Source organism: Pararhodobacter aggregans (assembly GCF_003075525.1).
Taxonomy (GTDB): Bacteria; Pseudomonadota; Alphaproteobacteria; order Rhodobacterales; family Rhodobacteraceae; genus Pararhodobacter; species Pararhodobacter aggregans.
In genome coordinates this window covers 165,747-274,223 of sequence record NZ_QDDR01000006.1, presented here as the reverse complement: position 1 = coordinate 274,223, position 108,477 = coordinate 165,747, and the positions used below count along the sequence as shown (strand labels likewise).

Genomic DNA, 108,477 nt, shown 5'->3' with positions numbered 1-108,477 from the left:
ACCCACGGGCGGAAAGGATCGCCCCATGCGCCTCGTCCACGCCCGAGATGTAGCCGCCCGGGCTGTTGACCAGGAGCGCGATGCCGCTGACCTGGGCGTTGTCCGCGGCATGCTCGACCTGCCAGCACAATTCGGCGCAGCCCGTCGCCCAGGACCAGTTGATGATCTCGAGCTCGGGAACGATCAGGCCCTTGATGCCGATCAGCGCCAGCCCATCGACCAGCGCATAGGGCGGGATACCCTTCTCGGCATCGGCCACCGCGTCATCGGTCCAGCGCGGCCCGGCCGGCCGGGCGCCGCATGCGGCCAGGACCTTGGCCGCGCGCGCTTCGGCCCAGGCCAGAAAATCCCCCTGCGCCGCGGGCAGATGGCCCAACAGCGCACCGGGCGCCAGCCGCACCAGGGCGGGCGTGGGGTAGATGTCCATGGTTCTGTCCTCTGGTCAGTCTTCGGAAGGGGGACGCATGTCCGGTCCCTGCACGCCCATGATCGTCGCGAACTTTTCCTGGGCGGGATGCATGACGCCCGCTGGCATCTGCTCGATCTCGCGCTCGATCTGGCCGAGGTTGTCGCTGTAGTCCGCGCCCGAGAGTTCGGCCGCCTCGTCTTCCATCGTCGAAAGACCCAGCGCCACGCGGATCGCGGCGGCCTGGGCTTCCTTGACCGGATCCACGAAACCGCGACCGGGCCCGATCCACTTGGCGCGCATCCAGGCGCCGGGGGCCTCGTAGAGCCCGGGCGCGCCCGGGGGCAGCCGCACCAGGCCGAGGTCGATCGCATCCTCGATCACCGCCAGCCGGATCGGCTGGCAGAAGCGCGAGGCGAACTCGCGGCGACGGGCCATGAACCCGCGCCAGATCTCGACCAGCGCCGCGCGGGCCGAGGAGTAATTGACCTGGCTCCAGTCCATGGCCAACTGCTCGTAGGACATGCCGAGGCCCGTCGCGATGCGCCGCAGCACGGCGGTCTCGAACATCTGATACTGCCCGGCCGGGCGCTGGACATTGACGCTCTCGATGCTGTCACCGGGGGCCAGGACCGGCAGGCGGACACCGCCGAAGATGAGGCCCCGCTCCTTGCCCAGGGCCTGCCGCGCCTCGTCGAGCGCGGTGAACTTCCCGTCGTCGATGAGGTCGGACACCGCCTCGGGCGACAAGGGCGACGAAATGAAGAGGCCGAGGATCGCCCCCAGCACGGCCGCCTGCAGCTCGACCCGCGAATGCTTGTCCTGCATCTTCATCGCGTCCAGCACCGGCGCCAGGCGGCTGATGCCGCGCGTCTGGCCGTCCCGGTGGCGCTCGAAGAAATGGGCCACCTGCGGCCGGAACCAGGGCAGCTCGCGTTCCCAGCGGTCCCAGATATGGCTCTGGCCCCAGCCAAACATCGACAGCTCATGCTCGCGGCGGAAATGGTAGGCGACGGGCGCGCCCCAGCCGTCCAGCTCGACCCCGCCGCGCATGGTCGGCGAGTCGGGCCGGTTCTGCGGATTGGACAGCAGGTCCGGATCCACGATCCGCAGGCAGGTGCGGAACGGGCCCGGCCCATCCTCGCGCCAATGGATCACGCACAGCGCGTCGCCGTCGATCAGCCCGGTACGATAGGCCATGCCGCAGAGCCCGCCCCACCCTTGCGTGCGGGTGACATCGGCGCCGTGCAACGGATCGTCGGCCCAAAGACGAAAGGCCGTGTCCATCTGCTCGCCGATCTCGCTGGCTTCCTCGCGGGTGATCCCCAGCGCGCGCCAGTCCGGCTTGGCGGCCGGGCGGAACTGCGCGCCGATCACCGCGTCGGTTTCCCGCTGGACGGCGCCCGCCGCGAAACCGTTGTTGCGGACCAGGTCCCGGGCGCGGGAGGTGATCGGGTCGCGGGCGGCGGCCAGTTCGGAATCCGGATGCTCGCGATGCGGCATCCAGGCGCCGAGCTCCTGGCTCATCACGTCGGCGGCGTCATAGGCCTCGCTGCCGACCAGACCCGCCGTCGCCCGCACCCGCGCCTGATGCCCCGCACTGCGCCGAGAGCGGAACTCGGGGAGTGTATTCACCGGAAGGACACCCCGATGGCCCGGCGGCGCCTGTGCCCGGCCCGGGCCTTCAGGTCCTCGATATGCCGGTCAAGGGCGGCCAGGTCGGCCGGCTGGAATTTCAGCGACTCGTCGCCCTGGCGCATTTCCGTCGCAGCCTGGCCGGTGATCAGATCCAGCCGCGCCTTCTCGGCCGCGGCGATCTGCTCTTGCAATGTCGGCATGTTACCTCCTCATCAGGCGCGCAAAGGCGTCCTTGGAACTTGTCGGCGCGGCGGCGTTTTTCACCGCCGGGCTTGTGGGTGGCGCTTCGGGCATGGCCTGCTCGGACAGCGGGACGTACGGGGCCGGGATCGAGGCGTCGAAGAGATCGCCCTGCGCCTCGGCCGGGGCGGCGCCCCGCTCTTGCTCCAAGGCTGCCCATTGTTCTTCGGTCATGGCCGCCCAGCCCTTCTTGCGGGCTGCGGCCTCGGCATAGTTCATCGCATCCAGGCACTCGTTGCGACGCGTTGACTCGACGAGATCCCACTTCGACACCATCACCCCCGAGGGCGCGCGCTTCAGGACCCGCACCTCCGAGGTGATCTGCCGGTAATACTCGTCGCCCAGACCCTGGGCGAAGCTGACATAGCCCCTGCCCTCAGGATCTTCCTTCGCCAGCCAGCCATAGAAATCCGCCTTCAACTGGCTGACGTTGACCAACCAGCGGCGTTTCTGGCGCTTGACGATCCGGCCGTTCTCCTTGCGCGCTGTCTGCGGCGCGAGAACCGGGCCGTTGGCGGTGCTGGCGCCCTTGACCGTGATTACCCGGGTGAAGGGATGTGCCTTCGCCCAGTCCAGCACGTCGGCGGTGAAAGTCCCCTCGTCGACCGCCATCATGTCGAGCGTCAGTTCCAGCCCCAGCGTGGTGCGCCAGGTCGTGCGCAGCAGAGCGTTGAGCGCGGCGCGCCCCTCCTCGTCGCCGATGTAATGCGGGATCACCCGGTGCTCGACGACCCAGCGGCGCAGGTTGCGACCGAAGGCCACGATCGAGACCTCGATGCGGTCCCCCTGAAAATCGACGCCCGCGGTCAGCAGCACGCCCGAGGCCGGAACCCGCGCCAGCGGCAGAATGGTCTCGGGCTCGGCGTTCTCGACCCGGTCGCGCAGCTTCTCCCAGTCGGGGCCCTTGCTGGCCTGTTCGAAAGGCAGACCGGCAATGTCGTTGAAGAAGGTCTGCTCGGTCGCCTCTTCGTCTTCGTCCTTCTCGCCGGGCCCGGCCGCGGTTTCGATGCGGGCTTGCGGGCCCGTCCAGCCCATGACCCGCGCATAGGACACGGCGATCGAGGCCCAGTCGCGTTGCGGCACATAGGCCCGCCACAGGTGGAACCCGGGATGATCGCCCCCGGGATTGTGCCGGACCCAGTTTCCCGCCGCAACCATCGCCCGTTTGTGCGAATGGTCGATCAGCGCCCCGCAGACGTCGCAGCTGAAACAGGCAGCGCCCAGCCGCTCGGGATCCAGGTTGCGCAGGAAGTTCTCCCAGGTCAGCGGCGCCCTGTTGCCGCAATGCGGGCAGGGCACATGGTAAAGCCGCTGATCGGACCGCTTGTAGGCTCTGGTGATCCGGCAGGTTCCGGCGATCTGCGGGGTCGAGATCCGCACGATCTTGGCTTCCTCGAACCCCTCGGCCCGGCTCTCTGCCAGGCCCTCGGGGTCGCCCTTCTTGGTGATCTCGAATTTCGAGACGTCGTCCATCAACACCAGCCGACGCGTGGTGCCGGCAAGGTCGTCGGGCGATCCGGCGCTGACCACCTTCAGGCTGCCGTTGCGGCTCAGGGTCTCCTGATTGTGCAGCGTGTCGGTATGATCGCCCCCGCCCCGGCCGAAGCTCGCGATCAGGCTTGGCGCGGTGCGGCGGAGCGGCATCCACTTGGTGCGCACCCATTCGGTCGCGGCCGAGGTCGTCGGATGCACCACCAGGCTATCCAGCGGCCCGTATTCGTGCCAGGCGCCGAGCGTCGGGATCAGCACCGAGACCGTCTTGCCCCATTGCGCCGAGCCGCGAAGCGTCACCTCGCGCGACGGATGCTCGGGGCTCAGAACCTCGTGGATCTCCCTGAGGAAGGGAAACCGCGCGATGTCGAACCACCCCGGGAACGGCGAACGCTCGTCGAACTTGATGTTCTCGGTGCACCACCGGGTGATGTCGGGCGGCGGTGGCGGCGTCATCGCCGTGGCCATGCCCCGCTGAACCGCCGCTTCCGCCGACGACAGAAAGCCCAACTCAGACCTGTTCCTGGTGCTCGATGTCGGACATCGACGCATCCTCGGCCTCGGCGGCCAATTGCTTCGCCCGGGCGCCACGGTGATCGCGCCAGGTCTCCATCAGCACGGCACGGGCCGTCCGATAGTCGATGCCCATCCGATCCGCCAAGGCCCGGGCGCCGTCCCGCAGCGCCAGCTCGAAGCGCGCGATCTCCTGCTGCAAGGCGCGGGAGGTGTGGCGCTCGACCTCCTCGGCCAGGACCCAGAGCCCCTCGTCGCGCGCGTTGTCGCGGCGGCGGCGGCGCGCCTCTTCCTCCTTGATCTGGATAGTCGCCAGCTCCAGGCGATCCGGATCGCGGGGATCCATCGCCCCGTCCGAGACGCGCGGACGGATCGGCGCGGGGTCAGCGGCGCCCTGATCCTCGCTCGACCGGGCGTCATCCGACAGCGCCATCAGGGCACGGCGGGTGCCGCGGCCATTGCCCGACATCTGCCCCAGATCCAGCCGCTTGCCGAGAACCTCGGCCACCCTGCCCTGGTCAAAACGCCGGGCACGGCCCGCGCCGACATAGCAGCCTTCCAGCTTCCCCTCGCTCACCAGCTGGCTGATCCGGGCGGTCGAGAGACCGAGCTTGCTCGCCAGCTGGGTTGCGTTAAGGTCCGCCATCTTCCTTTCCTGCTTAAGTTAAGGCTTGATCTTTGGTTAAGCGCGCCGCGCCCACCGGGGCGCGAATTACCCCCGGAGGGGTTTTGGCCCGGAAGGACCCTTTCGGGTCACCGCGCGGTCGCGAGGGCCTTATCGATGGCTTGGGTCAGCCTCGGACCGATCACTTCGTCGAATCTCGCCTGCGCCCCGTCGAAAAAGCCAAGCCGCGGCTGGTAGACCGGCACCTTGTCGCTGAAGATCGCCAAGATCTCGATAGCACCTCGAGCCGCACGCGGCTTCCGCCTATAGATGCCCGGCGGGAGACCATGCTTCGGAACGAAATAGGACGCGCGACCTTTCGCGCGCTTCTTGGACCGCGCAGTCTCGTTCGCCAGTGGGTCACGCTGAGCTTGGAGTACTGACAACGCCTTATTGCGTTCCCCGTAATAGGGCCAGTTTCCGAACTCATCCAACTTCGCATTGTCGCCCGGAATCACCGTCCTCAGGATCCCGGCATAAGCCAGTCGCGACCCCAGCAACTTCTCGAAGCCGGTCTGGGGGCGCGGCCCCCCTCTCTCCTGAACCTTCAGATAGTGGTTCTTGCCGACCGAGGGCCGCTCGATGACCGAGGCAACCAGATTGCTGGGCTTCGCGCGCCAGACCATGAAGGCGTTTTTGGTGAACTTCACTGGGCGGTCGAAGACCACTTCCATGTTGCCGTGAACATGTTCGAGAACGTCCTTGGCCGCATTGGTCAGCGCCTCGGCGATGGCTTGCGGCATCTGCCTTTGCTCCAGGCGGCGCAGATCGGCCTCGAAGCGGCGGGTGTCGAGTGTGAACTCCAAAACCAACCCTCCGAAACGCAATGCGCCCGGCAGGGGATGATCCCTCCGGGCGCAGCTGTAGATGATGACAAAGAGATACGATCCGGCGGAGGTAAGCGTCAAGACCCTTTCTTCACCGGCCGGGAGCCGCTGCCCGCATGCGGTCGAGGGCGTCACCCACGGCCGCGTAGGCCTGCGCCCGGATATCGCCATAGACCGACCAGCCATGCGCTTTCAGGGCGGCGGTGACCGACTTGCCTTCGAGGCAAACCATATCGACGAGGCGACGGACCGGAATATCGCGCCGCGCGCCGGTCTCGCGCAGGACCTCCAGCGCCATCCCCGTCCCGATCGCCGCTTGCATCCGCCGGATCACCTCGCCCTCGGCCAGCACCGCGTCCATGAAGGCGCCACCGGCCGAGCCGCTGCCCCGCTGGGACTCGACCGATATGCAGCGCAGGCCGACCGAGGAATGCCGCTCGACCAGCATGGCATAGGTGCGGCCCGCCTCGATCTGGCCGGGCGTGAACGGAGCCTCGCCACCCCGCCGCGCCACCTGATGAAGCATGACGTCGAACACGTCAGCAGCCCGAGCCGCATCCCGCCCCCGGAACCCGTCATGCTGGACCTCATAGCCGGTTGCCGTGGGCCGCACGGCCTGAGGGGCGAAGGAAAGAACGCGACCGCGGGCCGGGGCGACCGGGATCTCGGGCCCGCAGCTTTCCGGCGCCCGCGCCGCGTCGAGCATGAACTGCAGGCGCTGGTCCTCGTCGTCGCCAGGACGGGCGATCCCGAGATTGCCGGCCAGTCGGCGCACCATAGCGCGCTTGATGCTGGCAATCTGCGCCACCGCCGCTGCCATCGTCGGGTCTTCCACACAGATTGAAACCATATCTTGTGCCCTTTCTCTTTCGCTCAACAGCTTCTTGAATTGCCACGGGAGGATAGGGAGGATGGGGTCACGAAACGGGAGGATGTTTCGCGCTTCGGGACGTTCATTTCCCTACTTGTTTTCAAAGCCTTACCTCCACCACCGGGAGGATGGGGAGGATAGGGAGGATAAATCCGGCCTTTGCGTGGAACACTTGGCCGCCCCTCTCGTCGCCAGACAAGACACGCGCACGCGCGCAGGCGCGAAACATCCTCCCTATCCTCCCCATCTTCCCAAGAGCCCAGCAACCCGTTGAAACCATGCGGAACTTCCCCCCGCACCCCTGTTTTCCATCCTCCCGCCCCTTGGGCGTCATCCTCCCCATCCTCCCGTCGAGGCCGAGACAAGGGGCTACGGGGCGGCGCCTCATTCGTCGGCCTCACTGCCGGAGGCGACGGTGAGGGCACGGCCCGAGCTGTCCTTGGGGGCGTATTCCCAGGCGCGCTTGAACGTGTCGGTGAAGCGGATCCCGTCGTAGCGCATGGTCGAGGCCTTGCGCTCGGTGAAGCGCTTGCCGGTCTTCTTCGAGACCCATCGTCGGGAGCGGTCTTTCAGGGCCAGGCTGACGGTGCGGTCCTTGAAGGCGCCCTCGGCCCGCTGCATCAGCCAGAAATGGAAGGCCAGCACCAGCTCGCGCGCCGGAACGCTGTCGGCCTCGTCGCCGGTGACAACGCAGGCATCCTCGAGGAAGGCGCCATAGGGATCGCTTTCGTCGCGGAACTCGCGGGTGGCGGCCAGCACGCTTTCGGGTGGCGCGAGACCGATCTCCAGATATTCCAGCAGCGCCGGCACCAGGTGGCGCGAAAAGATCGCGTCGCGCTCGGCGAAGAGGATCGCGTCCAGCTCGACCTTGGGGATCTGTTCCTCTTTCGGGATCTGCTCGGAGAAATCCACCAGCAACAGGCGCCGCCAGATGCCGTCGTCGGTGCCGCGGATGTCAGGCCGGTGGTTGCCGCTGAGCGTCAGCGAGAACCGCGGCAGGACTTCGAAGAAGTCCTTCTGGAACCCGCGGGCCAGAAATGGCTCCCCGCCGGTCAGCTCCTTGATCAGCCCCTCCTGCCAGCGCACCCCCTCATCCGGCTCGGACGCCCGCACCATCCGGGCGCCGACCAGCGGCAGCAGGTCGGGCGTCGCGTCACCGCCGCCGCGGCGATTGGTGCCGGTCAGGGATTCGATCTTGGCCATCGCGGCGTAGTCACCGGCGATCTTGGCCATCAGGTCGACCAGGACAGATTTCCCGTTGGCCCCCATGCCGTAATAGAAGCACAGGCATTGCTCCAAGAGCCCGGTCAGCCCCAGCGCCGACCAGCGCAGCAGGAACCGCCGCTTTTCCTCCGTCGGTTGAATCCGCTCGAAGAAGGCGTCGAACCTGGGGCATTCGGGATCCTCGATCAGCTTGACCGGCATGATCTTGGTCATGAGGAAGGATCGGTCATGCGCCAGTTCCTCGAAGGAGGAATAGCGCCGCCCGTCCTCGACATGCACGGAGAACCGCAGCACGCCGGATTCGGTGTTCAGGTCCAGGTGGCCCGCGTCCAATTCCTCGACGCGCCGGGCCAGCAGCACGCCGGCGGCGCGCGTCGCCGCCTCCATGCGCCCCACATTGCCCGAGGTATTGGCGAAACGGCGATGCGAGGCCCGCATTTCCGAAAGGCGCTTTTTCAGCTTGGAGATCGAGGCCAGCTGCGCCTCGATCGCCTTGATCCCGGCCGGATCCTCGGGCTTGCCGTCGTCGCCCGTCGTGCGCATCAGCAGCCCGAGGCGATCGAGCAGGCCCTCCTCGCTGTCGAGGACTTCGGTCTGCGCCGGGCTCAGCGACAGATGCCAGAGCTCGCGCTCGATCATCGAGCTGAGCTGCATCGCCCGCCGGGTAACAGTGATTTCGTCGCTGTCCTTGGACCAGACCCTGCCCGTCCAGGTGAACCAGCCGACCCGCGGCACGAACATCAGATCCTCGCCGAAATAGAGGACCAACCGTCGCCCGTTCCCGGTGTCGTTGAGCCGCTCTCGCGCGCCCTCGATCAGCAAGGCGCGCGTCGCGTCGTCGTCCCCCGGGGCTACGGGGTCGCAGCCGTCACCGACGGGCTCGAGCCCGTCGAATGCATCGTCTTCTTCTGCCATCAGCCTCGTCCTTGAAAGATCCCTCGCGGATCGACCCGGGCAAGGAATGCCCGGCGATCCTTGTCCGGCAGCGACGAAAACAGCGCGGCCAGAAGTCGTTTGCGCAGCGGCAGGCCCAGCGGCGCCCGGTCGAGCCGACGCAGCGCAGCGGCCGCGAATTCGCCCAGCTCGGCCTCGGAGGCGATGTCGGCCCAGAAGGCGGCATCCTCCCGCAGCCGGGTCAAAGGGTGCTGCCCCCCGGGCAGACCGGCGCCCAGATCCTCGAGCGCCGCCGACATCAGCGCCCGCGCGTCCTCGGGATGGGCACAGGCAATCGCCGCGGTCAGGCGCAGCGCGGCACCGCGCCGCCGCAGCTGCTGAGCGCCCGCCTCGGCCCGCGCGTCGGCCGCGATCTCTGCCGCGTCGGCTTCATCCCCGCGCGCCAGGGCCTCGGCCACCAGCGCCTCGGCCGAGGCAGCGAGACGGTGCCAGCTTGAGCCAAGGGACGTCACGGCCTCGGCTCGCCTGGGCTGGCCGACGGCGGGAAGGCCTTGGCAACGGCGATGCGCAACCGCGCGAGATCTGCGTAAGCGGAGGCAGGAAGCAACTCGGCATCGGCGGCGTGAAACAAGGTCGCCAAGGCGGCCAGGATTTCGCCTTCGGAAGGCGTGCAGATCCTGTCAGCCATGACCGACCCCCCATAGAATGACCATCCCGACGACGAGGAAGGCAGTGATCGCCCAAGGCAGCGAGTCGAGAGCCGGGCAAAGGCCCCTCAGCGCGGCCGAGAAGAAGACGACGAAGAAAGCGGCGGCGCCGAGGCCACCCGCCAGAACAACGGCACCAATCGCGGCCAGCATCATTCCAGCCCCCCGTAGACATGCACCGGCAGGTTGTAGGTCAGAGCGAACCGCAGATCCCGCCAGACCAGGGCGCAGCTGTCCCAGCCCGGAATCGCTGGCACCGCGATCAGACGCGCGGCGCTGAGCAACGGGTGGCTCCAGGCCCTCCAATAGGCGGCGTCCAGCGGATCGGGGGCTTCATCCTCCCGGTGCAGCGCCTCACGGGCATGGGCCATTTCGGCCATATCCACCGCCGGACAGACGGTCGTGACGCCGCAGGCCGCCAGCCGCAGCCGTTCGCGGGAGGCTTCGGTCGAGCACCCCACTGACCGCTCGAACCGCCAGGCGCCGCGGATCTGGACTTTCTCCAGGTACGGCGCCGAGACATAGACCAGCCCGGCCGCGTGTTTCGCGACGCGCTCAGGCCCCGACCCGGCGGTGACCAGGGCCGACCAGGGACCCCGAGGATTGAGGACCGGCTTCCAGTCGATCCGCGCTTCTTGAGGCACCCGCAGGGGCGCGGTTCCAGCCTTGCGCGACGTGCTCATGCCAGCCCCCAATGACCCGGATCACCGGCCGACAAAAAGCCCCCGGCGGCAGCAGCGCCGCCGGGGCAGTCCAACAGGGATGCGCGGAGACCCCGCCGCGCTCGGGTTCCCGGCTCCCAACCCGAGGAAAGCAAAACGGCGTTCATCACCGGGCCGAACCGCGGATCGGGACAGCGGCGACCGCGCCACCCTGCCCTTCCGCCCTGGCCATCAGCTGCGCCCGAAACAGCATCGCCGCAGTGACCATTTCGTCGATCTCGCGGATCTGCTGGCGGGCCTCGTGCGGCGTGTAGTCGCCGGGATCCCGTGAGCGGGCGGAATGAGCGTCAGCGTGCAGCGCCAGCACGTCCGAGAACTCGCGCGTCAGCTGGTGGACATCGGCCGCCAGGGCCCCGTCGACCGCGACCGGCTGGAACACCCCGCCCGCCAGCGCCGCAAAATGGCGCGCGATGGGCACGGCAGAGGCCGCTTTCATGCGCGCCAGCCGGTCGAGGTAATTCACCCCCAGCCCGCCCGGCCGGATCTCCTGCACCTCGGTCCCGTAGGACACGGACGACCCGGCGATGCCCAGATCCAGAGCGATGTCCTTCTGGTCGCCATAGGCGTCGTAGCAGGCCTGCACAGCCTCTTGGATGGTTCCGGGAATCGTGGCGCGGGTCATAGGCGGGTCCTGTGAAAAGCGGGCGAAGGGTTTCGCGTGACGGTCGGCGAGGAAAGGCGCACGGTCAGGGAAAGGAGTCGGTGATGAGGGGATTAGGAACTGGGGCGGAGAGCTGGGTAGAAATCAGCCAGTTCGACGCCAAACCCGAGTTCGTCGGACTTGGCGATGATTTCCGCCTTGGCATCGTCGGGCACCGACCCGCGAACCGACCAGCTGTGGACCGTGGACTTCGGCTTGCCGAGTGCTGCCGCCATGGGGCGAACGCCCCCGAACTTCTCTATGATCTGCGAAATATGTCCCATGTGCGCATTTAGCGCACACTTTCGAGCAATTCTCAAGCGCGAAATGCGGACGGACGCGGACGGCCGGGATGTGCAATATGCGGACATGAATGACGCAGACGACATCACCGCGCAGGTAAAGGCGCTCAGGGAGCGGGCCGGACTCTCGGTCCGCAAGCTGGCCACACGGATGGGCAAGTCTTCATCCGGCTATTCTCATTACGAGAGCCCGGATCGCTTCAAAGGCGGCCCATTGCCAGTGGCATTCGCAAGAGAGCTTGCAGCAGCGCTTGCACCGGAGGGCATCCCAGCTGGAGATGTGTTTCGGCTCACCGGCCTGCCGATTCCCGTCGCAGAGCAGACAGTGGCGGATCTAGTTAATGTCTACGACGTGCAGGCCAGCGCAGGGAATGGCGTCGTGGTTCACGACGAGCAAGCGGTGGCGCAGCTGGCCTTCCCGCCCGGATACCTCGCGCGCCTCACCAGCGCCAATCCTCGCGACCTGAAGATCATCTCGGTGAAGGGCGACTCGATGCTGCCCACGCTGGCCGACGATGACGTGGTGATGCTCGACATCAGTAAGCGCGACTTGTCCTATGACGGGCTTTTCGTCATCCGTGACGGCGGCGATGCGCTCCTGGTGAAGCGGATCGGCCGGGCGTCGCAGCGCGGTTTTGTAACGATCATCTCGGACAACCGGAACGTTTATCCGTCGGTCGAGAAGTCGCTGCAGGACATCGAGGTCGTTGGTCGAGTGATTTGGAGGGGAGGGAAGGTTTGATCCTCTCCGTCGTTGTTGCAGCGATCCTGATAGAGCAGTTTTCGCTACCCAGATGGTACTATGCCCTACTGGGGGCGGGATTCGCTTTGGACTATGCAGCAAGGGCCTTCCGAGATCGCCGCATCCTTGCAGCCATCCAGGAACTGCAGCAGAAATTGAGCAAGACGGAAGGCGAGATTGAGCGAGCGAACCTGACGCTGCAGGTGCTTAACGAGGAGAGCATCGAGACCAGCGCCGCGGTTCGCAGTGTCGAGGGCCGGATTCGGGCAGGTGAGCTTTGACCGCCCGCGCCGAGCGGAGGTAAGGGGTAACAGTGTGAAGTCGCAGACGGAACTGGATTGGATCGCCAAACACAACGAGCGCGTGAAGCTGCGAACCAGCTTCTTCAACACGGTGGGGATTGGTCTGATCGGCTTCGGATTCTTGAGACCGCTGGCAGAAGGCACCATATCTTTCTGGAACGAGCCGTTAACGGAAGATCCACGTCAGTATGCAGATATTATTCAGCAGACCGCAGATCTGATCAGGGCTTGGGAGGCCGCTGGAATGAGGGTAGTCCCCGATGATCCTGACCAAGGCTTTCTCGGCATGTTGGTGCCGGACTGGCTCCAGTTCATGCCGTCTTGGGTCTACTGGATTGCAGCGGGACTGGCCTTTCATGCCGTTGCGGTCTATAATCTGGGCAACCTTCGGAAGGAGAAGAAGTCATGACTTGGTTTGAATTCCTCGTCCCGCTCGTGCTTCTGATCTTCGCCATCCTCTCTGTCTTCCAGTCTCGCTGGGAGGCCGGGCGTCTTGAGAAGAAGCTGCAAGAGCTTGCTCGGGATAAAGCTGCCGCGACCCCGGCAGAGTGATCCGCACCGTTGAACGACGAAAGCCCCGCCCTGCGCGGGGCTTTTTCATGCGCGCCACCACGACGCTGACCCAGGCAGGGCAGCAGACGATTCGCGATGCGAACAGATCTGATGTCCGCAATTGAACGCAAATTGCGTTGACATAACGTCCGCACTATGCGCACATTTCCTTCATCGAGCCCCGCCGCCGAAGACGCCCACCCCGGGCAGATCGCGGCCCAACGATGGAGCCCCGCCATGCCCAACCCCCTCCCCGCCATCGTCGCCGATCCCGTCGCCCGCCGCCGCTGGATCGCCTGGCGCGCCCGCCTGCGTGAGCGCCGTCAGCGGAACTTCCCCTTCCGCACCTGCCGGGGGGTCGCGTGATGAATGCCGATCTTGCCCACGCGTCCGACCTGATCGCCGAAGTGTTTCCCCGCCTGGAGGGGTGCTTCCTGGCCGCCGATACGATGCTGATCGACCTGCAGATCGACAGCCAGGACAAATGGCGGCTGGTGCTCGCGATCGAGGAAGACCTCGGCTGCGACATCGACGACGCGACGGCCGAGGGGATCTTCACCATCGGCAACCTCGCCCAGGTGATCGCCGCGCGCACCGCCCTTCCCCGGGGGCCCGTCGACAACCCGGCCCTCTACCGCGACGCCGAGGCCGACGGCGCGGCCCTGCTGCCGGGGCATGCCGCATGAACGCCACCGCGCATGGCGCCCTCGCCCTCATGCCCCGCGCGGGCCAGCTAGTCGCCGCCCGTCAGCAGTTCGAGGACCATTCGGCCGGTGCCGACACCCGGGCCGACGCCGCCCGCATCATGATCGAACTCGGCACCGCCTTCGACCAGGGCCGCGCCCGCCGCTTCCTGCGCGACCTCGGCCGCCCCGTCTGATCCCGCCCGCGCCGTTGACGCCTCTCCGGCGCGCACCTGCCCCGGCGGCCACCGTCCCGCCGCCGGGGCCCTTTCATCCGCAGAGGTTCCCATGTCCCAGTCGCCGCCTTCGGGCAAAGACCACCCCATTGCTCGGGCCACAGTCCTGGATAACCGACCATGACCACACGCACAGCACCCGAGCTGCTGACACCCGACGAGGCCGCCGGCATTCTCCGCGTCTCAACCAAGACGCTGCGCCGGATGCGCAACCGCGGCCTTTCCTTCGTCATGCTGACCAGCGGCACGATCCGCTATAGGCTCGACGACCTCACTCGGTTCATCGAGGGGCAAACATGCCATACCGCCCGAAAGGCACGCGCAACTGGCACTACGACTTCCAAATCCGGGGTCGTCGATTTCACGGCAGCTGCGGCACAGATGACTTCGAAGAAGCGAAAGCGGTAGAGGCCGCCGCGCGGGTCAAAGCGCGCTCGGCGCCAGCCGTCACCGGGCGCTTCACCCTGTCCGAGGCCCTCGGCACCTACGCGGCCGACGTCACAAACGGCCAGCCCTCGGCCGGGACCACCCTGAGCCAGTTTCGGGCCATCCTGGCGGTGCTGGACGGGTCGCGGCCGATGGCCGACCTGACCAACGCAGACCTGATGCGCTTCGTCGCGGTGCGCCGGGCCGAGGTCTCGGACTCGACGGTCAACCGCCAGCTGCAGGCCCTGGGCAGAGCCCTGCGGCACATGGAGAAGATCCACGGCGCCACGATGCCGGCCATCGACATCAAAGCCCTGCAGCGCGCCGAGCCCGAGGAGCGGGTGCGCGAGCTGCAGCTGGCAGAGCAGGAACGCCTGCTGCAACACCTGCGTCTGGATCTTCATCCCCTGGTGAAATTCGCCCTGATGACGGGCGCCCGGCTGTCGACGATCATCGAGCTGCGCTGGTCGGATATTGACCTAGACACCGGCCGCATGGTGTTCCGGTTAAAGGGCGCCCGCACTATGCGCTTCCCGATAAGCCCCGAGATCCGCGCCCTGCTCACCACCCTGCCTCGCTCGGACCAGGCCGCCGATCGACCCTTCGTCTTCACCTATCTCGACCATTCGTCGAAGAAGAAGCCACGCCGACGCATCCGCCAGAACAGCCATGTGTTCAACGATTTCAGGGCGGCCCTGGCAGCTGCAGGGATCGACGACTTCCGTTTTCACGACCTGCGGCACACCTTCGCGACCCGGCTTCTGAGGCAGACCGGGAATATCAAGCTGGTGTCCCGCTTGCTCGGGCATACCACCGTCGAGACGACGAGCCGGTACGCGCATGTCCTGGACGATGATCTCGCCGCCGCGCTGGACGGGTTCAGCGTGCTCACAAATAGCGAGCGGCGCTCGCGGAAGGCGCGACATCAACGAAAGTGAACGTCACACTTGGAGCACACAGGAAAAACGATCTAACTTTGCTGGCTATTACGTTAAACGCTTGATGCGACCGCCAATTGGACCCTTGTTCAAGACAACATAAAACAGACACCGATGCCAATCTAGCCCCCAGCTACTCCCAACTTCCTGCCGCGGAGACGAAGCAAACTTGGATGAAGAATTAAAGTCGTCTCTTCTTTCAGCCATGATCTGCAGTAAATTGACTGATCGGACCCGACATTATCAAGTGCATCGCAAACATCAGAAATAGTAGCGATAAACCTCTCACGCAGGGGAGCGTCCAGAAAATCCATATGCGTCTCCGCACATAAGATTAGCGAAAATGCATAAACTTCCAGCGCACTACGGTCCTCGCGCCATGCCGATCGGTCGGCGCTAAAACTGATATCTAAGGAACTAGCCTCAAGAAGATCGCGCCCAACGTGATAAGTATCTAGATGAAGACCTCCTTCAAGCCTCATTAGTCCAGAAGCGATCGCGCGCGCTAATTTATAGCTCTTTCCAGATTTCGCATCCGAACCGATGATAAATCGAGAGGCATCCCTAAGCATTTCCCGGCTATCGGACAGAATTCGTACCGATTGACCAAAACCTGCCAATTTGTTCCCCCAAAGCCGCAAACCAAATCTCTCCACTGCAGACCAGTTTACGCGGCAATCCAAGTCAAAAGCCAACTTACATACGTAAGGCGAAGTGGCCTGCTTAGAATAGAGCCTTTCAAGCGTCCGATGGACTACGTCGACAACCTCTCCATTTGCGGAAATCATTTCGAAGGTCGAATCCCGGCGCATCTTTCTAAATGCCACCTCAAGAACGGCCAACTGAGATACAGTCTCGACTTGGTCCAATTGCTCTGTACAAATATTAAGGATATTATTCCGCAACGGGCTTGAGGTACACAACAAGCGCAAAGGCCCAGAAGGATCGCTGGAAAAAATCGCGGGCTTGGCCAACACGGAAACAAACTCAGAGAGTTGATCCCCGTTCGGCAAGAGATAGCCAAGACTATCAAGACAAAAATCAACTAGCTCTGTACATGACGGGCGGTCTCTTAGGCTTTCAGTCAGAGCCTCTGCTACTTTTGTCGATGCAGCACGCTTGTTGTTTGTCCTAATTTGAAGAGCCAAATGGGTTGGCAGAGATCGTTGCCCCTCAACGACGTGCATCAGACAATTTCGCACCAAGGCACCAGTTTCCTCAAACTCTGTATCTAGATACTTCGCGTAGAAGTATTCCAGAAATGTGCGGTGTGTGAACTCGAAGATATTCTCACCAACCTCATGCAAGATCCAAGCACGACCAGTCAAGTGCCCAACCATATGCTCGGCGGCGGCAGCAGCTCTACCCTCGCGATTGTCTACGTAATCGGACCTAAAGAAATCTCGAGCCTCCCTCTGCAGATCATCCCGTCCGATAGTTCCGCCGTATTCTTCATTTTCATACAGAAGAGCGGATAGATGCTTGAACAAATCAAACAGCCGATAGCGTTCAGGAAGATCTGGAGTAATATCTCTATACTTGTCCCATTGATCAAAAAGCAAGTCGGCACAAAATGCGTAGAGACTCGCTCTGTTGTCAGGAATCTCGCTCTTCTTATCATAAATGATCACGATTAAAGTGAGAAGAAGGGGACTCCTAATTAGTTCGCTTGCCTTCTTTCGAGCATCGAGCAAGAACCCCTGAAGCCTAGAGTTTACTTCACCATCGGGTCTCTTCAGAACCGTTCTGGAGACATTTCGATAGATTTTCTCGATTGCACTGTCAGACAGATAGTCAACACCCAAGTGGGTGAAGCCATCTAAAGGCTGAGTTTCATATCCTACGTAGCGCGATGTGACAAGAATCTGACAAAGCGGAAACTCCTTCCTGAAGGAAGCGATCTCTTGAACGACCCGCGCTCGATTGGATGGCGTCAAGACTTCATCCAACCCATCAGCAACGAAAAATACAGCTCCGATACGTAGATGATAAAGAACAGAAGAGGTCAGGTCCCGCTGATCTGCATCAATCACAGTCGACGTCACACTATCAACAATATAGTTCCGCAATGAAAGTCGATCATCTTCTACGGCGTTTGATATGTAAGTTCGCAGCTGAATGTAGATAGGTAGCTTTGTCTGCCCCTTGAGGTATCGATCACAGCATTCCAGACAGAGCTTCTTTGATAGAGTGCTCTTCCCGCCTCCTGGGTCCCCAAGCAGTACAGTATTGCCAATTAGCTCTAAAGTTCCACTCCAATCGTCAGAAACTCGGTGTCGGGATATATTTTTCCTAAGATCCTGATAAGGATTAAAATTTCGCTTACGATCAATGTAGCTAACAGGCATATCGACGTAGATATCATCCAGAGAGACCTGAACGACGTCACCTGAAGAACCATGTACGTCAACAGAGTCTACCGTTCGCTTAAGAGCACGAACAAAATTCTTGAGCGGATCGCTGTCTTCTTTGATTCTTCTTGCGATGAACGCAGCACTTACGTCGCTGTTGTCAATCCAATCTCCATCTTTCGTTTGTAATTTTTGAACTACGGAGTTCAAGGTCCCATCTGCGCGCCGGGCTTCATCGTCTCGTCTTTTCCGAAATTCAGCTCTTATGCTTGCAGGAGCGTCCTTAGACTCCTGCTCGACGGACATATCGTGTGCGGTTTTCAAGCAGGTTCCGAGGACCTCTGCAAAATCCGAAGACTCTTTTACGTTCGAAGCCCCACGCGACTGATGAACATATTCAACTATCGCAAGAGCATTTCTTTTATCCAGCTCTGACCCGAATATGGGAACCAAGTACTCAATCAATTTAGAATTAGCAATGTCTATTAGAGCTGCGTTTGTCGCTGGCGTCAGGGAGCTAAAATTTCCAATTGCTCTCGTTAAGGCATCCAGAAGGACGTCGTTCTGGGTATTCGATTCTCTATTGTTGAGGCTTTGCCTCATCCTGAATGGAAGAAGAAATTTCTTGGCGAACAGCTTTGATACCTGTGCCGCGACGGCCGATAGGCCGTTAACGATAAGACCTTCTGAGACAGGCAAGGTGAGTTCCTTTAGGCGGTTTCACGTATCCTGCACTTCTACGTTGCGCCACTCAACTACTTTCGTCACTTCAATTGATCCAGATCTTCCCGCGGGCGTAGTTCGTTGGCGTTTCAGTGGCGCATTCCTCCTTAGGCGAGGTTGCTGTGATAGCAAGAGACCAGCCAATCGCCAAGACGGTGCGCCCATAACCTGGGCAGCGATCTGACTGACGCACCAATTGGATTCAGCGTACTCACGATCAGCGAGCCTCGCAGGCTGAGGGCGCGTCCCGGTTGAAAGTGTCTAGGAGCGGCGTTCGACTATATGGGGCGGAGAGCGGACCTACGCCGGCGCGGCAGCGGCAGCAAACCGTTGGAGCCTCCACTCGCGAAAACCGCAACGAGACGGCGGTCAGTCGCGCCGAGGGGCAGAAAGCGGCCTTAGCGCGAGACAGTGTAGTCGTTGCAGGATCCCGGCAAGACAGCCCTTCGATTACGGCGCGAGAGCGTTCCACGCACTCAGTCGCCGCAGAGGGCTAGATGCGCTCCCGGGTATTGCGAGCGTTCAACCGCTCAGTTCTCGTCTTCCTGCGGCCAATCCTCTGGGACCAACGCGGGGGGTTTAGTCCATGGTATTTCGATGAGTGCGTCCTGAAACCACTGATCACGGAGGTTCGCATGCTCTGTGACAATCAGTTGGAAGCCTGGAACATCGTCTTGGGTGAACTTCAACAACAACTCGAACAGCCGGCGTACCGCATTGAGGTCGGCGTCTGATTCTGTTTTCTGCACTGAACCATCAGCGTCCTTATAGACCTGTTCGGAGGGGAAGTAGACTTGGGTTGGTTGGTCGATCAACAGGAAGCGCGGAATTGGACGGTTGTTCTGCGCCGCGAATAGGTGCAGGGCGAGGAGTGCTGACAGATGGTAAGCCAAGTGGTTCTCGCCACCGCCAGTCCTTTCCATCGGCACGGGCCGTTCGGGCCGATCAAAAACGATTGTCAACCGCGCCAGATTGAGCCGTGCAGGGTAAAGAGCGAACTCTGCATTGAACTTCTGGATGTATCGCGACACCTGTGCGGAAATGTTGTTGAGGATCGAGGTCAGGCGTTCATTGCTGTCGTCAGCGCCGATCTTCTCCTCAAGCTGCCTAACTTTATTTTTGAGCCGGCGATTCTCCGATTCCAGTTTGGCGAGATCCTCATTCGGGAGAAGCGTCTCTAGGAACAGGCTGATACGGCCGACCACGCGCGCGGCCGCATTGTTGCGGGTGCCCATCTGGGCGATGACTTCGTTGGCCGAGATTGCAGCGGATAGCTCCGCTTCCCTCTGCTTGATCTCGCCCGCGATCCCATCCGCTTTGCCGGTCAGTTCGGCAAGGTAGGCTTCGAGCTTGGGACGCTGGCCGGTAGCGATGCGCAACTCTTTGTCGAGCGATTGCAATTCATTGAGCAGAACTACCGCCACCGGGGATTCCAATGCCAAGTTTTGCTCGCTAAACGGCCATTGCCATTCGCCACTGTCTGGGTTCTTCGGCAGTGCCTTGATTGAGGCCAGCCGATCTATCTGTTCGGCGGCCTCGCTTTCATAGCCGCCCGCCCGCTTGGCGAACTGTCGCGCCGCGTCAATCCGGGCCTGCGTATCACGGCGATCCTGACGCAGTTGGGCCAGATCATCTTCCAGAAGCGAAACGCGACTGCCGTCGTCGTCCGGCAATGTTTCGGGCTTCCACGAAAGCGCCAATCTCAATGCTTCGACGATCCCGTCTGCCTTTGGATTCTCGTCGGTGTTGCCGATGACCCCGACCGCCTTGGCTTCCGAGTGGAGGCCGATAGCTTGTTCATGTGACGTGTCGACGGCGTCGCGCGCCAGCTCCAGCTTCTTGTTGCTGACCCTCAGATCGCTCTGCGCTAAGCGCAGCTTGCCTTCCAGTTCGAAGCGATCTTGGGAGGAAACGCCAAGTAAGATTGGCAACGTGTCGCGGATTGCCTGCGGTTGGAACGGCTCGTTTTGGCGATAGAAGAGTTGATCTTTGTTGGCGACCAGCCCCTGCTTCTGGAAGAGGTAATAGAACGTGTGCTTGACGTTCGCGTCGTAGCTAACTCGGCTATGCTCAAGCGCGACTTCCGTGCGGTTCTCGGGAATTCCAAGAAAGCGCGACAGCAGTTCGACGATGCTGTCATCATCAGTGTTGACAGCCATATCCTCGAACTCGGGGACCTGCAATTGGGAACCCCTTCGCAACATCGCCGTGCTGCAGCTGGCGCCACCGCTAGGCGGGGTCGGCTTGGCAACAAGCACCTGTTCACTCTCGAACTGGTAGATCACGGCGAACCAAGACACTTTGTCCCGAATGATCCCTTCTGGGACGGTGAACGAGGAACGTCCCATGCAGTATTCGATAATCTCAGAGAGCGCAGATTTGCCGGTGGATGAGCGACCGGTAATGACGTTGAGTCCGTCGACCTTGAACCGGAGGTCACGGCGCTGGCCGTCATGGCTGTAGATGTGGATGGATCTTATCTTCATGGACGAATCCCGAAAGTTGTATAAACGGTCGCCCGATCGGCGATGCGCGCAAATTCCCTTCCGACGATCCTCGCTACCTTCTGGCAAGTAACGGTTTCGGCGGTTCCATCGACGGTCTTACGTACCTTCTTGGGTACGGTCCGAATACGACCTTCCTCCTCGACGACAACACAACCTCGTTCCATCAGCAGTCCAAACCCCTCGAAGGCATACGGCAACATCTGTGTAATCCGGTCGGCAAAGCCCACCACGATGTGCTGATTCTTCTCTGCGGTCTTGAGCAGGTAGCTGCGTGGACTGCGGGCGATCACCTCGCGCGAATCCTTATGTAAGCACAGCGGCAGCACAAGCAGCGACAGCGAAAATGGCATACCGCGATCGTCTTCTTCCTCGTAGCCGTGCAGGGCACGGAACAGGACCAAACCGCAGAATGCCGGATTGAAAAGGTTCCGAATTTCAAAGGGGCGCTGGTCCCATCGTTTCAAGAGGCCACCTCCAGGACATTGCCAAGGCGCTCGAGGAATCTCGGATGCCAATAGACCTTGGGTGCGGGGGTGGAATCTGCCAAAATGTGGAAACTGCCGCGAAGGACATACGGCTCCGTCACCCGTGCGCGAATGCGAAGAGATTCGATCTTGCCAGTCTCAAATTCCGCCCAGTTGTAGAGAGTCGCGCCCGCTTCGCGCAACGCATCCTCCAAGCTGTCGTCTTTCAGTTTCTCGAAAACGACGTCCTTATAGCGATCCCATTCATCGGTGAGGCGATCTTCGTAGTCCTCAACCTCTCCCAACACGAGCAGATTCTCGCGCGCCCAGGCCGATCGTTGTTCAAACGCCCTATAATAATCCAGAATCGCGCGCCTGATCCGATCGGAGGAAATGCCAATCTCGCGCAGCTGCGCCACGAACAAGCGAGGATCTGTACCAGTGTCAATCTCGTCGGCAGGCCGCTTTCCTCGGAAGGTGATAGGAAGGTTGTCTTCCCTGTACTCCTCAGCGAAGCTAGAGAGTTTGTCCGACACTTCGTAGCCGAAGATCCCTTCAGGCCTGGCGCCGGTCAAATGTTTGATCACTGCATCGGTCCACCAGCCCTCCAGCCTCTCGAAGACGAACTCGCGGTGGTCACGCCGGATGGGCCGCATGTACTTGTCCCTGATTAGCGCCGGGATGTCGCCTATGCGTGGGCTGCCATCGAGGATCAGGATGCGCTCGAGAAAATCCTGCTTCTCGAAGTCACTTAGTTCGTTGAACGCCATGGCGATCGGCGCGATGAGCTTTGAATTCGATTCAGCAAGCGTGGCATCGGCCAATTCGGTCAGTGTGGTTGCGTCGCCGGAAGCGACGGTCTGATCTGGGAGAAGCCGAGCAAGGAACGAGCCGGATGACACCGTGGCGGTGGTGAACAGGAAGAACCTTAAGTTCGAAGCAGCGCGGCCGTCCCGCTTGTACCGAGCCAGCCAGACGTTGATGGACTTCCAGAAATCCGTCGACAGGTCAGTCAACCTATCTCCAATGGCCTTGTGTTTGAGTGAAGCCAAGGATTTGGCCCCGTCGCCATCGACGAAATCGAGGTCATCGTCCTTTTCGAGGCAAACAGCCGTGTCCTCTGGCAACTGCAGTAAGTGCAGCAGGGCAAGACGCGCCTGATAGATGTACCCTAGACCTTGCTCGCCAGCAGAAAACTTGTCGGGACGCGCATCGGCCATAAACAGTTCCTCTGGTTTATTCCCGGCACGCTGAGTCTAACGATGAACACGCGGCTCTAATCTTTCGCCTGCCTGACGTCACCGTTACCGAATGTGTAATCCAAATCAATGGGACAGTTTCCCTCAGAAGTCGTCAAATGGAGGAACCTGGCGATGTTCACAACCTTAATCGCGTACCACCGTGACCGAGCGGCAGCTTCAGGAGCCGATGCCTCACAGCGCCAAGCGTGATCGAGCGGCGGCTCTGAGCCGTACAGCTGACCTTTGGTAGGCACGACAAACGACCGGTTCAGGATCAAGCTGCACGCAGTCAACTCCCGGAGAAATCCCCACAGTACATTTTTTTATGTTTCTATTTCAATATACTAATAGAGTTCCCGCAGGCTTCCCAAGCTGAACGCGCAGGTTCGATTCCCGCTACCCGCTCCAATCCTCTCCTGGAGAATTGCGTTCCTTGCCAGGCCCTTCGTTGAAGGCCTAACCGGCCACGGCGACGCCAGGACCGGGACATTGCACCAGCCTCCCCCCGAACCTAACCCACCACAGCCCCTATTCCTCGTCGATCTCCTCGATCAACGCGTCGGGCAGCGGGCGCTGCAGGGCCTTGGCTTCGCGCCAGGGGGCGTCGAGCCAGAGGGACATCTCGGCGGGTTCGACCAGGATCACCGGCATCGCCTTGGGATGGACCCGGGCGACCACCGCATTGGGCGGGCAGGTCAGGAAGCCGAAGAGATCGTCGACCGTCTCACCCTCCTTCAGCTTCCGCATCGAGCGCCATTCGGGCACCCAGAGGCCCGCGAAGAAGGCCGGCGCCGCGACCGTCACCCGGTACCAGGCATTGCCCGCGCCCCTGCCCGGCCGCGGCTCGGCGAAGCGCTCGACCGGAACGAGGCAGCGATGCGCCGTCCCCAGCCAGGGCCGCCAATGGGGCGAGGCCATGTTGCGCAGATTGGTCACGCCCCGGTCGATCCCCGAGGGGCTGTGGTATTGCGGCGGCGAGGGCAGGCCCCAGCGCGCCAGTCGCAGCACCGCCCCGTCGGCGCCGCGCGTCACGATCGGCGCCATCCGGTCGGGATAGACATCGCCGGGCTCGACATTGCCGGCCCGGTTCCCGAGATCGGCGAAGAGCTTGCGGATGGCCTCGACGGCGGTGGTCTGGCGATAGAGATTGCACATGAACGCCTCCCTCTGGCCCCAGGATAGCACGCGGCGGGGCTGGCCGATCAGCCCCCCTCAGGCGAAAAGCGGCGCCATCGAGCGGGCGAAAGCGTCGGATTTCAGCCAATCGTGCAACAGCCCGAAGGCATTGCGCGCGATCCGCTGGCGCAGCACGGCATCGGCGCAGACCCGGCGCACGACCTCTTCGAAATCCGACAGGTCCCAGGCGAGCGGCACATAGGTCTCCCAGGGGTGGAAGATGTCGGGTGCGGTCTCGATATGGCTCATGTCGGGCTTCAGCAGGACCGCCCCCGCCATCACCGATTCGTAGTCGCGCCAGCAGACCTCGCCATAGCCGAAGGGCGAGAATCCCAGTTTCGAGCGCGCCATCTCGACCATGAAACGCGGCAGGGGCACGCCCTCGCCCTTGACCACCGCCAGATCCGCCACGGTGTCCAGGGCCGCCTCGGCCTCGCCGCGCATGCCCTGATACCAGGGCGTGCCGCCGACCGCGAAACGGGCGTGCAGGTCGATGGGCCGGGCACCGCCCGGCATCCGGCCCAGCAGCGCGGGCAGGATGTTCGGCGCGGTGGCGAAGGACGGCCCCAGCACCAGCTTGTCCCAGAACCCGGGCGGGACCTCGAACACCTGTTCGGGCTCGGCGATGCCATAGCGGCGGTTGTAGAAATCGGTGAGGTTGGTGTCGCCCAGTGTCGGACGGCCATAGGCCGCGCGGTCCCTGAGCAGGTGTTTCTTCACGTAGAGGTCGACCAGCGGATCCATCCGCGCTGCGTTGCGCAGATCGGTCGGCGCGAACCAGTCGAGGCAGACGATCCGCGCCCCGGGGTTCTGCGCGCGCAAAAGGCCCACCAGCCTGTGCAGATCGTCATCGGCGATGTCGAAGGGCGTCTGGAAGGCCACGACCGTCGCCCCGCTCGCCACCGGCTTCTCACCGCGCAGAATGGCCCAGGTATCGGCCTCGCGCACCTCGGCGCCATAGAGGCGTTTCAGGTCGCCCGCGTAATGGTGGAAGGGATAGACCTGCGATTGCGGGATCCGCTCGGGCTGGGTGACCAGCAACAGCCGCTCGCCCGCGCGCCCGGAAAAGCCCGAGGCCATCGCCGCGGCCCGCGCCTTTTCTGCCCGCCGCCGCCGCGCATAGAGCCGCAGCCGGTTCGCCAATACCTCACCCGCCATGGATCTCGCTCACCACATCCTTGCCCTTGGGCGCCGCCTGCCGGAGCCGCGCTTCCAGCGCCATCAGCCGCCGCGCCTCGGCCGCATCCATGCCGCTCACCATGTCGCGGTGCATCCGCAACACATCCGAGGGCGCCCGTTTCAAGGGCGTCCGCGCCAGCGCCGCCTGCATGCCGGCCAGCGCCCCGCCCTGCCCGGCCAGTGCCGCGATCCTCAGCGAATCCAGCGTGTTGGTCAGCCGGTGCACCCGCAGCCGCGGCAGAGGCTGATTGCGGAAGCCCGAGGCGAAGGGAATGTCCTTGAACGCTGGATAAGCGCGGAAGATGGCGTCGTCGTGCAGCTTCTGGTCGCAGGTCACCGACCAGGGCAGCGACAGGCCGAATTCGACGAAATCGGGGTCCAGATAGGGGCAGAAGACCATCGCCGCCCCGCCCATCACCGCCGTCGAGACGAAGGAAATCTCGCGCCGCGTGCGGTGGTAGAACCAAAAGGCCTGATAGGGGTCGGGCGCTGCGTCATAGGCGCGGACCTCCTCGGCGATGCGGGCGATGGCCGCGTCGTCCAGATCGGGCGAGAGCCAGGAACCGGCCCCGCCGCGATGCCCTTCGCGGCTGATGACGCCGCCGTGGCCCTCGGCCATGCCGCGGGCGATGCCCTCGTAATCGCCGCGCCGGGCGCGCTCCATGAACCCTGCCGCCCAGTCGTCAGGATTGGTCAGGATATCGCCGCCGATCCCGTCCACGGCGGCGTAATCCGACCCGCTGAGGAAATCGTGCATCGGCATCATCTGCGCGTGTTCGTCGGCACAAAGCTGGGTCATCAAGAGCGCCCGCACGGCGTCGCGCATCCGGTAGCGCGGATGGCCCAGGATCGAATGCCTGACGCCGACCCGCTCGGCCACCGCGCGGGCCGCCTGAACCTCGGCATTCAGCACCCGCCCGCCGTGATGGAAGGTGACGCAGGTGTCGGGCAGCCGGCCCTGATGCGCCATTTCCAGCAGGATATGCCGCGAATCCCGCCCGCCCGAGAGGGGCAGCGCGATGGGCCCGTCCCAATCCTGCAGGAAGCGGCGGATGACGGCGCGGGGCAGTTCGATGAACCCCTCGACCGCCTGTTCGCGGCTCACCTCCAGCGACTTCGGCGCCGCCGGGCCGCCGCTGATGGCGCCGCGACCGGCCTGCCAGTCCAGCCGCCCGTCGGGGGGCAAGACCTTGATATGCTTGAAGGGCGTGTCGCCGCCGACAAAAAAGCCGACGCGGTGGAAAACGGCCAGCGCCACAGGATCGACCTCGGCATCCGCGCCCGCCGCGAGCAACTGGAAGATCGAGGGCGAGACGCCGACCTGCCCGCCCTTCTGATAGACGAAAAGCGTGAAATACCCCAAAGGATCGACCCGCGCCGTCAGCCGGTCGCCATCCCAGGTCCATTCGCCCCAAAGCCCCCGAGGCCGCGCATCGCCCGGCACCCGCATCCGGTGCCCGACCAGCGCCGAGGACGTGCCCGCAACCCGCGTCTCGCCGCGCTGGTGGTCCAGGAACAGATAGGGCGCCGCCGCCCCGGCATCGATCCAGGGGTTCGACTCGACCAGCGTCGAGCCGGGCACAGAAGCGTCACGTGTCATACTGTCTTTCACTGCCCGATCCCGGATCTGGAGCGCCCCTCGCGCCGCCCGGGTGCCGTGCAAGGCTAGGCCCCGCGCCGCCTCCGGGCAAGCGGCCTCAGGCGCCGAAACCGCCGTAATTGCCACGATGGAAAACCAGCGGCACGCCGCGCCGGTGCCGCGCCGCCAGCACGCGGCCGACGACGATGGCGTGATCGCCGCCGTCATGCACCGCTTCCCTCGCGCATTCGAACACCGCCAGGCAACCCGGCAGCACCGGCACGCCCTGCGCGTTGACCGCCACGCCCGGCAGGTCGAAATCATGCCCCTGCCGGGCGAAATGGCGGCCCAGCTCGAATTGCTCGGCCCCCAGCACATGGATGGCGAAATGCCCGGCCTCGACGAAAGCGTCGAAGCGGCGCGAGAAACGGCCCGGAGACCACAGCACCAGCGGCGGCGCCATCGACAGCGAGGCGAAGGAATTCGCGGTGATCCCCAAGGGGCCGATCGCCGATTGCGCGGTTATCACCGTCACGCCGGTCGCGAATGCGCCCAACGCATCGCGGAAGTCGCGTTCGGTACCCGGGCCGGGGACGAAACTGGGGGGCTCGGTCGGGTCGCTCATCCGCTCCGCGCGTGCAAAACTCATCGGGGTGTTCCTAGCCTGTCCTGCCCCCTGTTTACCAGTCAAAGAGGGCCAATTTACGGCAAGATAATCCGCCCGGCGCCGGGGTCGAGGCTCGACGGTAGCAGCCGGGGCCCGGTCCTCGACAAGACCTGACCATTTGGTTAAGAAAGGGGCTTCCTTCGCGGCGGGGGCATTTTGTGCAACCGCCGCGTGCCCATTTCCTTCCCTCACTCGCCACCACCGGACCCAACCCATGCCCCGCAAGATCATCATCGACACCGACCCCGGACAGGACGACGCCGTGGCGATCCTGCTGGCTCTGGCCTCGCCGGAGCTGGAGGTGCTGGGCCTGACCTGCGTCGCGGGCAACGTGCCGCTCTCGCGCACCCAGCGCAACGCGCGGGTGGTCTGCGAACTGGCCGGGCGGAGCGGGGTGAAGGTCTTTGCGGGCTGCGACCGGCCGCTGGCGCGCCCGCTGGTCACGGCCGAACATGTGCATGGCAAGACCGGCCTCGACGGCGCCGACCTGCCCGAGCAGGTGATGCCCCTGCAAGAGGGCCACGCGGTCGATTTCATCATCGAGACGGCGCGCGCCCGGGACGGGATCACGCTGGTGGCCATCGGCCCGCTGACCAATATCGCCGCCGCCCTGCGCAAGGCCCCCGACATCGCCGCCCGGATCGACGAGATCGTCATCATGGGCGGCGCCTATTTCGAAGTGGGCAACATCACCCCCGCGGCCGAGTTCAACATCTTCGTCGACCCCGAGGCCGCGGCCATCGTTTTCGCCTCGGGCGTCCGGCTGACGGTGATGCCGCTCGACGTGACGCACAAGGTGCTGACCACGCGGCCCCGGATCGAGGCGCTGCGCGCGCTGGGCCCGGTGGGCGAGGTGGTCGCCGCCTGGACCGATTTCTTCGAGCGCTTCGACCGGGAGAAATACGGCTCGGACGGCGCGCCGCTGCACGACCCCTGCACCATCGCCTGGCTGATCCGGCCCGAGCTGTTCTCGGGCCGCCAGATCAATGTCGAGATCGAGACGCAATCGCCCCTGACGCTGGGCATGACCGTGGCCGATTGGTGGGGCGTCACCGACCGGCCGAAGAATGCCTTCTTCGTCGGCTCCTGCGACGCGGACGGGTTCTATGCGCTGTTGACCGAGCGGTTGGGACGGCTCTGAGGCGGGCGGTGCGTGCAAGCACGCACCCTACGAGGCGGTTCGCGAGATCGGCGCCGGTCAGGCGCCCGTAGGGTGGGATTTCATCCCACCAACGCCCAGCCCGGCGACCATCCCCCGTAGGGTGCGTGCTTGCACGCACCACCCGGCCCGACCTCACCGCCGGTTTATCAGCACCAGCCCCGCCACCAGCAGCACCAGCGCCACCGGCGTGACCCAGGTCACCGCCTCGCCCAGCACCAGCCAGCCCAGAAGCGCGCTCAGCACCGGGGTCAGGAAGCTGAAACTCGCCACCGTCGAGGCATAATATTTCCCGATCAGCCAGAACCAGGTGACGAAGCCCAGGCAGACCACGCCCACCGCCTGCACCACCAGCATCACCGCCTGCGTCAGGTCGAAGTCCCGCACCAGCGGCAGCCCGAAAAGCGGCGCTGTCGCCGTCAACAGCACCGCCGAGACCAGCACCTGCCAGAAGATCTGCGCCTCGGCCGAAGCCGTGCCGAACCGCGTCTTGCGCGACACGACCACCACGCCCGCCCAGCACATGCCCGCGACGATGGCCGCCAGATCGCCCAGGATCCCGCCCTCGCCCGCGCCGCCGCGCCCGGCCACGGTCAGCACCACGCCCGAGAACCCCAGCACGAAGCCGAGCGCCCGTTTCGGGGTCAGCCGCTCGCCCGGGAACAGGAAATGCGCGGCCAGCGCCAGCCAGATCGGCATGGCATAGAACAGGGACGAGGCCCGCACCACGCTGGTATGATCCAGCGCCAGGAACAGGAACAGGAACTCGCCCGAGAACAGGAGCCCCGCCAGCACCCCCACGCCCCAAAGCTCCAGCCGCGGCGACAGCCCCCTGAGCCGCATCCAGAGCACCAGGAACACCAGCGCCACGATCGACCGCACCCCGGCGAAAAACGCTGGCTGCAACCCCTCGTTTCCCAGCTTGATCAGCAGGTTGTTGGCGCCAAACAACAGGGCGAGCCCCAGCATGAGCCAGAAGCCCTGCGTATCGAGCGGTCGGCGAGTGGGGATTGTCATGATTTCCTGCACAGGTTAAGGGCGCACAGGTAAGCCCCCGTGCCCGATGGGGTCAAGCCCCCCAAGCCCCGGCAGGAGAACGCCATGTCCACCCTTCGCGGCCCGCTGCTGATGGTCGCCGCCATGGCCGGTTTCGCCATGCAGGACGCGATCATGAAGGATCTCGTGACCCGCATCCCGCCGGGCATGGTGGCGCTCTGGCTCGGCATCGGCGGGGCGCTGGCCTTTTCGGTGGCGCTCTGGCGCAAGGGCGAGCCGCTCTTTGACCGCCGGGCGCTGAAGGGGGCGGCCCTGCTGCGCAACGCCTGCGAGACGGGGGCGGTCATCACCATCCTGCTCTCCGTGGCGCTGGTGCCGCTGTCGGTCATGTCCTCGATCCTGCAGGCGATGCCGCTGGCGGTCACGCTGGGCGCTGCGCTGTTTCTGGGCGAGAAAGCCGGCTGGCGGCGCTGGACGGCGATTCTGGTGGGGTTTTTCGGCGTCATGCTGATCCTGCGCCCGGGGACCACGGGGTTTGACGCCGCCGCCCTCGTGCCCCTCGCCGCGGTCTTCTTCCTCTCGACCCGTGACCTTGCCACCAAGCGCCTCGATTCCGGGATCTCGTCGCTGCAGGTCTCGGCCTGGGGCTTTGCCGCGGTCATCCCCGGCGGGCTCTTGCTGTTGGCGATGCGGGGCGAAAGCCTCGTGGTGCCCTCGGCGGGTGATGCGGCGCTGCTCACGCTCAACGTGGTGGTCGGCATGACCGCCTATGTCATGCTGGTCCTCTCGACCCGGACCGGCAATATCGCCACCACCACGCCCTTCCGCTATGCGCGGCTGGTCTTTTCCATGGGCCTTGGCGTGGTCCTGTTCGGCGAGCGCCCCGATATCTGGACCCTGACCGGGTCGGTGGTGATCGTGGTTGCCGGGCTCTACACCCTGGTGCGCGAGATACAGCTCGGCCGCCGTCCGGTGCCGACCGCCGAGACCCCGACCTTACCCTGAGCGGTAACGGCAGCGGTAACGGCCGGACGGCGCCCTTTCAACGTCCCCGGCCCTGCCGTATAGAGGCCCCAAGCAATCACCAAGGGGCCCGCCATGACCACCATTCTCGACATCATCGGCCGCGAGATCCTCGACAGCCGGGGCAACCCGACGGTCGAGGTCGACGTGATCCTCGAAGACGGCTCGATGGGCCGCGCGGCGGTGCCCTCGGGCGCCTCGACCGGGGCGCATGAGGCCAACGAGCGCCGCGACGGCGACAAGGCCCGCTACATGGGCAAGGGCGTGCTGCACGCCGTCGCCGCCGTGAATGGCGAGATCGCCGAGATGCTGGTCGGCACCGATGTGACCGAACAGGTCGGCATCGACCGCGCCATGATCGAACTCGACGGCACGCCGAACAAGGCCCGCCTCGGCGCCAACGCCATCCTCGGCGTCTCGCTCGCCTGCGCCCGCGCCGCGGCCGAGGCCTGCGCCCAGCCGCTTTACCGCTATGTCGGCGGCACCTCGGCCCGGCTCCTGCCGGTGCCGATGATGAACATCATCAACGGCGGCGAACACGCCGACAACCCGATCGACATCCAGGAATTCATGATCATGCCGGTCAGCGCGGACAACATCCGCGACGCCGTGCGCATGGGCTCGGAAGTCTTCCACACGCTGAAAAAGGAACTGACCGCGGCGGGCCTCTCGACCGGCCTCGGCGACGAGGGCGGGTTTGCCCCGAACCTGTCTTCGACCACCGCCGCGCTGGACCTGATCCTGAAATCCATCGAGAAAGCGGGCTACAAGCCCGGCGAGGACATGTATCTGGCCCTCGACTGCGCCTCGACCGAGTATTTCAAGGGCGGCAAATACGAGATGGTCGGCGAAGGCCTGTCGCTCAGCTCGGAAGAAAACGCCGAGTATCTGGCCAAGCTCTGCGCCCAGTATCCGATCATCTCGATCGAGGACGGCATGGCCGAGGATGACTGGGACGGCTGGAAGATCCTCACCGACAAGCTGGGCGGCAAGGTGCAGCTGGTGGGCGACGACCTCTTCGTCACCAACCCGCGCCGTCTGGCCGATGGCATCAAGGCCGGCGTCGCCAACTCGATGCTGGTCAAGGTCAACCAGATCGGCACCCTGACCGAGACGCTGCAAGCCGTCGAGATGGCGCATCGCGCGCGTTATACCAATGTCATGTCGCACCGCTCGGGCGAGACGGAGGATTCGACCATCGCCGACCTGGCCGTCGCCACCAATTGCGGGCAGATCAAGACCGGCTCGCTGGCCCGCTCGGACCGGCTGGCCAAGTACAACCAGCTGATCCGCATCGAGGAAATGCTGGGCGACGTGGCCGAATACGCCGGCCGCTCGGTCCTCAAGGCCTGAGACCCCAAGCGGTTTGCAGTGGCGGCGCGGTCCCCTGGGGGCCGCGCCGTCTGCATTCAGGGGAGCGGGCCAAGACCGGGAAGGGTGAGGAAATCCTTTCCGGACCGAGAGATTTTTCCTGACAATTTGAGGGGTTAAGCGGGAATTAACGCCGCCATGCCTAGGCTTGAGGGGCAACCAGACTCGAGGTTCTCTTCCGCCAGAGGTATATCCAGAGGTTCATCATGACCAGCGTCCTGTCTCCCGTCGCCCCTCCCGGGTCCTTCGCGCGTGACGCTCTGACCACCCTGCTCAGCGCCGTGCCCCGCACCGCCGCCCCCGTCGCCAAGGTGGAAAGCGCCCGCGCGGTGAAGCCCGTCGATGTGGCCCCCCGCCCGGAACTGCCGCGCAACCCGGCCGAGCGTGAACGCCCCGTCGGCCCGCCCCCCTCGTTCGAGATCAATGTGTTGCAGGACATCCGCACCCGGCTGGCCGAACATCCACCGCTGCCCGGTCCCGAAAGCGACGATCCCGCCCCGGCCGAGGCCACGACCGACAGCGAGCCGGCCGAAGCGCCGCCAGTCCCGGATCCCGCGATCCGCCCCACCGGAACCGAGGCCGAGCCGGTGCATCTCCTCGACCGGAAGGTCTGACCGGGCGGGCACCCCCCGTAGGATGGGCAATATTGCCCATCCTACCCGAGGCCCCGCACAAAAGGACCGGCGCGTCGGGAGGGAACGCGCCGGTCGCAGGTGGGAGCGGCCCCCCAAGGGCCACCCGGTTTATGCCGCCGCGCGTCCTATTCCGCCGCTCTTGCCATCGGATTGTTCGGATGCGCCGTCCAGTCACCGTGCTCGGCCGGGACGACCTTGCCGGTCCGCTCGTCCAAAGCCCCCGGCGCCACTTTCTCCATGGTGATGCAATCCTCGACCGGGCAGACATTGACGCAGAGGTTGCAGGCCACGCATTCCGCGTCGTTCACCTCGAACACCCGCCCCGGTTTCATCCAGATCGCCTGATGCGAGGTATCCTCGCAGGCCGCATAGCAGCGCCCGCAGGAAATGCACTTGTCCTGGTCGATCTTCGCCTTGGTCACATAGTTCAGGTTCAGGTACTGCCAGTCGGTCACATTCGGCACCGCCCGGCCCACCACCGCCTCGACCGAGGACAGACCCTTGCGGTCCATCCACAGGGACAGGCCCGCCGTCATCTCCTTGATGATCCCGAAGCCATAGGTCATCGCCGCCGTGCAGACCTGCACATTCCCCGCGCCGAGCGACAGGAATTCCGCCGCGTCGCGCCAGGTGGTCACCCCGCCGATGCCGCTGATCGGCAGGCCGCGGGTCTCGGCGTCGCGGGCAATCTCGGCCACCATGTTCAGCGCGATGGGCTTGACCGCCGGGCCGCAATAGCCGCCATGCGTGCCCTTGCCGTCGATCGAGGGTTCGGGCGCGAAATCATCGAGATCCACCGAGGTGATCGAATTGATCGTGTTGATCAGGCTCACCGCATCGGCCCCGCCCCTCAGCGCCGCGCGCGCCGGCAGGCGGACATCGGTGATGTTGGGCGTGAGCTTCACGATCACCGGCATCCGGGTGTATTGCTTGCACCAGCGGGTGATCTGCTCGATCAGATCGGGGTTCTGGCCCACCGCCGCGCCCATCCCGCGCTCGGACATGCCATGCGGGCAGCCGCAGTTCAGCTCGATCCCGTCGGCGCCGGTCTCCTCCACGAGGGGCAGGATCGTCTTCCACGCCTCCTCGACGCAGGGCACCATCAGCGAGGCGATCAGCGCCCGGTCGGGGTAGTCGCGCTTCACCGCCTTCATCTCGCGCAGGTTCACCTCGAGCGGGCGGTCGGTAATCAGTTCGATGTTGTTCAGCCCCAGAAGCCGCCGGTCGGCGCCCCAGATCGCGCCATAGCGGGGCCCGTTCACGTTGACCACCGGGGGCCCCGCCTCGCCCAGGGTCTTCCACACCACCCCGCCCCAGCCGGCCTCGAAGGCGCGGCGGACGTTGTATTCCTTGTCGGTCGGCGGCGCCGAGGCCAGCCAGAACGGGTTCGGCGATTTGATGCCGACGAAAGTCGAAGTCAGGTTGGCCATCTCAGCTCTCCTGTGACGCGATCAGCGTTGCGTATTCCGCCAGCAGCGGGCCAAAGGCCTCGTTCGGCGGGAAACTCTCGTATTTGTGGGGCGCCGGGGTCTCGGCCCAGGGCAGACGCTCGGCGGTGCAGGTCTCGACGAAGGGCACGAAGCGCGAGGGATCGTCCAGCATCACCGCCCGCACATTGAGGAAGGGCGCGCCCTCGATCCGGGTGAAGACCCAGCTCAGGCATTCGGGGCAATGGCTGTGCTGCAGCGCCGGGTTCTTCATGCCGCCGAGGACCGGCTCGCCCGCCACAACCTCGAACCCCTCGACCGGGACCATGAGCGTGGTGGAAAAGGCGCTGCCCGACATGCGCTGACAGCCCCGGCAATGGCAGGCGGCGGTGGCGATGGGCTGCGCCGTCACCCGAAACCGCAGCGCGCCGCAGCGGCAGCCCCCTTCGGCGGGCAGGACATAGGGGCGAAAGACCGGCCCGCTCATGGGCAAAGCGCCCGGTGGATATCCAGCGCCGCATCGCGCCCCTGCGCCACGGCGGTGACGGTCAGATCCTCGCCCCCCGTCGCGCAATCGCCCCCGGCCCAGACCCCGGTGACCGAGGTGCGCCCGGCGGCGTCGATGACGATCTTGCCGCCCTGGGTCTTCAGTGCGTCTGGCTGGCCCTTCAGCGTCTGGCCGATGGCCTTGAACACCTGATCGGCCTTCAGGGTGAAGGTTTCGCCGGTCTTTTCCAGCCCGTTCGGGCCGCTGCGAGTATAGGCGAAGGTCACGCCCGCGGCACTGATCGCGACCGGCATGGCGTTGGTGAGGATGCTCACCCCCTCGGTCGCCGCATGGTCGAGTTCGTAATCCGAGGCCGACATGGCGCCCCGGTCGCGGCGATAGACGATGGAGACATGCTCGGCCCCCAACAGGCGCGATTGCACGGCGGCATCGACCGCCGTCATGCCGCCGCCGATCACCACCACATGGCGGCCGATGGGCAGCGAAGCCTTGTCCCCGGTCTGGCGCAGGGTCTCGATGAAATCGACCGCATCCTGCACAGCCGGCAGATCCTCGCCCGGGACGTTCAGCGCGTTGACCCCTGCCAGGCCGATCCCCAGGAACACCGCGTCATGCGTCGCCTTGAGCCCGTCGAGCGTCAGCCCCGCGCCCAGTGCCTGGCCGGTCTTCACCGTGATACCGCCGATCCGCAGCAGCCAGTCGACCTCGGCCTGGGCGATGCCATTGGCGGCCTTGTAGGCGGCGATGCCGTATTCGTTGAGACCCCCGGCCTTGGTCCGCGTGTCATAGAGCGTCACCGCATGACCCAGCATCGCCAGCCGATGCGCGGCGGACAGCCCGGCGGGACCGGCGCCGATCACGGCCACGGTCTTGCCGGTTTCGGGCGCACGGGCGAAGGGGTGCTCGTTGGCCAGCAGCAACCCGTCGGTGGCATAGCGTTGCAGGCGCCCGATCTCGACCGGGTTGCCCTCGGCCTCGTTCCTGACGCAGGCCCCCTCGCAGAGCGTTTCGGTCGGACAGACCCGGGCGCACATGGCGCCGAGGATGTTCTGCGACAGGATGGTGCGCGCGGCGCCGTCCGGCTGGCCGGTCTGGATCTGCCGGATGAAGAGCGGAATGTCGATCGCCGTCGGGCAGGCCGTGATGCAGGGCGCGTCATGGCAGAAGTAACAGCGGTCGGCGGCCACGCGGGCCTCGTGATCGTCCAGAATCGGATAGAGATCGTCGAAATGCGCGGCGAGCGTCGCATCGTCCAGACGCCCGGCCACAATGCCGTCGGTCTGCGGGGAATTCGTCACGGGCTACCTCCCGGGTTGGCTGTGCGAAGGCCCCCAGCTTGCCACGGTTCGAAATTTTATCAACGGGTAAAATTTTGAAAAACGACGGGCGGGCGGCGAGTGCCCAATCCTTGGGCATCGGGCGCCGCATCCGCCGCTGGCGTAGGATGGGCAATATTGCCCATCCTACCCCGCCCTCAGGCCAAAGCCTCGTCCAGAAGCCGCTCCAGCGCCGCGCGCGGCACCTCGCCGGTCACGAAAGCCTCGCCGATGCCGCGGGCCAGGATGAAGCGCATCGCCCCGTCCTGCACCTTCTTGTCCTGCGCCATCAGCGCGATCAGCCCGTCGCGCCCCGGCAGATCGCCCGGAATATCCGCGAACCGCCGCTTCATCCCCATCCGCGCCAGATGCTCGGCCACCCGCTCGGGCGCTTCCTGCGCGCAAAGCCCCAGCCGGGCCGACAGGTCGAAGGCCAGCAGACAGCCGATCGCCACCCCTTCCCCATGCAGCAGCCGGTCGGAATAGCCCGTCGCCGCCTCCAGCGCATGGCCGAAGGTATGGCCCAGGTTCAGAAGCGCCCGGTCCCCCTGCTCGGTCTCGTCGCGCTCGACCAGATCGGCCTTCATGCGCACCGCATGGCGCACCGCCTCCTGCCGCAGGTCCTTGTCGCCCGCCGCCATGGCCGGCGCATTCGCGTCGAGCCAGTCGAAGAACGCCGCATCCCCCAGCAGCCCGTATTTCACCACCTCGCCATAGCCCGCCAGGAAATCCCTCCCCGGCAGCGTGTCCAGCGCGTCGATGTCGCACAAGACCAGCGAGGGCTGGTGGAACGCCCCCACCAGGTTCTTGCCGAGCGGCGAGTTGATCCCCGTCTTGCCGCCGACCGAACTGTCGACCTGCGCCAGAAGCGAGGTCGGCACCTGCACGAAGCGCACGCCCCGGCGCAGCACAGAAGCCGCAAAGCCCACCAGATCGCCGATCACCCCGCCGCCCAGCGCCACCACCATGTCGCCGCGCTCGACCTTCTGGGCGATCAGCCATTCGACCACCTGCTCCAGATGGCGCCAGCTCTTGGTCGCCTCGCCCGGCGGCAGGATCAGCGCCTCCATGGCAACGCCGCCCCCCTCCAGCCCGGCGCGGAACCGCGCGAGTTGTGCGGCGGCGACCGTCTCTTCGCTCACCACGGCGACCCGGGGACGGCGCAGCAAGGGCGCGATCTCGGCCCCGGCGCGGTCGATCAGGCCACGCCCCACCCGCACCGTGTAGGACCGTTCGCCCAGGTTCACCCGCACGTCGTCAATCTTGCTCATGGCTTTCCCGGCAGCTCTGGGACCGACAGGACATCGGGGCGCAAGGCCAACGCCTCGACCACCTTTTCGGCCGTTGTTTCAATGGCATAATCGGCGGTCGTCGCCACGATCAGATCGGCCTCGGCATAGGCGGGTTCGCGCGCCGCCATCAGCTCGGCCAGCGTCCGGTAGGGATTTGCGGTCTTCAGCAGCGGCCGCGTGTCCTTGCGCCGCACCCGGGCCCAGAGCGTGTCGAGATCGGCCTTCAGCCAGACCGAGACCCCGAACGCGCTGACCCGCCGCCGCGTCTCGGCGCGCAGGAACGCGCCGCCCCCGACCGACAGCACGCAGGGCTCGCCATCCAGCAGACGGGCGATGACCTGCGCCTCCTTGTCGCGAAAGAAGGCCTCGCCGTCGCGGGCGAAGATCTCGGCGATGGTGGCATTGGCCGCGCGCTCGATCTCGGCATCGGAATCGAGGAAGGGCACGCCCAGCACCGCCGCCAGCTCCTTGCCGACAGCGGATTTGCCGGCGCCCATCATGCCGACCATCACGACGGTCTTCTTCAACCTCGGCTTCATCGGCAATTCCCTGCCGCCCTCCCCCAGGCGGATCACAAGCTGGCGATTTTTCGCTGCGCGCCCCTGAATGGCGTGAACTCGCGCCGAGTTCCAGTTATAAATCACCGCGAACGGTCGCAGCACGTCAGCGCGACCGACGAAACAAAGAGACGAGGACCGAGCCCCCATGCCCCGATACGACGACGGCCCTGGATTTTTTGGTTACCTGTTCCGCCTGGTGGTGGTTCTGGTGCTGGTCGGCGGTATCGGCTTTGTCGCCTTCGCCTATTTCGGTGACCTGAGCCACCCGCCGGAACCGCGCAGCCTGCCCGTCGATCTGCGGCTGGGCTGAGCCATCATGCACAGGCGTCCCCTTTCCAGACCCGAATCACCCCGCCGGACGGCCGGGGGAACCGGGCCGTGGCTGGCACTGGCCCTGATGGTGGCCACGCCGCTCGCCGCGCAGGAGGTGACGCCGCTTTCCGCCATCGACTGGCTGCGCCGCGGCCAGAACGCGGGCGAGCCCGGGGCCTATCCGGTGACGCCGCCGCTGACCGCGCGGGATGTGGCGATCTCGGTCCGCGCGCTCGACGCGCTCAGGCCCGAGGCCGTGGGCCTTTTCCCCGCCGCGCGCGTGGGGCTGCCCGCCACGCTCTGGGGGCCGACGCCCGCCCGCACGCTGGCGGGGCAGATCAACGACCTGCCGGCCGACATGCTGCCGGCGCTGAGGGACCTGTCGCACCGGCTGCTCCTGGCCGAGTTCAACGCCCCCCTGCCCGACACGACCCCGGCCGCGGCGCCCGATTTCCTGCTGGCCCGGATCGACAAGCTGGTCGAATTCGGCGCCCTCGATCAGGCGGCGGCGCTGCTCGACACGCTCGATTCGCCGGTCCCGGTGCTGCGGCTCCGGCGCTTCGACATCGCGCTGCTTCTGGGCGACGAGGACCGCGCCTGCACCACGATCACCGGCAACGAGCCGCCGATCGAGGATGACGCGGCGCTGATCTTCTGTCTGGCCCGCGCCGGCGATTGGGAGGGGGCGGTGGCCCGGCTCGACGCGACCCTGGCCGAGCATCGCATGGCCCCCTATCTGGCCGAGCTACTCACGCAATTCCTGCATGACGAGGAAACGCTCGAAGGCTCGCCCACGCTGCTACCACCGCCCTCCGGCACACCCGATCCCCTGACCTGGCGCCTGCGCGAGGCGGTGGGCGATGCCCAGCCCTCGCTGGGGATGCCGGTGGCCTATGCCCATGCCGATCTGCGCGGATTGCAGGGCTGGCGCAGCCAGATCGAGGCGGCCGAGCGGCTGACCCGGGTCGGCGCCCTCTCGCCCAACCGGCTGCTGGGGCTTTATACCGAGCGCCGCGCGGCGGCGTCGGGCGGGATCTGGGAGCGGGTCAGCGCCATCCAGCGCCTCGACACCGCGCTGCGCGACGGCGACGCCGAGGCCGCGGGCCCCGCCCTGCTGGCCGCCTGGCCGCTGGTGCAGGCGGGCGAGCTGGAGGTGGCGATGGCCGCGCTCTTTGCCCAGCCGCTCAGCCAGCTGACCCTGACCGGCGAGGCGCAGGCGCTGGCCTTCCGCATCGGTCTGCTGTCCCCCGATTACGAAACCGTGGCGCTGGGCCTCGACACGGCGACGGCCGATCCGGCCAGCCGCTTCCTCGCCGCCATCGCCCGCGGCCTCGACCCGGCCGAGAGCCGCGGCGCGCTGCCCGGCGAACTCGCGGGCGCCGTGGCGCTTGCTTTCGGCGCCGAACCGCCGCTGCCGCCCGAGATGGCCGAGCGTCTGGCCCAGGGCCGTCTGGGCGAGGAAATCCTGCGCATCCTCAACGCGCTGGGCGGCCCCGGCGACCCGCGTCTGCTGGCCGAGGGCCTGAGCGCCCTGCGTGCCCTTGGGCTCGAGGATATCGCCCGGCGCACGGCGCTGGAAAGCCTGCTCCTCGAACGGAACGGCTGATGGCCTGCCCGCCCGACCCGCGCGCGATCTCGACCTTTCTCGAGGCCATCGCCGCCGAGAACGGCGCCGCGCGCAACACGCTGCTGGCCTATGGCCGGGACCTGATGCACGCCAGCGACTGGTTCGCCAGCCAGTCCAGCGCCCTGTCCGAGGCCGACCGCGACCGGGTCGAGGCCTATCTCGTCGCGCTGGACGCCGAAGGCCTGTCGCGCGCCACCCGCGCCCGGCGGCTGTCCGCCCTCAAGCAATTCTACCGCTTCGCCTATGACGAGGGCTGGCGCGCCGACAATCCGACCCTGCGCATCGACGGCCCCGGCCGCAGCCAGCGCCTGCCCGGCACCCTGAGCGAGGCCGAGGTCACCCGCCTTCTGGACACCGCCCGCGATCATGGCGCCGATACCGCGACCCGGGCCCGCAACGCCTGCCTGTTCGAACTGCTCTACGCCACCGGCCTGCGGGTCAGCGAACTGGTCAGCCTGCCCGATGCCGCGCTGCGCGGCGCGCCCGAGATGGTCATGGTCCGCGGCAAGGGCGGCAAGGACCGGCTGGTGCCGCTGTCCGATCCCGCCCGCACCGCGACCGCCATCTGGCTCGACCACCGCGACCGGGCCGAGGCTGCGGCCCGCAAACGCGGCCAGCCGCCCTCGCGCTTCCTGTTCCCGGCCAAGGGGGCCGAGGGCCATCTCAGCCGCATCCGCTTTCACGGGCTGGTCAAGGAGATCGCGCTCAAGGCCGGGCTCGACCCCGCCCGCGTCAGCCCGCATGTGCTGCGCCACGCCTTCGCCACGCATTTGCTGGCGGGCGGCGCCGACCTCCGGGTGATCCAGACGCTGCTGGGCCATGCCGACCTCGGCACGACCGAGATCTACACCCATGTCCTGGACGAACGCCTGCGCCAGCTGGTCATGGACCACCACCCGCTGGCCAAGGAGTAACGGACCGGGGGGATGGGTACGGTCACGGTGCGTGCAAGCACACACCCTACCCCACCCGTCGCGCCCGTAGGCTGCTCGCACGCACCGCGACTACCAACGCCCCCCGTTGGGCGGGATCGCATCCCACCCCACGCGCGCCCGAGGGGACCATGCCCGCCCATGGTGAGGCCTCCATCCCCCCTTCGTAGGGTGCGTGCTCGCACGCACCGCGACCGCCCCCCGTGGGGTGGGATTTCATCCCGCCCCGCGCCCGATCCTCACGGCAGGAACACCAACTCCCGCATCATCACCGCCCGATAGATCGCGTCGAACCCGCGGTTCACCGCCAGCCCCGCCACGCTCTGCGCAACCGGCCCTGTCACCACCAGCCGCAACAGCACCATCCCGCCGGGGCCCCGCCGCGCCTCGACCTCGACATCCTCGCCCAGCATCGAGGCGAAACTCGCGCCGCTGCGCGTCACCCCCTCCTGCCAGAGCCGCTCCACCGGCTGGACCAGACCCTCCAGCGCCTCGCTCTCGGGCCAGTTCAGGCTCAGGACCAGCGCCGCCGTCGCCTCGGCCCCGGTCGAGAAATCCGCCAGCAGAAGCGAATGCCAGACCAGGACCGAGCCGCCCGCCCCGCCCCCGGTCACCGCCGCCACCGGGTCGCCCGTCGACAGCGCCATGGCATCGGGCACCAGATAGGCCCTGAGCAAGACCCCGCGATCCAGCCCCTCCAGCATGCCGACCATCGCCGCCATCAACGGCTCATCGCGCGCCGAGGCCGCCCCGGCCCCCTGCAAGGCGCCGAGCATCGGCCAGGTGCTGCCGTGGCGCAGCAGATCCCCCTCGACCTGCACCCGTGATGACCGGCCGAGCGGACCGCGGAACGGATCGGCCGGGGCGCGCGCCGCCAGATCCATCCGCCCGTCGGCGCCGACCGCCAGCGCCGCGACCCCGCTCTCGGTGGCGGGGGCATAGCCCTGCGCCTCCAGCGCCGCGGGCACCCCGGCCGCGATCCCCGGCGCCAGCCGGTAGACCCCGCCCAGCAGGGGCGGCGCCCCGTAAAGGATCACCTGCTCGATATCGGCCGGGGCAAAGCCCACCCGGGCCCGCCACTCACCGGCGGGAAAGCCCAGCGCCTCGACCAGCGAGCCGGGCGGCATGGCCCGCGCCGCGCTGAGTGTCTCGGCCGGCAATCTGCCACGTGGCACCGGCCCGGGCAGGCCCCTTGCCGCGGCCAGATCGCCGAAGCCGATCTCGGCCCCGGTCACGCCGGGGCTGACCATCAGCGCCGGGATCCGGTGCAACATGGCGCGAAACGCCGCCGTATCGGACGCCACATCCGGACGACCGAAGATGCCCGAGGGGGTATCCTCGGCGCGGGCCGCGTGGGGCAATATCAGGCTCAGGGCCAGAACGAGGGAAAACCGGCGCATGAAAGACCTCTGGGGGCAAAGAAAGCCCCAGCCTGCCAAACCCCGCGCGACCGGGCAAGCGCCTCAGGCCCGGCGCAGCGCCGCCGTCATCACGCCCATGCCGACCAGCGCCACACCCCCCGCCCGCGACAACCCGGCGATGACCCCGGGCCGCCCGATCTTGGCCCGCATGCGGTCGGCCAGCAGCGCATAGGCCAGGGTGTTGAGCCCGGCGAGCCCCACGAAGGTGGCGATCAGGATGGCGAATTGCGGCAGCAGCGGCGCCGCCGGATCGACGAATTGCGGCACGAAGGCCACGAAGAAGGCGATGCTTTTCGGGTTCAGCGCCGTGACCAGCGCCGCATGGCCGAAGACCGCGCGGGCGGGCAAGGCGGCGGTCTCGTCCAGAGCGCCCAGCGCCGCACCGCGACCCGCGCTGCGCCAGAGCTGCACGCCCAGATAGACCAGATAGACCGCGCCCACCCATTTCAGCACCGTGAACAGCGTGGCCGAGGCCAGGACCAGCGCCCCCAGCCCCATCAGCGAGGCGCTCATCGCCAGAAAATCCCCCAGCGTGACCCCGGCAACCGTGGCCAGTGCCACCCGCCGTCCCTGGCTCAGGGCGTAGCTCAGGATCAGCAGAACCGTCGGCCCCGGGATGAGCAGAAGGACTATTGAAGCGGCGACAAAGGCAAACCAGAGATGCAGATCCATGAGGGGGCTCCTGTACAGGCCCCCAGCAAAGACAGAACCGCAGGCCTCCCGCAAGGGCCAACACGCCGCGCCCGCCCGCAAGGACAGGCGCCGGGCCGGGTGGCTGGAAGGCGCTGCACGGGGGCCTTTCCTGCGATTTCCCGAACGCCTGCCATCAAGCCCTTGAAATCGCTGAACTGGAAGCCAAGTCCCACGCGTAAGACAGCGGGGCAGCAGCCGCAAGAATCGGGTTCCCACCCCGCCCGACCCGCGCTATCACCCGGCCATGGCCAAGCTCTATTTCCACTATTCGACCATGAACGCCGGCAAGTCGACGATCCTCTTGCAGGCCGCCCATAACTACCGCGAGCGGGGGATGGAGCCCTATCTCGTCACCGCCCGCTTCGACAACCGGGCGGGCGAGGGCAAGATCGGCTCAAGGATCGGCATCGCCTCGCCCGCCGACACGTTCGAGCCGGGCGAGGACCTCTTCGCCAAGATCGCGACCCGCCTGCAGACCGGCCCCTGCGCCTGCATCTTCATCGACGAGGCGCAGTTCCTGTCGAAAGCACAGGTCTGGGACCTGGCCCGGGTCGTCGACGACCTGGGCGTGCCGGTGATGTGTTACGGGCTGAGGGTCGATTTCCAGGGCCAGCTCTTCCCCGGCTCCGCCGCCCTGCTGGCGCTCGCCGACGAGATGCGCGAAGTCCGGACCATCTGCCATTGCGGCCGCAAAGCGACGATGGTGATCCGCCAGGATTCCGAAGGCCGCGCCATCAGGGAAGGCGCCCAGGTCCAGATCGGCGGCAACGAGACCTACGTCTCCCTCTGCCGCAAGCACTGGCGCGAGGCGATGGGCGCCTGATCCGGCGCCCGGCGCCCGTGGCGGCCCCGGGGGTTTCACACCCCCGGACCCCCGTGGGATATTTGCAGAACAAAGATGCGGGTTAACGAAACGCTAATCCCCTCTTCGTTCCTCAAATATCCACGGGGATTTTCAAGGGGAGCGTGCTCCCCTTGAAGCGGGGGGTCCGGGGGGCGGCAGCCCCCCGGTTCCGGTCGCCCGAGGGAACCGAGGGCGAAACCGCTCCCGTCAGGCGTTGAACAGGAAATGCAGGACGTCGCCGTCCTTGACCTCATAGGTCTTGCCTTCGACGCGGAACTTGCCGGCTTCCTTGGCCCCGCTCTCGCCCTTGCCCGCCACATAATCGGCATAGGCGATGGTTTCGGCGCGGATGAAGCCCTTCTCGAAATCGCCGTGGATCACCCCAGCCGCAGCCGGTGCCAGCGTCCCCTTGTGGATGGTCCAGGCGCGCGCCTCCTTGGGGCCGACGGTGAAATAGGTCTGCAGGCCCAAGAGGTCGTAGCCCGCGCGGATCAGCCGGTCGAGGCCCGCCTCCTCCAGCCCCATCTCCGAGAGGAACATCTCGGCCTCTTCGGCGTCGAGCTGGCTGATCTCTTCCTCGATCCGGGCCGAGATCACCACCACGCCCGCGCCCTGCCCTTTGGCCATCGCCTCGACCCGCGCGGTCTGGGCGTTGCCCGACGCGGCCGAGCTTTCCTCGACGTTGCAGACATAAAGCACCGGCTTCGAGGTCAGCAATTGCAGCATCCGCCAGGCTTTCTGGTCGTCCTCGGACACGGTGACCGAGCGCGCAGGCTTGCCGTCTTCCAGCGCCTTCTGCGCCACGGCCAGCAGGCGGTCCTGATCGGCCGCTTCCTTGTCGTTGCCCTTGAGCTTGCGCGCCAGGTTCGCCCGGCGCCGCTCGATGCTCTCCAGATCGGCCAGCATCAGCTCGGTTTCGATGGTCTCGGCATCGGCCACCGGGTCGATGCGCCCCTCGACATGGGTGATGTCGCCGTCTTCAAAGCAGCGCAGCACATGGGCGATGGCGTCGCATTCGCGGATATTGGCCAGGAACTGGTTGCCCAGCCCCTCGCCCTTGGACGCGCCGCGCACCAGCCCCGCGATATCGACGAAGGTCATCCGCGTGGGAATGATCTGCTTCGAGCCCGCAATCGCCGCCAGCGTGTCGAGCCGCGCGTCCGGCACCGCCACCTCGCCCACATTGGGCTCGATGGTGCAGAAGGGGAAGTTCGCGGCCTGCGCCGCCGCCGTCCTGGTCAGCGCGTTGAAGAGGGTCGACTTGCCGACATTCGGCAGACCCACGATGCCCATCTTGAAGCCCATCATTCCCTCCGGCGCCACATTCGCGCCGCTTCTAGGGCGAAGGCGCCCGGCGGGCAAGCCTCAGAAGGGTTTCACCACCACGACCCAGAGGATGGCGATCACGCCGATCACGCTGACCTCGTTGAAGATGCGCAGGAAGCGGTCGCTTTCGCGGAATTCGCCACGGCGCGCGCGGGCCAGCATCCGGCCGGTCCAGACGTAATGCAGGGCCAGCAGCAGGACGAGGGTGATCTTCAGATGCGTCCAGGGCGCGAAGCTCCAGACCGACCAGGCCAGCCACAGCCCGGTCAGCGCGGCGATGACGCCCAGACCCGAGGAAAAGCGGTACAGCCGGAAGGTCAGCTCGCCGATCTGGCCGGGTGCCCCCTCGGCCGCGGCCCGCTTCCAGTAGATCAGCGCGCGCGGCACGGCGAAGATGGAGGTCATCCAGCCCATGACGCAGAGAATGTGGATGATCTTGACCCAGTCCATGCGCCCCTGATGCCCCGTCGCGCGGCGGCGTGCAAGGGGTCAACGCGCGGTGAAGACCGACCAGCCGGTGCGCTCGGCCAGCCGCTCCAGCGCGCGCGAGGCCAGCAGCGAATTGCCGACCGCGTTCAGCCCCGGCGACCAGCAGCCGATCGAGGCCTGCCCCGGCGCCACGGCCAGAATCCCGCCGCCCACCCCGCTTTTCCCCGGCAGACCCACGCGGAAGGCGAATTCGCCCGAGCCGTCGTAATGCCCGCAGGTCAGCATCAGGGCGTTGATCTGCCGCGCCATGCGCGAGGAGACGGCGCGCGGCCCATGGGGCGAGAGCCGCCCGTCGAAGGCCAGGAATCGCCCGGCCCGGGCCAGTTGCCGCACCGACATGGCGATGGCGCAATGGTGGAAATAGACGCCCAGCACCTTGGCCGGCTCGCCGCTGAGAACGCCGTAGCCGCGCATGAAATTGGCCAGTGCCACGTTGCGAAAGCCGGTCTCCTGTTCGGAGCGCGCCACCGCCGGGTCGATGGCGATATCGTCGTCGCCCGCCAGATATTGCAGGAAGCGCAGGATCTCGCCCAGAGCCTCGCGCGGGGCATAGGACGAGAGCAGCGCATCGGTCACGGCGATGGCGCCGGCGTTGATGAAGGGGTTGCGGGGGCGCCCCTTCTCGTATTCCAGCTGGACGATCGAGTTGAAGGGATCGCCCGAGGGCTCGCGCCCGACCCGCTCCCACACCCGGTCGCCATGCCGCCCCAGCGCCAGCGCCAGGGTAAAGACCTTGGACACGCTCTGGATCGAGAACGGCACCTCGGTATCGCCCGCGGCGATCACCCGTCCGTCGGGCAGGGCCAGCGCCAGGCCGAACTGGCCGGGGTTCACGCGGGCCAGTTCGGGGATGTAATCGGCGACCTGGCCGCGCTCGGTCTCGGCCGCCAGTTCGGCGGCGATTTCGGTAACGATCATCGGCAGGTCAAGCTCGGTCATCGGGCGGTGATACGCCAGTGGCAGGCCGCTGGCCACGGGTTTCCCTTGCCAGCTGCCCTGCCCCGCCGCAGGCTGGCCGAAAAGCCGGAGGAACCCATGCCCCTACATCCCTATATCCATTTCCAGGGCACCTGCGCCGAGGCGCTGGCCTACTATGCCGAGGTGTTCGGCGCCCCGCCCGCCAAGGCGATGCGCTACAACGAAGTCCCCGGCGCCGGGTTCGACAGCACCCGCATCATCCATGCCCAGCTCGATATCGCGGGCGGCACCCTGATGGCCTCGGACTTCCCGGAGGGGGTCGAGGGCGATCCGCAGAAGGCGGTGACCATCACCGCCACCCTGCCCAGCGTCGAGGACGCCCGCGCGCGGTATGACGCGCTGTTGCAGGGCGGCGATGTGATCCATGCATTTGGGCCGAGTTTCTTCTCCGAAGGGTTCGGGATGCTGCGCGACCGCTTCGGCACCCATTGGATCGTGATGAAGGAGAGCGCGGGCCTGCGCTGAGGCCTTGATTTCCCCCTCGGCTCCGTGCGAGGCCTGTCTCGCAATTCACGGGGGGCCCCATGACCAGGATCGACGACACTTTCGCCCGTCTCAAGGCCGAGGGGAAAAAGGCTTTCGTGGCCTATATGATGGGGGGTGACCCCGACGAGGCGACCTCGCTGGCGGTGATGCAGGGCCTGCCGGGCGCGGGCGTCGATGTCATCGAGCTGGGCATGCCCTTCACCGATCCGATGGCGGACGGGCCGACCATCCAGCGCGCCGGTCAACGGGCGCTCGACGGCGGGATGACCATGGACAAGGTGCTGGCCATGGTCCGCGCCTTCCGGTCGGCCGACAACACCACCCCCATCGTGCTGATGGGCTATTACAACCCGATCTATGCCCGGGGCGTCGAGCGCTTCCTGACCGAGGCGGTCGAGGCCGGGATCGACGGGCTGATCGTCGTCGACCTGCCGCCCGAGGAAGACAGCGAGCTCTGCCTGCCGGCGCAGGCGGCGGGGATGAACTTCATCCGCCTTGCGACGCCCACCACCGATGGCAAGCGCCTGCCCAAGGTGCTGCAGAACACTTCGGGCTTCGTCTATTACGTCTCGATCACCGGGATCACCGGGGCGGCGGCGGCACAGGCGGGCGATGTCGGCCCTGAGGTGGCGCGGATCAAGGCGGCGACGGACCTGCCGGTCATCGTCGGCTTCGGCATCACCACGCCCGAACAGGCCCAGGCCATCGCCAGCGTCGCCGATGGCTGCGTCGTCGGCTCGGCCATCGTCAAGGAAATCGGCGAGGGCAAGCCCGTGGCCGAGATCCTGTCCTTCGTTGCCTCGCTCGCCGCAGGGGCGCACCGGGGCTGACCCCGGGGCCGTTTCGACAGGGTCCGCTGCAGGGACAAAAGGGCCGGGCAGACGCCGTTTTCGGCGCCGCCCGGGGTCACGTTTTGCCGGGCCGGGGATCGCGCGCTTGCTTTCTGGGCGAAATGCTGTATTGTCGGGGGGCTAGTTACGCCGACCCGCACCCTGTCTCCTTCACCGGCTTCAGTCTGCTATTCGTACTGACCAAGCCGGGCTGCCGCATGTCGTGGGCAGCAATCCAATTGAAGGAGTCTCACGATGGCCAAAGGCACCGTGAAATGGTTCAACGCCACCAAAGGTTTCGGTTTCATTCAGCCGGAAACCGGGTCGAAGGACGTGTTCGTCCACATCTCGGCGGTCGAGCGCGCGGGTCTGACCCAGCTCGCCGACGGTCAGAAAGTGACCTTCGAGATCGAGACCAGCCGTGACGGCCGCGAGTCGGCCCGCGATCTCGCTCTTGCCTAAATCGCGCCGCGCGGGGACGCCCGGAAAGGGCCCCGGCGCGACGGGAAAGACCGGATCCGGGGTGCCAGCATCCCGGGTCTCGGCCGACTTTCTGCGTGGGCTCAGCCAGCCGGTTCTGGCGCCGCACGACAAGACGGCTGCCGCAGCGCGCGAGATCGTCTCGGCCGATGCGCGCAAGCGCGTCGAGCGCAGCGCCTCGCTGAAAGCGGCCCGTCTGGCCCGCGACGCAGGCCTTCCGCCCCCCGGGGACGACGATTAGCGCCTGAACGATCCAGAGTTTCCGCCGCCCGCCCCGGTGCTTCGCGCATCGGCAAGGGTCGGTCCGGAGGGAGAAGCGGCGGGGCCAACCCCGCCGCTTTTCCATGCCCTCCCCCCGGCCTCCGCCGCGTCACCAAACCGTCACCGGCCTGTCGCCTGCCCGTTTCATCCCGCCGCCATGGTCCGCGCGAGCATTGACTCGCAACCCAAGGACTCAAGGTAGCCCGATGACCGACAAAACCCGCCTTTCCGCCGACGAATGGGATGAAGCCAACTTCCCGCGTCCCGCCGAGACCGAGTTCGACCGCGTGGTCGAGCGCGCGCTGAGCCGCCGGGGCTTCCTCGGCGGTGTCGTGGCGCTGGGCTCGGGCGCGGCGGCGATGGGGCTTGGCGTGCTCAGCCCGCGCGCGGCGCTGGCCTCGACCACCTCGCGCTTCCCCTTCACGCCGATCGACGCGCAGACCGACGAACAGATCCACGTGCCGCAGGGCTACCGCGCCCGGGTGCTGGCCCGCTGGGGCGATGCGCTCTTCACCGACGCCGAGGGTTATGACCTGGCCGAAGGCGGCCCGGCCGCCGCGTCGGACCGCATCTTCGGCGAGAACACCGACGGGATGGAAAGCTTCCCCTTCCGCGGCCACGAGCTGATCGCGGTGAACCACGAATACACCAACAACGACATCAACCTGCCCGCCGCGCAGGACGGCGTTCCGGCCAATGCCGATGACGTGCTGAAGCTGCAGAACCTGCAGGGCGTCACGGTGATGGAGATCGCCGAGGACGAGAACGGCTGGTCGGTGGTCAAGGACAGCCCCTTCAACCGCCGCATCCATCACAACACGCCGATGGTTCTGGCCGGTCCGGCCGCGGGCCATGCGCTGGTGCAGACCTCGGCCGATCCCGAAGGCCTCAACCCGCTGGGCACGCTGAACAATTGCGGCTCGGGCAAGACGCCCTGGGGCACCTATCTGACCTGCGAAGAGAACTTCAACGGCTATTTCGGCGCCAATGGCGAGCTGCCGACGGACGAGCTGCTGGCCGTGGGCTATACCCGCTACGGCATCAGCGCCGAAGGCTGGGGCTACGATTACCACAAATGGGACGCGCGCTTCGACGTCGCCGCCAACCCCAACGAGCCGCACCGCCACGGCTGGGTGGTCGAGATCGACCCGACCGACCCGCAATCGACCCCGGTCAAGCACACCGGCCTCGGCCGCTTCAAGCATGAGAACGCCGAAGTCGTGCTGGCCCGCGACGGCCGCGTCGTGGTCTATATGGGCGACGACGAGCGGGGCGAATTCCTCTACCGCTTCGTCTCGAACGGGATCTACACCCCCGGCGGCTCGACCGAGGGGCTGCTGGACGACGGCCAGCTGTCGGTCGCGAAGTTCAACGATGACGGCACCGGCGAATGGCTGGACCTGACGCCCGAATCGACCGGGATGGACATGGCCGAGATCCTGATCTTCTCGCGCAGCGCCGGGTCGCGGGTCGGCGCCACCACCATGGACCGCCCCGAGTGGATCTCGGTCAATCCCTACGCGGTCGAGGCCTATTGCTGCCTGACCAACAACACCCGCCGCGGCACCCGCCCCAATGCGGGCGGCGACGAGACCCCGGTCGGCGGCCCGAACCCGCGCGCCGAGAACCAGTACGGTCAGATCGTCCGCTGGTTCCCGCATGACGACGACCATGCCGCCGCCAGCTTCGACTGGGACCTCTATGTCATGGCCGGCAACCCGGCGGTGCATTCGGACGCCTATGCCGGCTCGGCCAACGTGACCGCCGGCAACATGTTCAACGCGCCGGACGGCATGGCCTTCGATTCGACCGGGCTCCTGTGGATCCAGACCGATGGCGAGGATTCGAACGAGGGCGATTTCGCCGGTCAGGGCAACAACCAGATGCTGGCGGGCGATCCGGTCTCGGGCGAGATCGCGCGCTTCCTCACCGGGCCGAAGGGCTCCGAGGTGACGGGCCTCTGCTGGTCGACCGACCGCCGCACCATGTTCGTCGGCATCCAGCACCCGGGCGGCAGCTGGCCGGACGGTTCGGGCCTGCCGCGCTCGGCCATCGTGGCGGTGACCCGCGAGGATGGCGGGCTGGTCGGCTAAGCCGCCGCCAGAGCAAGAAAAAGCCGGGCTCCCGCAAGGGGGCCCGGTTTCTTTGCAGTCAGGGGGTGCGTGCAAGCACACACCCTACGGGCCGCTGTAGGGTGCGTGCTTGCACGCACCGCCCCACGTAAGGTGGGATTTCATCCCACCCGGCGATCCCTCAGAGCCCCGCGCCCTCATCGACGCCCAGCATCAGGTTCAGGTTCTGCACCGCCGCGCCCGAGGCCCCCTTGCCGAGGTTGTCGAGCACCGCGACCAGCACCGCCTCGCCGGTCTTCGGGTTGCCATGCACCGACAGCTCCAGCCGGTTGGTGCCGTTCAGACGTTCGGGCCAGACCCGCGGCTCATCGACCGAGGCCTCGACCACCGCCACGAACCGCGCCCCGGCATAGGCCGCGCGCAGGGCGTCCTCGGCCGCCTTCATCCCCGCCGCGCCCAGACCCGGCAGATGCACCGCCACCGCCATCCCCTGCGCGTATTGCCCGACCGAGGGCACGAAGACCGGCACGCGGGACAGAAGCCCATGCGCCATGATCTCGGGCAGGTGCTTGTGGCCCTGCGCCGCGGCATAGAGGAACGAGCCCTGGACCTCGCCCGACTCGTATTCGGCGATCATCGCCTTGCCGCCGCCGGTATAGCCCGAGACGCCCGAGATCGAGGGCGGCGCGGCCGGGTCGATCAGCCCCGCCTGAACCAGGGGCCGGATCAGGGCGATGGCGCAGGTCGACCAGCAGCCGGGGTTCGAAACCCGCGTGGCCCCCGCGACCAGCGCCCGCTGGCCCTCGGCCATCTCGGGGAAGCCGAAGACCCAGTCGGGCGCCACGCGATGCGCGGTCGAGGCGTCGATCAGCCGCGTGCCATAGGGCTCGGCCAGCGCCGCGGCTTCCTTGGCCGCCTCGTCGGGCAGGCAGAGGATCGCCACATCGGCCTCGGCCAGCGCCTCGCGCCGGGCGCCCGCGTCCTTGCGTCGTTCGGCCGCAACCTGCACCAGCGTGATGTCGTCCCGATTCTGCAGCCGTTCGCGGATCTGCAGCCCCGTGGTGCCGACTTCCCCATCGATGAAGACCTTGTGCGCCATGGCGGATTCCTTTGTTCAGGCACTGTGAGATAGGGCAAACTGGGCAACGGGGCAAGCATCGCGCAGCGCCGCCCCCAGCCTTGCGAGCCGCCTGTAACAACGGTAAGAAAACTTGACCAATCCGAGGGGGAACCATGAGCGCCATCACCACCATCGAGGACCTGCACCAGATCTACCGACGCCGCGCCCCGAAGATGTTCTACGATTATTGCGAATCCGGCAGCTGGACCGAACAGACCTTCCGTGAGAACAAATCGGACTTCCAGAAGATCCACCTGCGCCAGCGGGTCGCGGTGGACATGTCGAACCGCACGACCGAGAGCACGATGATCGGGCAGAAGGTAGCGATGCCGGTGGCGCTGGCGCCCGTGGGGCTGACCGGCATGCAGCATGCGGATGGCGAGATCCTGGCGGCCAAGGCGGCCGAGGCTTTCGGGGTCCCCTTCACCCTGTCGACCATGTCGATCTGCTCGATCGAGGATGTGGCCGCGCACACGACCAAACCCTTCTGGTTCCAGCTCTATGTGATGAAGGACGAGGATTTCGTCCGCCGCATCCTGCAACGCGCCAAGGACGCGGGCTGCTCGGCGCTGGTGCTGACGCTGGACCTGCAACTGCTGGGCCAACGGCACAAGGATCTGAAGAACGGCCTCTCGGCGCCGCCGAAACTGACCCTGCCGACGATGGTGAACCTGGCGACCAAATGGCGCTGGGGAATGGGAATGCTCGGGACCAAGCGGCGCTTCTTCGGCAATATCGTCGGCCATGCCCAGGGCGTGGGCGACCCCGCCTCGCTCGGCGCCTGGACGGCCGAGCAATTCGACCCGCAGCTCGACTGGGGCAAGATCGAGAAACTGCGCGACCTGTGGGGCGGCAAGCTGATCCTCAAGGGAATCAACGACCCCGAGGATGCGGTGATGGCGGCCAAGATCGGCGCCGATGCGATCACGGTGTCGAACCACGGCGGACGGCAACTCGACGGCGCGGTGTCCTCGATCCGCATGCTGCCCTCGATCCTCGACGCGCTGCAGGGCGACACGGAAGTGCATCTCGACAGCGGGATCCGCACTGGCCAGGACGTGCTGAAGGCGCTGGCGCTGGGGGCAAAAGGCACGATGATCGGCCGCGCCTTCATCTACGGGCTGGGAGCGATGGGGCAGGACGGCGTGAGCAAGGCGCTGGAGATCCTGCACACCGAACTCGACAAGACCATGGCGCTCTGCGGCGAACGCGACGTGAAGGCGCTGGGCCGCCACAACCTGATCCTGCCGCAAGGCTTCGCCGATCCGACCGCCGTGATTTGAGCAAACCAAGAGGTTTCGCCCTCGTTACCCGCTGCCGCGGGCGCCTCAGGCGACCAGCGGCGCGGCGTGCCGCCGCGCCGAAGGGAGGGGGGCCTTCTGCCCCCCTCTTGGCCTGACGGCCTGGTCCGGCCCTCCGCTTCCGCTCCGGGCGTTCGGGCCTGACGACGCGCCACTGGCGCCTCGTCCGGGCGGCCCTCACCCCCGAGGATATTTAGGGAACAAAGAAGGCGGCTTAACGCCCTCTTAATCTTCATCTTTGTTCTAGAAATATCCTCGGGGGTTTCTCAAGGGGGTGGAAAACCCCCTTGAGCGGGGGGCGCGGGGGGCTGGCCCCCCGCCGCCGCGCAACGGCACAACCCGCTTCCGGCTACCGGCCACCGCGCTGCAGCACCAGCCGGGCGAGCAGCCCGCCATAGCCCGGGCTCGTGCTCTCACCCAGCTCCAGCCGTCCGCCGTGGCTGCGCATCGCATCGGCGACGATCGCCAGGCCCAGCCCGGCGCCGCTCCCGCGTGAGGCGCCGCGGGCCAGATCCAGCCGGACAAACGGCCGCATCGCCGGTTCCCGATGCTCGGGCGCGATCCCCTGCCCGTCATCGGCGACGCAGACCGTGACCGTCTCCGACCCCTCCTCGATCCAGAGCAGCGCCTTCTCGCCATAGCGCAGCGCGTTGCCGATCAGGTTGTCGATGGCGCGCGCCATCATCTGCGGGCGCAGCGTCAGCACCGGCCCGGCCCCCTCGCCCACGAAGCTCACCGGCCGCCCGCCCCGCGCCGCCTCGGCCGCGCGGCGGGCCACCAGCGCGCCGAGGTCGCATTCGACCTCGGTTTCCACCGCCTCGGTCCGGGCGAATTCCAGGAAGCGGTCGATCAGCGCCTCCATCTCGGCCACATCGGCCAGCAGCGCCTTGGCCTCGGGCTCGTCCTCCAGCATCGACAGGGCCAGCCGCATCCGGGTCAGCGGCGTGCGCAGGTCATGGCTGACCCCCGACAGCATCAGCGTCCGCTGCTCGATATGCCGTTCGATCCGCGCCCGCATCTCCAGGAAGGCCTTGCCGGCGGCCCGTACCTCGGTCGCGCCGGCCACCCGGTAGGGCAGTGTCTGGCCATGGCCGAAGGCCTCGGCCACATGCGCGAGGCGCAGCATCGGCCGCATCTGGTTCTTCAGATAGATGAACGAGATCATGCCCATGACCACGCCGATCACCAGCGTCAGGACCAGCATCTGATGCGGGTTGCGGGCCGAGATCCGGCTCAGCTGGAACGCCAGTTCCAGATGTCCGTGCCGCCCCGACAACCAGAGCGTCACCCCCCCGTCATAGAGAGCGACCGATTCCATCTCGGGCAGGCCGCGGGCCAGTTCCCGCACCGCCAACCGGCCCGAGAGGTCGTAGAACGGCAGGTCCTCGGCGCGGGCGCTGGGCGGCGCCTCGGGCACGATCGCCGCCTCCAGCCCGAAGGCCCGCGCCAGCCGCTCCACCGCCTGTTCGGCCGCCGCCGCATCGGGCGCGGCATCGGCCTCGGCCAGCAGGTGATGGGCGACCAGCACGAAATTGCCGGTCATCTGCCGGGTCACCCCGTCGTAATGGCGCTGGATGAAGGCCAGCGAAACGACCAGCAGGATCGTCGTCACCGGCACGAAAACGATCAGCGCGGCCCGCCAATAGAGGCCGCGCGGAAAAATCGGTTTGAGCAGGCGGCCGAGCATGGCGATACTCTAGGCCCGGCCGAGGCCCTTGGCCAGCGGCCGCCGTTCCCATCCCTGCGAGGCCCCCTCTTGTCCGATCCCGATTTCGCCCCCCTGCCCGGCCAGGCCCTGACCCTGGAACCCGGCCTGCGTCTGGTGCTGGCGCCCAATGCCTCGCCGATGACCGAGCGCGGGACCAATACCTATCTGCTGGGCGACGGCGCGGTCAGCGTGATCGATCCCGGCCCGGCCGATCCCCGCCACCTGCGCGCGATCCTTGCCGCCCTCGCCCCCGGCGAGCGAATCGCGCAGATCCTGGTCACCCATGCCCACAAGGACCATTCGCCGCTGGCCCGCCCGCTGGCCGAGGCGACCGGCGCGCCGGTGCTCGGTTTCGGCGGGGCCGAGGCCGGGCGCTCGGCCCGGATGGCGGCGCTGGCGGGCGGGGTCGGCGGCGGCGAAGGCGTCGACGAGGGTTTCGCCCCCGACATCCTCCTGCCCGACGGCGCGCGGATCGAGGCGGGCGGCCGCCCCCTCGACGCCCTGCACACGCCGGGCCATTTCGGCAATCACCTTTGTTTCCGCTGGGGCGAGGCGCTGTTTTCCGGCGACCATGTGATGGGCTGGGCGCCGAGTCTGGTCTCGCCGCCCGACGGCGACCTCACCGATTTCATGGCCAGCCTCGACCGGGTCGAGGCGCTGGGACCCCTGCGTTACTACCCCGGCCATGGCGCGCCGGTGGCCGAGGGGCAGGCCCGCGTCCAGGCCCTGCGCGCGCATCGGCTGGGGCGCGAGCAGGCGATCCGGGCGGCGGTCGCGGCCGGAGCCGCCTCGCTCGCCGCGATCACCGAGGCCGTCTACCACGACGTCGCCCCCGCCCTCCTGCCCGCCGCAGCCCGCAACGTGCTGGCCCATCTCATCGACCTCGACGCCCGCGGATTGCTGCGCTTCGACGGCCTTCCCGGCCCGGAAACCCCTGTTTTCATGGCGTAAATGGCGGATTGGCGGGGCGGTGTCATTTTCGTCGAAAAAAACGCACCCAGCCTCTGGACGCCGCTCTGGGGCCTTGCTATACGGCCCCCATGTTCCGGCGTAGCTCAGCGGTAGAGCAGTTGACTGTTAATCAATTGGTCGTAGGTTCGATCCCTACCGCCGGAGCCAATAAAATCAAGACGATACGAGGCGTCCGATAGGACGCCTTCTTCGTTTTTGCAACGCTTTTGCAACGCATGGGCAGATTTCCCGTCCCCCGCGATGAGCGGACCGCATGAACCCGGCAACTTCCGTTGCGAACAATCGAACGAGACTGTAGCAATGGACAACAAAACGAAACAGGGAGGGCACGCGATGAACGCAGAACCCGGCGATCTCGATGTCAGCCAGTTGGCGGGGCAGATTGATCCTCGCAACAAACTGAACGATCTCACAGCCAGTGAATGGATCACCAGAACCGTATCCGTGATGGTTCAAAAAGGCCTTGGGAAAGGGTCTAAGGAAGCACAAATAGAGCGCCAGCACCCTGCACCGTTCTCCTATCAAGATGTGGCACGTTTCATCGAGTTCTTTACAAAGCGCGGAGAAACCGTTCTCGACCCGTTTAGCGGTGTCGGCTCAACATCGAAGGCCGCAGCCAGCGTCGGGCGAAACTCGACAGGCTTTGAACTGAACCCAACCTTTTTTGACCTCACAAAGAAGCGGCTTCAGACGGAAGTCTCTTCAGAGCTTTTGGCGGCGACTAGACATGATATCATGCTAGGAGATGCGCGGTCTTTGGCAAGAGAGATTCCTGAAAAGTCAGTGGATTTCATTGTCACTAGCCCGCCCTATTGGGGCATCCTTAACAAGATTGATCACAAAGCCAAGCAAGAGCGCCTGCAAAACGGACTTTCCCACAACTATGGGGAAACAGAAGCTGACTTGGCCCACATCGAGGACTACGACGATTTTCTGAGTGAGATAGGTCAACTCTTCTTTGACCTCTCTAGGGCGCTAAAACCAAAGAAGTATGCGGTTGTTATAGTCGGGGACTTTCGAAATAAGGACCGCTACTATTTGTTCCACTCTGACCTGTCGCGCAGGATTGAAGAGCTTGGGCCTTACACGCTGAAAGGCGTGACAATCATTTACCAGAAGTTTAAAAGGGTTTTCCCCTACGGTTATCCTTTTGCGTTTGTTCCCAACATCCACCATCAATACGCAATGATTCTTCAGCGACACGATGACTGAGAAAACCAATAGCCGTATCATTCATGGGGACGTGATCGAACTACTCAGGACGATACCGAGTAGGTCAGCAGACCTTGTCATTGCCGACCCGCCCTATGGGATCGACAAAGACTTTGGAAAGCCAGACAGTTGGAAGAGTATTGCTGAGTGGAAGGAGTGGTGCTGGTCCTGGCTTTCGGAGTGTAAGCGCATCCTCAAGGATGATGGCAGTATACTTCTATATGGGATTAGCCACTACATCTGCTATAATCAGGTCCAGCTCTACGATCTTGGCATGCAGTACCGGCGTCAAATAATCTGGCACTATGAAAACGGCTTTTGCGGGAACAGAAACATCAGGGCGACATATGAGCCGCTACTTTGGTTTTCCATGTCAGAGAAACATTTTTTCAAGGAAATCCGAGAGCCATACAAGAGTGCAGACCGCCTAAAATACAACGTTAACAAGAATGGCAAGGTTTGGAAACCGAACCCAGATGGCCGTCTAGCCGGCGACGTGTGGAACATTCCCACGTTAGCAGGAAGAAGGTTCAAAGACGAGAAGGTTGGGCATCCTACGCAAAAGCCGCTCGCAATTAGTGAGAGACTTGTAGAACACTTTTGCCCCCCGAATGGAAATGTATTGATCCCCTTTGCAGGTTCAGGGTCAGAATGCGTAGCAGCCTTCCGCGCTGGAAGAACGTTCACTGGCATCGAACTGAACGAACGCTACTGCGAAATCGCAGAGGGCAGGCTAAGGGCTGAAGGATGGGAAGAGACTGACTCAAAGGCCGTTCAGCAACTCGACTAATCCGCGCATGTTTCCAGCACCGTCATAAGCGATGAACTCTGCATCGGCGCCGAGCCAAACAGGGATAACACCGCTTTTGTTCAGGAACTGCAGCATGGCTTCGCTCGGCTTCTGAGAGAATACAATGCTGAGATTAACTGACTTGTCCCCGACTTCCGCTGGCAGATCAAAATGACGGTAGCCCATAACCTGACCAAGCGCCTTTTCACCTTGTCGGCGTTCGTCTGACGGGCTTCCGTCAAGCGTTTTTATTTCAAACAAGATGATCTTTCCCGCCTTCGTGGCAAGACAGTCAAATGGGTCCTCAAACAAATCAAACGCGTTGACTTCAAGTGCGCTTGCCAATGCCCTTACCACTGACTGGTGCTGCTTGGTCCGCCGCTTACGCAACTCGATTGCGCCTGAGAGGTCAAAAGTGTTGCTCGCACCGTCCCCGTTTGAAAAGTCTGGACTGGAAGCAATGCTTCCAGCCGACACTCTTTTTGTGACCTTTTTTCCCGAAGAAGGGGCCGATTTTTTCTTAGCTGAGTTTTTAGCGGTATCTATGCCATCCTCTGCGATCTCTACTGTCGCCAAGGGATAACTTTTTCCAGAGTCCCGATGAATATCCCCAACCTGATCGGCAATGCTTGGGAGAATTTTCACCGCGTTTCGAGCTTTTGACTCTCCGACTCCAAGCGCTGAGATCATATCGTAAAAATCGTGTCCGAGTAACGCTAAAATGCGCCTATATTCGTTCTCCGAATCGTCTTTACATTCAAAAGCGAGCATTAGCTTAAACGTATCAATTCCAGGATTATCTGCCACTAAGCGTAGCAGAATCCGATACGGATGGCTTTTATTACCATCGGCATCTTCCAGCAACAACGCCAGCATGGCGTCCCGCCAAAGTGCTTTGACCACGGCGGGTATCTTCGCTGATAGTAGCTCAACTCCGCGCGGAGTAACACCGAACGTGCCTGACGCGTCGTCAAATTCCAAGAATCCAGAAAGGACAAGAAAGCGCCGCATTTCGCGCGCAGCAGTTTCAGTTCCCCTGCTGGCCCTCGGCTTGAGAGCCTCGGCCTTCAGATTTGCTTCAAGGTCGTCTCCTGCGCGAAATGTGTAGACGCCGCTCCTCGCGAGTTCTGGCCCGAATACATCATCACGTCCAAAGTCTTTTCCAGACGAAATAGTAGCCTGAGCAGTCCTGAGTGCTTCTGTCAGGCGTTCGATGTCTGCAAACTGATGTGGAAAATTCTTCATTTCGTCAGCCGTGTTGAACTCGCTACACAACTGGTACTCCGATCAAGTCGATCAGGCAATCTGCCCCGCGTCAAACGCGCGGGGTTCAGGACTCCCATGAATGGGGGGCGGCCAACTGGCCGCCCACACAACTTCTTCAAACCCGGTTCATCCAGTTCCCGTCAACACGGTCAAACTCCATGCCGTAGAGCCTGACCGTTGCGCCTGCGGGCAGGGTGTCGCCCAAGCCCCGCAGGATTTCCCGCGCATCGTCCAGAGCCTTTTCGCGCATACGCTTGAAAACAGCCGTTCCGCGAAGCGAGTCGAACAGACAAGGTGCCGCATAGTCGTCGTCAATGAGGAAGCCACCGCTCGCCGACAAGCGGCAGCTGCGTCCTTCAAGGTGCTTTTCGAGGATCGGCTTGAGGTTGTCGTCCAGCAGCGATTCCAAGGTGAGGTAGTTCATGCCCCGTCCCTTTCGATTTCCGAAGGCAAATGCGCGCGCACTTTCCAAATGGGTTCATAGTCGCGTTCGACGCCAGCCCAAGTCAGTTCGACCTTGTGGTCGGAACCTGTGGTTGTGAACGTCACTTTGCTGAAACCACCCGCTTCTTCAACAGCGCGAAGAATACGAATGTCGTGCTCGTCAAGGATGCCAGAAAGGTTCATCACGCTATCTCCCGACCTTCGCAACCCTGCTGGCGGCGTTCTTCGTAGAGGCCAGCGCAGTAGCGATAGACAAAGCCGTCGCCGTACTCATGATGGTATCCGAGCAGCCAGCCTTCATCGACCCGGTGGTCGATGATCGACTTCACCCACTTCATTTCCATCTCGGCTTTAGTGTCCTCGGGCATCGTGCTGTTCCAGCAAGCCATGCAGCAACCTCCCTCGAACCGGAGGAACATCTCGCGCCGGTCTTCGGTCTGAATACGGATTTCGCGGAGGTCAAACTCACGGGCGAGTTCGGTCAGTTTCTTCTGAATGCTTGTATTCATGGCATAACTCCTTTTCATTCTGCCAATCTGTCACCACGTTCCGAACGACCGTGGCTTGCAGAAAAACTGCCATGACGAGGAGGTCGACGGATATGGGACAGGAGGGGCGCGAACCTGCCAACTTGCCGCCCGAGTGGCTCGACGAACTGGCCAAGTACGGAGCGGCAGAAAGGCCGTTGTCATTGGACGACATGACGGGCGGCGTTCCGCCGGAACGTTTTCGGCGGCACCTCGCTATGAGCGCGTGGAAGTACATCGCAGATCACGGGTCCGCCAAGGAACCGCTGCCCGACTGGATCATCGGCTACCTTAAAGGCGTCGCCAATCACATCGCATCGAACCTTGGCCCAAAGGGCGCGCTGAGCCGCGAGGACGCTTCATCGGCGCTTGGGATCGACGGCAAGGCATGGCCCGAGCACTCGCCTATCGTCGTCTATCTCGCGATGCAGGAGTGGATAGATGGAAAAGCGTGGCCAGATGTCACTGGGCCTGCGGCTGCGGCCAAACGCTACATCGAAGAACGCATGGTAGGCGACCGCGATGCGCTCGCGGAGACGGTGATCCGGCTCTATAAGAAGGGCAAGCAACTCTGGCTTGCCGAGGAGTGAAATTCCTTTTGGGTAGTCGGCACAACTTCCGCAATAGCGCGTCAGAGAAGGCGGTCGCGGCTTGTGCCCTACCCTGATAGGGCGCAACCGCAAGACGCGCCTGCTACCCCGCCTTCGCTGCGGCTCTGTCAATAATACCCGCTCAGGTGCGCAACTTCCATGCGCTGCGGCTTGAGATGCTGCGATGCGAACCCGCCCACAATCAGCGCAATCCCGAGATCACCATGGCCAGAGCCTGTGCGCCCCTGCGTGATGATCTGATTGCCAGCCGCCGTTGTCTGCGTCGTGAAGGAGGCGAGATCGGCCTCGATCTCGGCGCGCAGCGGGCAGTCGTGGGCAAACTTGATCTCGCCTGCGGCGAACATCACGGCAAGGGTCTCAACCATGGCCGTTTTGCCCGCGTTGACGTAGCGGCCTTTCTTCGACCACTCCTGCCCGCCCGTCATTTGGATGGCGAAGTGCGGCACGTTCTGCTCGTGCAGCATGTCCGACACGACGCGTCCGATGGACGTGCCGTCAATCACGAGGTTCGACTTGCCCCCGAAGGGAGGTGCGTTCTTGAGGCGGATCAGATGGTCCACCACGTCAACATAGCTGACCCCACGGAAGCGGTCAGCGAACACGACCGTCCGTTCGCGCGGGCCGACGATCACGCGCCCCGCGTCCACGGTGGGCAAGGCTTGATCCTTGATCACACAGACAGCAGAAAAGTCGTGCGCTTGCCCGAGGTCAGCGGCAACCCAATAGTTCTGAAAACCCGTCACGCGCGGGATAGCAGGGTCATGGTTGGTATCATTCAGGACGCGCCCATCGGGCATGAAAACGAGGTCTATAGGCGAGGACATATGGCGCTCTCCGTGCTTGTGGCTTGTTCGATGATTGAGAGGTCGAAGTAGCTTGCGCCATCGGCCAGCATTTCGACTTCGATTTCTTGGCGAAACTTCGTCGCAGAGAGCGTGCGGCGCATCCGCTCGACCTTTTCGGCCAGTCGCGGAATGGCCGTTCCCCTCACAACGATACGGTGAATACCATCATCGGGTTTTGCGTCGAGGAACAGCTTCGCAAAGTAGTTCTGCTTGCCTGCGGGCGTGCTGCTGAAAAAGACCTGCCCCTGCGTCGTCAACATCGGCAAAACACCCGAAATCAACGTCTCGCCTCGCGTTTCCTCGTCGTCGTCGCCCTTCAAGAACGCGCACTCGTCTATGATCAAAAGCGACACGGATGGAAAGCCGCGAATGGTGTCGGACGTGGAGGGCAGCGCGACGACCCGCGCGCCGTTCGACATTTCGAGTTCCGTCAGTGTTGACCGCGTGATCACAAGGTCCGTGCGGCGAAGCTGGCGACCGATCTCGCGGGCGATGATCTTCGCCTGACGTTCGGCGGGCGCAATGCAGATCGTTAAGGACTCGGGGACGTGCAGTTCCTCGACGGCACGCGCGGCGAGAACGGAAGTCTTTCCGGCTTGCCGGCTCACCCTACACGCAACCTCAGATGCCTTTGTCGAGAACATCTCGACTTGCCACGGGTCAGGTTCATGGCCGATCCAGTGCGCGAGGCGAGCGGCTGGATCGAGTTGCCGTTCGAGGTCTTCAAACCACGGCAGGAGCGCGTCAAAAGGCATCGCCACCCTCGCGCGTGATGGACAGCGCCTCGCGGCGCATCTTGCGCAGGAACGGCTCGCGGGCGGCTGGCACTTCCTCGCACACCTCCTGAATGATACGCTTCAACGTGCACCATTCGGGGCTTTCCGAGAGCTTGACTTCGACGGTGAGCGCCGTCGCCATTTTTCCGTGCATTGTGGCAATGTCGCGCAAAATGCGGCGCAGACCTTCGGCGGCTGAGAGCGAGAACCCGTCGTCGTCGTTTTCCTCAGCCTTCGTCAGCAGCTTTTCTACTCGCCGCGCCAAGGACTCGTAGGTGCGGGCAACGTCCATGCGGCCCTCATTGAGAACCGCCGTGTCGCCTTCGATCTTCGACAGCCGCACATCGGCCATGACAGCGCGCACCATTTCCTCCGTGATATGCTCCTTGCGGAAGCGCACGATGGAATCAGGGTGCATCCCGAGACGCTTCGCGACCTGCACCTTTGACATGCCGCCAGCCAGACCCTGCTCGCCCAAGATGATCTGCTTGATGATCGTCTGGCGTTCGGGGTGCATCAGGATCGTGTTCTTGCGCCCGCCCTTGCCCGTGGATTCAGACCGCTGCTGCATATCCACCTCGCAACACGTCGGTCAGGTAAAGGGTGGTTGCGACCGTCTCGAACACCGTTTCGCCGTCCTCGCCCGCGAGCAGGGTTTCGTCCGCGTCAAAGCCAAGGATCGCGCGGACGCCTGCTTTCAGGCACAGTTCGCGGTTCGTCGGTTTCGACGGATTGCCGTTCACGAGGATCATCAGGAAGTCAGGATCGACCCACACATCCGTCAGGGGGATGCCGCGCACCTTCGCGACAGAGGCATGAAGGGCTGCTGCGGCTTCAATTTGCATCGTCGCCCCCAGCGTTCGCTGCCTTCTCCATCAAAGAGAACTTGCGTGCCGCGTGCTCAGGAAGGTCTTCAAGGGTCCGAAAAGTGCGGATCGTGAAGCCCTCGCGCTCAGCCGCAAGGCGACGCTGCACGATGCCCGCCCCGGTCTGCATGTCGGCACGAATGAAACGGGTCTTCGTGAAGTCGTCGTCGAAGGTGAAGACCGTGGATTTCATGATGTCCGGCTGACCCGTGTTCCGCCGGGTCGGGTCTTCGGCGGTATCCGACACGCGGAGCGGCAAGCCCTCAGCCTCGGCTTTGGCCTTCGCCTCGCGGTATTTCACAGGGTCACGGGCTTCCTCGCGGGTCAGGAACACGCCGCGTTCCGTCCGGCCACCGCCAAGCACCAGATTGCCCGCGGCATCACGCTCGAAGCCAGCCAGTTTCAGGGCCTTTTCGCGCTGCTGGGTTTCAAGCTGGGCGAGGATCTTGTCCACGGAGGAAAGGGCCGTGTCCTTTTCGCGCAGCGCGTCCTTCTTCTCGTCGAGAATGTGGGTCTTGAGCGCGTCCAGATGTTTCTGCTGCGTCTGCACGGTCTCGGTCAGCACCGTGACCTGTTGCAGCAGCGCCTGAATGGCTGCGGTGGTGTCGTCGGGCATGTCCTATCTCCTATCCGATGCCAAAAAACGGGCGCGGAGGAACCACCGCGCCCGTCTGATTTTGGACAGATAGGAAACGGCGCTCCTGCGCACGTCATGACGATATGCAACCCAAGGTGGCATTTCGACCGAAGAAGAAGGTGATGCTGGCCCGGAAAAAGGTAGCGTCAGGCCGAAGGCGCGATGCCATACCAGAAGTCATCCTCGGGCGAGCGCGGGGGGCATTTCCAAGGCTTGTCCGCACGCCGGGTCTCCTTGACGCGCGAGGACTTTGGGGCGGGTGGCATCGGCTTGGCTTGAGGGGGCGGCGCAGGTTTCGGCAATGCCCTGACGATGCGCGGCAGGCGGGTCGGTTTGCTTGCAACGACAGGCGCAGGTTTGGCGAGCGATTTCAGTTTCGCCTCGTGCTTCGCCCGATGGGCCTCAATCAGCGCGTTCTGAGACTTCTGCGCACGCCAGAGGGCGCGGGATTTCTCAATTTGCTGGCCGCGCACATGGCCGAGATTGGGCAGATCACCACCCTCAAGGGTTTCGATGATTGCTGCGCGCACCTCGTCCGGGTCACGGTCGATTGCCTCGCAGACTTCGGCGCGCATATCGGCCCACGGGCCAATGCTGTCCGTGAAGAAGGCAATCGCGTCTTTGCGGATCAGATCGGCCCTCCCCGGTTCATCCCGCGTGCCACCGATGAGGTCGGAAACGGCGAGACGCATCACGGCGAGGTAGAGGGCCTGTTCCGGCGTCACCAAGGGCACCCCTCGGGCCGTTCCCAGATGTCGAGGTGACGAATGGTCGGCGCAAAGATGAACCGTTCGGCGTCCGCACGCTCGGCTTCGGTCGTCGTTTTCTGCCAGCGGCAGAACACGATCCGACTTGGTGAAGTCAGATCGGGTTCAGTGGACCAGACCGCGACAACATCAAGGCCGCGTTCGCGGAGCAGGTTGGCCGTGAGATCAAGGGAGCGCCAAGCCATCAGAAACGGCGACCTCCCGTCACGCGATAGGCACCGGGTGCCCCGTCGTCACGATCACCCGGCCACGAATGGCCGATGCGCAGGCCGTTCGAGGGGTTGGCTTCTTCGGCCACCTTGCGCTGGTAGCCGGTGGGTTGGCCATCCCAGAAGAAGGTGACGGCTGCACCGGCGCGGCGCACCTCCAAGAGCGTTGCGTCAGGCATCGTGCAAAGCCCCCGGCAGGATCAGGTTGGCTTGCGCACGTTCGGCTTCGGTCGGCGGGCGCTGCCACTGGATCAGGGGCGTGCCGTCGCGGTCGCCGATGCCTGCCACGTCGAGACCTTGGGCGCGCAGGGTGACGAGGCGGTCGTCGGGCTTGGGGGCTGGCTTGGGCTTCCTCATGCCAGCACCAGCGGGAAGGCGTGGGGATAGGGGATGACGAAACGCCCGGCGCTGGTCGTCACGTCGATGCCTTCGGCGGTGCGCACGAGGGAGGCCGGTCCGCAGGCCAGTTCCTTGGTCGCCGGGGAGGCGAGGATGGCACGCAGGCCGTCGCGCAGGGCGGCGGCGGTGATGGTCAAGGGAAAGAGGGTGTTGGACGAAACGCTCGTCGCCACGATGGCGCAGCGGTCGCCGTGGTCTTGGATGATGATGTGCATGGGGTCTCCTGTGTTGGTCGCGCCTTGGGGGCGAAGGACAACGACGGGCCTCCCCAAGGCGCGCTGTCTTCGCCAGCCGACCCGTGGACATGTCGTATCAACCGACCAACGGGAGGTGTTGCCCGGTTTCAGGTGGAGCGGCGGCACTACCTCAATTCGTCGCTTTCAGCCCGTGCCGCCAAGGCCATTCGCATCGGCCATGTTTAAACGCACCGCGTGGCTTGGGGCGTGAGGCGGGTTCATGTTGGTTGACCACGGCGACAGGGGCACAGCCATGCTTGCCGCCTAGCGGACGCGCTTTGTGGGGTTGCTGGCCGTGTCCTGTGGCACCAACCAACCGCGTATCGCAGCAGCGCGCAGGGTTTTGCGGGATCGCGCCAAATATGCACAGATGCGTAGACTCATTCGAGGTCTTTGTGCGCACATGCGCAGACGGTTTTGCGCCGGGCAGTTAGCCGTTGCAAAAGTCGTTGCAACGACCGCCAAAAACTTCTGTATTTTGCTTAGAGCGCAAGTGGTTGGCGGCGATAGCCTACTTGATCATTGATCAATTGGTGGAATTTGCCACCAATCTTATCGCTCCCGGCCAATACGAAGAAGGTGGAGAACTCGGGAGCAGATAGGCCCGCAGGATCGACCCGCAGGATGCGGCAAGCGCACACTGACCACAGATGCCACAACCATGCCACAGCAGAAAAACGCTGCAAAAACAATGCCTCGTGACCATCTGTGCCATCTGTGGTCACTTTTTCATACATCGCGCGAAGCGATCTGATCACCGGCACCACCCTGCTACACAGTATAAGCACGGCGAGAACTGACCACACATGCCACACATGGCAACAACCATTTGCTACCAAAGACATTTTTGCCTGTGCCATGCCTGTGCCATCTGTGGTCACCACCCAACGAAAACGGGCGATGTCCGAAAACTCCGCCCGCATCGCCATCACAGGCACCGCCAATCAGAACGCAGGCTGAGCCGTTTTCTCTTTGATCTCTTCGACGACCTCGGCATCAACCGTCCAGCGCGTCGTGCCCTGATATGAGGACTTCGACAGCGCCAGCCGCGCCGTGCGCCCGCCCTCGGTCTCAAACTCGAAGATGCGCCCCTGAAACCGCCTCAGCAAGTCGCCCATCGCCCGCGCCGGGTCTTTCCAGCCGAAGTCGATATTCACATGCTGCGCCGTCACGAGATCAAGCACCGTCGATGCCTTTACAGGCTTGGTCCAGTCAATGCCGGGTTCGCTCGGGTTGATCTTGCGCTTCTTGGCGCGGTGCATCGCAAGAACCAATTCGCGGATTTGCTCTTCCTCGGGGTCATCAGGCCTCCGATCCACCGGCGTAGCCAGAAACCCGCGCACGTTGATGCACTCGAACAGCCCTGACATTTTCGCGGCCCAAGCCTCGAAAGAAGCCTTCGATCCTTTGCCCTCAGGCATCCCGGCGTTGACCCAATACTGAATGAGCGTCAGCGCCGCGCGCACCTGGTCTGCGTGATGATCGACAACCCACCGCTTCAAGTCCTTGATGCGGAATTGCGCGATGTCGCGATCCTCGGGGTTTGCCATCTTGGCATCCATCCGAATGTCCACTGTGCGGCGGTAAAGCTCGCCTGACAACTCGGTGTTGTTGCCTGAGCCAACCCACTGCACCCGAACCGGCACCCGCAACATCTTCGACACGCCAAGGATACGCGCGGCGTAGATTTCCGCCGTGATCGCTGAGGCGAATTCCGGCGAGTTCAGCACGTTGGCGTTGTCGAAATAGATGCACCGCAGACCATCGGCAAAACAAGCGGTCAGGGTCTTCTTCATTTCTTCGCCAGAGCGCGGCGGCGTCTGCGCCTCCGGCCAAGTGCCAAGCGTGGGATACAGCGAGGTCTCGACAAACAGCGAAGCCCCCGTGCCAGCCGCAGGCTTGTTGATGAAGTAGAGCGGCGTCGGCCCGAACATGTCGCGCATGTAGGGTTCAAGGATCATGGCGAGGGCATGAACCCTGTCTGACTTGTCCTCGAACGGGAACTGTGAGATCGGCAGCCACAGGCGACGAAGCGCCGCCCGCACCTCGGCAGCAGTCGGCTTGCTCGGCACCTCCACCGAAACCTTGAGGTCAAGGAAAATGCCCGATGCCTCGTCGAAGCCATTTTCATTGAGCAAGCGCCCGTCGCTGGTGAATGTCGGCACGATGGACACCTGTTTCAGCGTTGGCACGGTCACGTCGCGGCGACGCGCGCACAGCATGTCCTCCACCACGCTTGCCGGAGCCGAAACGGGCTTCCACTTGTCGTTTTCCTTGACCAGCCATGTCGTGCAGCGGTTCAACTCGAATTTCAGGCCTGACGAGTCGAGAAGCTGCATCCGGCCATCATCGACGCGCGCCATTGCCTCGCCGTAAGAATAGACGCCGGGATCGCCTTCAACCTGATACTCGGCCAGCGCATCCCATGCCTGCTTTGACACCTCGGCCACCTGCGCCGACAAAAAGACGGCACTGCCCTGACCCTTGGGATTGCGCTTCTTCCATCCCAGCCAGACCGCAATCTCCTGCATCCATTTGATGGGGATTCCCATGAGTTCCGCAGCTTTCGGAATTCCCGCGACCTTCCGGCCAGCTTCAAGCCGTTTCAAGGTGCGCTGCGCCTTTTCAGAGCGCATTTGCACTTCTTCATCGCCAGCGGCGCGGCAGAGATAGGTCATGAAATTCTTGATCTGCTGCTCCGCCCAGCCAGCCCGAACCATGCAGCCCGTCAGCGCCAGCGCGAAGTCGTCGCGCATCCCATGACCGGGATAGAACCGCGTCAAGACGGCCAGCGCCGAATAGGCCCCCCAGGTCTGCACGATGGCGTCTGCCGCAACCTCTTGCGGCACCACCTCGTGAAACCATTCGAGGTCGTCGCCATCGGGGTGCGTGCTGCCGGGGATCATCGCCTGATAGGCCTCGCCTGCCGCCGAGGTGCGCAGTTCACAGACGGTATAGGCATGATCACCTTGCAGAAGCGGCGCGCCCGTCACTTTGGGCAACTTGAACGTGATCGGCTCACGCAATTCGGCGCGATAGACAAGATGCGTGACCTTGCCCTGCCGCCCCCATGCAAGCGTGTCGTACTTGCCATCCGTCGCAAAGGCCCGCAATTCCGGCCAGTCGAGATCAACATCGACCATGCCGGTTTCGATCACGAGGCCCACTTGCCGCCCGAGGCCATCGAGCGAATAGGCGTTCTCATTCCAATTGTTATCGCGCGGGCGCTTCTGCTTCTCTTTCAGCGGGACAAGCCGGTATCCCGCTTCGTTCAGGAGGGTATGAATCTGATCCATCATGTTTTCAGGATGGACCTGTCTTGCCGGTTCAATGCTGTGTCGATCTCGCCTATAAGCGAGTTATCCTAATTCGACCCGACGCACTGATCCGGGGGCAGGTCTCAAGCCTGCCCCCCTACTTCTTTGCGCTTCGCCCATTCCATGACGGAGTAGAGGTCATAGCGCACCGAGCGTTCCGAGAAATGGATTGCCGGAGGCGCGTCGCCTTTGCGTTTCCACTCGTAAAGCAACGCCTCGGAAATGCCGAGGAAGTCGCAAAGCTCGCGCGGGTTCATCATGCGGGGAAATTTGAGCCGGGCTTCCAACTCTTCAATGCGCCCTTCAAGGGCGCGCAGTTCGGGCGTGGACATATCAACGGTTCCTTGTCTGTCCAATCTGACAGTCGGAAACCCTCCGTTGATATTCGCTGGTGCGGGTCCTCACTCGGGTCCGCTTCCAGCGCGGCGCTGCCCGAGATATGCTGGTGCCCCCACTATGGGCGCGACGGTCTCACGACGTTGCGTTGGCACATCTAGAACGTAGTGCACTCAACTTTCAGGTTCAAGGCTCAAAGCAGGTACTACCTTGATCCGGTCGAAATAGACCTTCTCAATGTCCTCGACGGCGCGGCGATTGCCCATCCGTTTCAGGTATTTCATGAGCATGTCGCTGCCTGCCCCAGCCTTTTTGTCGCCGCGCAGGAAGTGAGCAACATAGTCGGGCAAGAACGCCTCGGCTGACGCCTGCATGAAGTGCCGCCGTCCATCGTGCGGCAGAAACACCCGCTCGCGCTCGCCCTCTACTTCGGCAAAGGTGCCCTGCGGGTCCGTGATGTAGCCGGTGGCAGAATTGGCCGGGAACACCCATTCGCTGCCGTTCTGCCGGATCGCCTTGAGCAAGTCGATCACCGTGTCCATCACCGGCAGCGTGCGCGCCAGCCTGTTCTTCATCTTGGTCAGGTGGATCGTCTTGTTCTGCAAGTCCACCTGATCCCACGACAGCGACCGCACGTTTTCGGACCGGATGCCGGTCAGGAACATGACGGCAAGCGCCGTGCCAACGATGATATTCTGCTCTCGCCGCGTCATGATCGCCGCCCAGATCGTTGACCAATCGTCAGCTTCAAGACCGTGCTTGCGGGCGACAATTGCCCATTGGGCCTCGGTCTCGCCGCTCTTGGCGACCCGCGTTTTCTTCTGCCCGACCGGGTTCGTCACAGGGGCAAAGTTGAAGGCATTGCCGATGCCGATGCGCACGGCCCGCGCCGTCGCCTTCTTGCCATCAGACATCAGGCGGTTGAGAACGGCTTGCACGTCAGCCGATGTTACATCGGCCACGTTGCGGTCCAGAATGTCGCCCGCGTGCATTTCAAGCTGACGGGTCATCCGGGCGCGGTGATCGTCCGACATGCCGCCCTGCGCCTGCGACGTGTCGCACCAGAAGGTCCACCCCTCTCGCACGGTCTGGATATTGCTACTCGCAACCTCTGCCTTGGTGTCGCCCTTCGCCATGGCCTCGGGTGCTGACAGCGCCGGGAAGTCACCAACCTTGATCGACTTGGTCGTGCCATCGACCCGACGCTTCACATACCAAGTGCTCTTGGTCTTGCCGACGTTGAGGTAGAGGCCCGCGAACTTCGTGTCGATGTGCCGATACATGCCGGGGGCGGCTTTGAGCAGGCGAGCGGGTTTGGTGAAGTCGACTGTCAGGGTCATCGGGGCGCTCCGTTTTGCAACATTTTGCAACGCCCTCATTCACTAACATGCACCACCATGGCGTGTAAACCGATTGATTGGCGTTGCAAAATCGGTTTAACCACTTGTTTTTAATGCTAACGTGTAGCAACCTGCACCAACCCGATAAATCACTAAACTTGACTGTTAATCAATTGGTCGTAGGTTCGATCCCTACCGCCGGAGCCAAATCTTCCTGATTGTTCAGCGATTTGCGAGCAAGCCCCCGCTGGGGGCTTTTCTCGTTTTCACTTCTGGGGAACAGCGGGGGAACAATTCTCCGCCCCCTCCCTCCCTTTCCCAACCCACTCCAATGCAAACGGACTTGTGGCTGATCGCCCGACATGCGTCCAATTGAGCGGAACGATGGTCAGCCCCAACGACATCCCCGCGGATGTCCGGGCCCGCAACCAGGCCATGGCGCTTCGCGAGGTGTCCGCCCGGCGTCTATCGCGGTGTCCAGCGCCGCGCCGCTGCGCGACGGGTCGCCAGATGCTCTTGACCCACAACGGCAAGAACAGGACTATCTGCTGCACCGACATCAGCAAGACGGTGACGGAATTGCTGCCCTTCGGCGGATGCATCCGGCGGGGGGCGGATTTTTGCCCCGCTACCGCCTTTCCCGCAACACCAAGGCAGAGCCGCGATGACCGATAGGCCGGACTTTCCCTATTACGCGGGCCGTCCCGTTCTTCTGTCGGGGCGGGCATGGCTGATCCTGATGGCGTCGCTTGCCTTGGGCTTCGCCGCGCTGACCCTGCTGCCCCTGCCGGACTTCCCGCTGAATCTGATCCCGGCGCTGGTGTTCCTTGGCCTTCCGCTGCTGGCGCTGCGACTGGTTTCCGGGGCGCATTGGACGGCCTTGTTCCGACCCGTCGGGTTGCGCCAGATCGGGCTGATGCTGCTGTTCGGCCTGCTGACCTTCGCCGGGTCCATGGCCATGGCGCTGATCCTGTCGCCTGTGATCTCCTTCAGCGAGAATCCGGTGTCCCTTTCCGTGGGCGCGATGACCGCGCCAGAGCTTGTGGCCCGGCTGCTCCCCACCATCCCGCAGCTGGTCGGCGAGGAACTGCTCGGGATCCTGCCCTTCCTTGCGGTGCTGTGGCTTTGGGTCACCGTTCTGGGGCTGTCCCGCCGCGCGGGCATCGCGCTTGCGCTGATCCTCTCGGCCCTGATCTTCGGGGCGGCGCACCTGCCGACCTATGACTGGCATTGGGGGCAGGCACTGATCGGAATCGGATCGGCCCGGATCATGCTGACGTTGGCCTATGTCGCCACGCGCAATCTGTGGGTTTCAGCCGGGGCGCATATCCTGAATGACTGGTCAGGCTTCCTGCTTGTCTTTGCCTTCGGCGATGCGCCGATCACCCCCGAAGGCTGATTGTCGGCACGACCCGGATCACCGCCATCCTGCCGCCTGACGATGCGACGGGCCCGTTGCCCGTCACACCCGGACCCGCGTCAGTCCCCGAACGTAACAGGCCCGCTGAGCAGAGACAGCATCATCGTGGCCAGGAAGCAGAGGGTGCCCAGCAGCATGGCCAGGGCGGTCTGCGCGATGGCACGCCGCCCGCTGATATTGCGGTGGATCATGAAGCCGCGCATGAGTGCCACCGCATACCAGACCAGCCCCAGCAGAAACAGGGCAAGCGCCGCAATGCCGGATCCGGCCCAGGGCACGCTGACCAGCATGAGCGACAGATCCAGCACCAGCACGAAGGGCACGGTGACATAGCATTGCGCATAGAACATGGGCCGCAAGGTCTGACGGCTGAGCACCTGACCCGACAGCCGGACATGCTGGATCCCCAGAAGCAGCGGGAACAGGCTGAAGGCCACGGCCCGCAGGATCAGCAGATTGCGCTGATCGGACAGCACCCCCTGGAACACGGCCTCGTTATGGAAGACCCCGCCTTGAATCATATGCGCCATGACCAGGGTCAGGAACAGAAAGATCGGCGGGCTCAGCGCCTCGGCGAATTGCACCTCGGGGGGGCGGGTCAATTCCTGCTCGGCATAGGCGATCATGGCGGCCGGGCGCCTGATGCAGCGCCACAGGGTCAGCGGATAGAACACCAGCCAGGACACCACCTCATAGAGGAGAAGTTCCGCCGAGCGGAGGAGGTTCATGAAATCCATAAGGCGCCTGGGATCCGTTTGGCCCGATGGTAGACCAGCCTTCGGTGTCCTGTCATGTCGCAGTTGCTGCCCGACCCGCCCGGGTCAGCAGCATTGCGCAACGGAATGCGGTGAGGCCGCGCAATGGCAGGCCTTACCGCATTCGCCCGGCCGAGCCAGGCGAAGGACTGGCGGCGCGTCTGGCCCATCAGGGTCCGGCTCGACAGGCCCTGCAAGGCGCGCCACCTCGCGCTGTTCAACATGGCCATCGACAGCAAGTTGTGCGGTCGCGATCCGGCTCCGCGAAGCCTTCGCCGCCGAGCGGAAAACGGAGCGGCCCTCGATCATCCAAAGAAGGACCGGCAGGCCGGTCCGGTTCGCGGTCACCGAAACCGCCCGGCTATTGCCGGGGCGCTGGATCGGCGACCCCGAGATCTTCGGTCTTGACTTCCTCTGGCCCGGCCGGGTCCATGGAAGCCCGCCCCTGTCCGCGCCACAGGATGCGCGGATCGTCCGGGGCTGGGTTATGTCCCTGGTCCTCAGACCGAGCGCCAAGGGGACCCATTCCCCGCGATGGATAGCGAACGCACAGATCTACAAGAAAACCGGGACCCTGCGCGCGGTCCGGCTGTTGCCGGGTCTCGCGAAAAGGGACAGCACGGCAGGCTGGCTCAGCGTCGACATCGAAGATGCATTGTCCCTGTCCGAGGGCATCGACCTGTGGTCCTCTCGATGATCGGCCCCTTTTTGCACCGGTCGGCCCATTGCCGCCGGTGGAGCACGCGCTCGTGTCGCGGTGCAGCCTCTCCGAAGCGGCCGGTCGTGGCATTGCGCAGCAAAATCTGGAGCGAATGTCGCTGATGCGGGGCGGAGCTACCGGTCACTCCCACTCGAACTTGACGTTCAAAACATCTGTGATCGAAACGCTTCCATCAGTTGCTCGTTTCGGTTCTTTGTCATTCATGATGAAGAACACAGTTTTTGCTCTACTCCAGTTGATGGTGCGCAAGCCAACGGGTACTTCCTCAAATGGGAACCGGGCTAGGACGTGGTCCAAACCAAACAGGTTTTCGTTTTCCGGCGTCTTTTCATAGACTTCAAAAGAGCCTGGACCGTTTGGTGAAGCCCCAAAATCAAGCTCGAACAGACCGACGGGTTCGTCATCTTCCTCTTCAAGTGGTCCAAAATACGGATCGATGTACGTAATGATCAAATCTCGGAAGCCCAGACGTTCAGAATAGCCTACCCAAATTTTTGTCATACCGCATCAGCTCCAATCAGCGTCTGAATCATCAATATCGTTGGGATTTCGAATGTGCAATATGGGCTCGAAGCGGTCATGCGGCGGCGCGGCGAGCCTTTCTTGAGACCCGCGCGGCCGAATCGACGCCCCCGGCCTTTTGTGGACATTCACCAAGCCGGCACCGCGACGGCGCAGCTTCTTCGAACCGGTCATCCGCAGGCCCGTACAGCGCTGGCCGCAAGTATTGGCAGCAATGCGCAGAGACTTGAAGTTGTGAGCGCAAGGTGTCGACACTTAAATAAGAGGGTTTAAACCAAACGTAGCACCGTAGGATTGGACAGAATACAGACTCCCCTCATAGCGTATCACGCTAAACGGGAACGCGGCAGGGCCTATGTCAATATTGCTGATCAGGCCGCCAACGCTGCTGTTCCCTAGAGATGGCCTATGAGACATTGTCTGAAATTATTAGATCCGAGTTTCAAATAAGAATCAGACACACAAGAAAAACAACGACACTAACAAAAGTGAACCACAAGTTCTCGGTATGGAACCTAACGCCAAGCGGATCCTGAAACGTCATCCATCTAATCAATGATTCCCTGAAGTTCGGCCTACTCAATCCGACTAAAAAGCACGCGAGATATAAAAGGAGGACAATCAATATATAAGAACTGCTTGCCATAGATCTATCCCTTCGCACCGAAGCGGGCACTATGAAGTCCTGACAATATCATCCTAAAGCAATCTCTTCTTGGGTATTTTGACGTCCCCACGCACCTGTCAACGGAATATCGGGCCCGGGTCCTACGTAGGTTGGACGTTATCGACCTGAGCGGGCGTTGCAAAGATTCGTCGCGTTTCAGGGGGGGCAGGTCGCGCTCCAAAGCGGCCATTCAGCCCTGCAGCAGCGAACGTCCGCTTCCCGCCCCAAGCCGCCCTGCGGCATTCGACTGCACGTCATCCGAAGGCCGCGCCGCGGTCGGCGCGGATTGTCGACGGCGTGCTCCGCAAGTGTATCGTCGCGGGCTTCGGCGTCCGATCGGCTGAGAAACATCAGAAGCACAGATCTCAGGGCCGTTTCTCGGCGCACAGGGGCGCCGCGAGAAGACACCCGACAGGCTCAGTGCAACACGACCCCACTCAACTTGTCGGGGTTGCGGGTGATGTAGATGCGGGTGATGCGGCCGTCCTCGATTTCCAGCGCGGTGGTCTGCAGGGATCCGGCGATGCGGCAGATGAAGCCGGGCAATCCGTCGATTGTCGTGGTGCCCAACAGCTCCATTTCGCTGCCGAATTTGCGGGACAATGCCGCGAACATGCGCGTGATGGCGGCCGCGCCCTCGATGACATTCAGCACAGACTGCACCTTGCCCCCGCCGTCGGCATGCAGCGTGGCGCCTTGCGCCAGCATCGCGCCGAGCCTCGTCGCGTCGCCGGTCCGGCAGGCCTCGAAGAAGGCACGGGCCAAGGCATCCCCGGTGTCGCGCGGTACCCGATAGCGCGGGCGGTCGATCTGCACATGCGCCCGGGCCCGTGCCGCGAGTTGCCGGGTGGCGGCCGGGGCCCGGTCGATGGTCTGCGCCACCTCGTCCAGGGGCTGGCCGAAGACATCGTGCAGGAGGAACGCCGCCCGCTCCAGCGGCGACAGCCGCTCCAGCGCCACCATCAGCGACAGGGTCAGGTTGTCGGGGCGCAGCGCGTCGTCGTCTTCCTCGATCAACGGCTCGGGCAGCCAGGTGCCCGGATAGGTCTCGCGCCGGGCGCGGGCCGATTTCATCTGGTCAAGGCAGAGCCGCGAAACAACACGGGTCAGCCAGGCAGCGGGTTCCGCGATCCGGTCACGTTCGCTCTTCTGCCAGCGCAGCCAAGCCTCCTGCACCATATCCTCGGCCTCGGCATGACTGCCCAGCATCCGGTAGGCGAGGCGCAGCAGCCGCGGCCGCTGCGCCTGAAAGAGGTCGACCGGATCAGGCCGCATGCGGGCGTTCAGCAGGCAGGTCCAGCCCATGCGCCACAGCAAAGGCGATCTGCGTGCGGTTCCACAGGTTGATGCCGCCGATGGCAAAGGTCAGGAAGGCCAGTTCATCCGCAGTGAAGACGGCCGAGACGTCGTCCCAATCCGCGTCGGTCGGATGAGCGGCGGCGACGGTGGTCAAGGCCTCGGTCCAGGCCAGCGCCGCCCGTTCGCGCACGGTGAAGAGCGAACTGTCGCGCCAGGCGGCCACCATATGCAGCCGCAGATGGCTTTCGCCATCCTTCAGCGCCTCGGCGACGTGCATCTGGATGCAGAAGGCGCAGCCGTTGATCTGGCTGGCCCGGAGCTTGATAAGGTGCAAAAGCGCATGGTCCAGCGGGCCCTTGCGCAGCTCGGTCTCAAAGGTGACCAGGCCGTTGAAGGCGCTGCCGATACGTTTGAAATGGTCGGTCATCCGGGGTGTCATCGGGTATCTCCTTGGTGATCTGACAACGAGATGACGACGCGGCCCAGGCCTTTGTGACATGGCAGGGGCAAAAATTCCGGGAGAGGCGGTTGCGGGAGAAAGTTGACGCCTTGAGACTGTGCCAACTTGGCCTGGTCGCGCGATCCGTCGCCGGAATCGCTCTGCCTCCACCGTCGTGCTGGCATGACGCGACGGACCGCGCCCCGCCCGCACCACCTGCCGCTCAGGGATCGCAGTCCAGGTCCGTCGCCCGGACCGACCGAGTGCCACTGGCCGGCACCCGGATATCGACGGATGGCAAACCCCGGCGGGCATAGGCACCTACAATGGCCAGACGAACAGCAGCAGCGGGATGCTGACCGCCACGACCAACCCCTCGAGCGGCAGGCCGAGCTTCCAGTAATCGCCGAAGCCGAAGCCACCGGGGCCCAGGATCAGCGTGTTGTTCTGGTGCCCGATGGGGGTCAGGAAGGCACAGGATGACCCGATCGCCACCGCCATCAGGAAGCTGTCCGGATTGACGCCCAGTGTCGCCGCGATCCCGATGGCGATGGGGCACAGAACGGCGGCGGTGGCGGCGTTGTTCATGACGTCCGACAGGAACATCGTGACGATCAGGACCACCACCAAGGCGGCGATGGCGTTGCCCTGAGCGATGGTTCCCACGAGGAACCGTGCCAGCACATCGGCGGCCCCCGTGGCCTGCATCGCGCCTGCGACCGGGATCAGGGCCGCGAGCAGGACGATCACCGGCCAGTCGATGACGCTGTAGACCTGGCGGGGCGGAACCGTCCGCAAGATCATCGAGGCGATGAGGCCCAGCGTGAAGGCCGCCGCCGCCGGCAGGAGTCCGGCGGTGACGATGCCGACGGATCCCAGCATGATAACGCCCGCGATGATTGCCATGCGCTTGTCGGGGATGCGCAACTCGCGCTCGCCCAGCGGGACGCAGCCGGTGTCGTTGATGAAATCCGCCATGACCTCGGCAGGCCCCTGCATCAGCAGGAGGTCGCCCGATTTCAGGTTCAAGGTGCGCAACCGCGCCCTTGGCCGTTGCCCTTCGCGCGACACGGCCAACAGGTTCAGGCCGTAGCGGGTGCGCAACCGGAGATCGCTGGCCGACCGCCCGACGATGCTGGATCCGGGCAACACGGCCAGTTCGCGCAGCACGATGTCTTCGTCACGCTTGCTGTCGTCCTCTTCCGCCGCACCCTGCGCCGGGACGGCGACGGTGCTGTCTTCCGCTGGCTTCGCCGCCTGCTCCTCGTTCCCGTCCTTGTCCTTGTCCTTGTCCTTGGAGGAGCCCTGCCCTTCCAATTCGATCCCCAGCACCGCCAGCGCCTTCGCCAGGGTCTCGACATTGGCTTCCAGCACCAGAATGTCACCCTCGCGGATCTGTCGCCCGCCATGCGGCGCCGTCATCCGCACCTCGTTGCGCACGAGGCCGACGATCTGCGCCTCGCTGTCCTCGATCTCGCGCTCGAAGCCGCGCAGGGTCAGCCCCACCGCCTTGCTGTCCGCGGGAACCCGCACTTCGGTCAGATAGGCCCCGGTGGCGAAGTCGCCGTTCGAGGCGGCCTTGCGGGCCGGCACGAGGCGCCAGCCGACCAGCGCCACGAACGCCACCCCGACCAGCGCCACCGCCACGCCGACAGGGGCGAAATCGAACATGGCGAAAGGACCGAGACCCGCCTCGGCGCGAAAGCCCGAGACGATCAGGTTGGGCGGCGTGCCGATCAGCGTCGTCATCCCGCCAAGGATCGTCCCGAAGGCCAGCGGCATCAGCACCTGTCCCGGCGTCATGCCCAGCCGGTCGGAAAGCCGCACGGCGACCGGCATCAGCAACGCCATCGCCCCCACGTTGTTCATGAACCCCGACAACAGGGCGCCCAGCCCCATCAGCGCGACCATGCTGCTCACCCGCCCGGCATCGCGTGGCAAGACGGCGCGCGCCACCCAATCCACCGCGCCGGTGTTGTGCAGGCCTTTGCTGAGCACCAGGACACAGGCCACGGTGATGACAGCCGGATGGCCGAACCCTGCGAAAGCCTCGGCGCTCGGCACCAGCCCCGTCACCACGCAAGCCATCAGCGCCAGAAGCGCGACCACGTCATGGCGGAACTGCCCCCAGAGAAACAGCACCATCGTGGCGGCCAGAATGGCGAAGATCAGGAGTTGCGGAGTGGTCATCGGACGAAATCCTGCCATGCAGCCAGGCACCCTGCGTAACCGATGCAGCCCGTCGCAGAAAGGGGGCGCCCCGCGGCAGGGTGATCGCGGCCATCACGAATGGAAGCCGTCTCCCGTCTCGCGGCTGGCAGGCGACGCCCGCGCACCAAGTGGCTGATCCTGGCGTCGCGGCAAGTGCCGTGCCGCGCTGCCCGCAGAATGCCATCCGCCCTGTCGAGTCGGTCGACGCCAGTAACCTTGCCGGGGCCCTGTCTCCGAGACCTCCCTCAGCCTGTGGCTTTCGCGCCTGCGTTCCTTGGGTCAGCCGAGCGCGGCTGCGCCACCTCATGCCCTTGATAAGGTTGGTCTTTCCTTGGATTTGGGCGGGCTGAAACCCCCGGACGCGCGACTGCCCCGCGGAGGGGTTTGCCTGCGAAGGCTACGCTGGCATCGGCCGGTCGAGGCCGACCGCGCCCTCGACCGGCTGGCGCCGCTGGCGGGGTCCAGTCTGCGTCTTGACCAGCGCGGCCCTGAGCCGGGTGATTCCCCACTCCTTCCCCCGGGTTTCATGGTCCTTGGCGCCGGGATCAGCCCCGACAGCGCAGGATCTCCTGTCATGTCCGAGCCAGTTGCCGGCAGGTAGCTGCCGCCACCGCCAGACAAAAGTCGTTCGGCATGTCGGATGGTTACGAGCATACCCCCGCAAAGGCGCCGTTCTGGTTCGGTGCGTCAGCAATGCTGCGCAGGCCGGGAAGCGGGGGGCGAGGCGTCGGGACTGCCCCCGCCGGATTGCCGGTCCCGCGAAGACCGGCGGACCCTGGCCACCCCTCATGCGGCGCTCGGACCAATGTCCACAGCCAAGGCCGGAAGCCGACGAGGCAGGCTGGTCAGGCGCCCTTTCTGAGGCCCGGCCCGGCCACCGCGACCACCCGGCCCCCCTCCGCCGCTAGCCGCGCAGCCCCTTGGCATCCAGCGCGAAGATCGTCGGCTGGGGCTCGCTGCGCAGGATGCCCTTGCGGATCTTCTGCGACGGGGTGCGGGGGAAATCCTCGACAAAGGCGTAATAGCGGGGGCATTTGAAGGCCGCGAGGCGGGCGCGGAAATGGGCGTCGAGCGCCTCGACCAGGGCGCGGTCGGCCTGACAGCCCTCGGCCAGGCGGATGAAGATCTTCACCTCCTCGCCGCGCTCGGCATCGGGCTCGGGCACCACGGCGCATTCGGCGATGCAGGCAGCCTCGCGTCCGACCGTCTCGACCTCGAGGGCGGAAATGTTCTCGTTGCTGCGCCGGACGATATCCTTGATGCGGCCGATGAAGCGGATGTAGCCATCCTCGCCGCGCAGCACGCTGTCCCCGGTCCGCGCCCAGGGGCCACGGAAGACCTCGGCTGTGGCCTCGGGTCGGCCGTAATAGCCCTTGAACATCGCGGGACCGGCAACCCAGAGTTCGCCCGCCACGCCCGGCGGGCATTCGTTGCCCTCGGGATCACGGATCGTCACCGCCCGGCCCAGCATCTCGACCCCGAGCCGACCCGAGGCGAAGAACGCCGGATCGTCGGGATCGCCCGCCAGCACCGCGCCGACCTCGGTCATGCCGTAGAGTTCGAAGGCCTTCACGCCCGGAAAGCGCCGGGCGAATTCGCGGTGCACCGAGGGGGGCGAGGCGCTGAGCGAGACCTCCATCAGCGGCGTATCGGCCTCGTCCGGGCTTTCCGGCTGGGTCAGCGCGATCGAGGGGAAGAAGGTGAAATGGATGCCCAGATCACGGATCCAGCCCAGCAGCTTGCTGGTGCTGGGCCGCCGCCCCAGATAGAAGGTGCCGCCGCGCTCCATGATGGTCAGCAACAGGTTGCGGCCATTCATGTAATTGAACGAATGCGGCGACAGGATCGTGCGGATCGGGCTGCGGATATTGGCCCCCAGCGAGCGCCCCAGCAGCATCCAGTAATCCTGTGTGACGATGCAGCCCTTGGGACTGCCCGTGCTGCCCGAGGTGTATTGCAGCCCGTTGATGGCGTCGGGCCCGATCCCCGACAGATCCCGCGGGCTGTCGTCCCCGGCCATCAGGCCGGCCACATCGGGCAGCCCCGCGCCGCCGCGACGGATGACAAGGAGATCGGCGTATTTGCCCCCGGCCCGCAACCCCTCGAAGAGCGGCAGGAATTCGTCATCGACGATCAGCGCCACGGCCTCGGAATCGCCGAGGATGTAGTCCAGCTCGGCGGCGGTGTAGCTGGTCGGCACCGGCACGATGGCCGCCCCCAGCTTCGACAGACCGGCCCAGATCACCGGATAGGCGATGCTGTTGGCCATCATCGTCGCCACCTTGTCGCCCGGCCCCACCGACAGCGCCTCGAGCCCGTTGGCCACGCTGTTCGAGAGCCGGTCATAGGCCTGATAGGTGAGGCGCTCGTCATCCTCGAAGCAATCGATGACGATGGTATCGGCAAAGCGCCGGGCGCAATCGTGGATGAAGGCGCCGATATTCGGGAAGGGCGGCGCGATGCTGGCGCCCGAAACGGTCTTCAGCACGGGATCTGTCGGCAGGTCAGTCACTTGGTCACATCCTCGGATTTCAACGGCGGCGGCCCAGATAGAGGCCGCTCAACACGACAACGGTCAGGAACAGCAGGAACATGGTCGAGACCGCGGCCAGCAGCGGCGTGAAGCCGACAGTCGCCGATTCCCACATCAGCTTGGGCAGGGTCGAGGCGAGCCCGCCCGAGGTGAAGAGCGCGATGTTCAGCTCATCAAGCGAGACCACGAAGGCGAAGATCGCCGACGAGATCAGCCCGGTCGAGATCAGCGGCAGGGTGATATGGCGGCGCACCTTCCAGGGCGAGGCGCCAAGCGAGGCCGCGGCATCGTCGAGCCGCCAGTTATAGGATTTCAGCACCGCGACCAGCGAGATGAAGAAATAGGGCAGCGCCACCACGGTATGCCCCAGCACCAGGCCGATCTCGGTCCCGACAAGGCCGATCCGGGCGTAAAGATAGAAGAGCCCCACGGCGATGACGATCTTGGGCAGCACCATGGGCGAGACGATCAGCACCATCAGCGCGGCCGCCTTGCGCCCCGACAGGCGCAGCATGGCGAAGGCCGCGGGCACGCCGATCAGGAAGCACAGGAGCGAGGTGCCGAACGCCACCAGGAACGAGCGCGTGGTGCCCTGCAGCCAGATCGGCATGTCGAAGAATTGGGCGTACCATTGCAGGGTGAAGCCGCTGGGCGGCCAGGACACGAAGGCGCTTTCGGTGACCGAGACCGGCAGCAGGAACAGCACCGGCACGTTGAGGACCAGCAGCACGAAGACCGAGAAACCGGCCACCGCCCGCGCCCCGCCCCTGCCCTTGCCGCCCCGCAACGGCAGCAGACGGCCAAGGGCGGCGAACCCGTCGCCGAGGGTGTCAAAGACCCGCGTCGCCAGCCGCGCGCCGATGCCCCCGCGCCGGCGCTGACCGCCGCCCTGCTGCACCAGGCTCGAGATGCCGACCAGCCGGTCATAGAGCACGAAGACGGCGATGGTGATGACGAAGAGGATCACGCACATCGACGCGGCGAATGACCAGTTCCCCAGATCCAGCACCTGCTGGATGATGGGCTGGGCGATCATCGTCTCATAGCGCGAGCCCAGCAGCGCCGGTGTGATGAAGAAGCCGATCGAGGTGACGAAGACCAGCAGCGCCGCGGCGGTCACGCCGGGCATCGACAGCGGCAGGTAGATGCGGAAGAAGGCCTGCGAGGGCCGCGCGCCCAGCGTCTCGGCCGCGGGGGTCAGGACGCGGTCGATCCGCTCGAAGACGCCGATCATGGTCAGCACCGCGAAGGGCGTCATGACGCTGGTCATCCCGACCAGCACGGCGCCGCGGGAAAACAGCAGGCTCATCGGGCTGTCGACCAGACCGATGGCCATGGCCGCATCATTGAGCGGCCCGTTGCGCCCCAGGATCAGGACCAGCGCGAAGGTCCGCACCAAAAAGCTGGACCAGAAGGGCAGCAGGATGAAAAGCGCCCACCACGACTTGCTGCGTCTGGGGGCCCGGGCCAGCACATAGGCGACGGGATAGGCCACCAGAACCGTGGCCAGCGTCACCCAGGCCGAGATGATGAGCGTCTCGGCCAGCACCCGCCCATAGGCCGAGGCGGTGAAGAACCGCTCGAAATTCGCGTACCAGGGCTGACCCTCGGGCGTGTCGAACGCACGCAGCAGGAACGAGACGGTGGGATAGACGAAGAACGGCAGCAGCAGAAGGATGACGGGCGCGGCCAGCGCAAGAGTGCGCAGCGCCGGACGGCGGGCACCGGAGGCGCGGGGTTTCGGGGCGGGTTGGGCCCGGTCGCTCATGACGCCACCGCCTCGGGGCCCAGCACCACCACGTCGCTCGCATCGACCGCAAGCGCGATGCGTGACCCGGCCTCGGCCATGGCCTGCCGCTGACCCAGAAGCGTGACGCGCAGTTTCGTGCCACCCGCGAGCGAGGCGCGAAGCCGGTGCACGCCGCCCAGATCCAGCATCGCGGTGACCTCGGCCGGGATCGCCCCCGCCTCGCCAGCGCCTGCCAGACGCAGCCGTTCCGGCCGGATCATCGCCAGCACCTCGTCCCCTTCGGACAGGCCCGGCGCCGGGGCGGCGTTGATCGCGACGCCCTCGCCCGTCAGCCGCAGCACAAGACCCTCGGTCGAGGTGCTGACCACCTGCGCGTGCAACAGGTTGGATTCCCCCAGGAAATCCGCGGCAAAGCGCGATGTCGGAGCGTTGTAGAGCCGGGACGGCGGATCGACCTGCACCACCTGCGCCTTGTCCATCAGGCAGATGCGATCGGACAGCATCATCGCCTCGTCCTGGTCATGCGTGACATAGACGATGGTCGTGCCAAGCTGACGGTGCATGCGCCGGATCTCTTCCTTCAGATCGTCGCGCAGCCGCTTGTCCAGCGCGCCCAGCGGCTCGTCCATCAGCACCAGCGCCGGACGAAAGACGATGGCCCGCGCCAGCGCCACGCGCTGCTGCTGGCCGCCCGACAATTCGTCGGTGTAGCGGCCCGCCAGCTCGTTCAGCTGGGCGATGGCCAGCGCGTCCCTGACCGCGGCGGCGATCTCGTCGGCCGGGCGCCGGCGCATCTTCAGCGGGAAAGCCACGTTCTCGGCCACGGTCATATGCGGAAACAGCGCGTAATTCTGGAACACCACGCCGATGTTGCGCTCGCTGCTGGGGCGGTCGGTCACATCGACGCCATCAATCAGGATCCGCCCGCCGCTGGGCTCGGTCAGGCCCGCGATCATCATCAGAAGGGTGGTCTTGCCCGATCCCGAGGGGCCGAGAAGGGTGAGAAACTCACCCTTCTCGACGACCAGATCGGTCGATCCGAGCGCCAGAGTCTTGCCGTAGCTCTTGGTGATGCCACGGATCTCCAGCTTCGTTGTCTGCTCTTTGGTCACGATGCTTGTACCCTTGCCCGTCAGTCGAGAAGCCAGGCGTTCATCCGGTCGACGGCCTCGGCACGCGCCGCGGCCCAGTAGCGGTAGTCGACGGCGACATAATTGGTCGAATTGTCGGGATGCGTCGGCAGTTTCGGCGCCACCTCCTCGCTGACGAAGGCCAGCGCATCGGGGTTGGTGAAACCGTAGCCGGTGGCGTTGCTATAGGCGCCCTGCTGCTGCGCCTCGAGGCAGAAGGCAATGAACTGGCGGCAGAGATCGACCTTCGGCCCGCCCTTGAGCACGATGAAACCGCTGCCGCCCCAGAGCGATTCATTGAAGTTGATGGCGATGGGCAGGCCGCCGTCGATCAGGGGCTGCGCGCGGCCGTTCCAGGTGTTGAGGAAATCCACCTCGCCGTTCTGCAGCAGCTGCGCGGATTGCGCCCCGTTCGCCCACCAGACGTCGATATGGTCCTTGATCCGGTCGAGGCTGGCAAAGGCCCGGTCCAGGTCACAGGGATAGACATCCTGCGGCGCCACCCCGTCGGCGATCAGCGCGAATTCGATCGTGTCCAGCGGGAAGCCCCGCAGCGCCCGACGGCCCGGGAAGGCCTCGACATTCCAGAAATCCGCCCAGGAGCCGGGGCGCGAGGCCGCCTCGGTGTTCAGCGCCATGCACGAGGCCACGACCGCCGAGGCCGCGAAATGCTCGGTCTTGAACTGATCGGGCACCTTGGCCCAGACCGGCACCGCGCTCAGGTCCAGCGTCTCCAGATACTCGCCGTCGGTGACAAGCTGATAGGCGGCCGCATCGCTCATGCCGCTGGCCATGTCCCAGGTATAGGTCTGCGTCTCGACCATCTGCTTGATCATGCCGACGGGCTCGGTCTGGCTGACGACCCCCACCACCTCGATCCCGGTCGCCTCGTAGAACGGGCGGGCATAGATGTCCTGGAACGTGGTGCCGACACCGGCGTCGCGGCAGACCAGACGGTTCTCCTGCGCGTAGGAGGGCCGCACATAGGGCGCCATCAGAAGCGCGGTGCCGGCTGCCATGCCGCCGCGCAGGGCGGCGCGTCTGGTGAAGCGGGGATAGGTCGTCATCTCAAACTCCTGTTGTGCGGGTCGGTGGGTGGTTTACGTTGGGAATGCTTACCCGGTATTGACAGTTAGTCAATTATGTTTTCGCTTGGGGAGAGCGCGATTTCCCACCCCCGGGCCGCGGTCAGGGGGCGGAACGCGAAAGGCAGTCTGAGGATGTGACGACATGGCAGGTCAGCGGGACATGATGACAAAGGCGAGCACGGAAGCGGCCGGAGACGGCGGCGCGACGGGCGAGGATTTCTCCTCGTGGCTTCTGGAACAAGCCGGCTCGCAGGCGCTGCCAAAGCGCGAAAGAACCCGGTTTCAGCTGCTCGCCTCCCTCTCGGCGCTGCTGAAGGAACGGGGCGTGACGGGGGCGGCGATCGGCGACATCGCCGCGGCATCCGGTGTCTCCCGCCCGACTTTTTATACATACTTCAATGATTTAAGTGATATCCTCGTGCAATTGCTACGCGAATTCTCCGGCATGAAATGGCGCGAGTCCCGGCAACCGCGCCGCGCCGAATCGGTCCTGGCCGTCATCCGCGACGCGAACCTGCGCTATTGCCGCATGCACGAGACCAACGCCCATCTCTATGCCGCGCTCGAAAGCGTGGCACCGAACCTGCCCGAGTTCGCGGCCATGCGGCACGAGATGAACACCCGCCTCGCCCGACAGGTCGCCAAACGGCTGTCGGCAACCGGACTGGTGGAGCTGTCGCGAGCCAGTCAGGAACACATGGAGGCCCTGACCCTGATGCTGATCGCCATGACCGAGGCCGCTGCGCGCGAGCGTTTCACCTATGCCAGCGAGCGGCTCAACGCCACCCTTCCGCGCACGGAAGACTTTTCATCAGCTATTTCAGATATTTGGGAACGATCCCTGCTGGCCGAGATGCAGCTTCGGTCGCAACAAGATTATTGACATAGTGTCGAAAATTTAGAAAGAGTCACGGCGAAACCTTAGACGTAGGACCCCGCAGCCCATGCCCATCCTCACCTCCTCGTCCGGCGGCGTCACGCAGATCGTGCTGGACAACGGCCCGCTCAACCTGCTGACGCCGGAATTGCACCGCGACCTCTGCCGGGCGCTGCGCGCCTTCGAGGCCGATGATTCGGCGCGGGTGGCGGTGCTGAGGGGCGCGGGGGTCCGGGCCTTCTCGGCCGGAGATGACATCAAGCGCGAACGCGCGACGCTGACGCCCCCGCAGGAAGTGCGCCGCACGCTGGGCGCGCGCCGCGACGAATCGGTCGAGGATGACCAGCCCGGCTGGGACCGCGACGTGCTGGAACTGCGCCGCAACAAGCCGGTGGTCGCGGCGATCAACGGCTGGTGCCTGGGCCAGGGCTTCATCTATGCCTGTCGGCTGGCGGATATCCGCATCGCCTCGCGCCACGCGCAATTCGGCCTGCCGGAGATCTCCTATGGCATGGCGGGGGCGGCGGCGATGTCGGGCATCCTGCAGATGCTGCCGCGCGCCATCGCCATGCAGCTATCCCTGACCGGCGAGCCCCTCGACGCCGAGGAAGCGCGCCGCTGCTTTCTGGTGAACGAAGTCACGGATGGCGACGACGCGGGCCCCCGCGCCCTGGCGCTGGCCGAAAGGATCGCCAGCCACCCGCCGCTGGCCTTGCGCGCCGAGATGGAGACGCTGGCGCTGTCCGACCTTCAGGACAACGCCCGCAGCTATCGCCTGATCCGGGCCATCGACCGCTTTCAGCGGCTGTCGAACGGCTCGGACGCGATACCGGACAAGTTCCGCCCCGACGCATAGCCGGCGCCCGGTCCCGGACCGGCGTCACGGGATGGCGACCAGGACCAGGCAGGCGATCAGGTTCGCCACCACGAAATAGGGCGCGTTCAGCAGCCCGTAGAGGATCGGCCGCGGAAACAGCGGGTTGATGGCGATGGTGAAGGTCATGGGCAGCAGAAAGCCCAGACCCACCGCCAGCCCCAGCCCGGCCCCCTCGCCCAAGGTGGTGACGCCAAGCGCGGCGATCAGCCAGGCGTCGGCGATGACCATGACCAGCGAGCACAGGAGCGGGCCGAGGATGAAGATCGCGCCCGCGACCTGCTGTTCCTCTTTCGGCAGATGCTCGCGCCCGGTGACATAGAGGTACTGCCGCGGCACCAGCACCATGAAATAGAGCCCGCCGAGAACGGCGTAGACAAGGGTTCCCGCGATCACGGGAAGCCAGCGGATTTCGGCAAGATGGGCCAGCATGGTCGTTCCTTTTTCGGTGCTGTGCGACGGATCCTGCTTTAGACGGGGGTAACTGACAGTTTGCGGCAGTTGGACGATGGCACGGACAGACAGGCTTTTGCGGCTCCTGCAGGCGATGCGCAGCATGGCGCCCCCGATCACCGCCCGGCGTCTGGCCGAGGAAACCGGAGTCTCGCTGCGTTCGCTCTATCGTGACATCGACAGCCTCAGGGCGGCGGGGGCGCGGATCGAGGGCGAGCGCGGCTATGGCTACCGGCTGACCGAGGATTTCGCCCTGCCCCCGCAGAGCTTTTCGCGCGACGAGATCGAGGCCATCGCCCTCGGCATGGCCGAAGTGCGGCACATGGGCGAGCCGATGCTGGCAGCGGCGGCGGCATCCGTGCTGGCCAAGGTCGCGGCCTCCTTGCCCGACAGCGGCGAGCGGCATCTGGTCCACGCCATCTCGCAAGTCTACCGGCCCGAAATGCGCTATGGCGCGCTCGGCCCGCTGGACGTGATCCGCCAGGCCTCCTGGAAGGAGGAGGCGCTTGAGATCCGCTACCATGCCCTGACCGGCGCGCTCAGCAACCGCCGGATCCTGCCGCTGGCCATCGTGCACAGCGACAGGACCATGACGGTCCTCGCCTGGTGCTGCCTGCGTGCGGATTTCCGCATGTTCAGGGCTGACCGGATCCAGAGCGCCACCCCCACGGACCAGAGCTTCCGGCCCAGGCGCGTGACCTTGCTGCGCCAATATCTGGCGCAGCTGGCCGACGAAGACCGGACCGCCCCGGGGTGACGAGGCCTGGGGGGGCCCCGCCAGACCTCAGCCGCGCGCCTCCCGCGCGATCCCCTGCCCGGCCAGCACTTGGCGCAGGTCGTCATAGCGCAGCAGCTCGTCCAGATGCCGGACGCCGCGCGCAGACAGTTCCGGCAGCCTGAGCGCCACCTCGGCCGCGACCAGCGCCGTCACCTCGGCCTCCTGCCGACCCTCCAGCGTCAGGCGCAGGGCGGGGGCCGAACCGTCTGCCGCAAACGCCTCCACCACCAGCGCCGTCCGGTCGCTGCCGATCCGCAGGAAGGGCATGCTCGCCGCCAGCGCCTTGCGCAGCCCCTTGCGCCCCGCGATCCAGGCCAACAGCCGCAGCGACCAGGGAAAAATCAGCGGCGAGGCCAGCGCCAGCCGCGTTTCCACCCGGCGATATCCCCGGCGCATCAGGCTGTGCTGATCGGCGAAATCGAAGGGGATCGTCGGCTGCGCCCGCCGGTCCCGCCCGAAGCGCAGCGGCTGGATATCCCCGCGCCCCAGCGGCGCCAGGCTGGCCAGCGTCCAGTCGATCGCCGCCGGACCATGGCTGTCGCCCAGCCCCAGCAGCACGCCGATGCGGAATCGCGTCGCCTCGGGGCAGCGCTCGCGCGCCTCGCGGACCAGCAGGTTGGTGAGCCCCGGCGCCAGCCCGACCGACAGCACCGCCAGCGCGTCCTTGTCCCGTGCCAGACCATCCAGCGCCTCGATCCGCCGCAGCACCCGATCGGTGGCGGAAATGTCGAGATAGGCGAGCCCGCGCGACAGCACCGCGCCCGCGAAATCGGCGCTCTCGGTGTCGAGGCAGCAGATCACCACCTCGGCCCCGGCCAGCGGCCCCTCCCAGCTGTCGGGCCGCGACAGATCGAGCGTCCCCCCCTGGCAGCCAAGCCGCCCCGCCGCCGCAGCGGCCTTGCCCGCATCCCGTCCGGCAATCGTCACCGACTTCCCCGCGGCGATCAGACGCCGGGCGATCTTCTGGCCGACATGGCCATAGCCGCCGATGATGAGTATCCTGTTCATGCCGCATCCCTTGCGCTACCGGACCCGCAACAGGTCCCCGCGCGCTGAAATCACAGCGACTCAGGACTAACCAAATGGGAAGCCCGATGCCAGAAACGACCATCTGCCGCCCCGACGAATGCCTGGCCGAGGATTGGCTGGGCTTTCTGGGCCACCGCTGGAACGCCCTCCTGCTCTGGCACCTCTCGGGCGGGCCGAAGCGCTATTCGGAACTGCAGGCGCGGCTGCCGCGGATCTCGCCCAAGGTGCTGACCGAGCGGCTGGCGGGCATGACCCGCCGCGACCTGGTGCGGCGCGAGGAAACCAATGTCTACCCGCGCGAGGTCACCTACGCCCTCACCCCCCGCGGCGAAGGCCTGCGCGGGATCCTCTCGGACCTTTACGACTGGGCCGCCGTCGAGGACTTCGCCGACGCCGGGGCCGACACCGGGGCCGACACTGGGGCCGACGCCGGGAAGTGACGCGGAATGCCGGCGCCCGAGCCCGCCATGCAAAAACGCCGGAGCCTCGGCCCCGGCGGTGTGTCGATGAACGTTCCGGCCTGTCAGGACGTCTTTCAGCGCAACGCCGAAAGACCCGCCCTCACCCGCATTTCGAATGCCCGCAGGCGCGGCAGGTCATGCAGCCTTCGATCATCACCAGCTCATAAGCGCCACAGCTGGGGCAGGCCTTGGGCTTCGCCCCTCCGGCGACGGCGACCGCCGCCCCGGCCTTGGGATCGGATTTCAGCCCCAGCCCCGCGCCCTCGATGAAGCCGATGGCGACCAGATGTTCCTCGATCACGTCGCCGATCGCCGCCAGGATCGAGGGCACGTAGCGCCCGCCCATCCAGGCGCCGCCGCGCGGGTCGAAGACCGCTTTCAGTTCCTCGACCACGAAGGACACGTCGCCGCCGCGCCGGAACACCGCCGAGATCATCCGCGTCAGGGCCACGGTCCAGGCGTAATGCTCCATGTTCTTGGAATTGATGAACACCTCGAAGGGCCTGCGCCGCCCGCCGACGACGATATCGTTGACGGTGATGTAGATCGCGTGTTCGCTGACCGGCCATTTCAGCTTGTAGGTCTGGCCTTCCAGCGCCTCGGGCCGGTCGAGGGGCTCGGACAGGTAGATCACCTCGGCCCCCGTCTCGGCCTGCGGCACGGCCTCGGCCTTTTCGCTGACCGTGAGCACCGAGCCCGTCACCGCATTCGGCCGGTAGGTGGTGCAGCCCTTGCAGCCCAGGTCCCAGGCCGCCAGATAGACGTCCTTGAACGCCTCGAAGCCGATATCCTCTGGGCAGTTGATGGTCTTGGAAATGGAGCTGTCGATCCATTTCTGCGCCGCCGCCTGCATCTTCACATGGTCCATCGGCGCCAGGGTCTGGGCGCTGACGAAATGGTCGGGCAAGGGCGTCTCGCCGAATTTCTGTCGCCAGAGGCTGACGGCGTAATCCACGACCTCTTCCTCAGTGCGCGAGCCGTCGGGTTGCAGCACCTTGCGGCGATAGGCATAGGCGAAGACCGGCTCGATCCCCGAACTGACGTTGCCGGCGTAAAGGCTGATCGTGCCGGTCGGCGCGATGGAGGTCAGCAGCGCGTTGCGGATGCCATGTTCGCGCACCGCCTCGCGCACATCGGCATCCATCGCCTGCATGGTGCCGCTGGCGAGATATTTCTCGGCGTCAAACAGGGGGAACGCCCCCTTCTCGCGCGCCAGATCGACCGAAGCCAGATAGGCGGCGCGGGCAATCGCCCGCATCCAGGCCTCGGTCTGGGCCACCGCCTCGTCCGAGCCATAGCGCAGGCCCATCATCAGCAGCGCATCGGCCAGCCCGGTGACGCCCAGCCCGATGCGGCGCTTCGCCACGGCCTCGGCCGCCTGCTGCGGCAGCGGGAATTTCGAGGCATCGACCACGTTGTCCATCATCCGGACGGCGGTGCGGACCAGCTCGTCCAGCTCCGCCGCCTCGATCCCCGAGCCGGCCTCGAAAGGTGCCTTCACCAGCCGCGCCAGATTGATCGAGCCCAGGAGGCACGCGCCATAGGGCGGCAGCGGCTGCTCGCCGCAGGGGTTCGTCGCGGCGATGGTCTCGGCATAGCGCAGATTGTTGGCGGTGTTGATCCGGTCGATGAAGATCACGCCCGGCTCGGCGTAATCGTAGGTCGCCTTCATGATCCGGTTCCACAGATCGCGGGCCTCCAGCGTGCGATAGACCCGGCCGCCGAACACCAGATCCCAGCTGCCGCCCGCCTTCACCGCCTCCATGAACGGGTCCGTCACCAGCACCGACAGGTTGAACATCCGCAGCCGGGCCGAATCCTGCTTGGCGGCGATGAATTCCTCGATATCCGGGTGGTCGCAGCGCATGGTCGCCATCATCGCCCCCCGGCGCGAGCCCGCCGACATGATCGTGCGGCACATCGCGTCCCAGACATCCATGAAGCTCAGCGGCCCCGAGGCATCGGCCGCAACCCCGTGCACCACCGCACCCTTGGGCCGGATGGTGCTGAAATCATAGCCGATCCCGCCGCCCTGCTGCATGGTCAGCGCAGCCTCTTTCAGCATCTCGAAGATGCCGCCCATGCTGTCGGGGATGGTGCCCATGACGAAGCAGTTGAACAGCGTGACCTGCCGCCCGGTCCCGGCGCCGGCCAGGATCCGCCCCGCGGGCAGGAAGCGGAAATCCTCGAGCGCGGTATAGAATCGCTCTTCCCAGACCTCGGGCGTGGCCTCGACCGAGGCCAGATCCCGCGCCACCCGGCGCCACGAATCCTCGAGCGAGGCATCGAGCGGCCGGCCGGATCCGTCTTTCAGCCGGTATTTCATGTCCCAGATCTGCTCGGCGATGGGGGCGGAAAAACGGCTCATGAGAGGGTCCTGTCGGGCTCGGGAAGTATTGGAAAGCGGAGGGGCGCAGCATGAACAAAGCATGACCGCGCCCCCGGCAAACATAGTCCGGGACGTAGCCAGCGTCAACGCCGGGCGGGGCCTTGCGGCGGGCGGCAGGCGGGAGGATAAGGGGCCATGGCCCTGCACATCCTCAAGCTCTGTGTCGGCTGCGAGTCGGTCGAGGATCTCGCCCTCTGGCAGCAAGAACGCGCCGCCGAACTGCCCGGCGGCCTGCCCCGCCATGTCACCCGCATGTGGCCCAAACGCGCCGACGAGGTGCTGGACGGCGGCTCGATCTACTGGATCATCAAGGGGAATGTGCTGGTGCGCCAACGCATCCTGCGCCTCGATCCGGTCGAGGGCACGGACGGCATCAACCGCTGTGCGCTGGTCTTCGATCCGGCGCTGATCCGCACCGAACCGGCGCCGCGCCGCCCCTTTCAGGGCTGGCGCTATCTCAAGCCCGAGGACGCGCCGCGCGACCTGCCCGAAGCGCGCCCCGGCGAGGAGGTGCTGCCGCCGGAACTGGCCGAGGCCCTGGCGGAATTCGGCTGGCGCTGACCCCGGGGGCAGCACCAGCCAGGTGTCAGAGGGCCCTCAGCACCAGCCGGGGGAATCGCAGAGCGTGCCCAGGTTGTTCGAAGCGAACCGCGGACCGTTGAACACGGTGCCGAAATCGCCGGTGCAGCTGACGTTGTCATAGCCGCTCACCACCGAATTGACGTAGCTGCCGTTGCGATAATAGAGGATCCACGGCCCGCCGCTGGAGCCATAGGTCATCGAGCAGCCCATGTTCAGCACGTTGTTGCGCTCGCAGCCCTGCGGCGGACGGCTGCCGGTGGCGGTGCAGACCTGCTGGAACTGACCACCGCCCAGATTGCCCGGATAGCCCACGGCATGCATGTTCTGGTAATAGTCGAAGTTCTCCGCGGTCCCCAGCCAGCCGGTGTAGAAGCTGACCTGATTGCCCCCGGCGTCGGGGGCCAGACGGATCACGCACAGGTCGTTCGCCCGGCCGGGATTGTTGCGATAGGCGCCCAGCACCCGCGCCCGGATGCCCGCGAACGAGCCGACCGGCGCCGCCCCGTCGCGATAGGCCGGCACGAAGGTGAAGTTGGTGTTGTTCGCCTCGGCATCGTGGTCGTAGCAGCAATGCGCCGCCGTCACGATGGTGTTGCTGCCGATGACCGAGGCCGAGCAGCTGGCGCTGCCGCCGCTGGCGATGTCGAAAAAGAGCGCCCCGATCGCAATCTGCGGATAGTTCACATTCGCCGCGTCGCAATTCTCGCAATATTGGGTGAAGACGCCGGTGGTGCCGGCGAAATTGCTGCGGCTGGAGCCGGCCGAGGAACCGGCCAGGAAATCGACCCCGCCCTCGGGCGCGGCCGGATCGCCGGCGGAAGGACGGGCGCCCTCACGCGTCGGAGGCGCGGCCAGCAGGGCCCATTGGTCGGGATAAAGCGCCTGCGCCCGCTGGGCGGAGCCCGCCTCCGGCGGCCGGCCGGGGCTGACACTCGGCGCGCCGGTATCGCTGCGCATCCGGTTCGGACTGCTGCTGTCATAGGTTGCGAAGGGCAAGGGCTGCACCGCGCGCCGCCCCTCGACGGTCGAAAAATCACTGTGCGAGAAGGTGCGCGGCGTGACGTCGAATTCAACGACCCGCTGCGCCAGCGCTGGTCCCGCGGCAAGGGTCAAAGCGAGGCCAAGCATCGCCAGTCTGGAATGGTTCATCGGAATACCCCCTGGATAGGGCGACAGGCGCGCCCTTCTCTGGAAATGGATTGCAAGCAAGGTTAACGGCAGCGGCGCATGCTAAGGGAGCGACTTCCCGCCGGTCAAGAGCGGAAGGACTGGAAAATCCGTCCCGCCGCCCTATCGCTCCGCTTTCAGCAACAACGGCATCAGCGCCTGAACCAGCGCCATCGCCCCGCCCGCCTGATAATCCCAGCCCAGCCAGCCGCGTTTCTCGGCCGCCTCGACATTGCGGGGGGTGTCGTCGATCAGCAGAATCTCATGCGGCGCCATGTCGAGCGCCGTCTCGACCGCGGCAAAGGCCTCGGCCGCGGGTTTCATCACCCCGGTCTCGCCCGAGGCGAAGAGCGCATCGACCCGCTCGGCCCAGCCCGCATCCTGGGCGATCCAGCGGGCGCGTCGGGCTTCGTTGTTGGTCAGGATCACCTGGACGACCCCCGCCTCGGCCAGCAGGTCCAGCACGCGGTCCAACTCGGGATCGGGGTCGTGGTCGGCCTCGAACCAGATCTCCAGCACGTCGCCGGGGTCGAGATCGACGCCCGCCCCCTCGGCCCAGTGGGCGATCCGGTCCAGCACGTCGTCCTTGCCGGTGAACAGGGCCGCCTTGTCGCGGCCGAAGACCGCCTGCGCCATCGCGGCGGCGTCGATGCCCAATTCCTCGGCCACCTTGGCCTGCCATGGGAAGATCCCCGCCTTGTCCGGCCGTCCGGCGCGGTTCAGCACGCCGTCGAAATCCCAAACAATGGCCCGGACGCCCTCGATCCCCTCGATCGCGCCGCTCATGCCAGCCGCGCCTTCAACGCGGCCAGCGCCGCGGCCTCGGCCGCATCGCAGGGCGCCACGCGCGAGGCGAAAAGCGTCGCCTGCGAGCGCAGCACCGGCTCGCCATCCAGGATTTTCAAATGGTTGGCGCGCAGGGTTTCCCCGGTCGAGGTGATATCCGCCACCGCCTCGGCGGTGCCGTTGCGGATCGTGCCCTCGGTCGCGCCCTGGCTGTCGACCAGCTGGTAATCGGCCACGCCATGGGCGCGCAGGTAATCGCGCACCAGCCGGTGATACTTGGTCGCGATCCGCAGCCGGAAGCCGTGGTCCGCCCGGAACGCCGCCGCCGCCGCGTCCAGATCGTCCAGCGTCTCGACATCGACCCAGCAGTCGGGGACGGCGACGATCAGATCGGCATGGCCAAAACCCATCGGCGCAAGTTCGTCCACCAAGTCGTTGCCATTGCCCAATTTTTCACGAACGAGGTCAGTCCCGGTCACGCCCAGATGGATGCGCCCCGCGGCCAGTTCGCGCGGGATCTCCGAGGCGCTGAGCAGCACCAGATCCACGCCCTCGATCCCCTCCACCGCGCCGGAATATTCCCGCTCGGCCCCGGTCCGCTTCATGGCGATGCCGCGCGCGGCGAACCAGTCGAAGGTCTTTTCCATCAGCCGCCCCTTGGACGGCACGCCGATCTTCACGCTCACGCCCGGCCCTCCAGTTCCACGACCAGCGCCGGACGGATCACGCCGCCCACCGCCGGGATCGAGCGGCCCCCGTTCTGATCGGCGCCCAGCACCGCGGTCAGCGCGTCATAGCGCCCGCCGGTGGCGACGGGCGGCAGGTCCGGCCGCGCCTCGGCGTAGAAGCCGAAGACGAAACCGTCGTAATATTCCAGCGTCGTGCGGCCGTAGGAGGCCTCGAAATCGAGCGAGGCGACATCCACGCCATGCGCGGCCAGGACCGAGAGCCGTTCCTCGAACAGGTCCAGCGACGGGTCGATCCAGGGCAGGACCGACGCCAGTTTCCGCATATCCTCCAAGGCCTTGCGGGACTTTTCTGAGAGCTGGATCAAGGCTTCCAGCGCGTCGACCACATCGCCCGGAATGGGCGCCGTTGCCGCATCCTCGGCCAGTTTCGCCATCCGGACCTCGATCTCGGCCCGGCTTCTGAGGCCGATCTGCGGCGCCTCGCTGGCCACCGGATCGCCCTTCGCCAGCCGCGCCAGCAGCTCGGCCCGCCCCTTGGGCAGCGGCGCGCGACCCGCGAAACGCTCCAGCAGCGCCCGGAAGCGTTGCGGCCGCCAGAGGTGCCGCATCAGCGCCGCCTTGCGGGTGTCGCTGGTCGGAAGACCCTTCACCGCGGCGATGAGGATGCCGATATCGCCGGTCGCCGCACGCAGACCTTTCCCCGCCAACATGCGGGAAAACAACGCGAAAACCTCGGCATCAGCCCGCAGCGGCTGGTCGCGGTCGAAGACCTCGTAGCCGACCTGCAGGTACTCCGAGGCGCGCGCGCCGCCGTCCTCCTGCTTGCGGAACACCTCGCCCAGATAGCAATAGCGCGCAGGCTCGGCGCCGCCCGCCATATGCGCCTGCACCACCGGCACGGTGAAATCGGGGCGCAGCATCATCTCGCCCCGCACCGGGTCCTGCGTGACATAGGCGCGGGCGCGGATATCCTCGCCATAGAGGTCCAAGAGCGTCTCGGCCGGTTGCAGCACCGCCGCTTCGACCGGCACCGCGCCCCAGGTCTGGAAGGCGCCGAACAGCCGCTGCCCCTCGGCCCGGGCCGCAGGCGTGACGATCTTCATCCCAGCATGCCCCTGACCGTGGCGACCAGATCGGCCACCGGCACCTCGACCTGCGCCGGGCGGTCCTTCCATTCCTCGAGCGTCGCGCTCTCGGCGATCCTGGCGCCCAGCACCAGATCCTTGACCTGCACCACGCCCCGCGCCGCCTCGTCCGAGCCCTGGATGATGGCCACCGGTGATCCGCGTTTATCCGCGTATTTCAACTGGTTGCCGAAGTTCTTTGGATTGCCGAGATAGACCTCGGCCCGGATACCGGCCCGGCGCAACTCGCCAACCATATTCTGATAGTCAGACATTCGCGACCGGTCCATCACCGTGACGACGACCGGCCCCGAGGTATCGGCCACGACCCGACCCTTGGCCTGCAAGGCCGCCAGCAGCCGGTCCACGCCGATGGAAATCCCGGTCGCCGGCACCGCTTGCCCGGTGAAGCGCTTGACCAGATCGTCATAGCGCCCGCCCCCGGCCACCGAGCCGAATTGCCGCTTGCGGCCCTTTTCGTCGAGGATCTCGAACGTCAGCTCGGCCTCGAAGACTGGGCCGGTGTAGTAGCCAAGGCCCCGCACCACCGAGGGGTCGATGACCACCCGGTCCGAGCCATAGCCCTGATCGGCCAGCAGCGCGGCCATTTCTTCAAGTTCCTCAACGCCTTCCGCGCCGACCTTCGACTCTCCCACCAGCCGCCGGAGTTCGGCGCAGGTGGCGGCGCCGGTGTCGCGGCGGGCGGCGGTGAAGGCCAGAACCACATCGGCCGAGGACGCGAGCAACCCCGCCCCCTTGGTGAAATCGCCCGACTCGTCGCGGCGCCCCTCGCCCAGCAGCGCGCGGACCCCGTCCTCGCCCAGCCGGTCCAGCTTGTCGATGGCGCGCAGGACGATCCCGCGCTCGGCCTCGAACTTCGACGGATCGGAGGGGTCCAACACCCCCGCCGCCTCCATCACGCCGTTCAGCACCTTGCGGTTGTTGATGCGCACGACGAAATCGCCGCCCAGGCCCAGATCCTCGAAGACATCCGCCAGCATGGCACAGATCTCGGCATCGGCGGCCACGGTCGAGGCCCCGACCGTATCGGCATCGCATTGATAGAACTGGCGGAACCGCCCCGGTCCGGGCTTCTCGTTGCGCCAGACCGGCCCCATGGCATAGCGCCGGTAGGGGCTGGGCAGATCGTTGCGGTACTGCGCCGCGACCCGGGCCAGAGGCGCCGTCAGGTCATAGCGCAGCGCCAGCCAGTCGCCCGCCTTGCCCTCCGCGCCGCCGTCTTCCTGCCAGGCGAAAACCCCCTCGTTCGGGCGGTCCACATCGGGCAGGAACTTGCCCAGGGCCTCGACCGTCTCCACCGCCGAGGTCTCCAGCGGGTCGAAGCCATAGCGATGATAGACCCGGGCGATGCGGTCCAGCATCTCCTTGCGGGCCGTCACCTCGGCGCCGAAATAGTCGCGGAACCCCTTGGGCGTCTCGGCCTTGGGACGGCGTTGCTTGGTCTGGCTCATGGATACTACCCGGATCTGTCCGCGCGTGGTCTAGCCGAAGGGGGCCGCCGCGGCAAGAACCGGCGATCCCGCCGGTCAGGCACCCGGGGTCCTGCTTTCCCCCCGATCCCGCCCCATTGCTGCCGCAAACACCCCTATAGGCTTAGGGATCATTAACCATTCCCGCGCCGGCCGATCCCACGGCCCGCGCTCAGTAAGGAGTACCCCATGTCCCGGAGCCTTTCGCAAATCCCCGACGATCACCTGCTGTTCTGGCGCATGGTCGAGGCGCTGGACATCCCGCTGGCCGAGGCGATCCGCGACGACGAGGTCACGCCCGACCGGCTGTCGGGCATGCTGTCGAAATGCGCCCATTGCCGGGCGCCCGATTATTGCGCGCTCTATCTCGCCAGCCGCGACGGCAAGGCCCGGACACCGCCCAGCTTTTGCAAGAACCGGGCCCCGCTCGAGAAGCTGCAGGCGCGGCACCCGGCCGATTGACCCGGGCTGCGGCCCGGCGCATCATGGGCGCATGGCCCGGATCGAAGACCTCGAAGAACGCATCGCCCACCTCACCCGCGCGGTCGAGGACCTGTCGGATATCGTCCGCGCCCAGGGGCTGCAGCTCGACCGGCTGACCTATCGCACCGGCATGCTGATGGAACGCGAGGCCGAGCGCGAGGCCGAGGCGGGCACCCAGATCCCGCTCACCGACCAGCGCCCGCCGCATTGGTGACATGCTGACCCAGGTCACCCGCGAAGGCGCCTCGTCGCTGGTCCTGACCCGGCGGCTGGAGGCGACGCCCGCCCGGGTCTGGGACGCGCTGACCCGCGCGGGCCTCCTGACCCGCTGGATGCTGGGCCCGCCCGGCTGGCCCATGGTCCGCTGCCAGTTCGCGGCGAAGGCCGGCGGGCTGATGCATGTCGAATGGTCCGACCGGATGGGCCGCACGCTGACCCTGACCGGCGAGGTGATCGAGGCCGAACCGCCCTGGCGGATGCTGCATGTCGAGCGCCTGCACCTGCCCGATCCCTCGCCCGAGAATGTGGTCGAGACGCTTCTGGCCCCGGACGGAACCGGCACGCGGCTCATGCTGCACATGACCTTCCCCGATCCGGCGGCCCGCGACGAGATGCTGGCGGGGGGATTGGTGGAAGGGATGGAGGAAAGCTTCGTCCGGCTGGAGACAGTGCTGGCAGAGGACGGCTGAGCCGGCGCGCCCGGGCGGCCCGATAGCCGGGCCGCTTCCGCCCCAGGTGACTCGGAAGGCGGGGGGCTGCCGCCCCAGATAAACCAGAAGACCGGGGGGCTGCCGCCCCCCGGGCCCCCCGCTTCAAGGAGGGTTTTCCACCCTCCTTGAAAATCCTCCCGAGGATATTTTCAGAACAAAGATGGAGAACAGAGGGCGCTTGATCCTCATCTTCGTTCTGCAAATATCCTCGGGGGTCCGGGGGCAGAAGGCCCCCGGGGCCTCCCCGAGCGCTGCCCTCTCCGCGGCGGGAGGCGCGCGGGGTGGGCGGGTGGGAGCGTGCCTCCCGCCGCTCAGCGGGCGATTGACACCGCCCGCCGCGGCGGATCACTCTCCGCCCGACCAGCCCGGAGGATCCGCCCTGCGCCCGACACTCCCCGCCCGACCGCGCGCCCATGACTGACCTGCCCCGCCGCTGGCTGGCCGGGGCGACGGCGGGCGCGCTCTGCCTCCTTGGTGCGGCCCTGCTGCTGGTGCAGCCTCCGGCCTTGCTGCGCTGGCAGGAGCGGGCGCTCGACGCGTTGATCCTGCTCGCCCCGGCGCCCGCATCCGACCCCGACACCCGGATCCTCGTCATCGACATCCCCCGCACCGACGACCGCGGCGATCCCTGGTCGCGCGCCGCCTCCGCCCGGCTTGCCGCGCGCCTTGCCGCGCTTGAGCCCGGGCTGATCGGCTGGGACATGGTCTTCGCCGGGGGCTGCGGCCCCGAGACCGCCAATATCGCCCTCGCCGCCGCCCTGTCGCGCAGCCCCAGCGTTCTGGGCTTCCTGCTGGCCACGCGGCCCGAGCCCCTGCCCGGCCCCGCCCCGGCGCTGGCGCTGGCCGAGGTCGCGGCCCCCGCCCTCTGGGCCGCCCCCGGAGCCGAGGGGCCCTGCCCCGGCTTCCTCGCCCCCGGCGTCAGCCTCGCCTCGCTCTCCTTGCCCGGCGATGCCGAGGCGCGGGTGCGCCGCGTTCCCGCCGCCGTCACCGTGGCCGGGCTGGGCTATCCCTCGCTGCCCGTCGAACTGGTACGGCGCTTTCGCGACCTGCCCGCGCCACTGATCGCGGGCGACGGGGCCTCGAGCCTGCGGCTCGGCGCCGCCGGGGTGCCGCTCGACCGGGCGGGTACGCTGCGCCTCAGGCCCCGGCCCGCGCTGGCGCGGGACCTGCGCACGCTCGACGCACGGGTCCTTTTGCAGGAGGCCCTGTCGGCCGAGAGTCTGGCCCTCGCCTTCCGGGGCAGCCTGGTGATCGTCGGCTCCTCGGTGCCGCAGCGGGGCGGGCTCAGGCCTACCGCCGCCGATCCGCTCTATCCCTCGGTGCAGATCGCCGCCGATCTCACCACCGACCTCATGTCGGGCACGCTGCCCTGGCGTCCGGCCAAGGCGCCGCTGACCGAGGCGCTGGCGCTGGCGCTTGCCGGGCTCGCCCTGGCCCTGGCCCTGCCGCCTCTGGCGCCGCTCTGGGGTTTCGCCACCGCCTTGGGGTTGGCCCTTGCCCTGAGTAGCGCCTCGCTCGCGGCCTATCTGGCCGACAACCGGCTCCATGATCCGCTCCTGCCGGGGCTGGGCCTGTTGCTGGCCGCCAGCGTCGCCATCCTGATGCAGGCGGCGCTGACCGCCCGGGCCGAGCGGGCGCTGCGTCAGCGCATGGGGCAACTGCTGCCGCCGGTGGTGGTGGCGCGCCTAGCCTCGAACCCGCGGCTGCTGCGGCTCAGCGGCGAGCGGCGCGAGGTTACGGCGCTGTTCACCGATCTGGAGGGCTTCACCGCCGCCACCCAGCGGCTGGAGCCCGAGGTGCTGATCGCCACGCTCGACCGCTATTTCGCCGCTGTCTCGGCGGCGATCCTCCACCATGGCGGGATGATCGACAAGATCGTCGGCGACGCGGTGCATGCGCTGTTCAACGCGCCGCTCGACCAGCCGGGCCATGCCGATGCCGCGCTGAGGGCCGCGGCCGAAATCCTGCGCGAGACCGAGGCGCTGCGCACCGAGCTGGGCATCGGCCGCACCCGGATCGGCGTCGAGACGGGCGAGGCGATCCTAGGCGATGTCGGCTCGGGCGCGCGGATCGACTACACGGCGCATGGCGCCTGCGTGAACCTGGCGGCGCGGCTGGAACAGGCGGGCAAGAGCCTCGGCCCCGCGCTTATCATCGGTCCTGGCACCGCGGCGCAGACCAGCATCGCGCTGCGCCCGCTCGGTCCCCAGGACCTGCGCAGCTTCGGCAGCGTCGAGGTCTTCACCCTCGCCGACGACAGCCTGAGCCGGAGCGCCCCTGTTCCCCCGGGAACTGAGCGCCGCGCGCCCCGGCCCTAGGGTGGGTTCATCGGCAATGACGCCGCCAACCCGAAAGGACCGCCCCATGCTCCGCAACGCCCTGATCGCCGCTACCCTCGCCCTGATCCCCGCCGCCGCTTCGGCCGCCGATTCCTGGACCACCGCCGGGGTCAACTTCCGCTCCGGCCCCTCGGCCTATTACCCGGTCATCGCCACCCTGCCCCATTGCGCCGCCATCACCACCTATGAATGGCAGGACGGCTGGGTGCGGGCCGAATGGCAGGGCGGCTACGGCTGGCTCTCGGGCCGCTATGTCTCGGATTCGAACGCCCATTGCTCGTATGGCGGCGGCTACGGCCACCAGCCCGCCCCGGCGCCGAGCTATCCGCGCTACTGATCCTGCCCTGGCCGGACCAGCGAACGGGCCCCTTCGGGGGCCCGTTTCGCATGGGGCGGCACGGTCCCGGCCGCAGGAAAGGTCAGCCCGCCCGGAAAAATCGGTCGCCACCGCCCCCTGTTTCCCAGGGAACTGAGCCGCCGGGCGGAATCACCCATGATGGTCTCATCGAAACGCGGCACTGACCCGCAGACCCCCGAAAGGAAATCACCATGATCCGCCCCCTGATCCTCGCCTCGCTGATCCTCGCCCCCGTCGCCGCCGAGGCCCGCGCCGTCTTCCTGACCCGCGACACGGTGGTCTTCACCGAACCCTCGCAGGGTGCCCGCCGCCTGGGCGAGATCGCCGCCTGCACCCGCCTCAACGCCGCCGAGAGCGCCCCGGGCTGGCTGTCGGTCGCGACCAACCTCGGCACCGTCCATTTCCGCGCCATCGAGGCGCAGGCGACCGCCTCGCGCTGTGGCAACCTGGCCAGCGACGGCCCGGGCGACTGGACGGCGCCCACCCCGCCCGCCACCGAAGCGCCCACCACCGAAGGTCCGAACCCGGCCTGAGCCCTGTTCCCCGGGGAACCGCGCCGCGGTCGCCCCGGGGATAGACCAGACCCATCAGCCCAACAGGAGATCCGCCATGACCCGCATCCTCACCGCCGCCCTGCTCGCCGCCGCCGCCACGCTCGCCATCGGCACCGCCTCGGCCCAGCCGCTCGCCGCCCTCACCACCGCGCCGCATCTGAGCGCGCCCGCCTGCGCCCCGGTCACCGTGCTGGAGCGCCGCGGCGAGTGGTCCCGGGTCACGCTGGGCGAGACCCATGGCTGGGTCCGCGACGCCGACCTCGCCGCTGCCCGCTGCCGGGAAGACGCCGAGATCGCCCTCGACGCCCGCTATGTCCCGCGCGAGGAGGCGACGACCGCCTACGCCTGATCCCCCCATCCCGACCGGCCCGACAGGGGGCGCGCGAACCACGCGCGCCCCCTGTCCCGTGCCGTTTCACGCCTGCGTGAAGCCACATGATCTGGATCAAGGAATCACCCGGTCCCTTCGCTTAGGAAATCCGACATCGCGCCACAGGTTTGCGCGCGCGGCCCGAAAATGCCGTCCGCCCGACCCCGGCCCCAGAACCGCCCTTGCGAAGGATCGACCGATGCGCCTGACCCTGAGGACCAACCTGGCCATGCGAACCCTCATGCATTGCGCCAGCCGCGCCCCCGATACGCTGCGCACCCTCGATGTGGCCCAGGCCTGCAACGCCTCGTTTCATCACGTGGCGCAGGTGGTCAACCAGCTGGAAAGCAACGGCTATCTCAACACCACCCGCGGCCGGGGCGGTGGCATCGCCCTGGCCAGCGCCCCGCATGAGATCGGCGTGGGCCAGGTCGTGCGCCTGTTCGAGGCCGACCTGCCCTTCGCCGAATGCCTGGACAGCGCCCGCAACACCTGTCCGCTGACCGGCGCCTGCCGCCTCAAGGGCATGCTCTGCGAGGCGCTCGGAGCCTTCTACGCCACGCTTGACCGCTACACCGTCGCCGACCTGATCGACGGCAATGACGCGCTGACCCGGATCTTCCTTCCCGAGGAAACGATGGCGGAAAGCCCCGGCACCTGCTGAGACTGTCGCAGAAATTTCACACATTCAGGACCTCGGCGGCTTGCCGAAACCGGGGTGCTGGCCCTATGTGTGAGGGCGCTGACCCCGATTTCAGGGGCCTCCCCCCTTTCTTCAGACGAGATTTCGCATGACTTCCCCAGTTTCGGGCCCCCTTCCCGGCACCCCAGCGGATTCCGCGGCCCAGCGCCCCCCCGAACCGCCCGCCCATGAATACAACGTCGGCCTGGTGATCGGCTCGGTCGCCACGCTCTTGCTGCTGGCCGCGCTCGACCAGACCATCGTCTCGACGGCGCTGCCGACCATCGTCTCGGACCTTGGCGGGCTCGAACACCTCAGCTGGGTGGTGACCGCCTATATCCTCGCCTCAACCGTCGCGGCGCCACTTTATGGCAAGCTTGGCGACCTCTATGGCCGGCGGATGATGGTCTTCATCTCGGTCGGGCTGTTCCTGCTGGGCTCGCTTCTGTGCGGCATCTCGCAGGACATGGTGACGCTGATCGTCGCCCGCGCGGTGCAGGGCCTCGGCGGCGGCGGGCTGTTCGTGCTGGCCCTTTCGGTCGTCGGCGACGTCATCCCGCCCAAGGAACGCGGCAAGATCCAGGGCATGTTCGCCGCCGTCTTCTCGATCTCGTCGATGATCGGCCCGCTGCTGGGCGGCTGGATCGTCGAGCAGTTCAGCTGGCACTGGATCTTCCTCGTCAACGTGCCGCTCGGGATTCTGGCGGTCCTCGGCTTCGCCATGGGCTTCCCGGCCCATACCGCCACCCACAAGCACAAGATCGACTGGTCGGGCGCCGCCGCGCTGTCGGTCGCGCTGGCCTCGATCACGCTGTTCACCGCGCTGGGCGGGCACAGCTTCGCCTGGGTCTCGGTGCAAAGCGCCGCGCTGCTGGCGCTTTTCGCGGCCTCGGTCCTGGCCTTCATGGCCATCGAGCGCCGGGCGGCCGAGCCGATCCTGCCGCTGGACCTGTTCCGGGGCAACGTGTTCCGCAACACCTCGCTCCTGAGCTTCCTGACCGGGGCGGCGATGCTGGGCGCGATCACCTTCCTGCCGCTCTACCTGCAGGTGGCGCGGGGCGTCACGCCGATGATGTCGGGCCTGCTGCTGGCGCCGATGACCGTGGGCATCATCGCCGCCACCACCGTCGCCGGGCGCTACATGCGCAAGACCGGGCGCTACCGCATCCTGCCGATGAGCGGCATGGCCCTGCTGGTGGTCGCGGCGCTGCTGCTGACGCAGATCGCCGTCGACACCTCGACGCTGGTCTTTTCGGGCATGCTGGTGCTGTTCGGCTTCGGGCTGGGGCTGTGTTTCCCGGTGCTGACCACCGCCGCGCAGAACGCCGTGCCGCGCCGGGTGCTGGGCACCGCCACCGCCGCGGGCGTGATGTTCCGCCAGATCGGCGGCTCCATCGCCGTGGCGCTGTTCGGGGCGCTGATGACCGCGCGGCTGGCGTCCAGCTTCGGCGGCCTTTCGGTCAATCCCGAGATGGGGCCGCAGCAACTGGCGCATCTGCCGCCCGAGGCCCGGGCCGCCATCGCCGGCCATGTCGTCAACGCCATCGCGCCGATCTACTGGATCGTGGCCGGGCTGGCGCTGCTGGGTGTGCTCATCTCGCTGCTGCTGGCCGAGGTGCCGCTGGGCCGCAACGACGCGCCCCCGGCGCCCAGCGAGTAACCTCAGGCGTAAGGACAGCGCCCCGGCTTGATGTCGAGGAGCGGCGTGCCGTCCAGCGCCTCGAGCCCCGCGACCCTGAGGCGCGCGCCCTCCCGGGCGATCAGCCGCACATTCGTCACCGCAATCGGATTGGGCCGCACCGGGCTGCGCAGGGAAAACACCCCGCGCGGCCCGTCTGCATGATGGGGGGCGATCAGCAAGAGATCCCGCCGCGCCTTGTGGAACCACAGGTAGAGCTCGATCCAGTCGAACCCCTCCACCCCCTCCAGCGCCCGGTCCCAGGGCGCGTTCACCACCACCAGGCTTTCCGGCCCCTCGGGATCGGCGCGCTTGGGGCAGTCGGACAGCCGCTTCCACGGTGTCTCGACATGGCCGATGAAGCCGAGCGTAGCATCGGCGCCGAGCGGCGTGTCGGTCGCTTCCTCACCGGGTTTCAGGGGCTTGTGGCTCATGTCTCGTCCGCGATGTAATCGGGCAGGATGCCGGTCGCCTCGATGAAAGGGTCGGGATCGACGCCCTTGAAGAAGCCATGCCCGGTGACCAGCACCGTGCCGCAACCCGCCATCCGCCCGCCCAGCACATCGGTATGCAGCGTGTCGCCGACCATCGCCACCCGCTCGGGCGGCAGGTCCAGCGCCCTCAGCGCGGCCTCGAAGGCCCCGGGATAGGGCTTGCCGTGGAACTCGACCGGCACCGGCAGGGCATGGGCGTAATGCCCGGGCTCCCAGGTGAAGCCCTCCTCGCGCGGGGCGACCATGTCGGGATTGGCGCAGATCACCGGCCGGGGCCGGGCCTGCAGGGCCGCGACCAGCGCCGCCTGCCTGTCGTCGTCCCAGCCCTGCGAGCCGAGGAACAGGAAGCCGTCCGCCTCCCTCAGCAGCCGCGCGTCCAGCGGCCGCACGTCACCCGGCAGATCCTCGAACCCCGCCCCCTCGGGCGCGATCGCCGCCCAGACACCGCCCCGCCCCTCCAGCGCCGCACCGGCCAGGTCGCGGCTCGCGATCACCTCGGAATCGCTGAAATCGAACCCCCATTTGCGGTATTTGGCCAAAGCCTCGGCCCGGGGCGAGGCGGCGCCGTTGGTCAGCACCACCACCTTCTTGCCCAAGGCCCGCATCTGCGCCACCCGCTCCACCGCCTGCGGCAGAACCCCCTCGCCCACGTTCAGGATCCCGAACGCGTCGAGGATGAAGCCGTCGTAGCGCTTGAGCACATACTGCAGATCCAGCACCCGGTAGGTCCGCTTCGGCCAGTCCCTGGGCTGGGGCAGACGATGCGCCACGGCGCGGTAACGGGCAAAGGCCCAGCGGGCATTGGGGTGCATGGGGATTCCGGCATCAACTCGTGCGTCGGCGCCATGCTGACAAATCCCGGGCGCGGGCGAAAGCGGCATTTCGCCCCGGCGCTGCCACTCCGGCAGGCATCCCCGCGCCGCGCCGCTTCTCAATCCGCCCATAATTTCACCAATCAGCCCACCAGAAAGGCATTCACCATCCCGCACCCCCGGCCCGCCGCCGCCGATTCGCCCACCCGCTTGAACCCCGGCCCCCGCCCCGGTTTCGGTGGGGAGAACGGAGATTCCATGAACGCCCTCGCCCCGATCCCGCACCAACGCACGCGCGGCACCGCCGAGGTGACGCTCGCCGCCGGGCGGTTGCAGCGGCTCTATACCCAGGGTTCGGCCAAGGCGATCGTGCTGCAGGACCCCAGGCCCGAGGTCGTGTTCCTCAACACCTCGGGCGGGCTGACCGGCGGCGACCGGCTGTCCTTCGCGCTGACCACCGACGGCGACACCACCGCCACCACCCAGACCGCCGAACGCGCCTATCGCGCGGGCGGAGGGCAGGCGCGGCTCGATCTGGATCTGACGATCAGCCGGGGCCGCCTCGACTGGCTGCCGCAGGAGACGATCCTCTTCGACCGCTCGGCGCTCAACCGCCGCACCCGCATCGCGCTGGGGCCCGAGGCCGAATGCCTGCTGCTGGAAGCCGTGGTGCTGGGCCGCGCCGCGATGGGCGAGACGGTGCGCGACCTCACCTTCCATGACCGCCGGGACGTTTCGCGCGCGGGCCGCCCGGTGCTGGTCGAACCCGTCACGCTCACCACCGAAGCGCTGCAGGGCCCCGCCACGCTCGATGGCGCCCGCGCCTTCGCCTCGATGGCGCTGATCGCTCGCGGCGCGGGCGACGCGCTCGGCCCGGTCCGGGCGGCCCTCGGCGAACCGGGTGTCCGCGGCGCGGCTTCGGCCATGGACGGCAAGCTGACAATCCGATTGATGGCGGCGGATGGCTGGCCGCTCAGGCGGCAGATCGCCCGGCTGGTGGCAATCCTGCGCCCCGGCCCCCTGCCCCGCGTCTGGCAGATCTAGGAGAGAGCAATGAACCTCACCCCCCGCGAAAAGGACAAGCTGCTCATCAGCCTTGCCGCCATGGTCGCGCGCAACCGGCTGGCGCGCGGCGTCAAGCTCAACCACCCCGAGGCCGTGGCCCTTGTCACCGATTTCGTGGTCGAGGGCGCCCGCGACGGCCGCCCGGTGGCGGAGCTGATGGAATCGGGCGCCCATGTCGTCAGCGCCGCGCAATGCATGCCCGGCATTCCCGAAATGATCCCCTCCGTGCAGGTCGAGGCCACGTTCCCCGATGGCACGAAACTCGTCACCGTTCACCACCCCATCCGATAAGAGGCCCAAGCGATGCGCATCCTTCCCCTGACCCTGCTGATCCTGCTCGCCCCCTCGCTGGCGCTGGCCCATCCCGGCCATGACAGCGGGACCTTCCTGTCGGGCGCCGCCCATCCGCTGGGCGGGCTCGACCATGTGCTGGCCATGCTGGCGGTGGGGCTGATGGCGGCGCAGGCCGGGGGGCGCGCGCTCTGGGCGCTGCCCGTGACCTTCGTCGGCGCCATGCTGGCGGGCGGGCTGCTGGGCTTTGCCGGGGTCGCCCTGCCGGCAGTGGAACCCGCGATCCTCGCCTCGATCATCATCCTCGGCGCCCTCGTCGCGCTGGCGACCCGCCTGCCGCTTGCGGCGCTGGTGCCGATGGTGGCGCTCTTCGGGCTGGCCCATGGCTGGGCGCATGGTGCCGAAGGCCCGGCACAGGGCCTCGCCGTCTATGCCGCGGGCTTTGCCCTGGCCACCGCCGCGCTGCACGTCGCCGGCATCGCGATGGGCCGCACCCTGACCGCGCTTGCTGTCCGTGGCCTCGGCGGTGCGGCGGCCCTCGCCGGCCTCGCGCTGGCCTTCGCCTGAGGAGGGCGCCATGATCCCCGGAGAGATCTTCCCGGCCAAGGGCGACATCCTCCTCAACGAGGGGGCGCCGGTGACAATCCTGACCGTTGCCAACACCGGCGACCGCCCGGTGCAGGTCGGCTCGCATTACCATTTCGCCGAGACGAACCCGGGGCTCTCTTTCGACCGGGACGCCGCGCGGGGCCTGCGCCTCGACATTCCGGCGGGCACCGCGGTGCGGTTCGAGCCGGGCCAGACCCGCGAAGTGCGGCTGATCCCGTTCCAGGGCGCGCGAAAAGTCTTTGGTTTCAACGGCAAGGTCATGGGGGACCTGTGATGCCCGGGCGCGCATCCTCCCTGCCCGTGGCGGAAAAACCACGACCAAGGACGGTAGAGACCCGGCAGGACGAATCGTGTAAGGTCCCGCTTCTGGCCTCGCCTCCGGCCCGCCCCCCGGCGGCGCAGAGCGCAGAGGCCCGCCTTGCAAGGACGCGCTCCCATGGTCTTCCCCTTTCCCGCCGATCTCTTCCGCCTGTCGCTGGAGACGAGCCTCATGGCGCTGCAGGCGCAGCAGGTCGTCGCCATGCGCACGCTGGGGCTGATGGGTGCCTGGCGCACCCGCGACGGCGAGGCCGTGCGGATGATCGCCGAAAAGATGGACGCGCTGGGCGAGGCGACGCTGGGCATGGGCAAGGCGCTGGCGCAGGCGCAATCGCCGCTGCATGTCGCCGAAGCCGCGCTCGCCCCCTATGCCAAGCGCACCTCGGCCAATCACCGCAGCCTGTCGCGCCGGGGCCCCGGCCGCCCCTCCTGATCGCTGACCGCATGACGCCCCCCGGCCTGACCGAGGGGGCGATCCGATGACCCGGCGGCTTGACGGCTCGTGCCATTGCGGCGCCGTCCGCTTCACGGTGCAAAGCCAGGCGCCGGTGCCCTATCAGCGCTGCTATTGCTCGATCTGCCGCAAGACCGCCGGTGGCGGCGGCTATGCGATCAACCTTTCCGCCCGGGCCGACAGCCTGGTGGTCGAGGGGCGCGAGGCCCTGGCCCTGTACCGCGCCGAGATCACCGACGACGCGGGCCCCTGCCGCCTGTCCACGGCCGAACGCCATTTCTGCGCCCGCTGCGGCAGCCACCTGTGGCTTTTCGACCCGACCTGGCCCGACCTGATCCATCCGCTGGCCTCGGCCATCGACACGCCCCTGCCCCCGGCGCCCGACCACACCCATCTGATGCTCG

Annotated in this window: 120 protein-coding genes and 2 tRNA genes (2 of these 122 running past the window's edge); 50 read left to right on the top strand and 72 right to left on the bottom strand. The window is 65.9% G+C overall.

The features are described from left to right. The 14 genes from DDE23_RS13410 to DDE23_RS25320 form a co-directional block, all read right to left on the bottom strand. Window positions 1-427, bottom strand: partial view of a S49 family peptidase gene (locus tag DDE23_RS13410; protein ID WP_107752244.1) — the beginning only. 470 nt of this gene lie to the left of the window's left edge; only the first 427 of its 897 coding nucleotides appear in the window; the start codon lies at window positions 425-427; the stop codon falls past the left edge of the window. Between the two features lie 15 nt (window positions 428-442). Beyond that, window positions 443-2,041 (bottom strand): phage portal protein, encoded by a 1,599-nt coding sequence (locus DDE23_RS13405; protein WP_238149979.1) that lies wholly within the window; start codon window positions 2,039-2,041, stop codon window positions 443-445. Beyond that, entirely contained in the window at window positions 2,038-2,244 is a 207-nt protein-coding gene (gene gpW / locus DDE23_RS13400; RefSeq protein ID WP_107752243.1) for a gpW family head-tail joining protein, read from the bottom strand. Before gpW ends, DDE23_RS13405 begins: the two co-directional genes overlap by 4 nt. A gap of 1 nt (window position 2,245) precedes the next feature. Further along, entirely contained in the window at window positions 2,246-4,285 is a 2,040-nt protein-coding gene (locus tag DDE23_RS13395) for a phage terminase large subunit family protein (protein ID WP_107752242.1), read from the bottom strand. A gap of 1 nt (window position 4,286) precedes the next feature. Further along, on the bottom strand, window positions 4,287-4,934 hold the full coding sequence (locus tag DDE23_RS13390) for a hypothetical protein (protein WP_107752241.1): 648 nt from the start codon (window positions 4,932-4,934) through the stop codon (window positions 4,287-4,289). A 107-nt stretch (window positions 4,935-5,041) separates the two neighbouring features. Further along, a complete protein-coding gene (locus tag DDE23_RS13385) occupies window positions 5,042-5,860 on the bottom strand; it encodes a hypothetical protein (protein ID WP_107752240.1) in 819 nt (272 codons plus the stop codon). A gap of 10 nt (window positions 5,861-5,870) precedes the next feature. Next, window positions 5,871-6,629 (bottom strand): hypothetical protein, encoded by a 759-nt coding sequence (locus DDE23_RS13380; RefSeq protein WP_133239572.1) that lies wholly within the window; start codon window positions 6,627-6,629, stop codon window positions 5,871-5,873. A 405-nt stretch (window positions 6,630-7,034) separates the two neighbouring features. After that, on the bottom strand, window positions 7,035-8,789 hold the full coding sequence (locus tag DDE23_RS13370; protein ID WP_107752237.1) for a DNA primase family protein: 1,755 nt from the start codon (window positions 8,787-8,789) through the stop codon (window positions 7,035-7,037). Beyond that, window positions 8,789-9,280 carry a hypothetical protein gene (locus DDE23_RS25560; protein WP_238149978.1) on the bottom strand — a complete coding sequence of 164 codons (492 nt, stop codon included), beginning with the start codon at window positions 9,278-9,280 and terminating at the stop codon, window positions 8,789-8,791. The genes DDE23_RS13370 and DDE23_RS25560 overlap by 1 nt, the downstream gene beginning before the upstream one ends. Then, the gene (locus tag DDE23_RS13360) at window positions 9,277-9,456 is read right to left on the bottom strand and encodes a hypothetical protein (protein WP_107752236.1); all 180 of its coding nucleotides are present in this window, start codon (window positions 9,454-9,456) and stop codon (window positions 9,277-9,279) included. The genes DDE23_RS25560 and DDE23_RS13360 overlap by 4 nt, the downstream gene beginning before the upstream one ends. After that, window positions 9,449-9,631 carry a hypothetical protein gene (locus DDE23_RS13355; protein WP_107752235.1) on the bottom strand — a complete coding sequence of 61 codons (183 nt, stop codon included), beginning with the start codon at window positions 9,629-9,631 and terminating at the stop codon, window positions 9,449-9,451. Before DDE23_RS13355 ends, DDE23_RS13360 begins: the two co-directional genes overlap by 8 nt. Beyond that, complete coding sequence (locus DDE23_RS13350; protein WP_107752234.1) at window positions 9,628-10,158, bottom strand: DUF1937 family protein; 531 nt, start codon at window positions 10,156-10,158, stop codon at window positions 9,628-9,630. The genes DDE23_RS13355 and DDE23_RS13350 overlap by 4 nt, the downstream gene beginning before the upstream one ends. A gap of 145 nt (window positions 10,159-10,303) precedes the next feature. After that, a complete protein-coding gene (locus tag DDE23_RS13345; RefSeq protein WP_107752233.1) occupies window positions 10,304-10,819 on the bottom strand; it encodes a hypothetical protein in 516 nt (171 codons plus the stop codon). A 92-nt stretch (window positions 10,820-10,911) separates the two neighbouring features. Next, window positions 10,912-11,121: a carph-isopro domain-containing protein gene (locus tag DDE23_RS25320; RefSeq protein WP_170121857.1), complete on the bottom strand. Its 210-nt coding sequence runs from the start codon at window positions 11,119-11,121 to the stop codon at window positions 10,912-10,914. An 85-nt stretch (window positions 11,122-11,206) separates the two neighbouring features. Between DDE23_RS25320 and DDE23_RS13340 the strand changes: the two genes are divergently transcribed. The 9 genes from DDE23_RS13340 (at window position 11,207) to DDE23_RS13310 (ending at window position 15,018) form a co-directional block, all read left to right on the top strand. Continuing rightward, a complete protein-coding gene (locus tag DDE23_RS13340; protein ID WP_238149977.1) occupies window positions 11,207-11,881 on the top strand; it encodes a S24 family peptidase in 675 nt (224 codons plus the stop codon). Then, window positions 11,878-12,162 (top strand): hypothetical protein, encoded by a 285-nt coding sequence (locus DDE23_RS13335; protein ID WP_107752232.1) that lies wholly within the window; start codon window positions 11,878-11,880, stop codon window positions 12,160-12,162. Before DDE23_RS13340 ends, DDE23_RS13335 begins: the two co-directional genes overlap by 4 nt. 34 nt (window positions 12,163-12,196) lie before the next feature. Further along, complete coding sequence (locus tag DDE23_RS13330) at window positions 12,197-12,592, top strand: hypothetical protein (RefSeq protein ID WP_107752231.1); 396 nt, start codon at window positions 12,197-12,199, stop codon at window positions 12,590-12,592. Next, a complete protein-coding gene (locus DDE23_RS25090; RefSeq protein WP_157958024.1) occupies window positions 12,589-12,735 on the top strand; it encodes a hypothetical protein in 147 nt (48 codons plus the stop codon). The genes DDE23_RS13330 and DDE23_RS25090 overlap by 4 nt, the downstream gene beginning before the upstream one ends. A 237-nt stretch (window positions 12,736-12,972) precedes the next feature. Further along, a complete protein-coding gene (locus DDE23_RS25720) occupies window positions 12,973-13,101 on the top strand; it encodes a hypothetical protein (protein ID WP_272947879.1) in 129 nt (42 codons plus the stop codon). After that, the gene (locus DDE23_RS13325; protein WP_107752230.1) at window positions 13,101-13,421 is read left to right on the top strand and encodes an acyl carrier protein; all 321 of its coding nucleotides are present in this window, start codon (window positions 13,101-13,103) and stop codon (window positions 13,419-13,421) included. Before DDE23_RS25720 ends, DDE23_RS13325 begins: the two co-directional genes overlap by 1 nt. After that, window positions 13,418-13,615 carry a hypothetical protein gene (locus DDE23_RS13320; RefSeq protein WP_107752229.1) on the top strand — a complete coding sequence of 66 codons (198 nt, stop codon included), beginning with the start codon at window positions 13,418-13,420 and terminating at the stop codon, window positions 13,613-13,615. The genes DDE23_RS13325 and DDE23_RS13320 overlap by 4 nt, the downstream gene beginning before the upstream one ends. A 159-nt stretch (window positions 13,616-13,774) precedes the next feature. Continuing rightward, a complete protein-coding gene (locus DDE23_RS25855; RefSeq protein ID WP_107752228.1) occupies window positions 13,775-14,062 on the top strand; it encodes a helix-turn-helix domain-containing protein in 288 nt (95 codons plus the stop codon). Continuing rightward, window positions 13,951-15,018 (top strand): tyrosine-type recombinase/integrase, encoded by a 1,068-nt coding sequence (locus DDE23_RS13310; protein ID WP_107752227.1) that lies wholly within the window; start codon window positions 13,951-13,953, stop codon window positions 15,016-15,018. Before DDE23_RS25855 ends, DDE23_RS13310 begins: the two co-directional genes overlap by 112 nt. 122 nt (window positions 15,019-15,140) lie before the next feature. On the opposite strand, the gene DDE23_RS13305 is transcribed toward DDE23_RS13310, so the two are convergent. From DDE23_RS13305 to DDE23_RS13270, 8 genes are all read right to left on the bottom strand, one after another. Continuing rightward, window positions 15,141-18,068, bottom strand: coding sequence for an NACHT domain-containing protein (locus DDE23_RS13305; protein WP_133239571.1), 2,928 nt, complete (start codon window positions 18,066-18,068; stop codon window positions 15,141-15,143). Between the two features lie 554 nt (window positions 18,069-18,622). After that, window positions 18,623-20,578, bottom strand: a complete 1,956-nt coding sequence (locus DDE23_RS13300; protein WP_107752226.1) for a DUF3732 domain-containing protein — start codon at window positions 20,576-20,578, stop codon at window positions 18,623-18,625. Further along, window positions 20,575-21,063: a three component ABC system middle component gene (locus DDE23_RS13295; protein ID WP_107752225.1), complete on the bottom strand. Its 489-nt coding sequence runs from the start codon at window positions 21,061-21,063 to the stop codon at window positions 20,575-20,577. Before DDE23_RS13295 ends, DDE23_RS13300 begins: the two co-directional genes overlap by 4 nt. After that, on the bottom strand, window positions 21,060-22,283 hold the full coding sequence (locus DDE23_RS13290) for an ABC-three component system protein (protein ID WP_107752224.1): 1,224 nt from the start codon (window positions 22,281-22,283) through the stop codon (window positions 21,060-21,062). The genes DDE23_RS13295 and DDE23_RS13290 overlap by 4 nt, the downstream gene beginning before the upstream one ends. A 549-nt stretch (window positions 22,284-22,832) precedes the next feature. Next, window positions 22,833-23,459 (bottom strand): SOS response-associated peptidase, encoded by a 627-nt coding sequence (locus DDE23_RS13285; RefSeq protein ID WP_107752223.1) that lies wholly within the window; start codon window positions 23,457-23,459, stop codon window positions 22,833-22,835. Between the two features lie 57 nt (window positions 23,460-23,516). Further along, window positions 23,517-24,638, bottom strand: a complete 1,122-nt coding sequence (locus DDE23_RS13280; protein WP_107752222.1) for a glycosyltransferase family 1 protein — start codon at window positions 24,636-24,638, stop codon at window positions 23,517-23,519. Continuing rightward, window positions 24,628-26,259 carry an asparagine synthetase B family protein gene (locus DDE23_RS13275; protein ID WP_133239570.1) on the bottom strand — a complete coding sequence of 544 codons (1,632 nt, stop codon included), beginning with the start codon at window positions 26,257-26,259 and terminating at the stop codon, window positions 24,628-24,630. The genes DDE23_RS13280 and DDE23_RS13275 overlap by 11 nt, the downstream gene beginning before the upstream one ends. 97 nt (window positions 26,260-26,356) lie before the next feature. After that, window positions 26,357-26,887: a flavin reductase family protein gene (locus DDE23_RS13270; protein WP_107752220.1), complete on the bottom strand. Its 531-nt coding sequence runs from the start codon at window positions 26,885-26,887 to the stop codon at window positions 26,357-26,359. Between the two features lie 232 nt (window positions 26,888-27,119). On the opposite strand from DDE23_RS13270, the gene DDE23_RS13265 reads away from it, so the two are divergent. Next, window positions 27,120-28,046: a nucleoside hydrolase gene (locus tag DDE23_RS13265; RefSeq protein WP_107752219.1), complete on the top strand. Its 927-nt coding sequence runs from the start codon at window positions 27,120-27,122 to the stop codon at window positions 28,044-28,046. 153 nt (window positions 28,047-28,199) lie between these two features. Here the strand turns inward: DDE23_RS13265 and DDE23_RS13260 are convergent, their stop codons facing one another. Then, a complete protein-coding gene (locus DDE23_RS13260; protein WP_107752218.1) occupies window positions 28,200-29,081 on the bottom strand; it encodes a DMT family transporter in 882 nt (293 codons plus the stop codon). Window positions 29,082-29,165: 84 nt separating this feature from the next. Between DDE23_RS13260 and DDE23_RS13255 the strand changes: the two genes are divergently transcribed. The 3 genes from DDE23_RS13255 (at window position 29,166) to DDE23_RS13245 (ending at window position 32,068) form a co-directional block, all read left to right on the top strand. Further along, on the top strand, window positions 29,166-30,065 hold the full coding sequence (locus DDE23_RS13255; protein ID WP_107752217.1) for a DMT family transporter: 900 nt from the start codon (window positions 29,166-29,168) through the stop codon (window positions 30,063-30,065). Window positions 30,066-30,158: 93 nt separating this feature from the next. Further along, window positions 30,159-31,436, top strand: coding sequence for a phosphopyruvate hydratase (eno, locus tag DDE23_RS13250; protein WP_107752216.1), 1,278 nt, complete (start codon window positions 30,159-30,161; stop codon window positions 31,434-31,436). 224 nt (window positions 31,437-31,660) lie between these two features. Beyond that, complete coding sequence (locus DDE23_RS13245; RefSeq protein WP_107752215.1) at window positions 31,661-32,068, top strand: hypothetical protein; 408 nt, start codon at window positions 31,661-31,663, stop codon at window positions 32,066-32,068. Between the two features lie 146 nt (window positions 32,069-32,214). On the opposite strand, the gene preA is transcribed toward DDE23_RS13245, so the two are convergent. The 5 genes from preA to DDE23_RS13220 all read right to left on the bottom strand — a co-directional run bounded on the left by preA (window position 32,215) and on the right by DDE23_RS13220 (window position 37,171). After that, window positions 32,215-33,519, bottom strand: coding sequence for an NAD-dependent dihydropyrimidine dehydrogenase subunit PreA (gene preA, locus DDE23_RS13240; RefSeq protein WP_107752214.1), 1,305 nt, complete (start codon window positions 33,517-33,519; stop codon window positions 32,215-32,217). Window position 33,520: 1 nt separating this feature from the next. Continuing rightward, window positions 33,521-34,003 carry a GFA family protein gene (locus DDE23_RS13235; RefSeq protein ID WP_107752213.1) on the bottom strand — a complete coding sequence of 161 codons (483 nt, stop codon included), beginning with the start codon at window positions 34,001-34,003 and terminating at the stop codon, window positions 33,521-33,523. Next, complete coding sequence (locus DDE23_RS13230) at window positions 34,000-35,322, bottom strand: NAD(P)-dependent oxidoreductase (protein WP_107752212.1); 1,323 nt, start codon at window positions 35,320-35,322, stop codon at window positions 34,000-34,002. Before DDE23_RS13230 ends, DDE23_RS13235 begins: the two co-directional genes overlap by 4 nt. Before the next feature lie 176 nt (window positions 35,323-35,498). Continuing rightward, window positions 35,499-36,611 (bottom strand): 3-dehydroquinate synthase, encoded by a 1,113-nt coding sequence (gene aroB / locus DDE23_RS13225; RefSeq protein WP_107752211.1) that lies wholly within the window; start codon window positions 36,609-36,611, stop codon window positions 35,499-35,501. Continuing rightward, the gene (locus DDE23_RS13220; RefSeq protein WP_107752210.1) at window positions 36,608-37,171 is read right to left on the bottom strand and encodes a shikimate kinase; all 564 of its coding nucleotides are present in this window, start codon (window positions 37,169-37,171) and stop codon (window positions 36,608-36,610) included. Before DDE23_RS13220 ends, aroB begins: the two co-directional genes overlap by 4 nt. 166 nt (window positions 37,172-37,337) lie before the next feature. Here DDE23_RS13220 and DDE23_RS25085 point away from each other — a divergent pair, with 166 nt between their 5' ends. From DDE23_RS25085 to DDE23_RS13210, 3 genes are read left to right on the top strand one after another with little or no spacing between them, the layout of a single operon-like run. After that, on the top strand, window positions 37,338-37,502 hold the full coding sequence (locus DDE23_RS25085; protein WP_157958023.1) for a hypothetical protein: 165 nt from the start codon (window positions 37,338-37,340) through the stop codon (window positions 37,500-37,502). Between the two features lie 6 nt (window positions 37,503-37,508). Next, a complete protein-coding gene (locus DDE23_RS13215; protein WP_133239569.1) occupies window positions 37,509-39,110 on the top strand; it encodes a hypothetical protein in 1,602 nt (533 codons plus the stop codon). After that, complete coding sequence (locus DDE23_RS13210) at window positions 39,110-40,045, top strand: site-specific tyrosine recombinase XerD (RefSeq protein ID WP_107752208.1); 936 nt, start codon at window positions 39,110-39,112, stop codon at window positions 40,043-40,045. The genes DDE23_RS13215 and DDE23_RS13210 overlap by 1 nt, the downstream gene beginning before the upstream one ends. A 257-nt stretch (window positions 40,046-40,302) precedes the next feature. Here the strand turns inward: DDE23_RS13210 and DDE23_RS13205 are convergent, their stop codons facing one another. Together DDE23_RS13205 and DDE23_RS13200 are read right to left on the bottom strand one after the other, a co-directional pair. Further along, on the bottom strand, window positions 40,303-41,463 hold the full coding sequence (locus DDE23_RS13205) for a hypothetical protein (RefSeq protein WP_107752207.1): 1,161 nt from the start codon (window positions 41,461-41,463) through the stop codon (window positions 40,303-40,305). Between the two features lie 63 nt (window positions 41,464-41,526). Further along, entirely contained in the window at window positions 41,527-42,156 is a 630-nt protein-coding gene (locus DDE23_RS13200) for a LysE family translocator (protein ID WP_107752206.1), read from the bottom strand. A gap of 265 nt (window positions 42,157-42,421) precedes the next feature. Between DDE23_RS13200 and DDE23_RS13195 the strand changes: the two genes are divergently transcribed. Continuing rightward, window positions 42,422-43,000, top strand: coding sequence for a thymidine kinase (locus DDE23_RS13195; RefSeq protein ID WP_107752205.1), 579 nt, complete (start codon window positions 42,422-42,424; stop codon window positions 42,998-43,000). A gap of 228 nt (window positions 43,001-43,228) precedes the next feature. Here DDE23_RS13195 and ychF read toward each other — a convergent pair whose 3' ends face one another. From ychF to DDE23_RS13180, 3 genes are read right to left on the bottom strand one after another with little or no spacing between them, the layout of a single operon-like run. After that, entirely contained in the window at window positions 43,229-44,326 is a 1,098-nt protein-coding gene (ychF, locus tag DDE23_RS13190) for a redox-regulated ATPase YchF (protein ID WP_107752279.1), read from the bottom strand. Window positions 44,327-44,386: 60 nt separating this feature from the next. Then, complete coding sequence (locus DDE23_RS13185) at window positions 44,387-44,797, bottom strand: CopD family protein (RefSeq protein ID WP_107752204.1); 411 nt, start codon at window positions 44,795-44,797, stop codon at window positions 44,387-44,389. A gap of 39 nt (window positions 44,798-44,836) precedes the next feature. Then, window positions 44,837-45,775 (bottom strand): glutaminase, encoded by a 939-nt coding sequence (locus tag DDE23_RS13180; RefSeq protein WP_107752278.1) that lies wholly within the window; start codon window positions 45,773-45,775, stop codon window positions 44,837-44,839. A 96-nt stretch (window positions 45,776-45,871) separates the two neighbouring features. Between DDE23_RS13180 and DDE23_RS13175 the strand changes: the two genes are divergently transcribed. The 5 genes from DDE23_RS13175 (at window position 45,872) to DDE23_RS13155 (ending at window position 49,964) form a co-directional block, all read left to right on the top strand. Then, window positions 45,872-46,279: a VOC family protein gene (locus DDE23_RS13175; protein WP_107752203.1), complete on the top strand. Its 408-nt coding sequence runs from the start codon at window positions 45,872-45,874 to the stop codon at window positions 46,277-46,279. A 59-nt stretch (window positions 46,280-46,338) separates the two neighbouring features. After that, entirely contained in the window at window positions 46,339-47,130 is a 792-nt protein-coding gene (gene trpA / locus DDE23_RS13170; protein WP_107752202.1) for a tryptophan synthase subunit alpha, read from the top strand. A 255-nt stretch (window positions 47,131-47,385) separates the two neighbouring features. Then, complete coding sequence (locus DDE23_RS13165; RefSeq protein WP_107752201.1) at window positions 47,386-47,592, top strand: cold-shock protein; 207 nt, start codon at window positions 47,386-47,388, stop codon at window positions 47,590-47,592. A gap of 61 nt (window positions 47,593-47,653) precedes the next feature. Further along, a complete protein-coding gene (locus DDE23_RS13160) occupies window positions 47,654-47,851 on the top strand; it encodes a hypothetical protein (RefSeq protein ID WP_107752200.1) in 198 nt (65 codons plus the stop codon). A gap of 226 nt (window positions 47,852-48,077) precedes the next feature. After that, window positions 48,078-49,964 (top strand): PhoX family protein, encoded by a 1,887-nt coding sequence (locus DDE23_RS13155; RefSeq protein WP_107752199.1) that lies wholly within the window; start codon window positions 48,078-48,080, stop codon window positions 49,962-49,964. Window positions 49,965-50,124: 160 nt separating this feature from the next. On the opposite strand, the gene argC is transcribed toward DDE23_RS13155, so the two are convergent. After that, window positions 50,125-51,042 carry an N-acetyl-gamma-glutamyl-phosphate reductase gene (argC, locus tag DDE23_RS13150; RefSeq protein WP_107752198.1) on the bottom strand — a complete coding sequence of 306 codons (918 nt, stop codon included), beginning with the start codon at window positions 51,040-51,042 and terminating at the stop codon, window positions 50,125-50,127. A 134-nt stretch (window positions 51,043-51,176) separates the two neighbouring features. On the opposite strand from argC, the gene DDE23_RS13145 reads away from it, so the two are divergent. Further along, window positions 51,177-52,346 carry an alpha-hydroxy acid oxidase gene (locus DDE23_RS13145; protein ID WP_107752197.1) on the top strand — a complete coding sequence of 390 codons (1,170 nt, stop codon included), beginning with the start codon at window positions 51,177-51,179 and terminating at the stop codon, window positions 52,344-52,346. 367 nt (window positions 52,347-52,713) lie between these two features. Here DDE23_RS13145 and DDE23_RS13140 read toward each other — a convergent pair whose 3' ends face one another. After that, window positions 52,714-54,051: an ATP-binding protein gene (locus DDE23_RS13140; RefSeq protein WP_107752196.1), complete on the bottom strand. Its 1,338-nt coding sequence runs from the start codon at window positions 54,049-54,051 to the stop codon at window positions 52,714-52,716. 69 nt (window positions 54,052-54,120) lie between these two features. On the opposite strand from DDE23_RS13140, the gene DDE23_RS13135 reads away from it, so the two are divergent. The 4 genes from DDE23_RS13135 to DDE23_RS13120 all read left to right on the top strand — a co-directional run bounded on the left by DDE23_RS13135 (window position 54,121) and on the right by DDE23_RS13120 (window position 57,046). Then, complete coding sequence (locus DDE23_RS13135) at window positions 54,121-55,023, top strand: MBL fold metallo-hydrolase (protein WP_238149976.1); 903 nt, start codon at window positions 54,121-54,123, stop codon at window positions 55,021-55,023. A 93-nt stretch (window positions 55,024-55,116) separates the two neighbouring features. Beyond that, window positions 55,117-55,191 (top strand) — tRNA-Asn (locus tag DDE23_RS13130). A gap of 93 nt (window positions 55,192-55,284) precedes the next feature. After that, window positions 55,285-56,256, top strand: coding sequence for a DNA methyltransferase (locus DDE23_RS13125; RefSeq protein WP_202863259.1), 972 nt, complete (start codon window positions 55,285-55,287; stop codon window positions 56,254-56,256). Continuing rightward, window positions 56,249-57,046, top strand: coding sequence for a DNA-methyltransferase (locus tag DDE23_RS13120; protein ID WP_107752194.1), 798 nt, complete (start codon window positions 56,249-56,251; stop codon window positions 57,044-57,046). The genes DDE23_RS13125 and DDE23_RS13120 overlap by 8 nt, the downstream gene beginning before the upstream one ends. On the opposite strand, the gene DDE23_RS24910 is transcribed toward DDE23_RS13120, so the two are convergent. From DDE23_RS24910 to DDE23_RS13110, 4 genes are all read right to left on the bottom strand, one after another. Then, a complete protein-coding gene (locus DDE23_RS24910) occupies window positions 57,020-58,321 on the bottom strand; it encodes a hypothetical protein (protein WP_133239568.1) in 1,302 nt (433 codons plus the stop codon). The genes DDE23_RS13120 and DDE23_RS24910 overlap by 27 nt on opposite strands. A 106-nt stretch (window positions 58,322-58,427) precedes the next feature. Next, complete coding sequence (locus DDE23_RS13115; protein ID WP_107752193.1) at window positions 58,428-58,736, bottom strand: hypothetical protein; 309 nt, start codon at window positions 58,734-58,736, stop codon at window positions 58,428-58,430. Next, window positions 58,733-58,939, bottom strand: coding sequence for a hypothetical protein (locus tag DDE23_RS24905; protein ID WP_133239567.1), 207 nt, complete (start codon window positions 58,937-58,939; stop codon window positions 58,733-58,735). The genes DDE23_RS13115 and DDE23_RS24905 overlap by 4 nt, the downstream gene beginning before the upstream one ends. Beyond that, window positions 58,939-59,265, bottom strand: a complete 327-nt coding sequence (locus DDE23_RS13110; protein ID WP_107752192.1) for a hypothetical protein — start codon at window positions 59,263-59,265, stop codon at window positions 58,939-58,941. Before DDE23_RS13110 ends, DDE23_RS24905 begins: the two co-directional genes overlap by 1 nt. 92 nt (window positions 59,266-59,357) lie before the next feature. Here DDE23_RS13110 and DDE23_RS13105 point away from each other — a divergent pair, with 92 nt between their 5' ends. After that, complete coding sequence (locus DDE23_RS13105) at window positions 59,358-59,873, top strand: hypothetical protein (protein WP_133239566.1); 516 nt, start codon at window positions 59,358-59,360, stop codon at window positions 59,871-59,873. 128 nt (window positions 59,874-60,001) lie between these two features. Here the strand turns inward: DDE23_RS13105 and DDE23_RS13100 are convergent, their stop codons facing one another. The 14 genes from DDE23_RS13100 to DDE23_RS13050 all read right to left on the bottom strand — a co-directional run bounded on the left by DDE23_RS13100 (window position 60,002) and on the right by DDE23_RS13050 (window position 69,622). Then, a complete protein-coding gene (locus tag DDE23_RS13100; RefSeq protein ID WP_107752190.1) occupies window positions 60,002-60,718 on the bottom strand; it encodes a hypothetical protein in 717 nt (238 codons plus the stop codon). Next, window positions 60,703-61,494: a terminase large subunit domain-containing protein gene (locus DDE23_RS13095; protein ID WP_107752189.1), complete on the bottom strand. Its 792-nt coding sequence runs from the start codon at window positions 61,492-61,494 to the stop codon at window positions 60,703-60,705. Before DDE23_RS13095 ends, DDE23_RS13100 begins: the two co-directional genes overlap by 16 nt. Continuing rightward, entirely contained in the window at window positions 61,484-62,086 is a 603-nt protein-coding gene (locus tag DDE23_RS13090) for a hypothetical protein (protein WP_133239565.1), read from the bottom strand. Before DDE23_RS13090 ends, DDE23_RS13095 begins: the two co-directional genes overlap by 11 nt. Then, window positions 62,070-62,360 carry a hypothetical protein gene (locus DDE23_RS13085; RefSeq protein ID WP_133239564.1) on the bottom strand — a complete coding sequence of 97 codons (291 nt, stop codon included), beginning with the start codon at window positions 62,358-62,360 and terminating at the stop codon, window positions 62,070-62,072. The genes DDE23_RS13090 and DDE23_RS13085 overlap by 17 nt, the downstream gene beginning before the upstream one ends. Next, window positions 62,350-62,997, bottom strand: coding sequence for a hypothetical protein (locus DDE23_RS13080; protein WP_107752186.1), 648 nt, complete (start codon window positions 62,995-62,997; stop codon window positions 62,350-62,352). Before DDE23_RS13080 ends, DDE23_RS13085 begins: the two co-directional genes overlap by 11 nt. Window positions 62,998-63,164: 167 nt before the next feature. After that, window positions 63,165-63,743: a hypothetical protein gene (locus DDE23_RS13075; RefSeq protein ID WP_133239563.1), complete on the bottom strand. Its 579-nt coding sequence runs from the start codon at window positions 63,741-63,743 to the stop codon at window positions 63,165-63,167. Then, window positions 63,740-63,970 carry a hypothetical protein gene (locus tag DDE23_RS24900; RefSeq protein WP_133239562.1) on the bottom strand — a complete coding sequence of 77 codons (231 nt, stop codon included), beginning with the start codon at window positions 63,968-63,970 and terminating at the stop codon, window positions 63,740-63,742. The genes DDE23_RS13075 and DDE23_RS24900 overlap by 4 nt, the downstream gene beginning before the upstream one ends. Continuing rightward, window positions 63,970-64,173, bottom strand: coding sequence for a hypothetical protein (locus DDE23_RS24895; RefSeq protein ID WP_133239561.1), 204 nt, complete (start codon window positions 64,171-64,173; stop codon window positions 63,970-63,972). The genes DDE23_RS24900 and DDE23_RS24895 overlap by 1 nt, the downstream gene beginning before the upstream one ends. Next, window positions 64,166-64,351 carry a hypothetical protein gene (locus DDE23_RS13070; RefSeq protein ID WP_107752184.1) on the bottom strand — a complete coding sequence of 62 codons (186 nt, stop codon included), beginning with the start codon at window positions 64,349-64,351 and terminating at the stop codon, window positions 64,166-64,168. Before DDE23_RS13070 ends, DDE23_RS24895 begins: the two co-directional genes overlap by 8 nt. After that, complete coding sequence (locus DDE23_RS13065; RefSeq protein WP_107752183.1) at window positions 64,348-64,608, bottom strand: hypothetical protein; 261 nt, start codon at window positions 64,606-64,608, stop codon at window positions 64,348-64,350. The genes DDE23_RS13070 and DDE23_RS13065 overlap by 4 nt, the downstream gene beginning before the upstream one ends. Before the next feature lie 503 nt (window positions 64,609-65,111). After that, window positions 65,112-65,558: a hypothetical protein gene (locus tag DDE23_RS24890; protein WP_133239560.1), complete on the bottom strand. Its 447-nt coding sequence runs from the start codon at window positions 65,556-65,558 to the stop codon at window positions 65,112-65,114. Between the two features lie 15 nt (window positions 65,559-65,573). Continuing rightward, window positions 65,574-67,925 (bottom strand): bifunctional DNA primase/polymerase, encoded by a 2,352-nt coding sequence (locus tag DDE23_RS13060; protein WP_157958022.1) that lies wholly within the window; start codon window positions 67,923-67,925, stop codon window positions 65,574-65,576. 104 nt (window positions 67,926-68,029) lie between these two features. After that, a complete protein-coding gene (locus DDE23_RS13055; RefSeq protein ID WP_107752181.1) occupies window positions 68,030-68,278 on the bottom strand; it encodes a helix-turn-helix transcriptional regulator in 249 nt (82 codons plus the stop codon). Window positions 68,279-68,455: 177 nt separating this feature from the next. Next, entirely contained in the window at window positions 68,456-69,622 is a 1,167-nt protein-coding gene (locus tag DDE23_RS13050; RefSeq protein WP_157958021.1) for a tyrosine-type recombinase/integrase, read from the bottom strand. A 140-nt stretch (window positions 69,623-69,762) separates the two neighbouring features. On the opposite strand from DDE23_RS13050, the gene DDE23_RS25080 reads away from it, so the two are divergent. Both DDE23_RS25080 and DDE23_RS13045 read left to right on the top strand, forming a co-directional pair. Then, window positions 69,763-69,829 (top strand) — tRNA-Ser (locus DDE23_RS25080). Window positions 69,830-70,286: 457 nt separating this feature from the next. After that, entirely contained in the window at window positions 70,287-71,021 is a 735-nt protein-coding gene (locus DDE23_RS13045) for a CPBP family intramembrane glutamic endopeptidase (RefSeq protein WP_107752179.1), read from the top strand. Window positions 71,022-71,101: 80 nt separating this feature from the next. Here the strand turns inward: DDE23_RS13045 and DDE23_RS13040 are convergent, their stop codons facing one another. The 9 genes from DDE23_RS13040 to DDE23_RS13000 all read right to left on the bottom strand — a co-directional run bounded on the left by DDE23_RS13040 (window position 71,102) and on the right by DDE23_RS13000 (window position 84,136). Beyond that, on the bottom strand, window positions 71,102-71,770 hold the full coding sequence (locus tag DDE23_RS13040) for an MFS transporter permease (protein WP_238149975.1): 669 nt from the start codon (window positions 71,768-71,770) through the stop codon (window positions 71,102-71,104). 868 nt (window positions 71,771-72,638) lie between these two features. Beyond that, entirely contained in the window at window positions 72,639-73,019 is a 381-nt protein-coding gene (locus DDE23_RS24885; protein WP_133239559.1) for a hypothetical protein, read from the bottom strand. A gap of 1,105 nt (window positions 73,020-74,124) precedes the next feature. Next, the gene (locus DDE23_RS13030) at window positions 74,125-74,982 is read right to left on the bottom strand and encodes a sigma-70 family RNA polymerase sigma factor (RefSeq protein ID WP_107752275.1); all 858 of its coding nucleotides are present in this window, start codon (window positions 74,980-74,982) and stop codon (window positions 74,125-74,127) included. Further along, a complete protein-coding gene (locus DDE23_RS13025) occupies window positions 74,972-75,445 on the bottom strand; it encodes a carboxymuconolactone decarboxylase family protein (protein ID WP_107752177.1) in 474 nt (157 codons plus the stop codon). The genes DDE23_RS13030 and DDE23_RS13025 overlap by 11 nt, the downstream gene beginning before the upstream one ends. A 321-nt stretch (window positions 75,446-75,766) precedes the next feature. Next, on the bottom strand, window positions 75,767-77,635 hold the full coding sequence (locus tag DDE23_RS25715; RefSeq protein ID WP_107752176.1) for an SLC13 family permease: 1,869 nt from the start codon (window positions 77,633-77,635) through the stop codon (window positions 75,767-75,769). 925 nt (window positions 77,636-78,560) lie between these two features. Further along, window positions 78,561-80,168: a class I adenylate-forming enzyme family protein gene (locus DDE23_RS13015; RefSeq protein ID WP_107752175.1), complete on the bottom strand. Its 1,608-nt coding sequence runs from the start codon at window positions 80,166-80,168 to the stop codon at window positions 78,561-78,563. A gap of 19 nt (window positions 80,169-80,187) precedes the next feature. Next, the gene (locus DDE23_RS13010; protein WP_107752174.1) at window positions 80,188-81,957 is read right to left on the bottom strand and encodes an ABC transporter permease subunit; all 1,770 of its coding nucleotides are present in this window, start codon (window positions 81,955-81,957) and stop codon (window positions 80,188-80,190) included. Beyond that, window positions 81,954-83,051: an ABC transporter ATP-binding protein gene (locus tag DDE23_RS13005; RefSeq protein WP_107752173.1), complete on the bottom strand. Its 1,098-nt coding sequence runs from the start codon at window positions 83,049-83,051 to the stop codon at window positions 81,954-81,956. Before DDE23_RS13005 ends, DDE23_RS13010 begins: the two co-directional genes overlap by 4 nt. Window positions 83,052-83,071: 20 nt before the next feature. Further along, complete coding sequence (locus tag DDE23_RS13000) at window positions 83,072-84,136, bottom strand: ABC transporter substrate-binding protein (protein WP_107752172.1); 1,065 nt, start codon at window positions 84,134-84,136, stop codon at window positions 83,072-83,074. 163 nt (window positions 84,137-84,299) lie between these two features. Between DDE23_RS13000 and DDE23_RS12995 the strand changes: the two genes are divergently transcribed. Further along, a complete protein-coding gene (locus DDE23_RS12995; protein ID WP_107752171.1) occupies window positions 84,300-85,040 on the top strand; it encodes a TetR/AcrR family transcriptional regulator in 741 nt (246 codons plus the stop codon). 61 nt (window positions 85,041-85,101) lie between these two features. Continuing rightward, the gene (locus tag DDE23_RS12990; RefSeq protein WP_107752170.1) at window positions 85,102-85,890 is read left to right on the top strand and encodes an enoyl-CoA hydratase/isomerase family protein; all 789 of its coding nucleotides are present in this window, start codon (window positions 85,102-85,104) and stop codon (window positions 85,888-85,890) included. Window positions 85,891-85,914: 24 nt separating this feature from the next. Here DDE23_RS12990 and DDE23_RS12985 read toward each other — a convergent pair whose 3' ends face one another. Beyond that, window positions 85,915-86,340 carry a DUF1761 domain-containing protein gene (locus tag DDE23_RS12985; protein WP_157958020.1) on the bottom strand — a complete coding sequence of 142 codons (426 nt, stop codon included), beginning with the start codon at window positions 86,338-86,340 and terminating at the stop codon, window positions 85,915-85,917. A gap of 76 nt (window positions 86,341-86,416) precedes the next feature. Between DDE23_RS12985 and DDE23_RS12980 the strand changes: the two genes are divergently transcribed. Next, window positions 86,417-87,118 (top strand): helix-turn-helix transcriptional regulator, encoded by a 702-nt coding sequence (locus DDE23_RS12980; protein ID WP_107752168.1) that lies wholly within the window; start codon window positions 86,417-86,419, stop codon window positions 87,116-87,118. Window positions 87,119-87,145: 27 nt separating this feature from the next. Here the strand turns inward: DDE23_RS12980 and DDE23_RS12975 are convergent, their stop codons facing one another. Further along, window positions 87,146-88,147 carry a saccharopine dehydrogenase NADP-binding domain-containing protein gene (locus DDE23_RS12975; RefSeq protein WP_107752167.1) on the bottom strand — a complete coding sequence of 334 codons (1,002 nt, stop codon included), beginning with the start codon at window positions 88,145-88,147 and terminating at the stop codon, window positions 87,146-87,148. A gap of 86 nt (window positions 88,148-88,233) precedes the next feature. Here DDE23_RS12975 and DDE23_RS12970 point away from each other — a divergent pair, with 86 nt between their 5' ends. Continuing rightward, window positions 88,234-88,608, top strand: a complete 375-nt coding sequence (locus DDE23_RS12970; protein ID WP_238149974.1) for a winged helix-turn-helix transcriptional regulator — start codon at window positions 88,234-88,236, stop codon at window positions 88,606-88,608. Window positions 88,609-88,729: 121 nt separating this feature from the next. Here the strand turns inward: DDE23_RS12970 and DDE23_RS12965 are convergent, their stop codons facing one another. After that, window positions 88,730-90,997: an adenosylcobalamin-dependent ribonucleoside-diphosphate reductase gene (locus tag DDE23_RS12965; RefSeq protein ID WP_107752165.1), complete on the bottom strand. Its 2,268-nt coding sequence runs from the start codon at window positions 90,995-90,997 to the stop codon at window positions 88,730-88,732. A 156-nt stretch (window positions 90,998-91,153) separates the two neighbouring features. On the opposite strand from DDE23_RS12965, the gene DDE23_RS12960 reads away from it, so the two are divergent. Then, the gene (locus DDE23_RS12960) at window positions 91,154-91,579 is read left to right on the top strand and encodes a DUF1489 family protein (RefSeq protein ID WP_107752164.1); all 426 of its coding nucleotides are present in this window, start codon (window positions 91,154-91,156) and stop codon (window positions 91,577-91,579) included. Between the two features lie 36 nt (window positions 91,580-91,615). Here DDE23_RS12960 and DDE23_RS12955 read toward each other — a convergent pair whose 3' ends face one another. The 5 genes from DDE23_RS12955 to hisS form a co-directional block, all read right to left on the bottom strand. Further along, window positions 91,616-92,749, bottom strand: coding sequence for a trypsin-like serine peptidase (locus tag DDE23_RS12955; protein WP_107752163.1), 1,134 nt, complete (start codon window positions 92,747-92,749; stop codon window positions 91,616-91,618). Between the two features lie 141 nt (window positions 92,750-92,890). Further along, complete coding sequence (locus DDE23_RS12950; RefSeq protein WP_107752162.1) at window positions 92,891-93,553, bottom strand: HAD family hydrolase; 663 nt, start codon at window positions 93,551-93,553, stop codon at window positions 92,891-92,893. After that, window positions 93,550-94,239, bottom strand: coding sequence for an ATP phosphoribosyltransferase (gene hisG / locus DDE23_RS12945; RefSeq protein WP_107752161.1), 690 nt, complete (start codon window positions 94,237-94,239; stop codon window positions 93,550-93,552). Before hisG ends, DDE23_RS12950 begins: the two co-directional genes overlap by 4 nt. Next, a complete protein-coding gene (locus DDE23_RS12940) occupies window positions 94,236-95,339 on the bottom strand; it encodes an ATP phosphoribosyltransferase regulatory subunit (RefSeq protein WP_170121860.1) in 1,104 nt (367 codons plus the stop codon). Before DDE23_RS12940 ends, hisG begins: the two co-directional genes overlap by 4 nt. Window positions 95,340-95,341: 2 nt before the next feature. Continuing rightward, the gene (hisS, locus tag DDE23_RS12935; RefSeq protein ID WP_107752159.1) at window positions 95,342-96,838 is read right to left on the bottom strand and encodes a histidine--tRNA ligase; all 1,497 of its coding nucleotides are present in this window, start codon (window positions 96,836-96,838) and stop codon (window positions 95,342-95,344) included. A 207-nt stretch (window positions 96,839-97,045) separates the two neighbouring features. Here hisS and DDE23_RS12930 point away from each other — a divergent pair, with 207 nt between their 5' ends. The 9 genes from DDE23_RS12930 (at window position 97,046) to DDE23_RS12890 (ending at window position 104,012) form a co-directional block, all read left to right on the top strand. Further along, window positions 97,046-97,318 carry a DUF6455 family protein gene (locus tag DDE23_RS12930; RefSeq protein WP_107752158.1) on the top strand — a complete coding sequence of 91 codons (273 nt, stop codon included), beginning with the start codon at window positions 97,046-97,048 and terminating at the stop codon, window positions 97,316-97,318. A 31-nt stretch (window positions 97,319-97,349) separates the two neighbouring features. After that, window positions 97,350-97,553, top strand: a complete 204-nt coding sequence (locus DDE23_RS12925) for a SlyX family protein (protein ID WP_107752157.1) — start codon at window positions 97,350-97,352, stop codon at window positions 97,551-97,553. Between the two features lies 1 nt (window position 97,554). After that, window positions 97,555-98,028 carry an SRPBCC domain-containing protein gene (locus DDE23_RS12920; RefSeq protein ID WP_107752156.1) on the top strand — a complete coding sequence of 158 codons (474 nt, stop codon included), beginning with the start codon at window positions 97,555-97,557 and terminating at the stop codon, window positions 98,026-98,028. A 434-nt stretch (window positions 98,029-98,462) separates the two neighbouring features. Continuing rightward, window positions 98,463-100,367, top strand: coding sequence for an adenylate/guanylate cyclase domain-containing protein (locus tag DDE23_RS12915; RefSeq protein ID WP_107752155.1), 1,905 nt, complete (start codon window positions 98,463-98,465; stop codon window positions 100,365-100,367). Window positions 100,368-100,413: 46 nt separating this feature from the next. Next, the gene (locus tag DDE23_RS12910) at window positions 100,414-100,725 is read left to right on the top strand and encodes an SH3 domain-containing protein (RefSeq protein ID WP_107752154.1); all 312 of its coding nucleotides are present in this window, start codon (window positions 100,414-100,416) and stop codon (window positions 100,723-100,725) included. Between the two features lie 212 nt (window positions 100,726-100,937). After that, window positions 100,938-101,279, top strand: a complete 342-nt coding sequence (locus tag DDE23_RS12905) for a hypothetical protein (protein WP_107752153.1) — start codon at window positions 100,938-100,940, stop codon at window positions 101,277-101,279. A 76-nt stretch (window positions 101,280-101,355) separates the two neighbouring features. Then, window positions 101,356-101,649, top strand: coding sequence for an SH3 domain-containing protein (locus DDE23_RS12900; RefSeq protein ID WP_107752152.1), 294 nt, complete (start codon window positions 101,356-101,358; stop codon window positions 101,647-101,649). 220 nt (window positions 101,650-101,869) lie between these two features. Beyond that, the gene (locus tag DDE23_RS12895; RefSeq protein ID WP_107752151.1) at window positions 101,870-102,334 is read left to right on the top strand and encodes an RrF2 family transcriptional regulator; all 465 of its coding nucleotides are present in this window, start codon (window positions 101,870-101,872) and stop codon (window positions 102,332-102,334) included. Window positions 102,335-102,461: 127 nt separating this feature from the next. Further along, a complete protein-coding gene (locus DDE23_RS12890; RefSeq protein WP_107752150.1) occupies window positions 102,462-104,012 on the top strand; it encodes an MDR family MFS transporter in 1,551 nt (516 codons plus the stop codon). A gap of 2 nt (window positions 104,013-104,014) precedes the next feature. Here the strand turns inward: DDE23_RS12890 and DDE23_RS12885 are convergent, their stop codons facing one another. Beyond that, the gene (locus tag DDE23_RS12885) at window positions 104,015-104,464 is read right to left on the bottom strand and encodes an SAM-dependent methyltransferase (protein ID WP_107752149.1); all 450 of its coding nucleotides are present in this window, start codon (window positions 104,462-104,464) and stop codon (window positions 104,015-104,017) included. Next, window positions 104,461-105,336 (bottom strand): HAD-IIA family hydrolase, encoded by an 876-nt coding sequence (locus DDE23_RS12880; RefSeq protein ID WP_107752148.1) that lies wholly within the window; start codon window positions 105,334-105,336, stop codon window positions 104,461-104,463. Before DDE23_RS12880 ends, DDE23_RS12885 begins: the two co-directional genes overlap by 4 nt. A 258-nt stretch (window positions 105,337-105,594) precedes the next feature. On the opposite strand from DDE23_RS12880, the gene DDE23_RS12875 reads away from it, so the two are divergent. The 6 genes from DDE23_RS12875 to DDE23_RS12850 all read left to right on the top strand — a co-directional run. Beyond that, window positions 105,595-106,380: an urease accessory protein UreD gene (locus DDE23_RS12875; protein ID WP_107752147.1), complete on the top strand. Its 786-nt coding sequence runs from the start codon at window positions 105,595-105,597 to the stop codon at window positions 106,378-106,380. A 9-nt stretch (window positions 106,381-106,389) separates the two neighbouring features. Further along, window positions 106,390-106,692: an urease subunit gamma gene (locus tag DDE23_RS12870; protein ID WP_107752146.1), complete on the top strand. Its 303-nt coding sequence runs from the start codon at window positions 106,390-106,392 to the stop codon at window positions 106,690-106,692. Between the two features lie 12 nt (window positions 106,693-106,704). Next, window positions 106,705-107,259: a HupE/UreJ family protein gene (locus tag DDE23_RS12865; RefSeq protein WP_107752145.1), complete on the top strand. Its 555-nt coding sequence runs from the start codon at window positions 106,705-106,707 to the stop codon at window positions 107,257-107,259. A gap of 10 nt (window positions 107,260-107,269) precedes the next feature. Then, window positions 107,270-107,575, top strand: coding sequence for an urease subunit beta (locus DDE23_RS12860; protein ID WP_107752144.1), 306 nt, complete (start codon window positions 107,270-107,272; stop codon window positions 107,573-107,575). A 162-nt stretch (window positions 107,576-107,737) separates the two neighbouring features. Next, a complete protein-coding gene (locus tag DDE23_RS12855) occupies window positions 107,738-108,052 on the top strand; it encodes an antibiotic ABC transporter (RefSeq protein ID WP_107752143.1) in 315 nt (104 codons plus the stop codon). A 46-nt stretch (window positions 108,053-108,098) separates the two neighbouring features. Then, on the top strand, window positions 108,099-108,477 hold the 5' portion of the coding sequence (locus DDE23_RS12850; protein WP_107752142.1) for a GFA family protein. The gene runs 116 nt beyond the window's last position; 379 of the gene's 495 nt are visible here — the first part of the coding sequence; it begins with the start codon at window positions 108,099-108,101; the stop codon falls past the right edge of the window.

What these genes read in the sequence shown, in the direction of transcription:
- gpW (WP_107752243.1), bottom strand. Translation starts at nt 2,244, where the DNA reads ATGCCGACATTGCAAGAGCAGATCGCCGCGGCCGAGAAGGCGCGGCTG.
- DDE23_RS13390 (WP_107752241.1), bottom strand. Translation starts at nt 4,934, where the DNA reads ATGGCGGACCTTAACGCAACCCAGCTGGCGAGCAAGCTCGGTCTCTCG.
- DDE23_RS13380 (WP_133239572.1), bottom strand. Translation starts at nt 6,629, where the DNA reads ATGGTTTCAATCTGTGTGGAAGACCCGACGATGGCAGCGGCGGTGGCG.
- DDE23_RS13370 (WP_107752237.1), bottom strand. Translation starts at nt 8,789, where the DNA reads ATGGCAGAAGAAGACGATGCATTCGACGGGCTCGAGCCCGTCGGTGAC.
- DDE23_RS13360 (WP_107752236.1), bottom strand. Translation starts at nt 9,456, where the DNA reads ATGGCTGACAGGATCTGCACGCCTTCCGAAGGCGAAATCCTGGCCGCC.
- DDE23_RS13355 (WP_107752235.1), bottom strand. Translation starts at nt 9,631, where the DNA reads ATGATGCTGGCCGCGATTGGTGCCGTTGTTCTGGCGGGTGGCCTCGGC.
- DDE23_RS13350 (WP_107752234.1), bottom strand. Translation starts at nt 10,158, where the DNA reads ATGAGCACGTCGCGCAAGGCTGGAACCGCGCCCCTGCGGGTGCCTCAA.
- DDE23_RS13345 (WP_107752233.1), bottom strand. Translation starts at nt 10,819, where the DNA reads ATGACCCGCGCCACGATTCCCGGAACCATCCAAGAGGCTGTGCAGGCC.
- DDE23_RS25320 (WP_170121857.1), bottom strand. Translation starts at nt 11,121, where the DNA reads ATGGGACATATTTCGCAGATCATAGAGAAGTTCGGGGGCGTTCGCCCC.
- DDE23_RS13340 (WP_238149977.1), top strand. Translation starts at nt 11,207, where the DNA reads ATGAATGACGCAGACGACATCACCGCGCAGGTAAAGGCGCTCAGGGAG.
- DDE23_RS25090 (WP_157958024.1), top strand. Translation starts at nt 12,589, where the DNA reads ATGACTTGGTTTGAATTCCTCGTCCCGCTCGTGCTTCTGATCTTCGCC.
- DDE23_RS25720 (WP_272947879.1), top strand. Translation starts at nt 12,973, where the DNA reads ATGCCCAACCCCCTCCCCGCCATCGTCGCCGATCCCGTCGCCCGCCGC.
- DDE23_RS13325 (WP_107752230.1), top strand. Translation starts at nt 13,101, where the DNA reads ATGAATGCCGATCTTGCCCACGCGTCCGACCTGATCGCCGAAGTGTTT.
- DDE23_RS13320 (WP_107752229.1), top strand. Translation starts at nt 13,418, where the DNA reads ATGAACGCCACCGCGCATGGCGCCCTCGCCCTCATGCCCCGCGCGGGC.
- DDE23_RS25855 (WP_107752228.1), top strand. Translation starts at nt 13,775, where the DNA reads ATGACCACACGCACAGCACCCGAGCTGCTGACACCCGACGAGGCCGCC.
- DDE23_RS13310 (WP_107752227.1), top strand. Translation starts at nt 13,951, where the DNA reads ATGCCATACCGCCCGAAAGGCACGCGCAACTGGCACTACGACTTCCAA.
- DDE23_RS13300 (WP_107752226.1), bottom strand. Translation starts at nt 20,578, where the DNA reads ATGAAGATAAGATCCATCCACATCTACAGCCATGACGGCCAGCGCCGT.
- DDE23_RS13290 (WP_107752224.1), bottom strand. Translation starts at nt 22,283, where the DNA reads ATGGCCGATGCGCGTCCCGACAAGTTTTCTGCTGGCGAGCAAGGTCTA.
- DDE23_RS13285 (WP_107752223.1), bottom strand. Translation starts at nt 23,459, where the DNA reads ATGTGCAATCTCTATCGCCAGACCACCGCCGTCGAGGCCATCCGCAAG.
- DDE23_RS13280 (WP_107752222.1), bottom strand. Translation starts at nt 24,638, where the DNA reads ATGGCGGGTGAGGTATTGGCGAACCGGCTGCGGCTCTATGCGCGGCGG.
- DDE23_RS13275 (WP_133239570.1), bottom strand. Translation starts at nt 26,259, where the DNA reads ATGACACGTGACGCTTCTGTGCCCGGCTCGACGCTGGTCGAGTCGAAC.
- DDE23_RS13270 (WP_107752220.1), bottom strand. Translation starts at nt 26,887, where the DNA reads ATGAGTTTTGCACGCGCGGAGCGGATGAGCGACCCGACCGAGCCCCCC.
- DDE23_RS13265 (WP_107752219.1), top strand. Translation starts at nt 27,120, where the DNA reads ATGCCCCGCAAGATCATCATCGACACCGACCCCGGACAGGACGACGCC.
- DDE23_RS13260 (WP_107752218.1), bottom strand. Translation starts at nt 29,081, where the DNA reads ATGACAATCCCCACTCGCCGACCGCTCGATACGCAGGGCTTCTGGCTC.
- DDE23_RS13255 (WP_107752217.1), top strand. Translation starts at nt 29,166, where the DNA reads ATGTCCACCCTTCGCGGCCCGCTGCTGATGGTCGCCGCCATGGCCGGT.
- eno (WP_107752216.1), top strand. Translation starts at nt 30,159, where the DNA reads ATGACCACCATTCTCGACATCATCGGCCGCGAGATCCTCGACAGCCGG.
- DDE23_RS13245 (WP_107752215.1), top strand. Translation starts at nt 31,661, where the DNA reads ATGACCAGCGTCCTGTCTCCCGTCGCCCCTCCCGGGTCCTTCGCGCGT.
- preA (WP_107752214.1), bottom strand. Translation starts at nt 33,519, where the DNA reads ATGGCCAACCTGACTTCGACTTTCGTCGGCATCAAATCGCCGAACCCG.
- DDE23_RS13235 (WP_107752213.1), bottom strand. Translation starts at nt 34,003, where the DNA reads ATGAGCGGGCCGGTCTTTCGCCCCTATGTCCTGCCCGCCGAAGGGGGC.
- aroB (WP_107752211.1), bottom strand. Translation starts at nt 36,611, where the DNA reads ATGAGCAAGATTGACGACGTGCGGGTGAACCTGGGCGAACGGTCCTAC.
- DDE23_RS13220 (WP_107752210.1), bottom strand. Translation starts at nt 37,171, where the DNA reads ATGAAGCCGAGGTTGAAGAAGACCGTCGTGATGGTCGGCATGATGGGC.
- DDE23_RS25085 (WP_157958023.1), top strand. Translation starts at nt 37,338, where the DNA reads ATGCCCCGATACGACGACGGCCCTGGATTTTTTGGTTACCTGTTCCGC.
- DDE23_RS13215 (WP_133239569.1), top strand. Translation starts at nt 37,509, where the DNA reads ATGCACAGGCGTCCCCTTTCCAGACCCGAATCACCCCGCCGGACGGCC.
- DDE23_RS13210 (WP_107752208.1), top strand. Translation starts at nt 39,110, where the DNA reads ATGGCCTGCCCGCCCGACCCGCGCGCGATCTCGACCTTTCTCGAGGCC.
- DDE23_RS13205 (WP_107752207.1), bottom strand. Translation starts at nt 41,463, where the DNA reads ATGCGCCGGTTTTCCCTCGTTCTGGCCCTGAGCCTGATATTGCCCCAC.
- DDE23_RS13200 (WP_107752206.1), bottom strand. Translation starts at nt 42,156, where the DNA reads ATGGATCTGCATCTCTGGTTTGCCTTTGTCGCCGCTTCAATAGTCCTT.
- DDE23_RS13195 (WP_107752205.1), top strand. Translation starts at nt 42,422, where the DNA reads ATGGCCAAGCTCTATTTCCACTATTCGACCATGAACGCCGGCAAGTCG.
- ychF (WP_107752279.1), bottom strand. Translation starts at nt 44,326, where the DNA reads ATGGGCTTCAAGATGGGCATCGTGGGTCTGCCGAATGTCGGCAAGTCG.
- DDE23_RS13185 (WP_107752204.1), bottom strand. Translation starts at nt 44,797, where the DNA reads ATGGACTGGGTCAAGATCATCCACATTCTCTGCGTCATGGGCTGGATG.
- DDE23_RS13180 (WP_107752278.1), bottom strand. Translation starts at nt 45,775, where the DNA reads ATGACCGAGCTTGACCTGCCGATGATCGTTACCGAAATCGCCGCCGAA.
- DDE23_RS13175 (WP_107752203.1), top strand. Translation starts at nt 45,872, where the DNA reads ATGCCCCTACATCCCTATATCCATTTCCAGGGCACCTGCGCCGAGGCG.
- trpA (WP_107752202.1), top strand. Translation starts at nt 46,339, where the DNA reads ATGACCAGGATCGACGACACTTTCGCCCGTCTCAAGGCCGAGGGGAAA.
- DDE23_RS13165 (WP_107752201.1), top strand. Translation starts at nt 47,386, where the DNA reads ATGGCCAAAGGCACCGTGAAATGGTTCAACGCCACCAAAGGTTTCGGT.
- DDE23_RS13155 (WP_107752199.1), top strand. Translation starts at nt 48,078, where the DNA reads ATGACCGACAAAACCCGCCTTTCCGCCGACGAATGGGATGAAGCCAAC.
- argC (WP_107752198.1), bottom strand. Translation starts at nt 51,042, where the DNA reads ATGGCGCACAAGGTCTTCATCGATGGGGAAGTCGGCACCACGGGGCTG.
- DDE23_RS13145 (WP_107752197.1), top strand. Translation starts at nt 51,177, where the DNA reads ATGAGCGCCATCACCACCATCGAGGACCTGCACCAGATCTACCGACGC.
- DDE23_RS13140 (WP_107752196.1), bottom strand. Translation starts at nt 54,051, where the DNA reads ATGCTCGGCCGCCTGCTCAAACCGATTTTTCCGCGCGGCCTCTATTGG.
- DDE23_RS13125 (WP_202863259.1), top strand. Translation starts at nt 55,285, where the DNA reads ATGAGCGGACCGCATGAACCCGGCAACTTCCGTTGCGAACAATCGAAC.
- DDE23_RS13120 (WP_107752194.1), top strand. Translation starts at nt 56,249, where the DNA reads ATGACTGAGAAAACCAATAGCCGTATCATTCATGGGGACGTGATCGAA.
- DDE23_RS13115 (WP_107752193.1), bottom strand. Translation starts at nt 58,736, where the DNA reads ATGAACTACCTCACCTTGGAATCGCTGCTGGACGACAACCTCAAGCCG.
- DDE23_RS24905 (WP_133239567.1), bottom strand. Translation starts at nt 58,939, where the DNA reads ATGAACCTTTCTGGCATCCTTGACGAGCACGACATTCGTATTCTTCGC.
- DDE23_RS13110 (WP_107752192.1), bottom strand. Translation starts at nt 59,265, where the DNA reads ATGAATACAAGCATTCAGAAGAAACTGACCGAACTCGCCCGTGAGTTT.
- DDE23_RS13105 (WP_133239566.1), top strand. Translation starts at nt 59,358, where the DNA reads ATGGGACAGGAGGGGCGCGAACCTGCCAACTTGCCGCCCGAGTGGCTC.
- DDE23_RS13100 (WP_107752190.1), bottom strand. Translation starts at nt 60,718, where the DNA reads ATGTCCTCGCCTATAGACCTCGTTTTCATGCCCGATGGGCGCGTCCTG.
- DDE23_RS13095 (WP_107752189.1), bottom strand. Translation starts at nt 61,494, where the DNA reads ATGCCTTTTGACGCGCTCCTGCCGTGGTTTGAAGACCTCGAACGGCAA.
- DDE23_RS13090 (WP_133239565.1), bottom strand. Translation starts at nt 62,086, where the DNA reads ATGCAGCAGCGGTCTGAATCCACGGGCAAGGGCGGGCGCAAGAACACG.
- DDE23_RS13085 (WP_133239564.1), bottom strand. Translation starts at nt 62,360, where the DNA reads ATGCAAATTGAAGCCGCAGCAGCCCTTCATGCCTCTGTCGCGAAGGTG.
- DDE23_RS13080 (WP_107752186.1), bottom strand. Translation starts at nt 62,997, where the DNA reads ATGCCCGACGACACCACCGCAGCCATTCAGGCGCTGCTGCAACAGGTC.
- DDE23_RS24900 (WP_133239562.1), bottom strand. Translation starts at nt 63,970, where the DNA reads ATGGCTTGGCGCTCCCTTGATCTCACGGCCAACCTGCTCCGCGAACGC.
- DDE23_RS24895 (WP_133239561.1), bottom strand. Translation starts at nt 64,173, where the DNA reads ATGCCTGACGCAACGCTCTTGGAGGTGCGCCGCGCCGGTGCAGCCGTC.
- DDE23_RS13070 (WP_107752184.1), bottom strand. Translation starts at nt 64,351, where the DNA reads ATGAGGAAGCCCAAGCCAGCCCCCAAGCCCGACGACCGCCTCGTCACC.
- DDE23_RS13065 (WP_107752183.1), bottom strand. Translation starts at nt 64,608, where the DNA reads ATGCACATCATCATCCAAGACCACGGCGACCGCTGCGCCATCGTGGCG.
- DDE23_RS24890 (WP_133239560.1), bottom strand. Translation starts at nt 65,558, where the DNA reads ATGGCGATGCGGGCGGAGTTTTCGGACATCGCCCGTTTTCGTTGGGTG.
- DDE23_RS13060 (WP_157958022.1), bottom strand. Translation starts at nt 67,925, where the DNA reads ATGGATCAGATTCATACCCTCCTGAACGAAGCGGGATACCGGCTTGTC.
- DDE23_RS13055 (WP_107752181.1), bottom strand. Translation starts at nt 68,278, where the DNA reads ATGTCCACGCCCGAACTGCGCGCCCTTGAAGGGCGCATTGAAGAGTTG.
- DDE23_RS13050 (WP_157958021.1), bottom strand. Translation starts at nt 69,622, where the DNA reads ATGACCCTGACAGTCGACTTCACCAAACCCGCTCGCCTGCTCAAAGCC.
- DDE23_RS13045 (WP_107752179.1), top strand. Translation starts at nt 70,287, where the DNA reads ATGACCGATAGGCCGGACTTTCCCTATTACGCGGGCCGTCCCGTTCTT.
- DDE23_RS13040 (WP_238149975.1), bottom strand. Translation starts at nt 71,770, where the DNA reads ATGAACCTCCTCCGCTCGGCGGAACTTCTCCTCTATGAGGTGGTGTCC.
- DDE23_RS24885 (WP_133239559.1), bottom strand. Translation starts at nt 73,019, where the DNA reads ATGACAAAAATTTGGGTAGGCTATTCTGAACGTCTGGGCTTCCGAGAT.
- DDE23_RS13030 (WP_107752275.1), bottom strand. Translation starts at nt 74,982, where the DNA reads ATGCGGCCTGATCCGGTCGACCTCTTTCAGGCGCAGCGGCCGCGGCTG.
- DDE23_RS13025 (WP_107752177.1), bottom strand. Translation starts at nt 75,445, where the DNA reads ATGACACCCCGGATGACCGACCATTTCAAACGTATCGGCAGCGCCTTC.
- DDE23_RS25715 (WP_107752176.1), bottom strand. Translation starts at nt 77,635, where the DNA reads ATGACCACTCCGCAACTCCTGATCTTCGCCATTCTGGCCGCCACGATG.
- DDE23_RS13010 (WP_107752174.1), bottom strand. Translation starts at nt 81,957, where the DNA reads ATGAGCGACCGGGCCCAACCCGCCCCGAAACCCCGCGCCTCCGGTGCC.
- DDE23_RS13000 (WP_107752172.1), bottom strand. Translation starts at nt 84,136, where the DNA reads ATGACGACCTATCCCCGCTTCACCAGACGCGCCGCCCTGCGCGGCGGC.
- DDE23_RS12995 (WP_107752171.1), top strand. Translation starts at nt 84,300, where the DNA reads ATGGCAGGTCAGCGGGACATGATGACAAAGGCGAGCACGGAAGCGGCC.
- DDE23_RS12990 (WP_107752170.1), top strand. Translation starts at nt 85,102, where the DNA reads ATGCCCATCCTCACCTCCTCGTCCGGCGGCGTCACGCAGATCGTGCTG.
- DDE23_RS12985 (WP_157958020.1), bottom strand. Translation starts at nt 86,340, where the DNA reads ATGCTGGCCCATCTTGCCGAAATCCGCTGGCTTCCCGTGATCGCGGGA.
- DDE23_RS12980 (WP_107752168.1), top strand. Translation starts at nt 86,417, where the DNA reads ATGGCACGGACAGACAGGCTTTTGCGGCTCCTGCAGGCGATGCGCAGC.
- DDE23_RS12975 (WP_107752167.1), bottom strand. Translation starts at nt 88,147, where the DNA reads ATGAACAGGATACTCATCATCGGCGGCTATGGCCATGTCGGCCAGAAG.
- DDE23_RS12970 (WP_238149974.1), top strand. Translation starts at nt 88,234, where the DNA reads ATGCCAGAAACGACCATCTGCCGCCCCGACGAATGCCTGGCCGAGGAT.
- DDE23_RS12965 (WP_107752165.1), bottom strand. Translation starts at nt 90,997, where the DNA reads ATGAGCCGTTTTTCCGCCCCCATCGCCGAGCAGATCTGGGACATGAAA.
- DDE23_RS12960 (WP_107752164.1), top strand. Translation starts at nt 91,154, where the DNA reads ATGGCCCTGCACATCCTCAAGCTCTGTGTCGGCTGCGAGTCGGTCGAG.
- DDE23_RS12955 (WP_107752163.1), bottom strand. Translation starts at nt 92,749, where the DNA reads ATGAACCATTCCAGACTGGCGATGCTTGGCCTCGCTTTGACCCTTGCC.
- DDE23_RS12950 (WP_107752162.1), bottom strand. Translation starts at nt 93,553, where the DNA reads ATGAGCGGCGCGATCGAGGGGATCGAGGGCGTCCGGGCCATTGTTTGG.
- hisS (WP_107752159.1), bottom strand. Translation starts at nt 96,838, where the DNA reads ATGAGCCAGACCAAGCAACGCCGTCCCAAGGCCGAGACGCCCAAGGGG.
- DDE23_RS12930 (WP_107752158.1), top strand. Translation starts at nt 97,046, where the DNA reads ATGTCCCGGAGCCTTTCGCAAATCCCCGACGATCACCTGCTGTTCTGG.
- DDE23_RS12925 (WP_107752157.1), top strand. Translation starts at nt 97,350, where the DNA reads ATGGCCCGGATCGAAGACCTCGAAGAACGCATCGCCCACCTCACCCGC.
- DDE23_RS12920 (WP_107752156.1), top strand. Translation starts at nt 97,555, where the DNA reads ATGCTGACCCAGGTCACCCGCGAAGGCGCCTCGTCGCTGGTCCTGACC.
- DDE23_RS12915 (WP_107752155.1), top strand. Translation starts at nt 98,463, where the DNA reads ATGACTGACCTGCCCCGCCGCTGGCTGGCCGGGGCGACGGCGGGCGCG.
- DDE23_RS12910 (WP_107752154.1), top strand. Translation starts at nt 100,414, where the DNA reads ATGCTCCGCAACGCCCTGATCGCCGCTACCCTCGCCCTGATCCCCGCC.
- DDE23_RS12905 (WP_107752153.1), top strand. Translation starts at nt 100,938, where the DNA reads ATGATCCGCCCCCTGATCCTCGCCTCGCTGATCCTCGCCCCCGTCGCC.
- DDE23_RS12900 (WP_107752152.1), top strand. Translation starts at nt 101,356, where the DNA reads ATGACCCGCATCCTCACCGCCGCCCTGCTCGCCGCCGCCGCCACGCTC.
- DDE23_RS12895 (WP_107752151.1), top strand. Translation starts at nt 101,870, where the DNA reads ATGCGCCTGACCCTGAGGACCAACCTGGCCATGCGAACCCTCATGCAT.
- DDE23_RS12890 (WP_107752150.1), top strand. Translation starts at nt 102,462, where the DNA reads ATGACTTCCCCAGTTTCGGGCCCCCTTCCCGGCACCCCAGCGGATTCC.
- DDE23_RS12885 (WP_107752149.1), bottom strand. Translation starts at nt 104,464, where the DNA reads ATGAGCCACAAGCCCCTGAAACCCGGTGAGGAAGCGACCGACACGCCG.
- DDE23_RS12880 (WP_107752148.1), bottom strand. Translation starts at nt 105,336, where the DNA reads ATGCACCCCAATGCCCGCTGGGCCTTTGCCCGTTACCGCGCCGTGGCG.
- DDE23_RS12875 (WP_107752147.1), top strand. Translation starts at nt 105,595, where the DNA reads ATGAACGCCCTCGCCCCGATCCCGCACCAACGCACGCGCGGCACCGCC.
- DDE23_RS12870 (WP_107752146.1), top strand. Translation starts at nt 106,390, where the DNA reads ATGAACCTCACCCCCCGCGAAAAGGACAAGCTGCTCATCAGCCTTGCC.
- DDE23_RS12865 (WP_107752145.1), top strand. Translation starts at nt 106,705, where the DNA reads ATGCGCATCCTTCCCCTGACCCTGCTGATCCTGCTCGCCCCCTCGCTG.
- DDE23_RS12860 (WP_107752144.1), top strand. Translation starts at nt 107,270, where the DNA reads ATGATCCCCGGAGAGATCTTCCCGGCCAAGGGCGACATCCTCCTCAAC.
- DDE23_RS12855 (WP_107752143.1), top strand. Translation starts at nt 107,738, where the DNA reads ATGGTCTTCCCCTTTCCCGCCGATCTCTTCCGCCTGTCGCTGGAGACG.